Source organism: Mesorhizobium sp. P2_D1 (assembly GCF_056404455.1).
Genome location: NZ_JBFUDZ010000018.1, coordinates 1 through 110,994 on the forward strand (window position 1 = coordinate 1; position 110,994 = coordinate 110,994).

The window sequence follows — 110,994 nt, forward strand, 5'->3', positions numbered from 1 at the left end:
AGATGCCCGGCAGGGCAGAGGGGGGCGCGACGGAACGAGACGCTTGTCTGCTCGGTTGTGAGGCCCCTCATTTTCGGGGTTACATCGGGCAAAACTCTTCCCTATAAGGCCCTCCTAGCCTGATACCAGAATCGCGAGCACAACCGGCCGGGTCTTCCCGTCCCGGTTTTTTGTGCAAGCCGCCCGCCGAACGGAACTTATCGCCCATGCCAAGACGCACTGACATCAAGTCGATCCTGATCATCGGGGCCGGCCCCATCGTCATCGGCCAGGCCTGCGAGTTCGATTATTCCGGCACCCAGGCGTGCAAGGCGCTGAAGGAAGAGGGTTTTCGCGTCATCCTGGTCAATTCCAACCCGGCCACCATCATGACCGATCCGGAACTGGCCGACGCCACCTATATCGAACCGATCACGCCCGAAGTCGTCGCCAAGATCATCGCCAAGGAGCGGCCCGATGCGCTGCTGCCGACCATGGGCGGCCAGACTGCGCTCAACACCGCTCTGTCGCTGCGCCGCATGGGCGTGCTCGACCGCTACAATGTCGAGATGATCGGCGCCGACGCCACGGCGATCGACAAGGCCGAGGACCGCGCGCTGTTTCGCGAGGCGATGAAGAAGATCGGGCTGGAAACGCCGAAGTCGATGCTGGCCAACGCCACCGACGTCAAGAATACCGACCGCAAGACGCACGAGGCCGAGCGCGCCGCCGTCAAGGCCGAGGCCCCGGCCGATCTCGACGCCGCGCTCGACGCGCTGGAAACCCGCTGGAACCTCGGCGAAGGCGACCGCAAGCAGCGCTACATCAGCCATGGCATGGCGATCGCAGCCCAGGCGCTCGACCATGTCGGCCTGCCGGCCATCATCCGCCCGTCCTTCACCATGGGCGGCACCGGCGGCGGCATCGCCTACAACCGCGCCGAATTCTACGACATCGTCCAGTCCGGCCTCGACGCCTCGCCGACCACCGAAGTGCTGATCGAGGAAAGCGTGCTCGGCTGGAAAGAGTATGAGATGGAGGTCGTCCGCGACAAGGCGGACAATTGCATCATCGTCTGCTCGATCGAGAACATCGACCCGATGGGCGTGCATACCGGCGATTCGATCACCGTCGCCCCTGCCCTCACGCTGACCGACAAAGAATACCAGATGATGCGCAACGCCTCGATCGCGGTGCTGCGCGAGATCGGCGTCGAGACCGGCGGTTCCAACGTGCAGTTCGCCGTCAACCCGGCCGATGGCCGCCTGGTCGTCATCGAGATGAACCCGCGCGTCTCGCGCTCGTCGGCCCTGGCTTCGAAGGCGACGGGTTTCCCGATCGCCAAGATCGCGGCCAAGCTCGCCGTCGGCTACACGCTGGACGAGCTGGAGAACGACATCACCGGCGGCGCCACGCCGGCCTCGTTCGAGCCGTCGATCGACTACGTCGTCACCAAGATCCCGCGTTTCGCCTTCGAGAAATTCCCCGGCGCCGAACCGGTGCTGACCACCGCCATGAAGTCGGTCGGCGAAGTGATGGCTATCGGCCGCACTTTCCAGGAATCGCTGCAGAAGGCGCTGCGTGGTCTCGAAACCGGCCTGACAGGTTTGGACGAGATCGAGATCCCCGGCCTCGGCCATGGGACCGCGATCGCCAACCATGCCGACGATCGCAACGCCATTCGCGCAGCACTGGGCACGCCGACGCCCGACCGGCTGCGCATGGTTGCGCAGGCGATCCGCATGGGCACCTCGCTGGAAGACGTGCACGCCATGTGCAAGATCGACCCGTGGTTCCTCGAGCAGATCGCCGGCATCGTCGCCATGGAAGCCCGCATCCGCGAGCACGGCATCCCCGGGGACGCCGTCAATCTGCGCATGCTGAAGGCGATGGGCTTTTCCGACGCACGCCTGGCGTCGCTGACCAGGACCGACATCGAAGTGATCGCGAAGGTCCGCGAAAAGCTCGACGTTCATCCGGTCTACAAGCGCATCGACACCTGCGCGGCCGAGTTCGCCTCGCCCACCGCCTACATGTATTCGACCTATGAAGTGCCGTTCGCCGGCGCGCTGGCCAACGAGGCGCAGGTGTCGGCGCGCAAGAAGGTCGTCATCCTCGGCGGCGGGCCGAACCGCATCGGCCAGGGTATCGAGTTCGACTATTGCTGCTGCCACGCGGCCTTTGCGCTGCGCGACGCCGGCTATGAGGCGATTATGATCAACTGCAACCCCGAGACCGTGTCGACCGACTACGACACCTCGGACCGGCTCTATTTCGAGCCGCTGACGGCGGAAGACGTGCTGGAGATCCTGCGCGCCGAGCAGGCCTCGGGCGAACTGGTCGGCGTCATCGTCCAGTTCGGYGGCCAGACGCCGCTGAAGCTGGCGGATGCACTRGAAAAGGCCGGCATCCCGATCCTCGGCACCTCGCCCGACATGATCGATCTSGCCGAAGACCGCGACCGCTTCCAGAAGCTGCTGCACAAGCTCGGCCTGACCCAGCCGAAGAACGGTATCGCCTACTCGGTCGAGCAGGCGCGCCTCGTCGCCGGCGAGCTCGGCTTCCCGCTGGTGGTGCGCCCGTCCTATGTGCTGGGCGGCCGCGCCATGCAGATCATCCATGACGAGGGCATGCTGCAATCCTACCTGCTCGACACCGTGCCCGGCCTGGTACCGGAGGACATCAAGCAGAAATACCCCAACGACAAGACCGGACAGATCAACACGCTCCTGGGCAAGAACCCGCTGCTGTTCGACACCTATCTCTCAGGCGCCATCGAGGTCGATGTCGATTGCCTGTGCGACGGCAAGGCGACCTTCGTATCCGGCATATTGGAGCACATCGAGGAGGCCGGCATCCATTCGGGCGACAGTGCCTGCTCGCTGCCGGTGCACTCGCTGCCTTCGGAGCTGGTGGATGAGCTGGAGCGCCAGACGGCCGCACTTGCCCGCGCGCTCAATGTCGGCGGCCTGATGAACGTGCAATATGCGATCAAGGACGGCACGGTCTATGTGCTGGAGGTCAACCCGCGCGCATCCCGCACCGTGCCCTTCGTCGCCAAGACCATCGGGCGTCCGATTGCCAAGATCGCTGCCCGCATCATGGCCGGCGAGACGCTGGAAGACGCCTTCGCCCATTACGGCGCCATGCCAGACCCCAGGAATCCCGGCCACATCGCAGTCAAGGAAGCGGTGTTCCCCTTCGCCCGCTTCCCCGGCGTCGACATATTGCTCGGACCGGAAATGCGCTCGACCGGCGAGGTCATGGGCCTCGACCGCGATTTCGCGCTGGCCTTCGCCAAGAGCCAGCTGGGCGCCGGCGTCGACCTGCCACGCTCCGGCACGCTGTTCGTCTCGGTGCGCGACGAGGACAAGAAAGGCATTCTGCCGGCGGTCAAGCGCCTCGCCGGCCTCGGCTTCAAGGTGATGGCAACATCGGGCACGGCCCGCTTCCTCGCCGAAAACGGCGTCGTCGCCGAGAAGATCAACAAGGTGCTGGAAGGCCGCCCCCACATCGAAGACGCCATCCGCAACCGTCAAGTGCAGATCGTCTTCAACACGACGGATGGCCAGAAGGCGGTGTCGGACTCCAAGTCGCTCCGCCGCGCAACGCTGATGCAGAAAGTGCCGTATTACACGACGCTGTCGGGCGCCGCTGCTGTGGCGGAGGCGATTGCAGCGCTGAAGGCGGGGAGCCTCGAAGTGCGGCCGCTGCAGGAGTATTTTGCTTAGAGAGCAATTCCAGGAAAAGTGTGAAGCGGTTTTCCCGGGAAAAGCGCAAAGCGCTTTCCCTAGGGAATTGCGTCAAAACAAAGCTCTAGAGCGAAGCGGCGGCTGCCATGGCTTCGGCATCGGCGTCGTAATTCCAGACCCAGGCGCGTTCCTGCGGCTGAGCTTCAAGCTTGCGGTCGCGGTTATGCAAGTCGCCGCTAGATGCGTCATAGCGAGCACCATTCACGCGCGCCATGCGCTGGACGCCGGCAGTCCGCTCGCGCCGCAGCTGCTCGTAAATCAGCAGCGCCCGTGGGGCGGACTTGCGGTCTGCGTGGCTCAGCACGGTCGCCAAGGCAACTGCGTCTTCGATGGCCTGATTGGCTCCTTGTCCCAAATGCGGCAGCATTGGGTGGGCGGCGTCGCCCAGCAGGGTCAGGCGTCCGCGAGTCCAGGTTGCGAGCGGCTCACGATCGAACAGGCCCCACCGAAACGTCGTTTTCAGTTGGGCAATGACCGTCTCAACTATGGGGTCCCAGCCGGCGAACTCCCGAGCAAGGGCGGCGGGATCGCCCCGTGCCGACCATGACTCCTTCATCGGCTCGTCAGTCGTCACAAAGCCGACGTAGTTGATGAGCAGGCCGGCGCGCACCGGATAGACGAGAAAATGCTTGCCTGCACCAAGCCAGTTGCGCATCGCTCCCGGCGGCCACGAGACACCAGCCGCCGGGATCACCCCTCGATAGGCGACCGATCCCGAATAGAGCGGGGCGGACGGGGCAACTACGAACTGCTGAAGGGTAGAATGGATACCGTCCGCCGCGATCACGACGTCGGCCGTGGTGCGCAAACCATTGGCGAAAGTGATGACGGCCTGCTCATCGTCCTGTTCGAAGCCGATACATCTGTGGCCGGTCTTCACACTATCGGCAGGTAGCCGGTCGACGAACATTGCCAGCAAATCGGCGCGGTGCATGCCGTAGAACTCGATTTGGCTGGCAAGCGCGGGGGGCCACATCGCCGCCGCATAGGATCCATCGGCGCGACGAAACTGTGGGTCGATCCATCTGGCCCCCGAGCGGATCAGCTCGTCACCGAGGCCGAGCCGCCGAAGCATCCGGACACCGTTCGGTTGGATCACGACGCCGACGCCAACCTCGGCCAGGGCCGTAGCCTGCTCGTAGAGACGGACGTCCATGCCACGTTGAAGCAGGGCGGCAGCAGCGGCGGCGCCGCCGATGCCGCCGCCAACGACCGCCACGCGTAGCGGGCTCGTGCTCATTGCTCCGGCTTCTCAAGCATCGTCAGCCCTTGGCGGGTGCCGCCACTGCGGCCGCCCGTGAATATTGGCAGCCTAGCGCCGGCGCACAGCGCAGGCAAACGGCGATCATGTTGTAAGGGGTGCGTCGTCGCCGAGAACAAGGTGCTGGAAAGCCGCCCCAACATCGAAGACGCCATACGTAACCGTCAGGTGCTGATCGTCTTCAACACCATGGGCGGACAGAAGGCGGTGTCGGACTCCAAATCGCTGCGCCGCTCACGCCACCGCCACGCACTCGATCTCGATATCAAACTCCATCGGCCATGAGGCCACCGGCACGAAGCTGCGCGCCGGCGGGCTGACGCTGAAGTACTTGGAATAGACCCGGTTGATGGCGTTGTAGAAGCCGGAATTGACGGCGTAGATGCGCACCATCACCACATTTTCGAGTGAGGTGCCTGCTGCCTCCAGGCAATGTTTCAGCGCCTTCAGCGATGCCTCGGTCTGCGTTTCGATGTCGCCGCGCACCATCTCGCCGGTCACCATGTCCACCGGCGGCGTCGCCGAGATGAACACGAAGCCGTTGGCCTTCACCGCTGTCGAACAGGGAAGGCCGAGCGCCCGCACCTTGGCCGACATGACCGGCACTTCGATGACTTCCTTCTTCACGGCAATCCTCCCTGGGTTTGCCGGGAGCTTATCGCGCCACCGGCCGAATGCCAGAGCCGAGCGATGGTCCAGGACTGACGCCGCTCACCCCTGCCCAGATGCGGCGCGGGGAGCGCCCCTTACCTTCTCCCCCTGGGGGGAGAAGGTGGATCGGCGCGATAGCGCCGAGACGGATGAGGGGTGCTCCAGCGGAGTGAGGCGTTGGCGTTCCCTGGAACACCCCTCATCCGTCGCCTTCGGCGACACCTTCTCCCACAGGGGTAGAAGCGGGAGCTCAGCTCGGCTCAACCCACCGCCACACACTCGATCTCTATATCGAACTCCATTGGCCATGACGCCACCGGCACGAAGGTCCGCGACGGCGGGTTCTCGGGAAAATGCCTGGCATAGACGCGGTTGATGGCGTTGTAGAAGCCGGAATTGACGGCGTAGATGCGCACCATCACCACATTGTCCAGCGAGGTGCCGGCCGCTTCCAGGCAATGCTTCAGCGCCTTCAGCGACGCTTCGGTCTGCGTTTCGATGTCGCCCTTGACCAGTTTGCCGGTCGAGATATCGAGCGGCGGCGTGCCGGACACGAAGACCAGTCCGCCGGCTTTGGTCACCAGCGACAGTGGCACGCCCAGAGCACGCACGGCTGCCGACAGCACCGGCACTTCGATGATTTCTTTCTTCACGGCAATCCTCCCTGGGTTTGACGGGAGCTTATCGCGCCGCCCGGTGAACGCCAGCGCGGATGCATGGGCCAGAGCTAGCCCTGCCCCGGATACGGCCTACCGTCCTTGTGCAGGAAACGCCCGTCGGAACTTGGGCTCATCATGTCGATGTCGGAGCATGTGATGACATCGTCCGGGTTGCGCGAGCCGACCTCCAGATAGAGCACCGTGGTAGACGACCGGTTGATCAGGTGATGGCCGTTGCCGCTGTTCTTGGCGAAGGTCGCGCAGTCGCCTGCCTTGAGCAGCGTTTCGCCGCCGTCCTCGACCAGCGTCAGTTCGCCCTCCAGCACGGTGACGAACTCGTCTTCATGGCTGTGCCAGTGGCGCTGGCTGGACCAGCCGCCGGGCGGCAAGGTCATCAGATTGATCCCGAAATCGGTGAGCCCGCCCGCATCGCCCAGCCGCCGCCGCGTGCGGCCGGCACAGGGTTGATCGAAAGGCGCGGGGTAGCCGGAGCCTTTGCGGACCGGCACGGCTGACAGGTCGATCTTGGGCATGGAATGCTCTCCCGGTTTGTGCCGACATTGTAGACAAGAACCGCTTGGCACAGACAGCCTTGCCGACGTCGGCGCTGCCCCTCATTGCCCTGCCGGGCATTTCTCCCCGTGGAACGGGGAGAAAGGGGCCTGCCGCGACGTCGGCTCTCTTCCTGCAGCGCTGTCGATTGGCGAAAGCGTCGATTACAGCTCCCCTCTCCCCGTTCTACGGGGAGAGGATGCCGGCAGGCAGGTGAGGGGCGGCGCCAGCGTCCGGAAGGTGCGAACCAACCTGAAGCGATTGCCCACCGTACAGAACGAGCCCCTGCCCCCTTAGTGACAGCACGCCTCGCCATATTGCAGCTGCTCGTTCCAGTTCGGCCGGCCCTCGGGCGTGAAATCCATCAGGTTCCACAGCGGCTCGCAGGTGCCGACGCCACGCGGATCCTGGCCTGGGTCCGTTGGCGCAAAATCCAGTTCGGAACTCCAGAAATGGCGGATGCCGTCGGCGTCGCGATGGAACACCGACAGCAGCGGCGACTGTGCGCCGTCGGCCGCCTCCGCATTGTAGTCGCGCTTGAAGCCGTTGTTGGCCGAAGACACCAGCCGCATGTTGCGCCAGCCTCGGTCGCGGCCGAGCGTGACCAGGTTTTCGAGCGCGGTTTTCGCCACCACGGCGAAGTTGAAGCCGCCGGCTTCGAGATGGCCGACCGCGCCGTCGAACTGGTCGAGCAGCGCTGTGCAGGACGGGCATGGCTGGTCCGGCCGTGCGAGCTTCGCCGTGCCGCCGCTGGTCGCCACGTCGCGCGTCTCGCGCGGGTGGCGGGGAAACATCATGTTGTAGAGGATGAGCGAATCCTTGCCGGGCGCAAACAGCTCCGACAGTTTTACCGTCCCGGGCTTGCCGTCCGGTCCCAGTGCGTCGAACACATAGTCCTGCGGCACCAGCCCACCGGGCGGCAGCGCGCGGCGCGCAACCGCAACCTCTTCCATTGCGCGGCGCAGCCCGATTTCCTTCTGCAGCAGTTTTTCGCGGGCGGTGCGGTATTTGGCGGATTCGTTGGGAAAGGTGATCATGATCGGCTCCTTCGGTCGCGGCGCCGGCGTCCCGGCGCGGTTGCTCTGCGACCAAAGGACGTTTGGCGGCGATCGGTGCCGACATTTTTGCGAATGGCCGAAACGACTTTCTCGCAGCGGAACCTCCCTCTCTTCCCAGCATTCTCCCCACAGGATAAGCCAGCAGTCCGGGGGACAAAATGCACGACGACGATGGCGACGAGATCGACCTGCGCTGCCCGCAAGTGGTGGCCAACAATGCCGCCAAGGGGCTGCGGCTGCGCGGCGAATTCGGCCGTGGCGGCACCGAGATCGGCGTGGCCCGCGCCACCGAACTGAAGAACCGGGAAAAGCTCGCGCCCTCCACCATCCGCCGCATGGTCAGCTATTTCGCCCGCCACGAGGTCGACAAGCGCGGCAGGAACTACGGCAACGAGCAAAACCCGTCGGCCGGCCACATCGCCTGGCTGCTGTGGGGCGGCGACGAGGGCCGCGCCTGGGCGCTGGACCTCAAGCGGAAGATCGGCAACGCGCCGGACATCTGAGCGCTCCGCTCAGCTGTACCAATCGACCTCGAACATGCCGAGCCGATCGTAGAGCCGCACTGCGGCGGCGTTCTCTTCGGTGTTGGTCTTCAGGTCGACATAGTCAGCGCCGCGTGCGCGAAAGGTGGCGAAGGCGTGCCACATCAGCGCTTCGGCAATGCCCTTGCCGCGCGCCTCGGGATGGACGGCTAGGTCCTTGACGAAGGCGCGCGTCCAACACAGCGCCGCCGCCGCCAGCCGGCCCTTGGCGTCGATGACCAGGAAACACAGCGCCGGGTCGAATTCGGGATCGCCTGATATGCGCGGCCACCATTCGTCGAACGGGCCGTCGGCACCGTCGTCGAACACGTCGGTCAGGAGCGCATGCAGGGCCGGCGCATCGCCGGGCTCGAAGCAGCGCATCACAAAGCCTTCCGGCCAGTGCGCGGGAACCAGCGTCTCGTCGAGGATCTTGCGCAGCCGGATATCGTTCAGGGCCGGCGGCCGCGGTTCCGGCATCGCGCTCAGGCGTCGGGCTGCAGACGGCTGCGCTGGCGGTCGCGGCCGAGCCCGGTCGCCTCGAGCAGGCCCTTGCGCTTGGCGTCGAAATAATAGCCGGTCTGGTAGAGCCAGTCGGCCCGCTTGGCGTTGCCGCCGGACACCAGCCAGGCGCCACGCAGATATTTGACCGCGTATTTCAAATTGGTCTCGGCGTCGAACAGGCCCTTGGCCGGTCCGTCATAGCCCATGCCGCGCGCCGTCGCGTGCTTGATCTGCATCAGCCCCCAATGGCCATTGTTGTAGGCTTTCGGGTTGAACGTGCTCTCGCGGTTGACGACATGGCGCACCAGATCGACCGGCACCTGGTAGAGGGCGGCGTATTTCTCGATCAGACGCTCGACGTCACCACGCACGCCCGGCGCGTGCTCTTCTTCGGCAGGTGCCATCGGGAACTGGACGAGCGCAGCCGGGTTCTGCGGCACCATATAGGCGACCTGCTGGACGCCTGGCACGACCTTCCGGTCGCCCTTGGCGGTCGCGGGCATGACGAGCCCGGCGGTCGAATAGGTCTCGGCCGTCTTGACGGTCTCGCCTGCGGTCGCCGGCGGCGGCGCTTGCCAGGCATTGGCGGTCTTGATGGCGGGTACCGCCGGCGCTGCCGGGGTCGATCCGGCGAAGGCGGCGGTCGCGGCAGCCGGCTGGACGGCGGCATCGGGTGCCGGCGTGGCCGGGGCGGGCGTCAATTCAGCCGTCTGAACGGGCGCGATTCCCGATGATTCCGGCAGCACCGAAACCGTCTCCGGCAGCGGTATCGTGAAGCCGGCGTCAGCACCGGCGGCAGTCGCGGTTTCGGTCAGGGCAGGCGCGGGTTTCATCTGCGAGGTCGACGTGCAACCGCTGATGCCGGCGGCAGCCAGGATCACGCCGATCGCGATAAGAGTGTGTTTTGCTGGCAAGCCGCGCTCGGGTCCGATTTGTCGGGTTATTAAGAAATTCCTTACACCAGCGATTCACGACCGGCAATCGGGGCCCTCAGGTGGTTTTCGGGTGGCGAGACTTGAGGCCTGATGCCATATTGTTCTGGATATGTACCGGGGCGAATGCCGGATTTCGCCACTTTGCGGAAAGGAACGCATCATGGAAACGACATCTTCGATCACAGCCGGCCACGCAGTGTTAGAAACAGTGATCGGCTTCATGGGCATCGCCTGGAGCGAAAAGGGCCTGATCCGGCTCTGCCTGCCTGAACGCAGCCGCGAGGCGGTGGAACGGCGGCTGATGCGCCATGCCGGCGTTTCCGCCTCCACAACCCAGCCGCCATGGGTCGTCGACCTGATCGCCTCGATCAAGGCCTATGCAGCCGGCGAGGATGTCGACTTCACCGGCGTGCCGGTCGATCTCGACGGCATCGACGACTTCCGCCTTGCCATCTACGACGCGGCGCGAAAGCTCGGCTATGGCGAAACCACCACCTATGGCGAACTGGCCAAACGCGCCGGCCATGGCGGTCTGCCGCGCGAAACCGGTGCTGCCCTTGGCGCCAATCCGGTGCCGCTGGTCATTCCCTGCCATCGCATCCTTGCCGCCGGCGGCAAGATCGGCGGCTTCTCGGCACCCGGTGGCTCGAACACCAAGGAGAAGATGCTGGCCATGGAAGGCGTGCGCGTCGGCCCGCCGCCACCAGCGCAGGTTTCCTTCGGGTTCTGAACCATCTCTCTGTCTTGACGCAATTTCCCTAGGCAAAGCGCTACGCCCTTTCCCGGAATTGCCCTAGTCGTTGTGGAAGAAGCGCCGGCGGAAATGCCGATCATAGTCCGGCCGCTTGCAGGTATAGACCGGACAGGACCTGGTGTCGGCGCTCGGCACGTAGGCGCGTGCCCTCACCTCGCCCATGGTGCAGAACTGCTCGCTCTGGACATAGCGGTCATAGAGCGGCAGGCCCGGCACCCGCGTCGACTGGTAACGCAGGATGACGGCGCCGTGCCGCGCGATCGTCGACTGGACACGCCCGCAGCTCATACGCGTCGGATCATAGCGCGAGATCGCCTGCGCCTCGGCGGCCACCAGCGTCAGGCAGGCGGCAAGCAGAATGGTTTTCATGGTCCTCTCCCCCAAGCTCCTCCCGGATTGAACACCGCCGGGGCCCGATCCTGTTGCGACGCTCTCACGCGATTGGGGCGGCCATTGGGCGGCATCCTGATCACGGCCTTCTCACGCAGTCTTGTTTTTCGTGCGAAAGCAGCCTATATGCGTTCCATTGATATTTCGGCCGATCGATCCGGGCCTCGCGATAATCGCGTTTGCTGACGTCTATCTCCAAAATCTCGATGCACACCGGCTGGACTTCGGTCCGGTCAATCTAAAGCAAATGTGAAGGACTATCTAAATGGCAACTGGAACGGTCAAGTGGTTCAACGCCACCAAGGGCTTCGGCTTCATCCAGCCTGACGCGGGCGGCGCGGACGTATTCGTCCACATCTCCGCTGTCGAGCGTGCTGGACTGTCGACGCTGGTCGAAGGCCAGAAGATCAACTTCGAGATCGAGCAGGACCGCCGCACTGGCAAGTCGTCCGCTGGATCTCTGAGCAAGGCAGCCTGATTTTGCGAATGGCGCGCGCCGGGCGAGAGCTCGGGGCGCGCGGCAAGTCACGGATGTACTGACAGTCGCGCGAGAAGCGCGCCGGAGCGGAAAGACCCGACAGACTGGATCAGCAGATAGCTGCCAGCCCGGACCGGACGCTCCCGATCAGGCTACCGAAAATGGGAAGGCGGGATTTATCCCGCCTTTTTGTTTGTCTGGGGTTCAGACACCGACAATTGGCTAAACCGGCGATACAGCGTCCTTCTCCCCGTCCCTATACGGGGAGAAGTGCCCCGCAGGGCGATGAGGGGCAGCGCGACGCCTCAAGATTGCCTATCGCCAAACCAAGCCCAACTACGACAAAGGCTGGCGCCGCCCCTCATCTGGCTGCCGCCATCTTCTCCCCGTATAGAGACGGGGAGAAGGACGCTCCGGCCGAAGCTTTCGCCAATCTCCAAAGTTGCTCACCCCACCCAGTCCATCGGCGCGTGCCCTGGATCCGCTTCCACCCGGCCAAGCCAGTCTGTCACCGCTGGATAGGCACCAAGCTGGAAGCCGCCCTGCTCTGCCGTATGCGTATAGGCATAGAGCGCGATGTCGGCGATGCTGTAGGCACCGCCAGCGAAGAACGCATTGGTTTCCAGATGTTTGTTCATCACGCCGAGCGCCTTGTTGCCACGCTCCAGCGTCACCGCCAGCCGCTCCGGCGTCGCATCCCGGGCGCGTTCGGGAAAGGTCAGCAGCGCCTTGCGCACCGCGATATAGGGCTCGTGGCTGTATTGCTCGAAGAACAGCCATTGATAGGTCAGTCCCCGTTCGTACCTGTCCGCTGGCAGGAAGCGCGTGCCTTCGGCGAGATACAGCAGGATGGCGTTGGATTCGGCGAGCCGGCGGCCGTCGTCGAGCTCGAGCAGCGGCACCATGGCGTTCGGGTTCTTGGCGACATAGTCCGCTTTTCGCGTCTCACCCGTATGCGAACTCACCTCGACATTGGTGAAGGCGAGGCCAAGCTTGGCCATCAGCAGCCGCGGCTTGTAGCAATTGCCGCTGTCGATCATGCTGTAGAGTATCATTGCCGTGCCCCGTGCGCTGCCTATGCCGGCGCGATTATCGCAGCGGCTCCCGCCGCAACCAATGATTTGTTTTGGCACGACCATCAGCGCCGCTGATGTAAGCGTCCTTCTCCCCGTTTACGGGGAGAAGTGCCCGGCAGGGCGATGAGGGGCAGCGCGACGCATCAGGATTTTTCTCTTCGGACCTGAGCCGTCTACCGCGAGAAGTCCGCGCTGCCCCTCATCTGGCTGCCGCCATCTTCTCCCCGTATAGTGACGGGGAGAAGGACGCCCTCGCCACGGATTTCGCCAACCGCCGACGTGCCCTAGCCGAACAGCGGCACAACCTTGTTGTCCCTGCCAAGCAGCGTGTCGACGGAGAGCGGCTCTTCGTTGAAGATCGTGCCGGCCAGCGCCGGGCGGGCGAGAAGAAAACCCTGCAGCAGGTCGACGCCGCCTTCGAGCGCGACGCGCAGGTGTGTGGGCTGCTCGATGCCTTCGACCAGCACCTTGGCGCCACGGTCGTGCAAGGTCGAAACCAGCGGGCGGAAGAACCGTTCGGCGGCGGCATGGCGGCAGAACTCGGCGAACCAGGTGCCGTCGATCTTGACGATGTCGGGATGGAGCAGGCTGACCCGCTCCTCCGTCGAGTGGCCGGTGCCGAAATCGTCGATTGCGATGCGGATGCCGTCGCGCCGCATTTCGCGCACCAGTCGGATGAGAAGCGCGTCGTCGGCCGCCTGTTCGGTGATTTCGCAGACCAGCATGGCCGGCGCGAGGCCGAAATCGCCAAGATATCTGGTCATCAGCCGGATCTCGGCCAACGCCCGCCCGGGATGGTCGTTGATCAGCGGATTGTAGTTGAAAAACAGATCGAGCCCGTCGACGCCGATGTTGTGAAAATTCCTGAGGTGAAGCACCCGGCACATGGTCTCGACAAACAACCGGTCGGAAGCGGCAATGCTTTCAAAAAACACCTTCGGCGCACCGGGGCGGCCGGCACGGTGCGGCTCGATCAGGGCTTCGACCGCGACGGCGTGAAGGAAGCGGCCGCGCGGCGCGAAAATCGGCTGATAGGCGCTGCGCAGCCGGAACTCGCCATGGATGCCGTATTCGATACCGACTTCGTCGACCTGGATCGCGTTGCCGACATCGCGCCGCCGCTCGCGCTTCATGGCGCCACCTTGCGCCCGAAGGGTTTTGCTGGCCGTGTCGCGTGCGGTGAGGCCGGTTGGACAGGCGCGGCTTCAACGGCCGCGGGGGCGGCCTGCTGCGTGGATTTGCCGAAGACGCGAAAGCTTGTCGGTGCAAGTTCCGGCCGCGCCAGCACGAAACCCTGCACCATCGACGCTCCCGATTTCTCGGCGAGTTCCAGTTGCCAGCCCTCCTCGATGCCCTCGAACACCGTGCGGATGCCTTGCTGCTCGAAACTTGTCACCATGGTGGTCAGCAGCGCGAAGCCGGCGCCGGACTCCATCAGCTGCGTGATCCAGAAGGCGTCGAATTTGACGATGTCGGGCTTCAGCTCCTTGACGCGGTTGATGTCGGAATCATCGGCGCCATAATCGTCGACTGCGATGCGAAAGCCGTTGGCCCGAAGTGCTGCGACGAAACTGTGCAGGGTCTCCTGCGACGCCGACCRCTGCTCGGTCACTTCGCAGACCACGCGGCGCGGATCGATGCCGGCCTCGTGCAACACCAGCCGCATTTCGCGCAAGGCATTGTCGGCAACGGTGCGCTCGGTGAACACCGACGGGTCGAAATTGACGAAGATCAAGGCCTCCTCCGGCAAGCAGGCGCCGGCGTTCAGAAGATGCAGCGTCCTGGTCAGCGCCTCGACATGCAGGCGGTCGGCGGCCGGGCAGGTGCTGAAAAAGCTCATCGGCGATTGCGGCTCGCCGTCGCGGAACGGCCGGATCAGCCCTTCGAACGCGGCCACCGACAGCTTGCCTTCGTTGAAGGCGAAGATCGGCTGGAAGGCGCTTTGCAGCGTGTAGATGCCCCAGACACCGGTCGAGGTGCCGTCGTCCTGACGGATAATGTGGGCAAGCCCGATGCTGCGCGACACGGTTCCTCGCTCCGCGAACTGGCGGTCAAACTGTGATCCTGTCACGCAAGCCTCTACCGCCCGTTAATGAATTTATCGTTGCCGATCACGGGTCCTTGAGGCCTGGATCAGCCGACAATGCTTGCACTGCGCGAAATCATGCGACATGAGAAGCGCCGCGGCCGCTCCCGGCCCGCGCCGACCTTGTTTGGAGATATCCGGTCATGGCCTTTCTCGCCGACGCCCTTTCCCGCGTAAAGCCCTCCGCGACCATTGCGGTGACGCAGAAAGCGCGCGAGCTGAAAAATGCCGGCCGTGACATTATCGGCCTCGGCGCTGGCGAGCCGGACTTCGATACGCCCGACAACATCAAGAATGCGGCGATCGAGGCAATCCGCCGTGGCGAAACCAAATATCCGCCGGTGTCGGGCATCGTGCCGCTGCGCGAGGCGATCGCGAAGAAGTTCAAGCGCGAAAACAATCTCGACTACAAGCCCGAGCAGACCATTGTCGGCACCGGCGGCAAGCAGATCCTGTTCAACGCCTTCATGGCGACACTGAACCCCGGTGACGAGGTCATCATACCGCGCCCCTACTGGGTCAGTTATCCTGAGATGGTGGCGATCTGCGGCGGCACCTCCGTGTTTGCCGACACCTCGATCGACAACGGCTTCAAGCTGACCGCCGCGGTACTGGAAAAGGCGATCACGCCACGCACCAAATGGCTGCTGATGAACTCGCCGTCGAACCCGTCGGGCGCCGCCTATACCGAGGCGGAACTGCGCGCGCTGGCCGACGTGCTGTTGAAGCATCCGCATGTCTGGACGCTGACCGATGACATGTACGAGCACCTGACCTATGGCGACTTCGTCTTCAAGACCATCGCCGAAGTCGAGCCGAAGCTCTACGAGCGCACGCTGACCATGAACGGCGTGTCGAAAGCCTATGCCATGACCGGCTGGCGCATCGGCTATGCCGCAGGTCCTGTGGCGCTGATCAAGGCGATGGACATGATCCAGGGCCAGCAGACCTCGGGCGCCTGCACCATCGCGCAATGGGCATCGGTCGAGGCGCTCAACGGCCCGCAGGACTTCATCGCCAGGAACAAGGCGATCTTCCAGGGCCGGCGCGATCTCGTCGTGTCGATGCTCAACCAGGCGCGCGGCATAAGCTGCCCGTCGCCGGAAGGCGCCTTCTACGTCTATCCGTCCTGCGCCCAGCTGATCGGCAAGAAGACCAAAGCCGGCAAGGTGATCGACACCGACGAAACTTTCTGCTCGGAACTGCTCGAGGCCGAGGGGGTCGCGGTCGTGTTCGGCTCGGCCTTCGGCCTCGGCCCCAACTTCCGCATCTCCTACGCCACTTCGGAGACGCTGCTTGAGGAAGCCTGCACACGCATCCAGCGCTTCACGGCATCGCTGACCTGATAAGGCCAGTCTTGGAATTAAAACCCGGCTTCACCGCCGGGTTTTTTGTTGGCAACGACGCCTCCTCACGGGCTCGGCACTCAGCCGCCATATTGCGCTGACGTCACCTCTTCCAGCCAGTCGGCATGGACACCGTCCAGCGCCTCCTGCATGGCGATATGCGTCATCGCCGATTTCAGCGCCGCACCGTGCCAGTGCTTTTCGCCAGGCGCGAACGAGATGACGTCGCCGGCCCTGATCTCCTGGACCGGTTCGCCCCATGTCTGGGCAAGGCCGGCGCCTGAGGTAACGTAGAGTGTCTGGCCGAGCGGGTGCGTGTGCCAGTGGGTGCGCGCGCCCGGCTCGAAACTGACCAGCGTGGCCCGCAGCCGCGCCGGCGCCTCCTTCTCGATGATCGGCGTCTGCAACACGCGGCCGGTGAAGTACTTCTCCGGCGCTATGATGGTCGGCACGCTGCCGCAAGCAATGATCTTCATCGTGGAAACCCTGGAACTTGGTGAGGTGATGGCGACAAACGCCGCCGGACATTGGCGCAAGATCCATTGTCGGCCGATATCATCCCAGGCGCAACCGGCCGTTTCGCGCACCGCCGCAAGACCGATTTTTTCTCCTTAACCATGAACGCTCCCCGCACCGTGTCGCGGCACCGAAAGATGGCGAATTCAATGTCTTCTTAACAGCTGCTCACTAGCCCTGAGCCCGCATTTCAAGGGGCGATGAGATGAGCATATTGGCGACGATCAAGGATCACAGCGGCCGGATCTACCGCGGCATCCAGTTGCTGCTTCTGATCAGCATCGGCGCCGCGGTGCTTGGCGTGGTCGACCTTTCGCGAGACCAGCCGTCCAGCAACGCCTTCGCTATCTCGATCCTCGCCACCAGCCTGGCCCTGCTGGCCCTGATGTATATGCGCAGCAGCGTCGTCCATCGCTTGCGGTCGGCCGCCGCCGCAGAGGCGGAAAAGCATCATTTCCTGACCAGGGACGCGATGACCGGGGCGATGACCCGCCGCTATTTCCTCGAAGCGCTGCACGACAGTCTCGGCAGCATGCGCGACCGGCGCGATGCGACCTTGCTGTTGATCGACGTCGATCACTTCAAGCAGCTCAACGACACGTTCGGACATCAGTTCGGCGACCTCGCTCTGGCACATCTGGTCAAGACCGCCGAGCGCATCTTTGCCGGAGGCATGGTCGGACGGCTCGGCGGCGACGAATTCGGCGTCATCGTCCCGCACAACGATCTCGCCATCATCAACAAGAAAGTCAGGCGCTTGCTGGATGCCATGCGGGCCGGGAAATCGCATGAGGGCAAGACCATCCCGTTGTCCATTTCCGTCGGCGTGGCGCTGGCGCCGGCACATGCCTCAAACACGACGGAACTGATGCTGGTCGCCGACCTGGCGCTCTATGAAAGCAAGGCGGCGGGTCGTGGCCGCGTCACCGTGTTCGACGAGGAGATGCTGTCCGACAAGCGCTATCGTCGCCTGGTCGAGCGGGAGTTGCGCGCGGCGGTCTATCTCGGCGAACTGGAGCTGCACTACCAGCCGATCGTCAATCCGGACAGTTCCACCTGTGGCTTCGAAGGGCTGATCCGCTGGCGCCACCCGGTTCGTGGTCTGATCTCGCCGGCCGAGTTCATTCCGATCGCCGAACGCTCGACCCTGATCGACATGCTCGGCGAGTGGGTGTTCAAGCGGGCCTGCGCCGATATCAGCCATTTCCCGGGACGCCGCATATCGATCAACGTCTCCGGCGAACAGCTGAAGCGTGACGAGATCGTCACCATGTGCGATCGCGTGCTGAAGGAAACCGGCCGTTGCGCCGCAATTCGTCATCGAGATCACCGAGACGGTGGCGACCGCCGCCACGCCCGAAATCCTGCGACGCCTCGAAGCGTTGCGCGGCCTCGGCTTCCACATCGCGCTCGACGACTTCGGCACCGGCCATTGCGGCTTCAACTATCTGAAGACCTTGCCGATCGACAGCATCAAGATCGACCGCTCCTACATCCGCAGCCTCGCCCATGACCAGGTGGCGCAGATTTTCGTTTCGGCGCTCGCCCAGATCGCACGCATCCAGGACGTCACCATCGTCGCCGAGGGCGTCGAGACGCAAGAGGAATTCGCCTTGGCCAAGGCCGCCGGCTGCAATCGTTTTCAGGGCTATTTCTTCGGCCGGCCGGCGCCGCGCGACAAGCTTGGTCCGTTGCTTGCCGTCCATGCCGAGCCGCTGGCGCTGAGCGCCTGAGGCGACACGGAAGAATTTCTATTTTTCTTGCCCTGCCGGCAAACAAGTGGGACGATGGCTTCGGGCAGGTGGCCAAACCAAAAGAACCCCGCCCGCGACGGTCGAACAGGCCGGCCGCCGCTCAGGACCGATTGACCAAGCCTGAACCATGCATGCCAGTCGGTCCTACGGGAAACGCCTGAGTGGAGGTCAGTCATGGGTACTCGCGCCGGAGGACGACGCACGGGACCGAAATGCATTGCCATAATCGGTCCCTTCGCCAGCGGTAAGACGACACTTCTCGAAGCCATATTGGCCCGCACGGGCTCAATCCCCCGACAAAACCCCGTCTCATCGGGCAACACCGTTTCAGATCATTCGCCAGAGGCGCGGGCCCACGCGATGAGCGTCGAGGCGACCTTCGCCACCACCGAATTCATGGGCGAGCAGCTTACTTTCGTCGATTGTCCCGGCTCCATCGAATTCTCCTTCGAGGCCGAGCCGGTGCTGGCCGCCTGCGACCTCGCTGTGGTCGTTGCCGAGGCCGACGAAAAGAAGATCCCTGCCCTGCAGCTGATCATGCGCAGGCTCGACGATCTCGGCGTGCCGCGCATCCTGTTCCTCAACAAGGTCGACAAGGCAATCGCCGGCGTGCGCGACACGCTGAAGATGCTGCAGCCGGCCAGCGCCGTGCCGCTGCTGCTGCGCCAGATTCCGCTGCGCAAGGATGGCGTCGTCATCGGCTCGATCGATCTGGCGCTGGAGCGCGCTTACATCTATCGCGAATATGCCGAAAGCGAAGTGGCCGAAATACCTGGCGATGACAAGGCGCGCGAACTGGAGGCGCGCTTCTCCATGCTGGAGACGCTGGCCGATCATGACGACCAACTGATGGAACAACTGCTCGAGGAGATCGAGCCGCCCAAGGACGCCATCTTCGACGACCTCGCCGCCGATCTGCGCGATGGCGCGGTGACGCCGGTGCTGATCGGCACAGCCGAGAAAGGCAATGGCGTGCTGCGCCTCTTGAAGGCGATCCGCCACGACGCGCCGGACATCGAGGCGACCCGCAAGCGGCTGGGCGCCCCCGACGGCGCGGCCACAGTGGCTCAGGTGATGAAGACCATCCACACGCCGCATGGCGGCAAGCTGTCGGTGTCGCGCATCCTGTCAGGCCAGGTCGTCGACGGCTCCGAACTCTGGCTGCCCAGCGGCAACACGGCGAAGGTTTCCGGCATCTACCGAATGCTCGGCAAGGATCAGTTCAAGCTCACCATCGCCAAGGCCGGCGACACGGTGGCGCTGGGCAAGCTGGATGAGGTCAAGACCGGCCAGACGCTGAGTTCGGCCAAGGGCGGCATCAAGCCGCTGCTTGAGTTCGAGCCGCCGCAGCCGGTCTTCGCTTTCGCGCTGCGCCCCAAGGAGCGCAAGGACGAAGTGAAGATGTCGGCCGCCATCCAGCGCCTGGCAGAGGAAGACCCCTCGCTCAGCCTGCGCCACAACCAGGACTCGGCCGAGACCGTGCTGTCGGGCCATGGCGAGATGCATCTGCGTGTCGTGCGCGAGCGGCTGGAAGGCAAGAACCAGATCCCGGTCGAAGGTCATGCGCCGGCGGTGCCCTATCGCGAGACGATCCGCAAATCGGCGCAGCAGCGCGGCCGGCACAAGAAACAGTCGGGCGGCCATGGCCAGTTCGGCGACGTGGTGATCGAGATCAAGCCGCTGCCGCGCGGCTCCGGCTTCCAGTTCACCGACACCATCACCGGCGGCGTCGTGCCGAAGACCTATATCCAGTCGGTCGAGACTGGCGTGCGCGACTATCTGAAGTCGGGGCCGCTCGGCTTTCCCGTCGTCGATGTCGCCGTCAACCTCTCGGACGGCTCCTACCACGCGGTTGATTCCTCCGACATGGCCTTCCAGATGGCGGCCAGACTGGCGATGAAGGAAGGCATGGCCGCCTGCTCGCCGGTGCTTCTGGAACCGGTGATGAAGGTCGAGATCGTCACGCCCTCCGACGCGACCTCGAAGATCATCGCGCTCATCCCGCAGCGGCGCGGCCAGATCCTCGGCTATGATGCGCGGCCTGACTGGCCGGGATGGGATGTTGTCGAGGCGACCATGCCGCAGGCCGAGATCGGCGACCTGATCATCGAGTTGCGCTCGGCGACCGCTGGCGTCGCCAGCTACCGCGCCGTCTTCGACCACATGGCCGAACTCACCGGGCGTCTCGCCGACGAAGCGATGAATGCCAACGGCAAGGCTGCCTGATTCGGTCTTCCCCTCGAACCCCGGTTCGAGGGGGGCCAAATGAAAACGACGCCCGGCGGGGACCGGACGTCGTTTTATTCGCGGACCGTTTCCCAGGAGGCAAAACGGAAGGTCCGCCGCATCTGGCGCCGCCGAGCTTCGGCAGCGAAAATGGTTCGGACGCGGTAGCCGCCTGAGCCCGGGCCGTTCGAGTGATGCCCCCATCTCCCGCACGACCACACCGCGTCCTATGGTGTGGATAGCACGTGTCGGGCGTCCATGTCATGTTACCTGAGGTTACATGTCACTGTTACGTGGCAATTCTGATGACTTTTCGAGTTGCTCCGGCAGGGCTCGGGCAACAAAAAAGCCGGATCAACGAAGATCCGGCTGAGTTTGATTGGAAGTGCCTGTTAAGGCTAACCTCCAGAGGGGAACACTCTAGGGCGCTAATGGGAGGAGAACGCGCCCAGGAGATGATCTATATATGTGCTCATCATGCCCAAGAAACAAGCATCTATTTTGCAACACACGCATGCAAAAAGACGCAGGCTGTGGTCTAACCCATATCCGAGACCTATAGGACCAGCAAAATCAGCAAAACGGAGTGTAAGGAGGCGCGATTCTCACTACAGAATCGCCAATCGCGATCGATTTCTGTGCCCAAATGCCAAAACCGCGCAATGATGTGGAAGCAGGCAGCAGCCGTTCATTTATCAGGCAGTCAGGGAGGAAGCACCCAATGCGGACGTTTTCGGCGATCGCCGGCAGCGCGGCATTCTTCATCGCCGCGCCCGGCGTGGTTGCCGGGCTGGTGCCCTGGCTGTTGACCGATCGCTGGGGCTTGCCATGGTCGAGCCTGCCGGGCTTTGTGCCTGTTGGCGGGCTCCTGATCGTCACCGCGATCGCTGCACTGCTGCATGCCTTCGGCCGCTTTGCGCTCGAGGGGCTGGGCACGCCCGCTCCGGTTGCACCGACCGAGAGACTGGTGATCGGCGGCATCTACCGCCATGTCCGCAACCCGATGTATGTCGCGGTGCTGTCGATTATCCTCGGCCAGGCGCTGCTGTTCTCGAGTTTGACGCTTGCCGCCTACGCGACCATCGGCGCGATCGCCATGGTGTCGTTCGTCCGGCTCTACGAGGAGCCGACACTGGCCCGCCGCTACGGCGCGCAATACGAAATCTATCGCCGCGCCGTGCCCGCCTGGCTGCCGCGGCTGACGCCCTGGCGGGGGTGATTCTAGAACTGGATGAAGACCAGAAAGTCGGACGCCAGGGGTGGATCAGAAAGACCAGCTACGCGCCTTGGCGATGATGAAATCGCGAAAGACATGCAGCTTGGCCTGGTTCTTCATCGCGTCCGGATAAGCGAAATAGGTGTCGAATGACGGCACCTCGGTCTCCGGCAGCAATTGCACCAGGTCGGAATCCTTGTTGATCACATAGTCGGGCAGCATGGCGATACCGGCGCCGCCCTGCACCGCGCGCTTGATCGACAATATGTCATTGATCTGCAACGTCGGCACCCTTTGTCCGCCTTCGAAATCGCCAATCGTTTCCAGCCAGTTCAGTTCCGACAGATGCGACGGCACCGGCACGCCGAAGGTGACGATGCGATGGCTCTTCAGCTCGGCCACCGAAGCCGGCTTGCCGTGCTTGGCGACATAGGTGGGCGAGGCATAGAGGTGGAAGTGTACGGTGAACAGGCGGCGCTGGATCAAGTCCGGCTGCTGCGGCTGGCGCAGCCGGATGGCGCAATCGGCCTGGCGCATGGTGAGGTCGAGTTCCTCGTTGGCGAGGATCAGCTGCAGGCTGATTTCGGGATAGAGCTCTATGAACTCCTGCACCCGCTCGGTCAGCCAACCGGCGCCCAGCCCGACGGTGGTCGTCACCCTGAGCACGCCGGAGGGGCGATCCTTGGTCTCGGTCAGCCGCGACTTGATGGTTTCGAGCTTCATCAGCACGTCATGCGCCGTGCGGAACAGCATTTCGCCCTGCTCGGTCAGCACCAGCCCGCGGGCATGGCGGTTGAACAGCGGCACGCCGACATCATGTTCGAGCGCGCTGACCTGCCGCGAGATCGCCGATTGCGACAGATGCAATGTCTCGGCCGCATGGGTAAACGACCCTGCCTCCGCCGCAGCGTGAAACACGCGTAGCTTGTCCCAGTCCAACGCCATGCTACCCCTCGTTCTGTTTTGGCGTCTGAATGAAAAATCAGGCTTTTACACGGCGTTTCTAAGTCGCCTTCTGAACTCTTTATTCCGCCGCTTCACGGTGCACTTCGATGCCGGCCAGATACTTCTCCGCCTCGAGTGCAGCCATGCAGCCGAGCCCCGCTGCGGTCACCGCCTGGCGGTAGATGTCGTCGGTCACGTCACCCGCCGCAAACACGCCGGGAACGTCGGTGCGGGTCGAATCCGGCGCCGTCCACAGATAGCCGTTCGGCTTCTGCTTCAGCTTGCCGGCAAACAATTCGACCGCCGGCGCGTGGCCGATGGCCACGAACACGCCGTCGACCTTGAGATGTGTTTCCTGGCCGGTCACCGCATGCTTGAGCTTCAGCCCTTCGACCGAAGGCGGCAGCGGCGCCTTGCCGGGACGGCCGGTGATCTCGTCGACGATCGTGTCCCAGATGATACGGACATTGTCCTTCTTCAGGAGCCGCTCGCGCAGGATGCGCTCGGCGCGGAAATCGCTGCGCCTATGGATGACCGTCACACTCTTGGCGAGGTTCGACAGGTAGAGTGCCTCTTCCACCGCCGAATTGCCGCCGCCGACAACAGCGACATCCTTGCCGCGGTAGAAGAAGCCGTCGCAGGTGGCGCAGGCCGACACGCCGAAGCCCATGAAGGTTTGTTCGGTCGGAATGCCCAGCCATTTGGCCTGCGCGCCAGTGGCGATGATCAGCGCGTCGGCGGTGTAGGTGGTGCCGGAATCGCCCTTGGCGCGGAACGGCCGCACATTGAGGTCGACCTCGGTGATGATGTCGTTGATGATGTCGGTGCCGACATGTTCGGCCTGCTTCAGCATCTGCTCCATCAGCCACGGACCCTGGATGGGGTCGGCGAAGCCGGGATAGTTCTCGACATCGGTGGTGATCATCAGCTGCCCGCCCTGCTGCAGGCCGGCGACCAGCATCGGCTTCAGCATGGCGCGGGCGGCGTAGACCGCCGCCGTATAGCCGGCGGGGCCGGAACCGATGATGAGAACGGGCGCGTGCTTGGTGGTCATCTGGAAGCCTCTGCGGAGGGCTGCCGACAATTGCGGCATGGAAAACTCGTCGATATCGCGCGTAATGTAAGTGTTGCCCACGGCGCCAGCAAGGCAGGTTGGCATTCGTCCCCGGAAAGCTTTGTCGCACCCCTGTCGCCGCTTTGATCGGCCGAAATATTCCGAGCGAGGGATGGAATGGACAGCGAAGTCGTTTAATTACAAGATCACGCAAGATTCTTGCGTATTGCCCCTGACTTATCGAGAGCCCTCATGCCGCTCAAGGCCGATCTCGACGCCATCGACTGGAAGATCCTGCGCGAGCTTCAGGCCGATGGGCGCATGACCAATGTCGAACTGTCGAACCGCGTTGGCATTTCGGCGCCGCCGTGCCTGCGCCGCGTCAAGCGGCTGGAGGAAGCCGGCATCATCCGCGGCTACCGCGCCTTGCTCAACGCGCCGGCGCTCGGCCTCGATGTCGTTGCCTTCTGCCTGATCGGCCTGCATCACCAGGCCGACGCCGAACTGCGCACCTTTGCAGAGCGCACCCGCGGCTGGCCGATCGTGCGCGACGCCTGGATGGTATCGGGGGAATCCGATTTCCTGCTGCACTGTGTGGCGAGCGACCTGGGGGCCTTCCAGACCTTCGTCATCGAGGAGCTGACTTCGACCCCGAATGTCGACACGGTGCGCACCGCGCTCACCATCCGCCGGGTCAAGGACGAGGGGCTGGTCTCGTTTGCACAGCCTTGAGGCTGGTCGACGGCAGCACCACATCGTCCCCGCTCGATGCGAATTCCCGGCTTCGCCATACCAGGGCCGCTTTCGCATTCGACAGGCTCTGGTGTAGAAAGCCGGAGCGTTCTGACGGACGTGGCTGCTTTGTTGGTTTCCTAATGCAATTTCAGGAAAGTGTGACGGGTTTTTCGACAGGGCTTGCGTAACAACAGATGGCGCAAGCAGCGTAATTTCACAGAACAGTGTGCTGTAGAGTGGGATCATGACTCGATTTTCTAGCCCGGTTTCGGCGCTCATCATCTGCATGAACGAAGCCGACATGATCGGCCCGTGCCTGGAGAGCGTCGACTTCTGCGCCGACATCGTCGTCGTCGATTCAGGTTCGACGGATAACACCGTGGACGTCATTCAGGAGTTCATCGCCAAGGGCTACCCGATAAGGCTGTTTCACAACGATTGGCCGGGTTTCCCACGTCAGCGGCAATTCGCGCTTGATCAAGCCACGCAGCCATGGTGCCTTTCGATTGAAGCCGATGAAGCCGTCGACGCCCTGCTCAGGCGGTYGATCGTGACCGTGACGCAGCCTCACAACGAGGCCATCGACGGATGGTTCGTAAGACGCCGCGACAAGCTGAAAGGCTATGGCTATGCGCACCGCTGGGTGCTGCACAACAGGCTGCTGCGTCTGTTCCGCCGCGACAAGGCCACCATGGACATTGACCTGCGGGTCCATGAATCGTTCGAGGTGCCGGGCGAAACCGGTACGATTGAAAATGGCGTGTTGCTGCATCGCCGCGAAATGACTGTCGTGGAGGATCTGGCAAGGGCCAACACCTACTCCAGCCTCAAGGTTGCCACGCTGGTCGAGAGAGGCAAGAAGCCAGGCTTGATAAGGCTGGTCCTGTCGCCGCTCGGCAACTTCCTGAAGTTCTACCTGGCCAAGCGCTATTTCCTTTGCGGCCGGCATGGCTTCGTCTATTCGATGATGGTGATGGTGTATTCGTTCGCCACCGAGGCCAAGCTTTACGAAGCTTCGCGAGACAACGATCCGACTTGAGGCCGCCACGGATGGTGCTTGAGCATGATCATGATCTTGCCCGAAGCCGGATTCCACTTTTCGAGATCATGACACGGTGCCGAGTGCCGCTATTGCGGCGAGCAGGCCACCCAGATCCTCGTGGTCGCGCCAGGGCTGGACTGTAAAGCCCGATTGAACGGCCGCTTCGCCGTCGACCAGCCAGCCCTGCAAAAGTCCGGCGCGCTGTCCCGCCTCCATGTCCGCCGGCTTGTCGCCGACGATCAGCGATCGCTGCAGATCGAGCCCGAGACATTTGGCCGCCTCCAGCAACATGCCGGGATTGGGCTTGCGCATCGGATGATCGGCGATCGCAAGCGGCCCCTCGCCCGCCTCGTGATAGGCGCAGGCAAGGACCATATCCACGAACGCGTTGTCGGCGCGCAGCAGGTCGAGCACGCGGCCATTGACGGCGGCGAAATCGGTCCAGCCGTAGTAGCCGCGCGAGATGCCCGACTGGTTGGTGACGATGATGACGGGAATGCCGGCCCGATTGGCGGCACCGATCGCAGCGGCGATATCCTCGCGCAGCACCATTTCGGCCGGGTCATCGGGATAGCCCGTGTCGAGATTGATGGTGCCGTCGCGGTCGAGAAACAGCGCAGGCGTACCGGTCGGAAAAATCCTGCTATCGATCCGCTCGACCCACAGTCCGGGCTCCTGGAGCGGATAGGGTTCGGGCATCACGACCACGACCTGTCAGCCATTGCTGAGACGCGCTTCGACCACTTCGCACAGATGATGATAGAGGCACAGATGCCCCTGCTGGATGATCGGGGTCGAGGTCGAGGGCACGTTGAGCAGGATGTCCGACAGCGGCTTGRGCTTGCCGCCGGTGTCGCCGGTCAGGCCGATCACCGTCATGTCCATCATCCGCGCCTGCTCGGCAGCGGCGAGAATGCTCGGCGAATTGCCGCTGGTCGAGATTGCCAGCAGCACGCCGCCCGCCGAGCCATGCGCCTCGACCTGGCGCGAAAACACCGTGTCGAAGCCATAGTCATTGCCCCAGGCGGTCAGCACCGCGGCATTGGCCGGGAGTGCGATGACATTGTAGGCCTTGCGCTCCTTGAGGAAGCGGCCGACCAGTTCGCCGGCGATGTGGATGGCATCGCTGGCCGAGCCGCCATTGCCGCAGATCAGCAAGGCTTTTCCCTGCGAAAGAGCCGTCACGATGGCGCTCACCGCCCGCTCCATCTCGCTCGTCAGGTCGCGCTCGACCATGGCGGAAATCGCGGCCGCCGAGCGGACCAAGTAGTCGTTCAGGTCAGACATGAATTCCTCAGCTTGTGGTGCCGCCGGCGCGCAATTTGCCGATGGTGTTGGTGGTGCTTTTGCCGGCGACGAGATCGATCAGCACGACGCGGCCGCCCGCCTTCTGCACCACGTCGGCACCGACCACGGTGTCGATCGTGTAGTCGGCGCCCTTGACCAGTATATCGGGCAGCAGCACTTCGATCAGCGCCAGGGGCGTGTCCTCCTCGAACACCACAACCGCATCGACCGAGGCAAGGGCGGCGAGCACGCAGGCGCGGTCATGCTGGTCATTGACCGGCCGCCCGGCGCCCTTCAGCCGCCGCACCGAAGCATCGCTGTTGAGGCCAAGCACCAGCCGGTCGCACTGGCTGCGCGCCGCATGCAAGAGACTGACGTGGCCGGCATGCAGGATGTCGAAACAGCCATTGGTGAAGCCGACGCTCAAGCCCTCCTCCTTCCACGCCGCGACCATGCGCGCGGCCGACGTAGCGTCGAGGATGGCATCCTTGTGGGCGGTCGGCCCGTGCGAACGGAACAGCGCACCGGTGAGCTCCTCGACCGTCAGCCGCGCGGTGCCGCGCTTGCCCACCACGACGCCGCCGGCGGCATTGGCGATCGATGCCGCCGCGACAGGGTCGGCACCCGCCGCCAGCGCCAATGCAAAACTCGCGATCACCGTGTCGCCGGCGCCCGAAACGTCGAACACTTCGCGCGCCTGGGTGGCGATATGGCGCGCCTCGGTCGGGTCGACCACGCTCATGCCCTTTTCGCTGCGCGTCGCCACGACGAAATCGAAGCCATGCGCTGAAATCAGCTGGCGTGCCGCCGCCACGATCTCGTCATCGGCGAACACCGCATGGCCGACAGCTTCACCAAGCTCCTTGCGGTTGGGGGTGATGGCGGTCGCTCCGGCATAGCGCGCATAGTCGCGGCCCTTCGGATCGACAAGCACCGGCTTTCCCGCCTCACGGCAGATGGCGATCAAGTCGCCGGCGACGCCGTCGAGCAATATGCCCTTGCCATAGTCGGACAGGACGACGATGTCGGCGCGCGTCAGCGCCGCGCGGAAATGCCGGATCAAACCGTCGCGCTCCGCAACATCGAGCGGCTTGATCTCCTCTTCGTCGAAGCGCAGCACCTGCTGGTTGAGCGCACTAAAGCGGCTCTTCGACGAGGTCATGCGGCCACGCACCTGCGCCAGGCCGGCAGTGTCGGCGCCGAGTTCGCGCAGCATGCGCACGAGATTGTTGCCGGCAGCATCAGTGCCGATCACCGACACGGGAACGGCGGATGCGCCAAGCGAGACGATGTTGGCGACGACATTGCCGGCGCCGCCCATCGTCGAGGTTTCGCCGCGCCGGTGCAGCACCGGGATCGGCGCTTCCGGCGAGATCCGCTCGATGACGCCGTTGACGAACCGGTCGAGGATGAAGTCGCCGACCACCAGCACGGTGGCCTGGCCAAACCGTGCGATGGCGCGGTGCAGGGGTTCGGGAGAAGGCGGATTGTGCTTGATCATGTCACTGGCAACGCGTGGAAATGGCCGATTTCAACCTTGCGGGTAATCATCGATTGAAGGGCCGGTTCGTTCATGGCGAAGCCGATATACCGCAAATCCACGCAGCGCAACGGCTGGCCATGACCACGATGGCCGGGCGGTCAGGTCTTCTGCAGGGCGACATGGACACCCAGCCCGACCAGCACCGCCCCACCGGCCCGCTGCATCAGGCGCTGTGCACGGCTCGAACGCCGCAAGCGGCCGATCACGGCACCGGCCAGGAACACGCAGACGATATCGGCCGAAGAGAACATCAGATTGACGATGGTGCCCAACACGACGAACTGCAGCCAGACCGGTAGCGCCGCCGAGGTGTCGATGAACTGCGGCAGGAAGGCCATGAAGAAGATCGCCGTCTTGGGATTGAGCACCTCGACGGTGATGCTCTCGAAAAAGGCGCGCCGCGCCGATTTCCGCTCGATCGCGGGCAGCGCCATGTCGCCCTCGACGCGCTTGCGGAACAGCGAAACGCCGAGCCAGATCAGGTAGAGCGCGCCGACCAGCTTGACCGCCAGGTAGAGCGGCGGCACGGCGTGAAACAGCACCGACAGGCCTGCGGCAGCGGCAAAGACATGCACATAGCCGCCCAGATGAATGCCAAGTGCTGCCGTCAGGCCGGACCAGCGGCCGCGCGCCATCGTCTGCGCGGCGGCGTAGAGCATGGCCGGGCCGGGAATGTAGGCGAAGATCGCCGTGGTGGCGAAAAACGCGATGAGCAGTTCGGTCGACGGCATTCTTCTGTCCCTCACGATCGTCCCGGGTGGCACAAACAGACTGAAGCGGAAGCTTTGCGGCGCCACTGTGACATCCGCTTCGCACCTGCTTTATCGACAGCCCACCCTGCCTCCCTTATAAGGGCCGGAATCGGCAAGTGAAACGCGTATCAGGGCCAACAACATGATCATCGTCACGGGCGGCGCCGGCATGATCGGCTCCAACATCGTCGCGGCGCTGAATGCCGAAGGCCATGACGACATCCTCGTCGTCGACGACCTCACCGATGGCCACAAGATCGCCAATCTCGCCGATCTGCGCATCGCCGACTATCTCGACAAGGACGATTTCCTGGGCCGTATGGAGGCTGGCTCGTTCGGCCGCATCGAGGCCGTGTTCCACCAGGGCGCCTGCTCGACCACCACCGAATGGAACGGCAAGTTCATGATGGAGGTGAACTACGCCTTCTCGAAACGGTTGCTGCATGCCTGCCAAGCGCTGCGCGTGCCCTTTCTCTACGCCTCTTCGGCTTCCGTCTATGGCGGCGGCGCAGAGTTTCGCGAAGACCCGGCGCTCGAGCGGCCGCTCAACGTGTATGCCTATTCCAAGAAGCTGTTCGACGACTATGTCAGGCGCACCGTCTTCGACACCGATCATGCGCAGGTTGTGGGCTTGCGCTACTTCAACGTCTACGGTCCGCGCGAGGCGCACAAGGGCGCCATGGCCTCGGTCGCCTTCCACCTGTTCAACCAGGTCGAGCGGGGCGAGAACCCGAAACTGTTCGGCGCTTATGATGGCTTCGGACCGGGCGAGCAAAGCCGCGATTTCATCCATGTCGGCGACGTTGCCGACGTCAATCTGTGGCTGTGGAAGCGCGGATCGAGCGGCATTTTCAACTGCGGCACCGGTCGCGCCCAGCCCTTCCGTGCCATTGCCGAAACCGTCATCGACACGCTGGGTAAGGGCGAGATCGAATTCATCGAGTTTCCCGACCATCTCAAGGGCAGCTACCAGAGCTTTACGCAAGCTGATATGTCCCGTTTGCGCGCGGTCGGTTACAATGGCCAATTCCGGACAGTGGAAACCGGTGTCAGAGACTATGTCGAATGGCTGAAAGCCCAACGATCCTCGTGATCGGCCCACGCTGGGTGGGCGACATGGTGATGGCGCAGTGCCTGTTTTCGGCGCTGAAAGAGCTTCATCCCAACGCCGCGATCGATGTGCTGGCGCCGGCCTGGGCCGCGCCGCTGGTCAAGCGCATGCCCGAAATCCGCCAGCAGATCGACTTTCCGCTCAAGCCCGGCGCGCTGGAATTCACCATTCGCCGGCGTTTTGGCCGACTGCTGCGCGGCCGCTACGACATGGCCTATGTCCTGCCGGGCAGCTGGAAATCGGCGCTGATCCCGTTCTTTGCCCGCATTCCGCGCCGTTTCGGCTATTTGCGCGAAATGCGCTACGGCCTGCTGACCGACATCATGCCGCTGCCAGACAGCGTCAAACGACGCACGGCGCAGGCTTATTTCGGCCTCGCCCAGGGCGGCAGTTTCCGGCCGCCACGCCTGACCGTTGACGCGAAGAACCAGGCCGCCCTGCTCGACCGCTTCGGGCTCGCGCCCCAGAAATTCGCAGCGCTGATGCCTGGCGCCGAGTTCGGCCCGGCCAAGCGCTGGCCGAGCGAGAGCTATGCCGGGCTTGCCCGTGATCTTATGGCGAAGGGTTTGAAGGTCGCGCTGTTCGGTTCGAAGAACGACCGCGACGTGGCGGCAGAGATCGCCGCCCTCGCCCCCGGCGTTGTCGACCTCGCCGGGCAGACGCGGCTGGAGGACGCCATCGACCTGATCTCGGCGGCAAGGCTGGCGGTGTCCAACGACAGCGGGCTGATGCATGTCGCGGCTGGAGTCGGCACGCCGATCGTTGCCGTCTACGGCTCGACCTCGCCACAGAATACGCCGCCGCTGGCGGAACGGTGCGAACTGGTCTGGCTCGGCCTGTCCTGTTCGCCTTGCCACCAGAAGGTCTGTCCGCTCGGCCACCTCAACTGCCTGAAGACGCTTGAAGTGGAGCAGGTCGTGGCGGCGGCGAAACGCCTGCTGGAAATCCCGGCAGCCGCATGAAGGTCCTCATCGTCAAGACGTCGTCGATGGGCGACGTCATCCACACCTTTCCAGCCGTCGAGGATGCCCGCCTCGTCAGGCCCGACATAACCTTCGACTGGTGCGTGGAAGAGGCATTCGCCGGCATCGTGGCGCTGCATCCGGCGATCGACAGGATCCACACGGTGGCGATCCGGCGCTGGCGCAAGACATTGCTCGACGGCGGCACATGGCGCGAAGCGGCCGCCTTGCGCCGCACCTTGCGCGATTGCCGCTACGACCTCGTCATCGATGCACAGGGCCTGCTGAAATCAGCACTGGTGGCCAGGCAGGCCGGTGCGCCGATCGCCGGCTTCGACCGGTCGAGCGCGCGCGAACCTTCTGCGACGCTGGTCTACGACGTCACCTACGCCGTGCCACGCGACCTGCACGCCATCGAACGCACGCGGCGGCTGTTCGGGCTGGCGCTCGGCTACAAGCCCGATCTTTCGAGGCTGGACTCCGGCATCGTCCCGCCGCCCGGCAGTCTGGCCGGCATCAGTGGCAGAATCGCATTGCTGCTGCACGGCACCAGCCGCGAAGACAAGAAATGGCCGGTCAAAGACTGGATCGAAACCGCCCGCCTGCTGGTTGAAAGGGAAACGACGCCGGTCACCACATGGTCGAACGAGCGCGAAAAGGCTGTCGCCGAAGCGATCGCCGGGGCTGTTCCGTCAACGGTCGTGGTGCCCAAATCGCCGCTCTCCGACATCGCCGCGATCATCGGCCGCTCGACGCTGGTCATTGGCGCCGACACCGGGCTGACCCATCTCGCCAGCGCCTTCGGCCTGCCGACGGTTGCGGTTTTTCTTGCCACCGAGCCGGGTTTGACCGGGCCGCGCGGGCCATACGCGTCAACGCTTTTGGCCGCACCCGGGGACCATGTAACGCCGGGGCAAGCGGTAGCGGAGGCAGAGAGGCTGCTGGAGCGTAGCCAGGCGGATTGATTTATTCAATCAATTCAATTGGAAAGGTTAGTGCTGCCCTCATCCGCCTGCCGGCACCTTCTCCCCGTATAGTGACGGGGAGAAGGGAGCAGAGCGCAAAGTTGGCGGATGTTTGCAAACGCTGAAAATTAGCGAAATCATCGGTGAAGGCGTCCTTCTCCCCGTCGCTATACGGGGAGAAGTGCCCGGCAGGGCGATGAGGGGCGGCGCCAGCCTTGGCTTGAAAAGCAAGTCGGCGCTTCTCAAATCGCCTAGATAAACTGCACCTGGACGATCTCGTAACCCCTTGCGCCGCCTGGCGCGTTGACCTCGATGGCGTCGCCGACTTCCTTGCCGATGAGCGCGCGCGCGATCGGCGAGGAGATCGAGATGCGGCCGGACTTCACGTCGGCTTCCTGGTCGCCGACGATCCGGTAGGTCTTCTTTTCCTCGGTGTCCTCGTCGACCAGCACCACGGTGGCGCCGAACTTGACCTTGTCGCCGCTGAGCTTGCTGACATCGATCACTTCGGCGCGCGCGATATAATCTTCAAGCTCGTTGACCCGGCCCTCATTGAGGCTCTGCGCCTCTTTTGCGGCATGGTATTCGGCATTTTCGGAAAGGTCGCCATKCGAGCGCGCCTCGGAGATCGCCTCGATGATGCGCGGCCGCTCTTCCTGCTGGCGCCAGCGCAGCTCTTCCTTCAATGACGCGAACCCCTCGCCTGTCATCGGGACCTTGTTCATGATGCCTGACCTTTCCTGCTGCCACCCCCGCGTTTCGGGGAAAGCCTTGTCAATGGGTACAAAAAGAAAACGGTCCGAGAGCCTCGGGCTAACGGAACCGTTTCACCGCAATTTCCCTGAATATAGCAATCTTCGCAGGTTTTTCACGCCCAAAAATCGGTTTTGCGAAAATGTTCTCCGGCTTTCACAAATGCCGGTCGCTGCTTTCGCAAATACTGTCGCGGCCGATGCGAACCGGCGATGGCCGGCAACAAAAAATCCGGCCGCGATCGCTCGCGGCCGGATTGAGAAATATTGGGCGCCGAAATCAGCTCCGCATGAAATGGTCGATCTGCTCCGACAGCATACCGTATTCGCGCGAACCCTTGCCGGTCCGCTTTTCGATTTCCATCAACTGCTGCTGCGCACCGGCCAGATCGCCGATCTGCAGATGCGCTTCGCCGAGATATTCGCGCACCAGCGTGTAGTTGGGGTCGATGCGCAGCGCTTCCTCATAATAGCCGAGGCCGACGGTGACGCGGCCGGAATGGCGGTGCGAATAGCCGAGATAGTTGAGGATGCGCGGATCCTGCTTGTTGGCAGCGAGGCTGAGCACGGCGATCGCCTCGTCATAGCGCCCGGCCAGCGCGAGCGAATGCCCGGCATCATAGATGCTGTCGTCATCCAGCATGCCTTCCTGGGGTGCGACGCACTTTTTCTTCTTCTTGTCCCAGACCTGGCCCTTCTTGCACTGGGTCACGGTCTGGTCGCTGCCGCCGCTACTGCCGGCGGCGTACACCGGAACGGCAAGGAACTGCAGTGCGACAAGGGCAGTCGCCGCCTGGATCAGCATTCTTTTATGCATCGAAGCCTCCTTGAGGGGTGAGAATGCAACACTAACGCCGGACGCCCTCGGTTTCATCCCGGAAAAAAAGCATATCGGAGAACATCAGGTGACGGATGCTGCAAATCCGCTATCATTCAAGCAAACGACCTGACGGAGACGGAATGTGCAGCGGCGCCTTGAAAAGGATTGGGAGCTTTCGATCGGCCCCGACACCGTGCGCCTGTTCATCCTCAAGGCCAAGGCATTGAGTGCGGCCGTCAATGAAGACTATGCCGGTGGCGCCGAGCATGAGGTCGAACTCGACGGCGAGGCCCATGCCAACCACCATCATGACGGCCTCGCCGAGGAAAGTTCCGAAAACCTCACCGAGGAAGAACTGCGTGAGTTGATCAACGACCTCAATGTCGATGAGGCAGCCGAACTCATCGCCTTGGCCTGGATCGGTCGCGGCGACTACGATGGCACCGAATGGGCGGATGCGCTTGCCGCGGCGCGCGAACGCGCCAACAAACGCACGGCAAAGTACCTGCTCGGCATGCCGCTGCTTGCCGACTGGCTGGAGGAAGGGCTGGAAGCGATCGGCGCGTAACATCGTGGTTACCGTTCGTGATGGGGCCAAGGCAACCTCCTTGCGTCCGCGCCGTTGACGGCCATGGGGTCGATTGTCTTTTCCCAAACCTGCAGGATTGCACTGGTCGTAGCCATCGCGGCTGTGCTGGTTGCGCCCGCCGAGGCCAGACATCGCCATCGGCACCACAAGCCCCAGGTGGAGCAGCCGATGTCGCTGCGGGCCGACCAACCGCTGGAACCGCGGGGCAAGCATCGGCTGAAACGGCGGGGCTCTCAGCACGTCACGCCGGGCCCGACACAGATACAGCAGAAAACGCAGGATCCGCTGGCATCACCAGCCGAGGTTCCGGTGCCGGAGCCACGTCCCCCAGACGCGCAGAAGGCCGACGTTTCAAAGAAGGACGAGCTGAAGGCGCAAGCTCCAAAGACCGGCGGAGCAGCTGACCGGCTCAATCAAGATAAGTCGCATCAAAAAAAGCCGCCCCGCCCCGAACCATCGGCCGATACGGAAAACGAACCGGAGCCGCCTTCCGTGGCGCCGACGCCACCACCAAAGCCTGGGACCGTGGAGCCCGAGGTTGAGCCGCCGGCCGTCGCCCCGCAGCCACCGCAAAAGCCGGCGGATGCAGGCGACGAGAAAATGCTGCCCGACCCGCGCTCGGCCGATCTCCCCGACGAGAAGGTGCCCGACGAGGAAGTCTCTTGCCGCGAGCGGCTGAAGACGCTCGGTGTCGAATTCGAGGAACACAAGGCAGAAAGCAATCCCGACATCGGCTGCTCGATCCCCTACCCGATCGTGCTGAAGACACTCGGCAAGTCGATCGCCATCGGCCCCGGCACCGAGCTCAATTGCCCGATGGCCGAAGCTGCGGCGCGTTTCGCCGCTGACGTCATCCAGCCGGCGGCGAAAGCCGAATTCGGCGCGGATCTGCAATCGATCGGCCAGGCATCGGCCTTTGTCTGCCGGCCGCGCCACGGCACGAGAAAACTGTCGGAACACGCCTTCGGCAACGCGCTCGACATCGCCAGCTTCACACTGTCGGACGGCAAGAAGATCGAAGTCGGCCCGGCGCCGCCGGAAAAGGACGCGAAATTCCTCAACGCCGTGCGCAAGGCCGCCTGCGGACCGTTCAAGACCGTGCTCGGACCAGGCGCCGACCCCGACCATGCCTTGCATTTCCATCTTGATCTCGAACCGCGCCGGCATGGTGGCACCTTCTGCCAGTGAGCCTGGTGGGCCGACACTGCGTGCCGCAATTCGGCCGCAGGCATGAACACGGGCGCTGAGTTTTCCTTTACCCTTGATCGTTAAAATGCCGGATATCCGTGAATGGGATTCCGCCAATGGCCGGCAAATTTCGCGTCGTGTTTTCCACCGCCGCGCGCCAATCGAAACGTGCTGCGATGGTCGCCGCCGGCCTTGCCCTCGGGGCGGTTTCGGCTTGCAACACCGGCAGCGTGCTGTCACTTGAACCGGCCGTCGATGTCGGCTCGCAGACCGCTGCAGTGCCGCAATACACGGGCATGCAGAAGCTTGTTCCGTCCAATCCCTATATGACGAGCGCCGCCTATCCGCGCATGGATGAGCCGATGTCGCCGGTCGAGCAGATGCCGGCCAGCGAAACCGACTGCCGCCAGCAGTTGAAGCGCCTCGATGTCGCCTACACCGACCTGGCGCCGATCCATGAAGGTCAGTGCGGCATCGATTATCCGGTCAAGGTCACTGCCATAGGCAGCATCCAGATGAAGCCTGCCGCCACGCTGACCTGCGACATGGCCGCGACCTTCGCCGGCTGGACGAAGAACGAACTCGTTCCCTCCGCCCGCTGGCGCTATTTCTCCGGCGTCAAAACCATCCACCAGGGTTCCAGCTATTCCTGTCGCAACATTGCCGGCGAAGGCGTGCTGTCGGAGCACGGTAAGGGCAACGCGCTCGACGTGATGAGCATCGAGCTCAACAATGGCGACGACATCGACGTGCGCAAGCCCGGCCTGTTCGCCTTCCGCACCCGCGGTTTCCTCAACAATGTGCGCGCCGACGGCTGCCAGTATTTCACCACCGTGCTTGGCCCCGGCTACAATTACGACCACCGCAACCACTTCCACTTCGACATCAAGAACCGCAGGAACGGTTATCGCGCCTGCCGCTAGAGAGTCGGACAACAGCATGTCGACGCCCTTTGCCGGCGAAACACGACATCGCATAGAGTGATGCCGGAACGTTCGGGCGACGGTGATGAGCCAGCGAAGTTTTCGGCGACGCATTGCAATCTGGGTGGCGGCGTTCCTGGCCGCCTATCTGGCGCTCGCCTATTTCGCCGCGCCGGAATTCTGGACATTCCGGGATCGCGGCTTTCGCACCCAGCGCTTCGAGATGGTGACGCACACGCCGCAGGGCATTCCGGGTGATCCGATCAATGTCGGCCTTGTCGGCACCAAGAAGGAAGTGGTCCATGCCTTCGCCGTCGCCGGCTGGGACACTGCCGACGCGGTGACCTTGACGACCGCGATCGAGATCGGTGAAAGCGTGCTCTTCGACCATCCCTATCCCGATGCGCCGGTCAGCCGGCTGCTGTTCGACGGCCGAGCCCAGGATCTTGCGTTCGAAAAGCCGGTGGGAGCCAGCGCCGACCGGCGTCATCATGTCCGCCTCTGGCAGACAGGCGCGAGCGGCGACGACGGCCGGCCGCTGTGGCTCGGTTCGGCCAGCTTCGATCGCGGCGTGGGGCTGAGCCACGATACCGGCGCCATCACCCATCACATTGGCCCCGACATCGATGCCGAACGCAATTTCCTGATGCGCGATCTGGCCACCGCCGGCACGCTGATCTCGACCAGGGACATGGCCGGCATCGGCGCCACCAGCAGCGGGCGCAATGGCGGCGGCGATCCCTATTTCACCGACGGCGAGGCCGTTGTCGGCGTGTTGAAGCAACTGCCGTGAGATCATGTGTTCTGAGACCAGATGGTCCGGGATCGACCTGAAAATTGGCTGTGAGCCCGATGCCGCAGACGACATCGGTTGAGAGCCGTCACTGTCATCCTCTAAAAATCTTGGCGGACTATTTTCGAAAGCCGCGCCGCAATGCTATTGACCGCTCATGCTATACGTCGAAATCGCTATCGTGGTCGTCCTCATCTGTGTGAACGGCCTTTTGTCTATGTCCGAGCTCGCCATCGTCTCGTCGCGCCCGGCCAGGCTCAAGGCGATGATCGACCGCGGCGTCAACGGCGCCGGCCGGGCCCTTGAGCTTGGCTCCAATCCCGGCAAGTTCCTGTCCTCGGTGCAGATCGGCATCACTTTGGTCGGCGTTCTCTCCGGCGCGTTTTCCGGCGCCACGCTAGGCGACCGGCTGGCCACCTTCCTGGCCTCGACCGGCATGCGCGAAAACGTCGCCGATCCGGTCGGCGTCGGCATCGTCGTCGCCGTCATCACCTATTTCTCGCTGATCGTCGGCGAGCTGGTGCCCAAGCAGATCGCCTTGCGCGATCCCGAGCGCGTGGCCGCGCGGGCGGCCCCGGCAATGACCATCTTGGCCACCGTCTCGGCTCCTCTGGTCTTCCTGCTCGACATTTCCGGCCGTGCCATATTGTGGCTGCTCGGCCAGCGCGGCGAAAGCGAGGAGAAGGTTACCGACGAGGAGATCAAGATGCTGGTCGCCGAGGCCGAGCACCACGGCACTATCGAATCCGACGAGCGGCGCATGATCGCCGGTGTCATGCGGCTTGGCGATCGCGCCGTACGCGCTGTGATGACGCCGCGCACCGAGGTCGACTGGATCAATCTGCAGTCCGACGAGAGTACCATCCGCAAGCTTTTGATGGAGACCCAGCATTCGCGCCTGCCTGCGGGCGACGGTGGCGTCGACGTCATGGTCGGCGTCGTCCAGACGCGCGACGTGCTCGCCGCGCTGCTTGCCGGCCATGTGCTCGACCCGCGCAGGCATGCGCGCGCCGCCCCGATCGTCTATGACCAGGCCGACGCGCTGGACGTGTTGCAGAAGCTCAAGGAATCCGACGTGCCGATGGCGCTGGTGCATGACGAGTACGGCCACTTCGAAGGCATCGTCACCCCGGCCGACATTCTCGAAGCCATCACCGGCGTCTTCAGGGCGGACATCGATGCCGGCGACGAGGAGAATGCCGTCAAGCGCGAGGACGGCTCATGGCTGCTCGCCGGCTACATGCAGGCCGACGAAATGGCCGAGATTCTGGGCTTCGACCTGCCGGAAAACCGCGACTACGAGACCGTCGCCGGCTACGTGCTGGCGCACATGCACCATCTGCCGGCGACCGGCGAATGCGTCGACGCGCAGGGCTGGCGCTTCGAGGTGGTCGATCTCGACGGCCGCCGCATCGACAAGCTGATCGCAACCCGCCTGCCCGGCTCGCACCGAGAAGCCGTGCGCTGACCGTCAGGCGCTGCTGGCTCCTGTCAGATTCGTTCTCGCTTCGATCCGCCTCAATGTGCGTCCGGAGGCGGCGCCTTAGGTGTGACGTTGCGCAGGAACGGTACGAGAGCCGTCGCGATGACGAACGCGCTCATGATCACCAGGAACGCATCCGCGTAAGCCATCGTGGATGCCTCGCGATAAGCCAGCTGCCACAGCTGTTTCAGCGAAGCAGTGTGACCGTCGGCCACTGCGCCCGGGATCTGGCCATAGCGCAGCGCGACGCCGTCGACGAGGCGCATGGCGGCCTCATTCTGTGGCGTCAGGTGCGATGCGATCATCAGGAAATGGAAGTTGGTGCGGTCGTTCAGGATGGCGCCGCAAACGGCGATGCCGACCGCGCCGCCGAGATTGCGCATCGTGTTGAACAGGCCACTGGCATATTTCAGCCGTTCGGGCGGCAGGCTGCCGAGGCCGAGATTGACGCTCGGCGCGACCGCGAAGACCTGCGGGAAGCCACGAAAGATTTGCGGCAGAAGCAGCTGCGCGGCGCCCCATTCGCTGGTGATCGCGCTGAAGCTCCACATCGACGCGCCGAAGGAGGCAAGCCCGAACATCATCAGCCAGCGCGTGTCGAAGCGCTTGGCGAGAAAGATGTAGACGGGGACGCCGACCATCGAAGCGACACCGGTGGAAAAGACCGCCAGCCCGGTCTGCAGGGCGTCGTAGCCGCGCACGTAACCGAGAAACAGCGGCGTCAGGAAGATCGTGGCGAAGATGCCGACGCCGGTGATGAACGAGAGAAAACAGCCGATCGCGAAATTGCGGTTGCCGAAGGCGCGGAAATCGACCACCGGCTGCGAATAGGTGAGGCTACGGACGACGAACAGAACCCCGGTGATCCCGGCGAGGATGGCGCCATTGCGGATTGTCGCATCATCGAACCAGTTCCAGCGCGAACCCTCCTCAAGAACATATTCAAGTGTGCCCAGACTGACCGCCATCAGGACGATGCCGATGTAGTCGGCGCCCTTCAAAAGGGACGGATCGGGTTCGTCGATCTTGACCAGGACGGCAACGAGGATCGTGATGATGGTGCCGGGAATGACGTTGACATAGAAAAGCCAATGCCAGCTCAATGTATCGGTGATCCAGCCGCCGATGACGGGGCCGAGCGTCGGCGCGATCGAAGCGATGCTGCCAACCACCGCGGCCGCATAGACACGCCTCGGACCCTGGAAATAGTGGAACGACGAGGTGAAGACAGTCGGGATCATCGACGCGCCGAGCAACCCCTGCAGTGCGCGGAAAGCGATCATGCTTTCGATGTTCCAGGCCAATCCGCAAAGCATGCTTGCCAGGGTGAAGCCGGCGGCCGAGATGGTGAAAAGCCATCGGGTCGAGAACACGCGCGTGAGCCAGCCCGATAGCGGGATCACGATGATTTCCGCCACCAGGTAGGATGTCTGCACCCAGCCGATCTGATCCTGGGCAGCCGACAGGCCGCCGCCGATATCCTGGAGCGAGGACGCGACGATCTGGATGTCGAGAAGCGCTATGAACATCCCCACGCACATCACCATGAACGGCAGGATGCTCGCCAGGAAGGATTGCGGGACGGCGCGCTCTGACATGGCGTTCTCAGTGCGACGCGGTATCGACGGTCACGGCGGTCGACAAACCTGGCCTGAGCGCAACTTTCTGCGCCTGGTCCTGGTCGATCGTGATCCTGACGGGAACACGCTGGACGATCTTGGTGAAATTGCCGGTCGCGTTCTGCGGCGGGATCACGCTGAAGATGGCCCCGGTTGCCGGCCCCAGGCTGGTGACATGTCCTTTGAGCGGCTCGTCGGGTGCAATGTCGGTATAGACCGTCGCCGGCTGCCCCTCGGCCATCTGCCGTAGCTGGTCTTCCTTGAAATTGGCGTCGACCCAAAGCCCCGATGCCGGAACGATCGTCAGGAGATAGCTGCCGGGTGAAACATAGGTGCCGACCTGCGCCAGCCTGTTGCCGATGATGCCATCGATGGGCGAGCGGATTTCGGTGAAGCCGAGATCGAGCTGCGCGGTGTCGACATCGGCCTTGGCTGCCGCGACCGCGGCGGTTGCTTCCGAGATCTGTGTGTTGAGGACGTCGAGCTGTTGCTTCGCCGCCGCAAGTCCCGCACGGGWGGCGGCGACCGACGCCTTGGCCTGGCCATCGGCCGCAAAGCTTCTCTCGGCGTCCTGCTGCGAACCGGCCCTGGTGCTGGCCAGCACCTCATAGCGCTTCGCGTCCTGAGCGGTGAAAACGGCGGCCGCGCTCTTGGCCTCGAGATCGGCCTCGGCCTGCTCGATCACCGAATTCTGCAGCGAGATTTGGGCATGAAGGTTGTCGAGAGCCGACTGTTGCTGCTGGACCGATGCCTCGGCATGTTCCAGCGCCGCCTTGAAGGACCGGTCGTCGATGCGGATCACGAGCTGACCCGCCTCGACATGCTGGTTGTCCTCGACAAGGATCTGGTCGATATGACCGGCGACCCGTGGCGCCAGCGGCGTGACGTTGCCGCCGACATAGGCGTCATCGGTCGAGACGAGAAAGCGGCCGGCCTGCCACCACTGGACGCCGTACCAGCCGGCGACGCCGATCACGACAAGGCCTGCCAACATCAGCAGCGGCCTGCGACGCTTCCCGGCGGGCATGGGAGTGGCGGCAACGGAAATGGCAGGCGTGAGATTTTGGGCGACCGATGGCTGCAATTCGGCCGGCGAGAGGACCTTGTTCATCTGCCGCGCTCCTCGTCCTGGCTGTGCTGAAGCAACGCGTTGTCGACCAGCGGAAGGCCTGAGCCTTCGCTGCTGAAGCGATATCGCCGCCGCATGCGATCGGTGGCCTTGGGTGCCGTTGCCATGGCGAAGTCCTCGCTGTCGAGTTCCTTGCCGGTCTGGCGATCGACCAGCACCGGCTCGGCCCAGCGCCCGTCAGCCTTGTCCACAACGACGAGGCTGGGGCCCTCGGGCGCCAGATGCTTGTTGCCCCAAGCGAGCAAGGAAAGCAGGACCGGGCGGAAATCGCGCGCCTTGGAGGTCAGCACATATTCATGGCGAAGCGGCCGTTCGCAGTAGACGCGCTTCTCGAACAGGCCGCGCTCGACCAGGCTGTTCAGCCGCCGCGTCAGAATGTTGGGCGCAATCTCCAGGCTCTTCTGAAACTGGTCGAAGCGCGTCAGGCCCTGGAACGCATCCCGCAGCAGCAGAATGCTCCACCACTCACCCACATCGTCGAGACTGCGCGCGATGGGGCATGGGCGGGTTTCGAAGCTTGTTTTGGCAACCATTGTCGCTGGTCTCTTTCAAAATGAAAGTGACTCATAGCCTAGTGGATTGCATTATGCAAGTGACTTGTGAGGATCGAGGGCTGGAACCCGGTTTTCAACGGAGATCGGCTAAAACACCAAGACGTCGATTCCGCCCATCGGATGGACGGCAGCGCCGTGCACTACGCTGTGGATACGGATCGCGACGACGTCACGTCAAAATGATAGGGTCATGTGCTCGACCAAAGGCCTTGGCCTCGGCATGCTCACCGGCCCGCGTCACATCCCGGCGGTAGCCTGAATGGCCGCGGCGGGCCGGCCCCATGCCGGCCCGCGTGCGTTTCATCGACAAGCTCCTCGCCACCCGCCTGCCAAGCCGCGCTGATAATTGTCGAGAAGCGCTGACATCCATGAAACCTTTTGATTTTTAAGCCGTTGTCGGCCTATGTCCGGGGTCAAATCCAAGCCGAAATCTGTCAACGGTGCCAAACCACGCGGAGCTGAAAAGTCGCGCCAGGAAAAGGCATCGACTGTCGAAGCCGCGCCCGAGGCCGACGGGCATGCCGCGCCCGAGGTCGACGGGCATGCCGCGCCCGAGGTCAATGGCCAGGCCGCGCCGCCGCCCGATGTCATCGAACCCGATCCGGAACTGACGCCAGAAAAGGCCGAGCAGGCGCGCAAGAGATATCTGTTGAAGCGCTTCTGGATCAGTGCGCGCGGTTACTGGGGCCGCGGCGGCGACAGGCTCGCCTGGCCGTTCACGATCGGGCTGTTGATCCTGATATGCGTGAACGTCGGCTTCCAGTATGGGATCAATCGCTGGAACCGGGCGATTTTCGACGCCCTTGAGCAACGCGATGCCCACACCGTGTATTTCCTGAGCGCCGTTTTCGTGCCGCTGGTGCTCGGAAGCGGAAGCCTTGTCGTTACGCAAGTCTTTCTTCGCATGACGATTCAGCGCCGCTGGCGTTCCTGGCTCACCACCGCGGTCATCGCGCGCTGGCTTGCGAACGGCCGCTACTATCAGTTGAACCTCGTCGGCGGCGACCATCAGAACCCCGAAGCCCGCGTTTCGGAGGATTTGCGGATTGCCACCGAATCCCCGGTCGACTTCACCGCCGGTGTCATCAACGCGTTTCTGTCGGCCTCGACCTTCATCGTGGTGCTGTGGACGATCGGCGGAGCCCTGAGCTTCACAGTCTCGGGTTCGACCATCACGGTTCCCGGCTTCCTCGTCATCACGGCGATCATCTATGCCGCGATCACGTCCACTTCGATGGCGGTGATTGGCCGCCATTTCGTCCACCTCTCCGAGGAAAAGAACCAGGCGGAAGCCGAATTCCGCTACACGCTGACGCGCGTGCGCGAGAACGGCGAGAGTATCGCGTTGCTCGGCGGCGAGGAGGAGGAGCGCAGCGGCATCGACAAAAGGTTCGCCCATGTGCTCAGACAATGGGCGCTCCTCACAGGCCAGCACATGCGCACCGCACTGGTGTCGCAAGGGTCGAGCCTGTTTGCGCCGGTCGTGCCGGTTTTGCTTTGCGCTCCAAAGTTTCTCGAAGGCAGCATGACACTTGGACAGGTCATGCAGGCTGCCTCCGCCTTTGCCATCGTGCAGGGCGCATTCGGATGGCTGGTCGACAACTACCCCCGTCTCGCCGACTGGAACGCCTCGGCAAGGCGCATCGCCTCGCTGATGATGTCGCTCGATGGGCTCGAGCGCGCCGAGCAGAGCGACGCCCTGGGACGCATCCAGCGCGGCGAAACCGAAGACGGTGCGATGCTCAGCATCGACAATCTCTCCGTGACGCTCGACGACGGCACGTCCGTAGTCAAGGAAACCAAGGTGGTGATCGAACCGGGCGAGCGGGTGCTGGTCGCCGGCGAATCTGGTTCAGGCAAGAGCACGCTGGTGCGGGCCGTCGCGGGCCTGTGGCCATGGGGTGGCGGCAGCGTCAATTTCCACGCCGACAGGCGGCTGTTCATGTTGCCGCAACGACCCTACATCCCCTCAGGCACGCTTCGCCGCGCAGTCGCCTATCCCGCCGCCGCTGACAACTGGACGATCAAGGAGATCAAGGCTGCGCTTGATAGGGTGGGCCTCGCCTATCTCGCCGACAGGATCGAGGACGACGCGCCATGGGACCAGACCTTGTCGGGTGGCGAAAAGCAGCGGCTCGCCTTCGCGCGTCTCCTGCTGCACAGCCCCGACATCATCGTGCTGGATGAAGCAACCGCAGCGCTCGATGAGAAGAGCCAGGGCAAGATGATGGAGGTGCTTATCCAAGAATTGCCGAAGGTGACTATCATAAGTGTAGCGCATCGCGCCGAGCTGGAAGCCTTCCATAGCCGCAAGATCACGCTGGAGCGGCGCGAGGGCGGCGCAAAGCTCGTCAGCGATGTCGATCTTGTCCCACGCAAGGGCAGACGCAACTTGATCGGGCGCGCCTTGTGGGGCTCTGGCCGAAAGGCAGCGTGACCATGGGTAAAGCGGTCTCTGCAGGCGATTGATCGACCAAAACTAGGGGATCAGCACCACCTTCCCCGTCGAGCGGCGCTCGTCCAGCAAGCGGTGCGCTTCGCCAGCCTGGTCGAGCGGGAAGCGGCCGCCGATCGCAACCTGGAGCCGACCGATTGCCGCCAGTTGGAACAGCTCGGACAGGCTGGCTTTCAGTACGTCCGTGGACAGCAGCGGCAGCAGCGCGAAACCTCTCAAAGACTGGTTGCGGCCGATCATCGCTTCCAGGTCGGAAGCCGCGAGCGTGTAGCGGCCAAGTGCGGCGAACACCAGTTCGCCGCCGGGTGCCAGAGCCTGCAGCAACGCAGCCGTCAGTGCGCCGCCGACCGTGTCGTAGATGATATCGGCGCCCTGCCCGTCCGTGATGTCACGGAGGTGAGCGGGCCACTCCGGCTTGAGATAGTCGACGGCGGCATCGGCGCCGAGCGACAAAGCGAGATCGAGCTTGGCCTTGCCGCCGGCGGCCGCGATCACCTTGCGTGCGCCCTTTAGCCTGGCCAGTTGGACAAGCAGCGAACCGACGCCACCCGAAGCGGCCGGCACCAGCACCGACTTGCCGCCGGGCGGGCTTTGCCGCAGCAGGTGAAGGGCCGTCAGCCCCTGTACCATCAACGCCGTGGCATCCTCGAACAACAGGGCATCCGGCAGCCGCACGACGAGATCGGCGTCGATCGTCACCTGCTCGGCATAGCCGCTGTGAGGATGCTTTGAAACGAACAAAGGCGCGGCGACACGGGCTCCCAGCAGCGACGCATCCGCCCCGTGTCCAACGGCCTCGACGAAGCCCGCGGCCTCGACGCCAAGGATCATCGGCAGTTGCGGCGTCACCGCGTAGCCATCCCTGCGCATCAGCACTTCGAAGAAATTGATCCCGGCGGCATGGACGCGGATCAGCACCTCGCCGGCCTGCGGCACTGGCGACGGCAGGTCGACCGCCTCCAGCACGTCGGGACCGCCGAAGCGGCTGAGTTGAATGGCTTTCATGGCAAACTCCGATCGCTATGGCATCGGCGACGGTTTGCCACTATCTGCGCAGCCTCGACTACACACTCATTTGTCCCCTGCTGACCAGGAGGTGACCATGGCCAATCCGAGCAAGAGACAGCCCATCAAGCGATTGCCGATGCTGCCGGCGGAACGCGCCCTGAAAGTGATCGCTGGGCGCTGGAAGGCGGTCATCCTCTACCATCTCTTCGACGGCCCGCGACGACTGTCGGTGCTGAAAGCGATGATGCCTGGCATCACCCAGAAGGTGCTGATCCAGCAGCTGCGCGAAATGGAGGAGCACGGCCTCGTCAGCCGCGAGATCTTTGCCGAAGTCCCCTCGCGCGTCGAATATTCGGCGACAAGTCTCGGCCTCAGCCTCGAGCCGATCCTGCTGGCGCTTTGCCAATGGGGCCGGCACCACGCCGACGAACTCAACGAAAGGGATCGCCTCGCCGATTGCATCATCCGCCCAAGGCCGGCGCGGGAGACGCACGCCTCCCACAATTGAAAAAGGGCGGCGCGAGCGCCGCCCCGGATCCTTGGGAGGACAATTCGAACCGGCGGTCAGGCCGCCTTGACTTCCTCGGCGACGGCGTCGGCCTGACGTGCTGCCTTGAGCACCTTGGCCCACCACGCGACGTCGTTGACCAGCGCCGTGGCGGCCTGGTTCAGGTGCTCGAGCTCTTCGAGCTTCTTCTCGCCCTGGCGGACGGCGAGGAAGTCGCCCCAGGCGATATGGACGGCCGACTTAACCGGCGCCATCTGCAATTCGACCGCATGAAGGCGCAGCTGCTCGACGGCGCGGGAGCCTCCGACGCTGCCATAGCCGACGAAGCCGGCCGGCTTCTTGTTCCATTCGTTGGCAGCGTAGTCGATGGCGTTCTTGAGCACGGCCGTCGGACCATGATTGTATTCGGCGGCGGTGAAGATGAAGCCGTCGAATTCGGCGACCTTCTTCTGCCAGCGCTTCGCCACTTCATTCTGCGACGGCGCCCAGGCGGAGGATGCGACCTCGTCGAAGAACGGCAGCGGGAAGTCGCGCAGATCGACGATCTCGACATCGATATCGGCATGCGATTTGGCGATCTTGGCGATCCACTGGGTTGGTACGTCGGCGAAGCGCGCGGCGCGCGTGGAACCGACAACGATGGCGATCTTGGGTTTTGACATGGGGCTCTTCCTTGCAAGTAAAGCTGGTATCGTTTGGATACCGGCGCTATATGAGATACTGTCAACTCGCGGCGCAAGGAGGCACCTTTTTGTTACTGAGGAACCCGCTCAACACCGAAGATTGCCGCGCCGTTTCGGAAATCCTGCAGCGCGTCGGCGATAAATGGACCGTTCTCGTGGTCGGAAAGCTCGGCCAAGGACCGTTGCGATTCAATGAGTTACGCGCTGCTGTCGGCGGCATCTCGCAGAAGATGCTGACCACCACCTTGCGCGGATTGGAGCGTGACGGCTTCGTCACCCGCACGGTGTTCCCGACCATACCGCCGCGCGTCGATTATGAGCTGACCGAACTCGGCCATGAGTTGCTGATCCCGGTCAGCGCACTCGGTGAATGGGCCCGTGTCAACACCACGCGCGTGCGGGCAGCACGTGAGAAATTCGACGAGACGCATGCCTGAAGCCTTTGTATTGCAATGGTTTTCGCCGATGGCTGCGCTAGCGACATTGCATTCCGTCGGCGGCTGTTGACCGGTTTCGGGTCTGGCTTTCAGACGAACGCCGTCAGCGGACAAGGGCAAAGCCGCAGCGGTACCTGCCAGCGCGGCGTTCAGCAATCGTTGACTGATTGTCTTCGTTCATCAACAGACCGTGCGCGGCCCGTTTCGCATCTGCCGCGTGTTCACCCCGGCATGGCTGTGCGCCGAAGCCCCCGGTCAGGCTTCCGCCGGAACCGCCTTTGGCTTGCCCTCGCCATCCAGCGCCACCATGACGAAATCGGCATGGGTGACCTTCTCCATCAGGTCTGAGAGATAGCGCTGCGCCCAGGCCTCGACCTTGAGCGTCATCGAGGTGCGGCCGACACGCTCGACATGGGTGTAGATGCACAGCGTGTCGCCGATCTTCATCGGCTTGGCGAACGACATCTCCTTCACCGCCGCCGTCACCACGCGGCCCTTGGCGCGCTCGGCCGCACGGATGCCGCAGGCAAGATCCATCTGCGCCATCACCCAGCCGCCGAAGATGTCGCCGGCCGCATTGGCGTCCGAAGGCATGGCCAGCGTGCGCAGCGTCAGATCGCCGAGCGGCCGTCCTTCAGCGTAGTGCACCATGGGGGAAATCCTTCGAGGTCAATGCCCCCGTAGCGTCATGGCACCGAGAGGTCAACGCGCCACCCACCGAAGTCTCGCTTGGCCGCTAGAAGTAACGCTCGAGGTTCGAGCGAATGCGGTCCAGGACGCTATTCCCAGAAAGGTCGGGAGAGAATTCCCTGCCTGTGATTGCCTCGTAAGCCTGCGCATAGACCCGCGATGCCTGCTCGACGATCTCGTCGGGTATGTCAGGAATCGGTTGGCTGTAGGGATCGCATCGCGCAGAGACCCACGACCGGATGAAATCCTTGTCGAAACTCTCCGGCCGGCTGCCGCTGGCGAGGGCTTCCTCATAGCTCTTGGCGATCCAGTACCGGCTGCTGTCCGGCGTGTGGATTTCGTCGGCAAGGATTATGGTCCCGTTCTTGTCGGTGCCGAATTCGTATTTCGTATCGGCGAGGATGAGGCCGCGTTCGGCGGCGCGCTGCTGTCCACGGGCGAACAGCTGCAAGGCATAGCCCGATACGGTATCCCACTGCGCCGGCGTGAGAAGGCCCTGGTCAAGGATCTCGGCCTTGGACAGGGGCTCGTCATGGCCACCGTGCAGGGCCTTGCTGGTCGGCGTGATGATCGGCTCGGCCAGTTTTTCATTGTCGCGCAGGCCGTCCGGCAGGGTCATTCCATACATGTCCCGGTCACCGCGCCGGTACCTTGTCAGGATCGAGGTGCTGGTGGTTCCCGCCAGATATCCTCGCACGACGATTTCGACCGGCAGGATGTCCAGCCTTGTGCCGACGACGACGTTCGGGTCGGGATATTCGAGAACATGGTTCGGGCAGATATCGGCGGTTTCCTCGAACCAGAACCGCGCGGTCTGGGTGAGGATCTCCCCCTTGAACGGGATCGAGGTCAGGATGGTGTCGAAGGCACTAAGGCGGTCGGTGGCGATGATGATGCGCCTGCCGTCCGGCAGGTCGTAGTTTTCGCGGACCTTGCCGCTGTAGTGGCCCGACAATTCGGGAATGAAAGCATCAGGCAAGGTGCGCATATGATTCCTGCCTTCCGCAGATTGGCTGATATCATCGCATATGCTGTCGACCCCATGCATATCAAGCGCGATTGTCGGGATTCCCCGCAACTCGACCTGGCATCGCGGTCGCTTTTTTCACAACCGATGCCGGAAGGCGCGGCGACGCGGCGGACCCGCCGCGTCTAGGCTGTGGCCAGATTTCCGGAGCCGCCCACCAATCATGCAAACCTATGACTTCATCATCGTCGGCTCCGGCTCGGCCGGCTCGGTCCTGGCCGACAAACTGTCGGCCTCCGGACGCTTTTCCGTGCTGGTGCTGGAAGCCGGCGGCACCGACCGCCGCTTCTACGTGCAGATGCCGCTCGGCTACGGCAAGACCTTCTTCGATCCGGCGGTGAACTGGAACTACAAGGCCGAACCGGACCCTGGCCTGGCGGGCAACGCCGACCACTGGCCGCGCGGCAAGCTGCTTGGCGGCTCGAGCTCGATCAATGCCATGGTCTGGATCCGGGGCGCGCGCGAGGATTTCGATACCTGGGCAGCCGCCGGCAACCCAGGCTGGGGCTATGACGATATCTTGCCCGCCTTCAAGGCGCTGGAGGACAATCAGGCCGGCGCCGACACATGGCGCGGTGTCGGCGGGCCGCTGCATGTCACCGATTGTTCGGACGCCGTCCACCCGCTGACCAAGCGCTATCTCGCCGCCGGCCAGCAGGTCGGCCTGCCGCTCAACCCGGATTTCAACGGTGCTGCCCAGGAGGGCGTCGGCGTCTACCAGATCTCGACCAAGAATGGCCGCCGCATGTCGGCGGCGCGTGCCTTCCTGCGCCCGGCGATGAAGCGCGCCAACGTCCGCGTCGAGATGAACGCGCTGGCGACCCGGGTGCTGTTCGAAGGCAAGCGCGCCGTCGGCGTCGAATATCTGCAGAACGGCGAGACCAAGACGGCGCGTGCCGGCTGTGAGGTCATCCTGTCGGGCGGCTCGGTCAACTCGCCGCAATTGCTGCAGCTGTCCGGCGTCGGCCCCTCGGCGCTGCTCAAGGGGCTTGGCATCGCCGTCGTCCACGCCAACGAGAATGTCGGCGCGCATCTGCAGGACCATGTCGGCATCAACTACACCTTCAAGGGCAGGCTGCCGACGCTCAACCAGACACTGCGTCCGTGGTGGGGCAAGCTCCTGGTCGGCATGCAATACATCCTGACGCGGTCCGGGCCGCTGTCGCTGTCGATGAACAATGCCGGCGGCTTCTTCCGCACCGACCCGGCGGCGACCCGCCCCAACATGCAGCTCTATTTCCAGGCCTTCTCGACCGTCATTCCCAAAAGCGGTGAGCGTCCGATCCTGACGCCCGACCCGTGGCCGGGCTTTTCCATCGGCCTGTCCAATTGCCGCCCGTCGAGCCGCGGCGAGATCATGATCCGTTCCAGCAATCCGCGCGACTATCCCAGGATATCAGCCAATGCCTATTCGACCGAGGCCGACGTCGCCGAGATGCTCGACGCGGTGAAGTTCGTGCGCAAGATCGCCTCGATGCCGGCAATGGCCGAGATCATCGAGGAAGAGGTGCTGCCGGGCCCGTCGATCACATCCGACGCCGATCTGATCCAGGATTTCCGGAAGCGCTCGGGCACCGTCTATCACCCGGTGTCGACCTGCCGCATGGGCCCCGATCCCGCGCGCGCCGTCGTCGATCCGCGCCTCAAGGTGCACGGTATCGAAGGCTTGCGCGTCATCGACGCCTCGATCTTTCCCGACAACATCACCGGCAACACCAACGCCGCCTCGATCATGACCGGTTGGAAGGGCGCCGAACTGGTTCTGGAGGACCAAAAATGAAAATCACCGACGTCAAGACCTGGGTTGTCGGCAACCCGCCGCCCGGCATCGGCGGCAAGTATTTCATCTTCGTCAAGCTGACCACCGATGGTGGTGTCGTCGGCTATGGCGAGGCTTACAACGCCACCTTCTCCGCCCATGTCACGGCGAAGATGGTCGAGGATATGGCCGAGCGCTATTTGATCGGCCGCGATCCGCACGACATCGAGAACTTCTTCCGCCGCGCCTATTCCTCCGGCTTCACCCAGCGCCCGGATGTGTCCGGCATGGGCTGCTTCTCGGCGCTCGAAATGGCCTGCTGGGACATTGTCGGCAAGGAAGCCAACAAGCCGGTCTACAAATTGCTCGGCGGCCAGGTGCACGAGACGCTGCGCTCCTACACCTATCTCTACCCGCACACCGGCAGCGTCCACTCCGAGGATGCACGCGGCAAGAACGTCTACAACGACCCCGATCTCGCCGCCGCCTGCGCGCTCGAATATGTCGAGCAGGGCTTCAATGCCGTCAAGCTCGACCCGGCCGGCCCTTACACCGCCTTCGATGGTCACCAGCCGCGCCTCGTCGACATCGATCTATCGGCGCGTATGATCAAGGCGATCCGCGAGGCGGTTGGCACCCGCGCCGACATCCTGTTCGGCACCCATGGCCAGTTCACCGCCTCCGGCGCGCTGCGCCTGGCCCGCGCCATCGAACCCTATGACCCGCTGTGGTTCGAGGAGCCGGTGCCGCCCGACATGCCTGAAGTGATGGCGCAGGTGGCGCGAGGCACGTCGATCCCGATCGCCACCGGCGAGCGGCTGACGACCAAGTTCGAATTCGCCCGCGTCATCGAGAACCGCGCCGCGACCATCCTGCAGCCCGACCTTGGCCGCTCCGGCGGCATCCTCGAAACCAAGAAGATCGCCGCCATGGCCGAGGCTTACCACATCCAGGTCGCCCCGCACTGCTATTGCGGGCCGATCGTCGGTGCTGCCAACATCCAGTTGGCGGTGACGCTGCCCAACTTCCTCATCCTGGAATCGCTGAAGCAGTGGGACGGGTTCCACGCGACGCTGCTTACGAAGAAGATCGAGTGGCAGGACGGCAACGTCATCCCGTCCAAGGAGCCCGGCCTCGGCGTCGAGCTCAACGAAGCGGTCTGCGACGCGCATCCCTACACCGGCAAGGAACTGCATCTGCAGATGATGCAGACGCCGCTGATGCCGTGAGCGAAAGCTATGCCTTCATCGGCCTTGGCCATCTCGGCGGCAATCTTGCCGCCAGCCTGATCCGCAATGGCTTTGCGGTCACCGTCTTCGACCGCGAGCCCGCTGCTGTCGAGCGCCTCGTCGCGCTCGGCGCCACCGCCGCCAACAGTCCCGCCGAGGCCGCCGCGCGAGCCGGCAATGCCGTAACCTGCCTGCCCTCGCCCAAAGTCAGCGAAGCGGTGTTGGCCGGTCCAGGCGGCTTGCTCGAGGGCCTGCCCGAAGGCGGCACCTGGATCGAGATGTCGACCAACGGCCGCGACGAGATCGTCCGTCTGGCCGCCCTCGCCTCGGCCAAGGGCATCGAGACGTTGGAATGCCCGGTCACCGGCGGCGTGCATCTGGCGGCAGTTGGAAAAATCACCGCACTGGTCGGTAGCGATGCGGCACTCTATGCGCGCCATCGCCCGGCCATCGAAGCGATGTGCGCGAAGTCGTTCCTGATGGGACCGGTCGGCTCGGCGGCGGTGATCAAGGTGATCACCAACATGCTCGCCTTCATCCATCTTGTCGCCGCCGGCGAGGCCTTGATGCTGGCCAGGCAAGGCGGGCTCGACCTCGCCCAATCCTACCACGCCATCGTCGCCTCCTCCGGCAACAGCTTCGTCCATGAGACGGAAAGCCAGCTCATTCTCAACGGCTCCTACGACATCGGCTTCACCATGGACCTGGCGCTGAAGGATCTCGGCTTCGCGCTCGCCATGGGCGAACAGTCTGGCGTGCCGCTCGAGCTGGCATCGCGCGTCAACGCGATTTTTGAACAAGGCAGGCAAGCCTATGGCGGCGGCGCCTGGTCCACCCAGATCGTCAAATTGCTGGAAGATGCTGTCGGCACTGACCTGCGCGCGCCCGGTTTCCCGTCCAAGCTCGAAGTCTGACACCAGGCAAGAAATCAAGCGATTTCAGTTGGTTGGATCCATCTCCGGATTCACCTGAATCGATCTGTTAACGACTTGATTCAATATCTCAGCGTCAGCGCGCCGGGCAGGATCTCGAAGGTCGCCGGTATGCGTCCCGGTGACTCGCCGTCTATGTCGACCAATGCGCCGTTCTTGTCGACATCGCCGAGCGGCTCGACCACCACTTTCCGGCCGCGCAGGATGGTGATCGCGGGATGGTTGCGGTGCCGGCCTCCATAGAGCAGCCTGATGTCCCAGATCAGCTTCAGCTTGCCGGCCGCGCGCAGGATGACGATGTCGAACTGCCCGTCGGCCAGTTCCGCATCCGGCGCGATCATCATGCCACCGCCGAAGAACTTGCCGTTGGCGACCGCCACCAGCGCCATGYGCGCCTCGACCGGCGTGCCGTCGTCGACCGTGATCCTGACATGCTGGAAGCGGTAGCGGATGAATTCGACCACGGTGCGCCACAGGAACAGCGTCTTGGCCGACATCTTGCCCTTGCGCTTGTCGGCGTTGACGGCGCGGTCGGTGGCGCCCGACAGGCCGAGGCTGGCGATGTTGATGAAATGCCGGCTGGCCAGCGCGCCATGGTCGTCGATGTAGCAAATGCGCCCGGCATCGACTTTCCGAGGCTTGGTCTCGGCGAGCCGCTTCAGCACCGCATCAACCTCGCGCGGTAGGCCGAGCCCGCGCGCGAAATCGATGCCGGTCCCGCACGGCAAGAGGCCAAGCTCGGTTGTTCTGCGGCCTTCCTTGGACGCCTGCAGCAGCCCGTCGGCCACCTCGCTGGCAGTGCCATCACCGCCGGCCGCGATCACCAGGTCGAAACCGTTTGCCGCGAGATCGAGCGCCAGCCTTTCGGCGTCACCTTCGGCCTGCGTCTCGCGCAGCTCGAATTCGCCGAAATGCTTTTTCAGCGACGCGGCGACCTCCGGCCAATGCCGTTTCAACCGGCCGCCACCGGCAATCGGATTGAGGATCACTCCGACTTTCAAGCACACCCTCCCGCAAGGACATCAAGGCGCCCGGCGCCTCGAATCCTTTGCCGGCATTGAAACCCGCGCCCGCCGACAGGGCAAGGGCGAATGTCCACCGCTGCCGCCCGTCATGGCGGACCGGAAAATCCGTTGTCCTTGCTTGATCCCCGATAATCCCACTATCCACAGGCCTGCCGCAGTGTCGCCAACCACTTACCCGGCGTACATTGAACCCATCTCAGGCGGCTACCGATCGCCCAGCCGAAAGGCGAAGTGAAAGGCGGATTTCCTGAGGCCCGTACGGCCCTGAGCGAGAGCAGGCTTGCCTGTTGGAGGGACGGATGCCGAGACCTACGGGGCCGCGGAAAGCGTGCCAACGCCGACGGCGGACCGATGCTGCCATGAAGGACGGCAAAAACCTTCGATGGTGCGCAGGGCAAAGCCCGCAAGGGCGGAGACCGGCGTGGTCCCGAACGGGCGCTGCTCTCGGGTGGCGGGCTGGCAGGACCGTCAAAATCAAGGCCGGCATGGCGCGACGACTTTAGGGAAGTTGCTGCCGCGACCGTGTCCTGATCTGACAGGGAGGCGCTGGGAGAGATCCCGGCGCCGACTGTCTTTTTTGGCTATCCCCTACAATTTTTACGCTGTTTCCGGATAGAGCTGCAACCGGCGCTGAAATCAGCTACCGTCCGGCGTCAATTGAAGGGGGATACTTCATGACGTTGATCCAGAAGCTTGCCGTTGCCTATGCGTTCCTGTTCTTCGCCGTCGTTGCCATCGGCTACATACCGGCGTTCAACGATGCCAACGGCAATCTGTTCGGCCTGTTCTCGCTGCAATGGTACGACGACCTGCTACACGCCTTCTCCGGCGTCTGGGCGCTGGCCGCCGCCTTCATCTCGCATCGCCAGGCGGTGTTCTATTTCAAGCTGTTCGGGTCGGTCTATCTGTTCGACGGCGTGCTTGGCCTGATCACCGGTTCCGGCTGCCTCGATGCCGGCATCTTCATCAACGGCTTCCGCTCCCTCAACGATATCGAATTCCCGGCCCGCTTCTTCGCCAACCTGCCGCACATCGTCATTGGCGGCTTCGCCGTCTATGTCGGCTTCTGGCTGTCGAAGCGCATACACGACCACTTCGCCACGGCCTGATCCGGCAATGTTGCTGTTTCGCTGGCTGAAGCGCATCGTCAAGGCGATCCTGTGGCTGATCGTCATTGTCGTCCTGATCCCGGTCGTCGGGCTGAGCTATGGCTTCCTGACGACGTCGTCACTCGACAAGGCGCCGCTGCCCGGCATTGCCGACGGCGCGCCGCCCAAGGCGCTGGCCGACAAGGTTCGCGCCGAAATCCCCGGCTATCAGCGGCCGGAGGAATCGACCTTCCTCACCTACCCGGAATGGGCGATCGTCTACGCCGCGCGCGAATATGCCGGCTTCGTCGACAAGAACCAGCCGAGCGGCTTTCCCTATTGGTCCTATGTCGGTCGCTTCTGGCAGGACTACGCCATGGTGATCCGCGCCAGCTCTCCCTACAAGTTCAACTATGCCAACCACCAGATGCTGGTCATCATCGGCACCAGCCACAGCATCGAACACATCCTGCAATGGGCCTATGAGAACACGGTCGGCCGCATCACCGAGGCGACCGCTGGCAAGCGCACCGCCGCCGACATCTATCAGGCCAAGGTGGCGGCCGACTATGCCGCTTTCCTCGACCAGGTGCCGTGGTATCAATTTCCCTATGCCGAGAGGCGCGCCGGCCTGTTTGCCGTGCAGCCGGCGCCGGGCGACAGCTCCATCCGCACCAGCGAACGTAAGCTTGCCTTCGGCCTCGCCGACACCATCAAGCAGGGCTACGCCGACCTGATCAAGCAGGCACTCGCAGCCACGTCCCCACCAGCCTTCCTCGACATCCATGTCTGGGCCAAAGGGCCGGTCGGCGAAGCGACGCGTAACGAGCCCGATACGTTGCTGGAGCGCGACTACGGCGCCGACGGCGCTGTCTTCGTCACCAAGCGCTACCAGGTGTTTACCGAGATGATTCCGCGCCTGATCGACAAGGGCGTCTCCTTCGTCGAAATCGGCGGCAATGACGAGATCATGGTCACCGTGCTTTCGACCGACTCGATCGCTGTGCCCGAAGGCATCCGCATCCTGTTCAGCTACCCGCTCCCGGCCGACCCGGCGACGCGCCGCACCGGGCTGACCGTCGCCGTGCGCAAATTGCATCTCGTGCTGCCAGCTCTGATCAAGTCAGGCGCCAGGCTCGAACACGTCTATGATTATTGAAACGATAGCCAGGCAATGCGCAGACTGATCCGCATCGTCGGCTGGCTTGCGCTCACGCTGGTCGCGCTCATTGTGGTCACGCTTGTCGGCTTTCGCGGCGCGGCGGCGCTGCGAGAGAACCTGTCACCCGAGGAGGCAGCTCCGGCGGGAGCACTGTTTGCCACCGTCGATGGCCTGAAGATCCACTACCAGGTTTGGGGACCACAGGACGGGCCGCCGCTGCTGCTGTTCCACGGCACGGCCTCCTGGGCCGAGACCTACCGCGATATCGCCGTGCCATTGGGAGACCAGGGCTTTCGCGTCATAGCGCCCGACATGCCTCCCTTTGGCTATTCGCAAAGACCGGTCGACCAGGACTATACGCGCGCTGCCCACGCAAAACGTGTCCTCGGTTTCGCCGACGCGCTCGGCCTCCGCCATTTCAGCGTCGGGGTCCATTCCTATGGCGGCGGTGGCGTGATCGAAGCCGCCTTCGAGGCTCCGGATCGCATCGACGCTCTGATCCTGCTCGACGTCGCACTTGGCCTCGGCCGGACCGAGGCGCCGACAATCCCATTTGCCGCTCTCCTGAACCTCCGATGGCCTCGCGAACTGCTCACTGCCTCGACCTTCACCAATCCGCTCATGGTCGGACCGGGTCTGCGCTCGTTCATCGAGAACGACGACGTGGTCACGGCTGAACGCATCGCGATCTACGCGCGGCCCCTCAATGTCGAAGGCACCACCGATGCAGTCGGCCATTGGCTGTTCAGCGGCCTGTTCAACGACGAACGAAAATCCCTTGCCGCCAACCCCGCGAACTATCGCGCCTTCACGCCGCCCGTCCTCGTCATCTGGGGACGAGACGATACGACCACGCCCCTGGCACAGGGTGAAGAGATTGCCGCGTTGTTTCCGCACGCCGAACTGGCGGTTCTCGATGGCGTCAACCACATCCCGCAGGTCGAACGTCCGCACGATGTGGTGCGGCTGATCGCAAATTTCCTCAAACGAATCGCGCCGGCCACTCGATAGATCGACCGTTCGGCGCTCCGCCACGCTCATTCCACAATCGCGGCCAAATCCCGCCTTGTTCGCGCGCGATGGATTGTTGCACGTCGCCCAAAAGCGGAGACCGGGTTTGAGACCGCAACATGCACCGAATTGGGCTGCCGGGGGGCATCTGGAAGGGACAAGACCGTGATCAAGACCGCCCTTGTCGCCATGACCATTGTCGGCTGCGACTGCGACGCCAAGCTTTGCGAATATATCGGCGAGACGCCGGCCAAGTGGTCGACGATCGCCGAATGCGAAGCGGCGATGAAGAGCCAGATGCTGCACGAGCGCAATTTCAACTATCCGCTCATCTCCGGCATCTGCCGCGCAAAAGGCTCGTCGTCCTCCTCGCAACTGGCCGCGACCGCGTCGCGCCCGGACCTGAAGCCCGCCAGCAGGGTCGTTGAAACCGAAAGCCCGCTGCCGCCGGAATTGAGCCGCCGACCGAGCGTTCCTGTCGGCGCGCCGACGACGGCCGTGGAAGCGGAGGCCGCCCGGCCCGTCGCCTATGAACAAGTGGTCGATGGCGGAACCGGCGTGCTCTACCGCACGAAGAACGGCTACGCCGTGGTCAAGACCGATCTTGGCCGCGCTGCCTCTGCGACCGCCGACATGGCGAAACGGTCGGCGAACTGGCTGGCCGGACTGGTGCCGAAGGGGCTGTAGAGCAACTCCAGGGCTAGTGTGAAGCGGTTTTCCCGGAAAAAGCGCATAGCGCTTTCCCTCAGGGGATTGCGCCGAAACAACGCCCCTACAGCTTGACCTTCAGGCTCTGCCAGAACTTGTCGATCAGCGGCTTTTCGGTCGCCGCATCCTCGCCGGCGACGCGGGTGATGAACAACAACCCCTGATCGGCAAGGCCGAAGCCGACGATCTCGAAATCGGCGGTGTCGGTGCGTGTCTTCACCTTGGCGAGAATGCCGGTCAGTTCCTTGCCGTCGGCGAGCTTGCGCGTCGTCGGCTCCTGCGTCAGCGTCGCACCAGCCTGCACCGATTCCTTGGTCATTTCCTGCAGCATCAACTGGTTGAGCGACACCGGATTCATCTTGCCGTATTCCTGCACGACGACGATCGTGCCCAGCGCCGATGCCATCAGATACTGCGTGATGCTCTCGCCGAGGTCGGTCTTGGTCACCGAAATGTTGCTCGGATGGACGAAGGAGAAACTGCCGCCAGAAAATGTGGCGAAGTCGTTGCGTTCGAGCGTCACCTTGCTCTGTTTGCCGCCGGGCAGCGTCACCTTTGTGCTTTCGCCGGGATCGATATCGACCGAGACACCGTCGATCGTCAGCTTGAAAGCCTTGAGATCCTCGGCTCCGGCCGGTCCAGCGCACAGCGCGATGAGGGTGAGTGCCGCCGCTGATACCATCCGCATGGTTGTTCTCCTGACGTCTATACCACCCCGCTCAGCGCCTTGATGGCACGGTAGAAGGTCGAGGAAAACAGTTCCGTCGGGTCATATTGCCGCTTCGCCGCCAGGAAGGCCGGCAATTCGGGATAGGAGGCCAGCAATTCCCTGGCGGTGTAATGCAGCTGATAGGGCAGGAAGAACCGCCCGCCATGCTTGATCGTCACGTCGATCAGCGCCCGTGTCAGTGCCCGCATTTTCGCGCTGCCGTCGGCATCGGTCGGCTGGTTGATGTAGAGCACCAGCGAATAGGCCGGCTCCGGCGCATAGGTCAGCGCGACATCTTCCTTGTGGACGATGCGCACCGAGGCATTGAGCACCGGCAGCGGCTGGTTGCGCAGGATTTCGCGCGCTTCGGCGATGAACTCGATATAGGCGGCGCGCGGAATAAAGTATTCGTGCAGGATGTCGGTCTCATCCATCAGGTCGTTGAACAGATAGGGCACCGAATCGTGCATCGGGTTGTTGCGGGTTACGAGACAGGCCTCGCCCTCGGCCATGGCTGAAGTGCGCGCCACCGTGCAGCTCTCGAATTTCGGTTCCAGCGTCTTTTCGGTGAACCACTTCAACTCCTGGAACAGGCTGCCCCATTTCGCCAGATTGATGAGCACCCGCTTCAGCCCCACCGAACCCGGCTCGCCGATCTCTGGCTGGTCGGCCGGCGGCTGGTCGGCCACCTTGTCGTAGCGATAGACGATCATGTCCTCGAGGAAATTGCCCGGCGCCGTCGACAGATGGCCGTAGAACAGGCCGATCTGCTTATTCGGCTCCAGCACGTCGGCGAAGAATTTAGGGAAATCGTCCGATTTGATGATCTCGCGCGAGGTGCGGTAGACCGTGTTGTCGACGATATCGAGCGTCGCCTCCAGCACCACGCCGAACAGGCCGTAGCCGCCGACGACGTGGCGGAACAGCTCGATGTTCTCGGTTGGCGAGCAGGTCGTCACCGAACCATCGGCCAGCATCACCCGCATCGAACGGATCGAGCCGGCAACCGAACCTGCCTGGTGGTCCATGCCATGCGCGTTGACCGACAGCGAGCCGCCGACCGAGAAGATGTCGGTCGACTGCATCGCCTTCACCGCGAAGCGCGGGTGCAGGAGGTTCTGGATGTCGTGCCAGCGCGCGCCCGGCTGCAGGGTCATGGTCTTGGCCGCGGCATCGACGGTGACCTTGTTGAACTTTCTGAGATCGAGCACCAGCGCGTTGTCGTCGAAGGCGTGCCCGCCCATCGAGTGGCGGATGGCGGCCAGCGAGATTTTCAGCCCGTTGGCGCGCGCGAAGGCCAGCGCCTTGGCGATGTGGTCTTCCTCGCTGACCTCGACCACGCCATAGACCGGCGTCTTCGACAGGCCGCTGGCGTCGTTGATGTCGCCGCCTTTTGCCGACCAGGGCAGCGAAGGATCGAAGGCCGGCGGACTGGCAATCGGCTTCATTGGCAGCGCGATGCCATCGACATCGGCGATGCGCCCGGCGTTCTTCGGTCCCGAAGGCCCTCGCGCCAACCGCGCCACAGTGGTGCCGCCCCACAGCACCGCGCCGCCGAAGACGGCCGCACCCAGCAGCAATCGCCGCGACAGGCGAAACCCTTTTTGTTCCTCGGCCATGGATATCCCCCCGTTGGCCAAGGGATAACGCGGCTCTTTGGCAAAAACCATAGCAGTGCATGGCGGAGCCGAGGCGTTGTTACGGCATCAAGGCGCCCAATGATGAGGTTCAGGCGTCACAAAGGTGATCTCGAAGAGTTGCGCTGCCCCCCATCCGCCTGCCTGGCGATGAGGGACAGCGCCCTACCCATCAAGATTGGGCTTACGAAGACTTCTTGATCGACGTCACCATGCCGGTCTTGTCATCGACCGTCACCGCCACCTTGGCGCCGACCTTCAGTTTGCCGACCGCCGCTTCCGGCGACAACTGGTAGATCTTGCCGTCGTCGAGGGTGATCGACTTGGTCGTCGGATCGACCGACTGGATGGTGCCCTGAACGGTCGCGGCATAGGCCGTGCCGAGGAAGGCGAGCAGGGCGGCGGTGGTTGCGAGGGTCTTCTTCATCGGTAAGCACTCCGTGCTGTTTCGGTTTCCCGGGGCTGCCGTCTTGGGCAACGACAGCACCGAACGGCCTGAAACTGAAACTGAAAGCTCCTCCTCCGCAAATCACGTTGAGTGAATTTTCGCAAACAATATCATAGGCTTAATTCCGACACATTGCCTGCCGTCGATGCAACTGCCGGCCGCTTCGGTTCCCTCCAGCAAGTGCACTTCTTTCCACGAAAAGAGTCACTTGGCCGATTGTGGCGGGCAGCTTTCAATCACCACGCGGCTGCCGCAATCCACCTCGGGCGGCATCACGAAACAGACTTCTGGCCGATCATCGGTACAAAATTTGTTTCATGGATCAGTTCAAACCGCCCCCAAATGCGGGATGAAACTCGCGCTCCGGTTGCAAACTGGGAATGGATGCAGGATGGTGTCGACCGTCGCGATGAAGGGGGCATTCCATGAAGCTTGCAGTCCGGACCATGATATCCCTGATGCTGGCGTTTGCTCCGGGATTGGCCGAGGCGCAAAATTCTAATCAGGGTGGCGACAAGGTTGTCAGCGTCGCCAGGGACGATCCGGATATGGCGGCGGCCATAGCGCAGGCTCGCGCAGGCCTGGATGAATTCCTGACATTGTCGGAGGCTCCCCCACCTTTGACATCAGACTTCAAATTGAAGGTCGAGGTCAGGGACGGAGACGCCGCAGAACATTTCTGGATCATACCCTTCCACCGCACCGCAACCGGATTTGCAGGTACGTTGGCGAACGAGCCACAGAGCGTGCACAACGTCGTAGCCGGCCAGGAACTCGAATTCACCCGGGAAGATATTTCCGACTGGGGCTACACCAGAAACGGCCGTCAAGTCGGCAGCTTCACAGTCTGTGTGTTGTTTAAGACCATGTCGAAGGAAGACGTCGACTATTACCGCCAGAACTATGGCTTCGACTGCTGACGCGCGTCACCTGACTAACCCGTCTCCCCATCCCTCGCGCCGATCTTGCGCACCAGCGCCGCGGTCGCCAGCATGGCGCCCATGTCCGCGATCATCGGCGCGACATGCCTGGTGTAGTCGAGCGGCACCGAGATAGCCGGCAGTTCGAAGAAATTCTTCGTCTGCGGCAGCAGCAGGAAACCGTCGCTGCCGTTGAGCGCGACGCGGGCCGGATCGTCCGGCCAGGTTTCGCCCAGCCATTTCAGCGCCTGCGCCAGCCGGCCGGTCACCAGCGGCCGCGCCGCCTCGATGTTGTCGGTGCGAAATTCATAGGCGGCGTCGAGTTCGGGCACACCGGACGACAAGTCCTGCATCTTGCTGGCGAACATGCCGCGGAAGAAGCCGACGACCGCATTGGTCCGCCGCGTCGCCACCAATATTCCCGGGAACGGCTCGATCGCTTCGAAAGCGACGACGACACCCTTGAAGGCTGTCGATGAACCCTTGCCCGACCCTTCGCGCAATTCTGCTTCGTAAAGCTCGAACGGAAACTCTTCGTAGCGGCCCGAAACGACATCGTCGAACGACTGCCGGTTGAAAGGCCCGACCGCCTCGCGCGGCAGCCGGTCGAACGAGTTCGGCCTCCCCCCATGCTGGTAACGCATATCCGCGATGAAGCCGAAGATGATCGGCAGCAGCGTCTCGCGGAACGATTGCTGCAGCCGCGTCGCCGGTTTCATGGCCTGGAAATAGAGCAGGATCAAAGCCGCGAAGCCGATGACGTAGAGAAACACATGCGGCGTCGAGAACCATTGCTCATTGGGGTCGGCGACCTTGTTGAACAGCCAGGCGATCAGCACCACAAACACCAGCACCAGGCCGACGAACAGCGGCACCCGCCAGCGCACCTGCCGGACCGCCGAAGCCCTCGCCGCCTCATAGGTCTCGATGTCTTTCCGGATGCCGGCCGTGACCGCCTCGCTCGGCATGAAATCCGCTGTTTCCATCGCCATCCCCCCGCAAGCCTGCCGCTGCCGGCGCATGATAGTCGGTTTTGCCGAGGCCGCCAGACGGTTAAGCGGTGACCCCTTCCTCGCTTCTAGGGGAAGGGAAAATCGCCTCCAGCCGGCCCTTGACCTTGCCGCGCATCCGCCCCTTCAACCCTGCCACCGGCAGCAGCCGCTCATGATCACCGGCGCGCAGCCGCACAAAGGGATGCAGACGGTAAGATGCAACGGCGCCGCGCGTGCCGGCATCGGCACTGACATCGACGATGAATATGCCTCCAATGCGCCCCGGCCATGGCTGGCGGGGAAGGGCGGTGCCGAGGAAATCGCCGAGCCCATAGGCGACGAGCGTCTGGTCGATGCGGTCCACCGGTTGTACGACATGGGCATGATGGCCGGCGATCAGCCCGACACCATCTGCGGCCAGCCGTCTGGCCAGCGCCTGCGTCTCGGCGCGCGGAAAATGCCGGAACTCCCAGTCCCAGTGCGGCACCGCGCAGAGAAGATCGACGGCATCGCGCGGCCAGCGCCCTGGATCGCTATCCATCGACACGCGGCCGGCAAACAGGTCTTCATCGGCGTTGCGCCATAGGGTGAAGGCCGCGAAGCCAATGTTCAGCGGCCCGACGGTGACAGGCACCACCGTATCATTGGCTGCCAGGCCGATGCTGCGGATGCCCAGCCGCTTCAGCGCCGCCACCGTCGCGTCGAAACCGGCGACGCCCTGGTCGAGTACATGATTGTTGGCCAGTGACAGCACGAGCCTTTCGTGTGCGATGCCAACGGCCGCCAACGTCTTGACCAGAAAGCGTTCGCTCATCGCGTGATGCGTGCCGAGTTTTGTCCCCAGCACCGCATTTGGTCCGTCGACGATCGGGCTTTCGCAATTGCCGATCACCAGGTCGGCAGCGCCGAGCAACGCCTTGATCGCCGGATCGCAGTCCGGCGCGCCGCGGTTGGCCACCGCCGAGATGTCGCCGATGAAGGCCAGCCGCACCGCCCGCTTCGGCGGTGGAGTCATCATCGTCCCGGCCATCGGCGCGAAAGCACTGGCATCACCCCTGTGCGAGGGCTTCAGAAAGCGCGGCAGCCACGACAGTTTGTAGGAAAGCGGATAGTTCGACACGCCCAAGCCCAATCGTTTGCCCTGTGTAGACCGTCGGGCTCGAGGGTTGAAGCGCATCCGTCGACAATCGTGCGTCTGCGCCTCGGCGCTGAGAGGCGCGGCACCGCAAATGCGTGTATGTTCGCAGACGCGACGAACGCATGGGGGAAAAGATGACACGAATAGCAAGCCTGCTGGCATCCGCTTTCATTCTGTTTGTGCCATTGTCGTCCGCGCGCGCCGCCATGCCCGAAGCGGCAACCTCTTTGTTCGAGGCCAGGACCGTGGCCGCGCGCGACACCGCCCTGGCGACGCTGGAGGCCGCCGCGCCAAAAGATCCGGCGTCCGCCTACGCGGCCGGCGCCGGCGAGTTCTTCACCGCGCTGGAGCTGCTGGCCAGCGGCCTGCACCGCCATGGTTTCGAAAGCCCGCAATCCTTCATGCTGCCATTGATGCGGCTTCCGGTGCCGGACAATCCCAACCCAAAGCCGCTGACCTATGAGCAGTTCCGCGCCATTCTGGTCGGCTTCCGCGACCGGCTGGAAAAATCCGCCGCAACGCTGGGCTCGGTCCCGGCCGATGCCGATATCGGCATGGTGCTCGATCTGACCCATGTCGGCATCGACCTTAATGAGGACGGCGCGATCACGCCGGATGAGAGCATGGCCGCCATCATGGCCTCGCTGTCGCGCGGCGGCAGCGCACCGGAAGGAGCAGCATCCGCGCTCACCTTCCGCTTCGACCGCGCCGACGGCTATTGGCTGCAGGGCTATGCCGAATTCCTGATGGCGCAGGCTGATTTCTGGCTGGCGCATGATTTCAGGAGCACCTTCGACGGGTCCTTCCACATGCTGTTCCCGCGCGCCAAACTGCCGTTGCAGGACATTCTCGTGCCGCCGAGCAGCGACATGGGCAGCAGCATCTTCACCTCGGAATGGCGCATCGCCGATTTCATCTCGTTGGTGCATCTGGTCAACTGGCCGGTTGTCGAACCCGAGCGCCGGCAAGCGGCGCGTCGCCACCTGCTCGAAATGATCCGGCTGTCGCGCGAGGACTGGAAGGCGATCCGCGCCGAGACCGACAACGACCGCGAATGGCTGCCGGGACCGCAGCAGAAGGGCGAGAACCCGCTCACCGGCCTTGAAGTCGGCGAAGAGCAGGTCGAGGCTTGGCTCGCCACCTTGACCATGGCCGAGGATCTTCTGGAAGGCCGCTTGCTGCTGCCGCATTTCCGCATCACCGGCAAGGGCATCAACATGAAGCGCTTCTTCGACGAGCCAAAACCCTTCGACCTGGTGCTGTCGATCACCGGCCCGGCCATCGCGCCCTATCTCGAAAGCGGCAAGATCCTGACCAGCGACGATTTCGACCAGATCCAGCGCCAATTCGGCGGCAGCGGTTTTCTGACTTTTGCCCTGTGGTTCAACTAAGGGCAACGGCAGGACGCTAGAAAATCGCGCCCTGATAGAGCACCGTCTCGGCCTCTTCAGGCGCAAACCGCCGGGCCAGCGTGCGAAACGCGCTGTGCACGCCGTCGCGGTCGATGTTGCAGCTTCTGAGATGCCGCACCGCCAGCGTCGGATCGAAGGCGCTGCGGCCATGCATGACACGCTGATTGTCGAAGACCAGCACCTCGCCCGGCTGCAGCTGGTGCTGGAACTGGTTTTGCGGATCGCAGATCAGCCGCGTCAGTTCGGCCAACGCCTCGATCACGCCGTCGATTTCATCCTCTGAGGCCGTCTGAGGCGCCAGGCAGCGGTCGTTGTAGCGGACGCCGGTGACGACCCCGGTTGCATCGAGGCTGATGACATGTGCCTCGGCACTGAAGAACACCTCGCCCGCATGCTCGCGATGAAAGGTGACGCCGTGCCGCGTCAACAGATCGAACAGTTCCGGCGTCTGCGTCCGCATCAGCGCGGCAACATGGAAGCCGTCAACCATCAGGGAGGTGCCGCCGCTGCCCGCACCGGTGCGGATGGCGTGGAAGAAGATGAAGCCCGGCGGCGCATAACGGAACGACTCGTCCGTATGCGGGATCTGCGCCCGAGCCGTCTCTCCCGCCACCCGCGCATCCGGCCGCGAGATCAGGTCGAACACCTTGCCGTAGCTGGTCTCGCGGATCGGCCCGTAGCGGCCGGCGACCCGCGCCGTCGCTTCCGTTTCTGCGGGAACCCCGGTCAGCATGGCGATGCCGTGATCGCGTAGCGCCCGCAGCGAATGGAACAGCATCTCGTCGTCCTCGACAACCGCGTCGAATGAAAAGCGGCCAAGCCGCGCGGTCAGGTCGCTGCTCCACAATTGCGGCTGGAACCGGGCCGGGCCTGAGCCAGCGCCGGCATGGCCTGCCAGGAATTCAGCTCCGTAGTGCGAGACATGGCCATCATCCCAGACGACACCCACCTCGCCCGCCGTGACATTGATTGAGCTGGCTCGAACGCTTGCGGCAATGTCGGCCGGTGTCAGCCATCTCTTGCCGGAGGCAGTGTCGCCACAGGCATCGCATTCGCAAGCCAGCCGCAGCCAGCGCGTCGAAAGCTTTCCAGTTCGGCCGTCCGCCAGGTCGACGACGACGCGCTGGCCTTCGGCACGCATGGCGCGGATCGGCGTGGTCGAAGTTGAATGCCTTGATGGGTGCTTTGGCGTGTCAAGCATTGCAGCGGTCCCTACGATTGAATTTCTTAAACGATCTTAGATCCCTGAAAACAGTGATTCAAACGAGTTCCCTTCGCCAACCTTTGAGCTAAACTCAATCCATGACACTCCGGGATCTTCCCCTATCCGCCTTGCGGGCGCTACTCGCCGCCGCCAGGGCTGGTAGTCTGACGCGCGCTGCCGAGGAGCAGGGCGTCACTCCAGGCGCCATCGGCCATCAGATCCGGCAGCTGGAGGAGCGGCTGGGCGTCAAACTGGTGCGGCGCGAAGGCAATGGCATCGTGCTGACCCGCGCCGCCGAGGCCGCCCTGCCCGACATCGACCGCGGTTTTGACGCGCTGGCTTCCGGCATGCGGCGGCTGCGCTTCGAACGACGGGCCGAGACCTTCACCATCTCAGCCGATCCGTCCTTCGCCTCGCTCTGGCTCGCGCCCCGCCTTAGCAGAGTGCGCGCGGCGCTGGGCAAGCTCGACGTGCGCATCGTTGCGTCCGTTGCGCTCGATGCCATGCTGGAGGAAGGTGTCGACCTCGCCATCAGCTATCGCAAGGGCGCAACACCGGATCTCGCATCGCTCGACCTGTTCACCGAACGGGTGATCCCAGCCTGCGCGCCTGCATTGTTTCGCGGCCATATCAGGCCGGATGCGGCCGAGGTGCTGGACAGCATGCCGCTGCTGCACATCGATCCGACGATGGGCGACGACGTCTACCCGGCCTGGCGCGACTGGTTCACTGCCGCCGGCCGGCAACGGAAAGACATCGACCAGGGCCCACGTTTTGGGCTAACGATCGTCGCGGCACAGGCGGCGATTGCCGGCATGGGCGCATTGCTGGCCAGCGAATTGGTGCTGCGGCGTCATCTCGATCCCGGCCATCTCATCGAGATTGCAAGGGATGTGCCGGCGTTGATGATCAGGCGCCGCCTCGTCTGGCCGCAGCATAGCCCGAAGGCGCGTCGCGCCGCAGCCGTCGCCGCCGAACTGGCAGCAATTGCCGATATCGGCATCGATGGCGCCCTGCCCGCGTGAGCCCGACTTAACGCGCAAATCCGTGCAGCCGGCCGAGCAACCATTGCAATGGATTGGCGACGAAGGCACGCGTGACGAAACTGTCGTGGGCGGCGTCCGAGGCAAGGAAGGCTACGGTGCCGGCTTCGAGGCGGCGCGGCGGATCCGAACTGGCGTCGATGCCCTGGCTTGCCAGCAACTGTCGGATTTGCGCATTGCCGGAGGCGGAAGATTTGCCATAGGCGCTGACGAAGAAGCTCTTTCTGTGGCGCGCGGCCCAGTCGGCAAAAATGTCGGCCTCGTCGAACACGGCGTCGAGCAGGATGACGCCGAGTAGGCGGCCGTCTATCTCGCCGTTCCCTAGCACGAAGGCGGCAGGATTGTAGCCGCCGCTATAGGCGACGAGCACCACCGGCATGGCGTCGAATTTAGCCGCCTTGGCGCCGGTCAACTTGCCCAGACCTCGCGCTGCCTCGGCCATGAACATCGCAAAGTGACCGGGCGTCCAGAAATTGCCGGCGCTCGAATCCTGCGCGTTGCTGGCGAACTGCGGCGCCACCAGCACGGCGTTGAGGCCGGACGCTTCGACCTGCGCGACAACCCGCTGGCGGCCGACGACATCGCGCTGCAAGGTGGCGCCATTGCCATGGAAGAACACCACGATGACCGCTGGCCGGGCCGGATCGAACCCTCGTGGCGCCGCCAGCAGCGTGCTGCGGTCGGAATAGGTCTCGTCTTCCCAATAGACACCGCCACGCGGCGAGGTGTGCCCGCGCCGGCCGTTTGATGTCACGTCGAGAAAAGGTCCGGATCCATCGGGCAGCTTTCCCCGATAGGGAAAGGGTGATGTCTTGAACGGCACGATAGCCGACAAGGCCTTGCGCAAGCGCGCGCCCTCGCCCGCTGCCGGGAACGCCGCCGCCGCCAGCAGTCCGGCGACGATGGAGCGCCGGTCAAGCATCAGGCCGTCACCAGCCGGATGGCTGGTGCCTTCGACGGCAACAGCACGGCAAAGAAGGCCGGGATGGCGACGAGATAGGCGATCGCCGCCCATTGCAGCACGGCGCTGAGGCCGAAGCTGGTGGCGACGATCGGCACGGCGGCCGAGCCAATCACCGAAAAGCAGCCGTTGATGCCCCAGGCCCAGACGAACAGATGCTCCTTGCCGAGCCGCGCCAGCCAGGTCATGGCGGTGGCCATCGGCATGCCCATCAGGAAGGCCGGCGGCGACACCAGAAGGAAGCAGAGCAGCAGCCGGACGGCATAAGGATAGGCGCCGATCCAGTCGAGGACCGGCGACAGAGTGAAGCCGTAGGCCAGCAGCAGCAGGCAGATCGCGAGCAGCAGGACAGGCAACAGTGTCCGGGCGCGGTCGAAGATGCGCTCGGCAAACAGGCTGCCGAGACCGGAAAACACCAGCATCGACGAGATCAGCACCGAGGCCGATACGGTCGGATTGGCGAGCGCCACGGTGAAGCGGCTGATCAGCCCGACCTCGACCATGATGTAGCCGAGGCCGAGGCAAGCGAAGAAAAGAATGGTGCCGAGCTTGCCGCGCGAGCGCGAGAACACGATGCGCCAGCCGAAGATGACCGGCAGCAGCACCAGCGACGCCGCCGTGATGCAGGCGATGCCGAGCGTCGCCCAGATCAGCAGATAGCCCCAGTCGTCCTGGAACAGGTCGAGCCGGTCCAGCGTCAGCGGCAGGTCGGCGACCTTCACATAAGCGGCGAAGTAGGGCTGGTCGTTGCTCAGCGGACGCACGTCGAACACATAGTCGCTGGCAAGCTTCGCCCAGCCGCCCGTCAAAAGCGCGTGCCAGGTCATGCGCTGCAGCGCGGTGGCCGGCAGCACGTCGGGGCCGGCATCGCCGCCAGCATCGGCGCAGGCATCGAGGGTCGGATCGGCCGGCGCGGTCGGGTCGCAGGCTGCGTTGGGAGCGGTCGGGTCGGCCGGCGCCGTCGCATCGGCGGCGGGTTGGGTCAGCGTCGCATCCTGTCCGCTGCCAAAGATCGAGGCGCGATAATCGTCGAGGATTTTCTGCGCCGTCGAGCCGTCATAAGGCATGCCGGGGTAGTAGACCTCTTCCCACGACATCGACTTGGTGTACTCGCGCAGCGTCTTGATTTCCTCCGCGCTGAAACCGCCGCGCTTGAACAGCACCGTGGTCGTCGAGAGATAGCTCGACACGGCGAAGATATCGTTAGCCGCACCTTGGCGGTCGAACATCCGGGCCGCCTCGGCGATGGTGGAATAGAGCTTCAGCACCGATTTCGGCGGCTCTTCCTTGTTCCACAGGGTCACCGACAGCACGCCGCCGTCGGCCAGCGCATGCATGTAACTCAGCATTGCCTCGTGCGTGTAGGCGTATTTCTCCGAGATGGCGAAGCCGCCCGGATTGGACAGGCCGACACTGTCGGCGAGGCTGAGGTCGATGACGTCGTAGCGCTCGCCGGTGTTGGCGAGAAACAGACGCCCGTCATAGTCGATCACCTTGAGGCGCGGCTCCGCCAGGATGTCGCCGGTCACATCCTTCAGCAACGGGTCGCGGAACGCCCGCAATGTCATCGGATTGCTCTCGGCGACGGTCACCGAGGTCGATCCGGCATTGAGCGCGGCCTGGGTGGAGATGCCGCCGCCGAACTGCACGACGAACGTCCTGGGCTTCGCCTTGATGACATAGGGGTAGTGCATCGGCAGATAGCGGAAATAGACCTGCTCGGCCGGCGCCAGGTTGCGCATGATGCCTTCCGGCCCGTCGCCGTCGCGATACATGCCGACATAGGTGTTGGCTGGAACTTCCGGCATGCCGAAGGCGGCATTGTCGCTCAGGCCCGGCGCGAAATGCATGTAGGAACTGGCATAGACCTGCAGGTCGCCGAACGGCGAGACGCTGCGGTAGATGCGCTTGCCGTCCGGGAAGTTGCGGGCATAGGCGACGCCCTTGTACTGCGACACCGCGATGTCGGGTATGCCGAGCAGGCCAGGCAGCATCAGGTAGCCGGCGATCGATAGCGCCGCGACAACCGCGCCGGCGACAACACGCTTCCAGGCACCGAAGGCGAAGAACCACAGCAGCGAACCGGCGGCCCACAACAGCAGCGGCACGACGATGATGGTTTCAGGCGAAAACAGATACATCGAAACCAGCACGACGAGGCCGGCGAGCCCGGAGCCGGTGAGGTCGGCGAAATAGACGCGACTGAAGGCGGTGCGGCTTTTCAGGAAGACGATGCCGAGGAAGAATGCGCCGGCCAGGAACGGCAGGAGATAGAGCAGGAAATTGGCCAGCAGCCGCCATTTCTGCTCGGGATCGGAGACCAGGAAGATGGCGTTGAACGGCACCGTCTGGGCAGCGAGGTTGGAGGCGACGGCGAGTGGGCCGACCAGCAGCAGCGCCGCCGTGGCCGCCCCTTGCCAGTGCCGGTCGAACCAGTCCTTGCCGGCGAAGATGACGACGCTGGACAGCGAGAAGCCAAGCATGGCTAGGCTGACCACCAGGGAACMGAAATGCGACCAGCTGCCGACGGCGAACACCCGCATGACCGATATCTGCAGCGCGATGATGGCGCCGGCAATCAGCCCGATTGCGAGGTAATGCGCGAGGCCAGGCGCCTCCAGCGAGGCGATGCTTGGTCGGGAGATCGGTGCGACGGCTGCCATGCGGGCCTTTTTATCTGGCGGTTCAGCAAGGCCTTACCAAACGGCCAGCTCAGCTGTTGTGCGTGCCGACGATCTGGTCGCCTTCCATCTTGGTGAAGGGCACGAAAGGCACCACCTTGCCATTATAGATGTCCGAGCGGACGATGTTGAACGTGCCGTCGGCGAGCTGTTCTTTGATCACCTTGAGCACATGCTGGGCGCCTGGCGGACCGACCGGGATGACCATGACGCCATTCGGCTTGAGCTGCTGCAACAGCGACGGCGGAATGTGGTCGATGCCGCAGGTGACGATGATCTTGTCGAACGCCCCCACGCTTTCCCAGCCGTAATAGCCATCGGCGTTGCGGCTGGTGACCCAGCCGAACTCGCTGTAGCCGCGCTCGATCAGCGCGTCATAGGTGCGGCGGGTGCGCTGCGCCAATGGATTGATGATCTCGATCGTGTGCACCTTGTCGGTCAGGTTGGCCAGATAGGCCGACTGGTAGCCGGAGCCCGTGCCGATCTCGAGCACGGATTCGCCGAGCTTGACGTCGATGGCCGTCGTCATGCGTCCGACCAGATGCGGGCCGGAAATGGTCACGCCATAGCCGATGTCGAGGAAGGCGTGATCATAGGCACGCGCCAGATTCTGCGGCAGGACGAACTCCTCGCGCGGCGTCAACAGGAAGGCGCGCTTGTTGCGGTCGTCCAGCACGTCCTTGTTGTAGACCATGATCTGGAAGCGATCGAATCGCTCGGCCAGCAATTTCGGGTCCTCGCCGCGATTGGCCACCATCCACTCGATGAACGCCCTCTTGTCGTTCACCGGCACTTCGGCGTTGCGATCATACGGCACCGGCACGCCAGCCCTAGCGGCGCCCGGAAGAATGGAAAATGCCGCCGCCCCCGCCGACAGCGTCAAGAAGTCCCGACGCTTCATGGAAAAGCCTCCAAAAGTGGCCTTTGCCACCTCAAACCCAAGCATTTCAATCCGATTGCACTGCCTCCCAAAACGAGTCAATGGCCGTCGAGGGGCAACCGTCCGGGCGATGATTTTGTGGCAGGCGGGCAACAGTTTTGCCGCTGCCGACGGCCTGTTCAGCAGCACTCAATGGCGCGCGACATTGTCGCATGACTCGCTGAACGGCCTTTTGGTAAATTAGCAAAGGCTGTTTTGCTTGACTTGGGCGACAAAAACAGGCAGCAAAACAGCATTGGAGGGGCTCCAATGCCGCGTTGATGGTCGTGGACAAGCCTTTTGAGGCAAAAAGTCCACGTCGTTCGTTTGGTTTTGAGAGGGATTGATTAACCAACTTTGTCCATATTTTGAAGCAATCGGCAACTAACGACAGGCGCGATAAACGCGTCGGGGACCACCTGGGATCACTCACAGAATGGTCGTCGCGGCTATAACAGCCGCGGACGTGGGAGCCGATTGGAGCAAGATTGGTGCATGGCGTTCTTGAGTAAAAAAACTGGCGGGGACGAGCGTTGGGACGGCGAGACCGCCTGCGACGCGCCACGTTCCTCTTCCTTCAACCCTGAACGGATCGTCCGCTGGGTCGCGGTGCCCGGTGTCAGCGCGGCCATTGGCCTGTGGCTGGTCGGTACCATGGCTGGCCTGAGTTCTGTCGGCGCCTCGCTGTCGGCGACATCAGGCGGCCTGCCGCAGACGCTTTCGATGCCGGGGGCGCTTGCCCTTGCCGATCCGTTGAAGCAGCGCTTTCTGACATCTTCGGCGCCGTTCGTGCTGGCCAGTGCCCATGGCGGCACGCAGGCGCTGCATGATCATGCCGTGCAATGCGGCGCGAGTTGCTTCAAGCTGGCTGCGTTAAACCCGCAGGCTGAGAAATCCGCTCGCCTCGTGGCGCAGGCAAAGCCAGCCCCGATGGTTGTAAAGTCGAAATCGCAAGAGCGTTTCGAGCGCATGGAGGCGTCGCTGTCGCCGGCCAAACTCGCCGCTGCCTTTGCCGGCGCCGGAAAACCTGTCGTCGCGGCCGACGCATCCGCGCGCCCGGTCATTTCCACCGTTGCGCCGCAAATTGCTGAAGCGTCCCTGGTGCCGTCCGTCAAGGTCATGGCCAGCCTGTCGGATGACATGCCGGCTCCAGCGGCCGAACGCTTCGCCCGGATGGATACCGGCTCCGTCGTCGTGCAGACGGCACCGCAGCCGATGGGCTTTGCCCAGTCGGACGCACAGACGCCAGACAACGCACAGCTGGCGCTTGCCCTCGTCCAGTCGCTGCAGGTCGACGACGAGGCGTTCGCCTCGCCGCTGCCTATGACCGAGTCCTCGGCCGATGTCGCGGTTTCGCCTGTCGAAACCCAGCAGGCACAGCCCGGCGATGCAGCTTCCCTGCCGGATGCGCTGACCGACGACGTGCCGCTGCCGACCCGGCGCCCGCAATTCGACGCGCCGCAGCAGCCCAAGGTCGTACAGCAGTCGACGAAACCCATCCAGCAACAGTCGAAGCCCGTCCAGCAACCGTCGAAGCCTGTCCAGCAGCAGAAGCCCGCCCGTGAGACGGTTCAACAGGCCCAGCCCTCCAGGCCGGCGCGGCAAGGCAGGCCCGGCGAGGGTGACGTGCTGGCCTATGCCAAGCCCGACACACCTTCCGGCGGCCTTGGCCAGGCATTCAAGAACCTGTTCAACTCGCCGGGCTCCAGCAGTGGACCCGGCAATGGCGTCGCCGTCTACGACATCAGCGCCGGGACCGTTTACATGCCTGACGGTTCGAGGCTCGAGGCGCATTCGGGCGTTGGCGCCATGGCGGACCAGCCGCGCTATGCCGATCAGAAGAACCGCGGACCGACACCGCCCAACACCTACAATCTGTCGCTGCGCGAGTCGCGCTTTCATGGTGTGGAGGCTTTGCGCCTGACACCGGTCGATGGCCGCAACAAATACAATCGCGACGGCCTGCTGGCCCATACCTACCTGCTTCGCGGCCGCTACGCCCAGTCGAGCGGTTGCGTCGCCTTCAAGGACTATGCGCGCTTCCTCGCCGCCTTCAAGAAGGGCAAAATCAAGCGCCTCGTTGTGGTGCCGCGCCTGTCGTCTTCGCCGACGCGGGTCGCATCCGCCGCCAGGGGCGCGTAATACCAAGAAGCATTCAGCCGCACTTTCTGCGCTGCTCCTGACAGCCTACTGTCAGGAGCAGCGTTGTCCGATACGCCTCTCCCCACCGCGCTCTTTCCATTTTGGCCAGGAAATCCCATATTCGGGACATGGCCAAATCCCCCGACAAAAAAACGCCGCCGACGGCGAGTGACGACCGCGCCGCCCCGAAGCGGCGCAGCCCGCTGACCGATTTCCTCGACGCCTCGGAGCCGCTGCACAAGGGCGGCTTTGCCGAGATGCCGCAGGCCGAACTGTCGGGCACGCCGCTGGCTGGTTCGATCGCCGATTGGGCCGAGCAGATCGAGCAGGAAGCCGAGAAAGAGGGGCGCCTCGGCAGCAGGAACGACGGCGGCAAATCGCCGAAGCCATCGAAAAAGATCCCCGAGCGTTCGTCGTCGCCCGGCCGCACCGCGCGCGGCACCTCGATGGGTGGCGCGGCGACAGCCAGGGAGCGCACGGCCGCCGGCCTCAACCCGGTCGCCGGCCTCGACATCTCGCTCGAAGAAGCCGAGACGATGACCTCGAGCGGCGTCACCGCTACGGTGGCCGCGCTGTCGGCGCTGATCGAATCCGGCAATCCCCTGCACAAGGATGGCGTGTTGTGGACGCCGCACCGCCCTGCCCGCCCGGAAAAATCCGAAGGCGGCATCGCCATCAAGATGGTGTCGGATTTCGAACCTGCCGGCGACCAGCCGACGGCGATCAAGGACCTGGTCGAAGGCGTCGACAACAACGATCGCACCCAGGTGCTGCTCGGCGTCACCGGCTCCGGAAAGACCTTCACCATGGCCAAGGTGATCGAGGAGACACAGCGCCCTGCCCTGATCCTGGCGCCGAACAAGACGCTGGCCGCACAGCTCTATTCCGAGTTCAAGAAATTCTTCCCCGAAAACGCCGTCGAGTATTTCGTCTCCTACTACGACTATTACCAGCCGGAGGCCTACGTTCCGCGCACCGACACCTTCATTGAGAAGGAATCCTCGATCAACGAGCAGATCGACCGCATGCGCCATTCGGCGACGCGCTCGCTGCTCGAGCGCGACGACGTCATCATCGTCGCCTCCGTGTCCTGCATCTACGGTATCGGCTCGGTCGAGACCTACACGGCGATGACCTTCCAGATGCAGATCGGCGACCGGCTCGACCAGCGCGCTCTGCTCGCCGACCTCGTCGCGCAGCAGTACAAGCGGCAGGACATCAACTTCGTGCGCGGCTCGTTCCGCGTGCGTGGCGACACGATCGAGATCTTTCCGGCCCACCTTGAGGATCGCGCCTGGCGCATCTCGATGTTCGGCGACGAGATCGAGCAGATCACCGAGTTCGACCCGCTGACCGGGCAGAAGACTGGCGAGTTGAAGAGCGTCAAGATCTACGCCAACTCGCACTATGTGACGCCGCGCCCGACCCTGAACCAGGCGATCAAGTCGATCAAGGAAGAGCTCAAGCACCGGCTGGTGGAACTTGAGCGCGCCGGCCGGCTGCTCGAAGCTCAACGGCTGGAACAGCGCTGCCGCTTCGATCTGGAGATGCTCGAAGCCACCGGCTCCTGCGCCGGCATCGAGAACTATTCGCGCTATCTCACCGGCCGCCAGCCGGGCGATCCGCCGCCGACGCTGTTCGAGTACATTCCGGACAATGCGCTGGTCTTCATCGATGAAAGCCACGTCACCGTGCCGCAGATCGGCGGCATGTATCGCGGCGACTTCAGGCGCAAGGCGACGCTGGCAGAGTATGGCTTCCGCCTGCCGTCCTGCATGGACAACCGGCCGCTGCGCTTCGAGGAATGGGATGCCATGCGCCCGCTCTCCGTCGCCGTCTCGGCAACGCCGGGCGGCTGGGAGATGGAACAGGCCGGCGGCGTCTTCGCCGAGCAGGTCATCCGCCCGACCGGGCTGATCGATCCGCCGGTCGAAGTGCGCCCGGCCAAGACCCAGGTCGACGATGTCGTCGGCGAGATCCGCGACACAACCAAAGCCGGCTACCGCACGCTGGTGACCGTGCTGACCAAGCGGATGGCCGAGGACCTCACCGAATATCTGCACGAGCAAGGCATCCGCGTGCGCTACATGCACTCTGACATCGACACGCTGGAGCGCATCGAGATCCTGCGCGACTTGCGCCTCGGCGCCTTCGACGTGCTGGTCGGCATCAACCTGTTGCGTGAGGGCCTCGACATTCCCGAATGCGGCTTCGTCGCCATTCTCGATGCCGACAAGGAAGGTTTCCTGCGTTCGGAAACCTCTCTGATCCAGACCATCGGCCGCGCCGCCAGAAACGTCGACGGCAAGGTCATCCTCTATGCCGACCAGGTCACCGGCTCCATGGAACGGTCGATGGCAGAGACCGGCCGCCGCCGCGAAAAGCAGATGGAATGGAATGCGGCCAACGGCATCACGCCGGAATCGGTCAAGTCGCGCATCTCGGACATCCTGGATTCGGTCTACGAGAAGGACCATGTCCGCGCCGACATCTCGCAGTTCACCGACAGCGCCGGCGCCATGATGGGCAACAATCTTAAGGCCCATCTCGACGCCATGGACAAGCAGATGCGCGACGCCGCCGCCAATCTCGATTTCGAGAAGGCGGCCCGCATCCGCGACGAGATCAAGCGGCTGCGCGAGATGGAACTGTCGATCTCCGAAGACCCGCTGGCGCGCGAGATGGAAGGCCAAAGTCCCGCCTCGGGCCGCGAAAAGGGCAAGCACAACAAGGGCGTGGCCAAACATCGTACGACGGAGGAACAGGAGCGTTTCCGCAAGCTCGACGCAGCACGTGCCGCCGAAGAGGCGGCCAAGGCTGCCCGGCCCAACCTCTTCCGCAAGCCGTCGCTCGACGCCATGGGTCCGGGCACCGACATGCCGACGCCCGCAGGCGCGGTGTCCCGTTCATTGTTCAAGAAGCAGTCGGCCGAAGAGGCGCACGGTTCCGATTTCGGCATACCCGGCGACGCCACCAAACCGCTGTTCAAGAAGAACTCGCTGGATGAGATGACGGTGCGGCGGACCGAGACACCCATCGAGGGCGACAAACCGGTCAAGCGCGAGCGCGCCGGCATTGGCTCCTATGAGGATCCCGGCGACGCCCGCCGCGAAAAGCGCCGGCCAGGCAAGACGGGCAGGCCGGGACGGTAGCGATCCTTCGCGCCCCCCTCTGTCCTGCCGGACATCTCCCCCACGTCCTGCCACCTTGGCGATTGCCGAAAGCGGCCGCGACAGCCAATCTCCCCGTGAGGGGGAGATGTCCGGCAGGACAGAGGGGGGCGCTGTCCCTCCAACAGATGTCCCTTCTATCGGCAACTCCCTCTTGGGCCCGCCCTTGCCAGTTGCGGGTGGAACCGATACGGCCCTTGCCATCCGCCCTCCGCCCTGGACCAGAAACCGCCCCCACAAAATGAAATCCAAAGACATCGCTGCCTACGTCTTCCTGGCCGTCACCTGGGGGCTGTCGTTCCTGGTGCTGCTCAAGGTGGTGCATGCCTTCGGCTGGATCGGTGCGGTGACCTTGCGTTCCCTGATCGCCGGCATCACGCTTCTGCTGCTGGCGGTGGCAACGAGGCGCCGGCTCGACTTCAGCGCCGGCTGGTCGCACTTCGCCATGGTCGGCGCGACGACGGTCGCGGCACAGTTGATCGGCCTGTCCTATGCCACCCCGCGCATCGGCACGGCGATGGCGGCCATCCTGGTTGCCGCCATCCCGCTGTTCTCGATGATCATCGGCCAGTTGTGGGGGCTTGAGCGCATCACCGTCCGCGGGTTGGCCGGGCTGCTGCTCGGCGCCGCCGGTATCATCATTCTCGTCGGCTTCCCGGCCGTGCCCGTCACCGCATCCTTCGCGCTAGGTTGTGCCGCATCGCTGTTCAGTTCCTTCTCGGCGGCCTTCGGCAGCAACTATGCCAACCGCCATCTGCGCTCGGCCGGCTCGCTCGAACTCACTAGCGCCGCCTTCCTCTTCGGCGGACTGATGACGCTGCCGCTGCTGCTGGCCGTGCCGGTGCCGGCGATGCCGCGCGCCATCGACTTCCTTTATCTCGCCATCCTTGCCTGCGTCATGAGCGCGATGACCTATGTTGTCTATTTCCGCCTGGTCGCCAGCATCGGCGCCACCAGGACGATCAGTGTCGAGTTCGCCGTGACCGTGATCGCCGTGCTGGTCGGCACGGTCATGCTCGGCGAGTCGTTGACCATCATCCAGGCCTTCGGCGCGGTGGCGATCATCGCCGGCTGCATACTGGTGCTGGACCCGTTCCCGCGCCGGATGAAAGCGGCAGCCTTGCCATCGGCCTCGCCCTTGGTGTAGTCATCTCCCGCACTCGAACGTCTTGAAAGGAGGGCTCACGTGTTTACGTTTTTTCGTCACCATCGTCAGCGTGGCCCGATTTCTGCCCTGCGAGCTAGCTTGCAGGGCTGACTAGGGACGGTCCGGGTTTTTCCCGCTTCGATTTTTTTGGTCTGCCCTTCGTGGTGTTGCAACGCCGAGCCTGATGGCCTGCACGCGCACCGTCAAAGTGCATTGAACCGGACTTGGCTCCGGCAAGACCAGAGAAATCAAAATGTCCCTGATCAGCCTCAAATCCCTCGGCGTCACCATGAGTGCGCCGCTCTTCGCCAATCTCGACCTCACCATCGGCGCCGGCGATCGGCTCGGCATCGTTGCCGCCAATGGCCGTGGCAAGTCGACCTTGCTGAAATGCTTGACCGGCGAGATGGAGCCGACCTTTGGCGACATCACCCGCACGCGCGGCCTGTGCGTCGGCCATGTCGAACAGTCCGTTGCATCGGCCCTTCTCGACCGTACGTTCCACCAGGTGGTGGCCGATGCCTTGCCGCCTGAGCAGGCCGAAAGCGAGATGTGGCGCGTCGACGTCGTTCTCGATTCGCTCGACGTGCCGGAGCCGATGCGCGAACGGCAAATGCAGGCGCTGAGCGGCGGCTGGCAGCGGCTTGCGCTGATCGCCCGCGTCTGGGTCACCGATCCGGATGTGCTGCTGCTCGACGAGCCGACCAACCATCTCGACCTGGCCAGGATCAGCCAGCTCGAAACCTGGCTGAACACGCTGCCGCGCGAGGTGCCCGTCGTCATCGCTAGCCATGACCGCGCCTTCCTCGACGCCACCACCAACCGGACGCTGTTCCTGCGCCCGGAACAGTCGCCGGTGTTTGCCCTGCCCTACTCCAGGGCAAGGCAGGCGCTCGACGACGTCGACGCCTCGACTGAGCGCAAGTTCCAGCGCGACATGAAGGTGGCGCAGCAATTGCGTCGGCAGGCCGCCAAGCTCAACAACATCGGCATCAATTCCGGCAGTGACCTGCTGACGGTCAAGACCAAGCAGCTCAATCAGCGCGCCGAGCGCCTGGAAGAGGCGGCCGCCCCGGCGCATCGCGAGAAATCGGCCGGCGCGATCAGGCTCGCCAATCGCGGCACTCACGCCAAGGTCCTGATCACGCTTGAGGACGCTGCAGTGGAAACCCCTGATGGAGCGCTGCTGTTCAGGACCGGCAAGCGCCACATCTGCCAGGGCGATCGCATTGTCCTGCTCGGCCGCAACGGCGTCGGCAAGTCGCGCTTCGTCACCCTGATCCGCAACGCCATCCTCGAGCCAGAGACGGTGCAGAACGTGAAGGTGACGCCGTCGACCGTGCTTGGCTACAGCGACCAGTCGCTGTCGGGCATCGGCGGCGACGACACGCCGCTGGCGATGGTCTCGCGCCGCTACGATGTCGGCGAACAGCGCGCCCGCTCGCTGCTCGCCGGCGCCGGCGTCGGCATCGATATGCAGGAGCGCCGGATTGGCGTGCTGTCCGGCGGTCAGAGGGCGCGGCTGATGATGCTGGCGCTCAGGCTCGCCAACCCCAATTTCTATCTGCTCGACGAGCCGACCAACCATCTCGACATAGACGGCCAGGAAGCGCTGGAAGCGGAGCTGCTGGCGCATCAGGCAAGCTGTGTGCTCTCTTCGCATGACCGCTCCTTCATCCGCGCCATCGGCAACCGCTTCTGGCTGATCGAGAAACGGCGGCTGACCGAAGTGGAGGATCCGGAAGAGTTCTTCCGTACCGTGGCGGAGGGATCGAATTGACGACAATACAGACACGCGGGCCGACACTGCCAATAGTGCTGGCCACAAGGAAATATTAGCCCGCAATAATACTTTTCCATCGCCTGAAAAAGGCGCATCCTGACACCTCGCGAACCGAGGGAGGAAAACGGTCATGCGCGGGATGGACGTCGTCAAGAACCTTTATGACGCTTATGCAAAACGCGACATCGTGGGCGCGCTGGGCCACTGTTCCGACGATGTCGTCTTCCGCTGGGTCGCAGAACCGCATGCACCTTTCATCGCGGCGGGCAACGGCAAACAGCAATTCCTTGACCGCCTCATGTCGCTGGACAAGGATTTCGAATACCGGAGCTTCGTCCCGATGGACTACATCGACGGTGGCGACAAGGTTGCGGCGCAGGTCGAAATCCATCTGACGCGCAGAACCACCGGCCAGGAGCTTGTCATGCATACCGCTGACTTCTGGACGATACGCGACGGCAAGATCATCGCGATGGTGGAGTATTACGACACCGCGCTGGCCGCCTCGGTCCTCTGAAATAATTTCGGCGCTCTGTCGGATCGTCTGAACCTGCCGCGTCCTTGGGATGCCGACACGATGATGCCGGCGCCAACCCAGGGAGAGCATATCATGTCGGTCCTTTCATCCATCGGTCGCATAGCGACCCGTTACGCCGCGGCCCGCGCCCGCTACCGCTCTGAGCGCGAACTGCTTTCTTTGCCGATCGAATTGCGCAAGGACATCGGCTTTCCGGAACTCTTCGACGCGCAGAACAGCCGCCGCGCAGCCACCTTCTCGGCCAAGGTCATATGACCGCGACCAGCCTGCCTTTGCCACTGTCGCTCAACTCCGCCGGTTGCCCGGTCTGTTCGGGCCCGGCCTTCGAGAAAAATTTCACGGCCCTGTAGGATTGCCGTCACCTCATGCGTCCTATGGTTGGCAAGGCCAAGCCAAACGCAAAGAGGAGCAAGACATGACTGACCAGACCCCCGTTCAGCCCGCGCCGAAAGTACTCGGCGGATTGACCCCCTATCTGCAGGTGGACGGCGCCTTCAAGGCCGCTGAATTCTACAAGAAGGCCTTCGGTGCCGAGCAGGTGTTTGCCTATCCGCCGGACGAAAAAGGCCGGACCATGCACATCCATCTCTACATCAATGGCTCGACGCTGATGCTCGGCGACGCCTACCCCGAGCATGGCCACCCGCATCAGAACCCGCAGGGCTACACCATGCAGCTGCATCTCCAGGACGACACCATCGAAAGCTGGTGGCAGCGCGCCATCGACGCCGGCTGCGAAGAAGTAGTGCCGCTGCAGGTGATGTTCTGGGGCGACCGCTGGGGCCAGCTGCGTGACCCCTTTGGTGTTGCCTGGGCGATGAACGCCCCGGTGAAGTAATAGGCGAGCAACAGCACCTCTTTCCCCAGGAGTGATGCGCTCACCTGCGCCGGGCCGCGTCCCTGCAGGCTCGGCGCCCGATTTTCAGCAAGAGGAATATGCCATGTCCTATGTCGATGGTTTCGTGCTTGCCGTGCCCAAGGCCAAACTCGACGACTACAAGAGGCTGGCCAACCTCGCAGGCCCCATATGGATGGAACACGGCGCGCTCGCCTATGTCGAATGTATCGGCGACGACGTGCCCTATGGCGAGCTGACCTCGTTTCCGCGTGCCGTTCAGGCAACTGACGACGAGACCGTGGTCTTCGCCTGGGCGGTCTATGAATCCAGGCAAAGCCGAGACACGGTGATGGCCAAGGTGATGGCCGACCCGCGTTTGATACCGGATTGGGGGCCCATGCCGTTCGATATGAAGCGCATGATCTTCGGCGGCTTCCAACCCTTCATCGAGCTTTGAGCAGCTGAGCCCCCATCGCTTCGTCATCCTATGGCGGAGCAAGGAGCGAAGCAACGCGGCGCAGACCATAGGATCCATGCCGTTACGTTAAAGCATTGAAAACGGTGAAGAATTCCGCTCCGCTGCATCCTTCGATCGAGGTCCCGGAATGGATCCTCGGGTCCTCGCGACGCCGCTTCGCGGCTACTCCGCCCGTGGATGACGAAGCTGGGGTTAATCTGCCACCCGCGCGCTAATCCAGCCTATCCAGCAGCGGCTTGAGCCGATCGCCATAGCGCTTCCATAGATCGACCGAGCCCTGATACATCGGCTGGCGCACCTGCGCGGCGGATGCCGTGCGCACCGGCCGGTCGGTCTCGTGGAACGACAGCACCGCATCGTCCCACGGCAGGCCGAGATGGGCGATAAGCGCCCGCGTCTGCCCTTCCTGGTCGGCGACGAAATCCTCGTAGCGCACGTCATGCACCACCCCAGGCAGCACGGCACGCCAATGCGCCATGATGTCGGTGTAGAGGTTGTGGAAATCGGCGAGTTCGCCGAGGTCGTAGCCGTAGCGATGGCTGTCGCCGCGGAAATGCACCTTGTAGATCGACAGGCACGTCGCCGCCGCGTCGCGGGCGCAATGGACGATCTTGGCTTTCGGCAACATCAGATGGAGGAAGCCGACGAGCAGGAAATTGCCCGGCATCTTGTCGGTGACATGCTTGAAGCCGGGATAGCGGGCGTGCAGCATGTCGAGATAGGCTTCGCCGGCCTCGGCAAAAGCCTTGTCGGGCATGTCGGCGATCCCGGCCGGGAAGCCGCCCTTCATGGTCAACGGAAACTGCTTGCCTACCGCCATCTTCAGGATGCTGAGCTCCCCGGCGCCATAGACCTGGGGATGGCTGGCGATGATCTGCTCGATCAGCGTCGTGCCGGAGCGCGGCATGCCGACGACGAAGATCGGCGTGTCGTCGGCAATCGAGCTGGGCTTGTGTTTCTCGAAGAAGCCGGCATCGAAGGTCGCCTTCATGGCCTCGAATTCGGCGCGCGTCCTGGCCGCATCGTAGTCGATGCCCTTGCGGCGGATCGCATTGCCTTCGGCGAAATAATCGAAGGCCCTGCCATAATCCTTCAGATCGTCATTGGCCTTGCCGAGGCCAAAGGACAGCTGCATGCGCGCCAGACTATCTTGCGGCGCCTTGGCATGCTGAGCCTCCATGCCGGTCAATTCGCTGTCGCGCTCCTTCTGGCGCTTGACCTGCGTCAGCATCAGCCAGGCTCTGGCCATGCCGGGGTCGACCGCCAGCGCCTGCCGGAACAGGTCGGCGGCTTCATCGAGCTTGCCCTTTTCCATCAGCCCGACGCCCAGCCCGTGCAACAGGTCCGCGTCCTTCGGCCGGATCGTCAGCGCCTCGCGGAAGACGGCGAGCGCCTCGTCTAGACGTCCGGCTTCTTGCAGCGTTTCGGCAAGTCCGATGCGGGCGCGGACATGGAAGGGATTGCGACTGACCGTGCCGCGATAGATCGCTTCGGCCTCCTCGAACTGGCCGAGCTGCTTCAGCGACGAGCCAAGATTGTCGCGCGCCGCGAGCTGGTCCGGCCGGATATCCACCGCACCGCGAAAGAAATCGATGGCGGCTGCGATGCGGCCGAGATCGCGCATCACCGTGCCGAAATTGTTGAGGAAATCGGGATTTGTGGGCTGCAGGCTCACCGACTGTTCGATGAGATCGAGCCCCTCTTCGCTGCGCCCGGTCTGGTGAAGCAGCAGGCCGAGGAAATGCGCCGCGGCCGCGTGATTGGGCTTGCGCGCCAATACCTGACGGTAAAGCGCCTCGGCTTCCTGCCGTCGCCCGGCCTGGTGCAGCTGCAGTGCCTGCTGCACATACTGGTCCAGCCCCAGCGGTGGCTGTCCTCCAGCGCCAGATCTGGCTCCCGCGCCCGCCGCTCTTCTCTGATCTCTGTTAATGGGAAACCTGCCGTGTTTTTCCGCCGGCCGCGATCTAAAGCAATTCCAGGAAAGGTATGAAACGGTTTTCCTTCCGGAATTGCACCAAACAAGGAGATAGAGCGGTTCGGCGTTTCAGTGAAACGATGAACCGATCTAGGCCATCGGCGCTTCAGGTTCAAGGCTCGCTTGGTATCCGTCAGCGCAGAAGCGATCAAATCAGCCGGTTGGTCTCCGCAACCTGCCTGGCACGCCGGAGCGTTCCGTCGGTATCGGCGACCCTTCGCTTTGCCGCTTCGTCACTCCTGACGGTCAGCCGCGGCGAGAGGATGGGCGTTGCCGTCGCTTGTTTAGCCAATGGGCCGATCGCGACTGTAGCTCCTGCCGATGTTGTTTCGTTAATCATGAAATCTCGTCCTTTCATACGCAAATAAAACAAAAATACCGGGAGAAATGTTCCCGCCAGACTTCAAATAATTTTTGATATCTATGGGCTTGTATCATCGTTTTCCTGAAAGTTACAGAAAGCAATTTTCTGAGCGAAGCCCGATTTTTATTTTAAATCGCCTTGATTAAATTGCGGCAAAGACCTATATGTTGAGGATCGCTTTGGGTAGAATTGGCACCTCGCGGCGTCAGAGGTTCTCGACCCGCCAATCTCATTCCAATCACCGATACTGGCCGCGTTTCGCGGCCGCTTCTCACCCCTCGAAAGACCCACATGAACACCGGAACCGTAAAGTTCTATAATGGCCAGAAGGGCTTCGGCTTCATTCAGCCGACCGATGGCGGCAAGGACGTTTTCGTCCATGTCAGCGCGCTGGAGCGCGCCGRCTTTCCTGGTCTCGCTGAAGGCCAGAAGCTGCAGTTCGAGTTGGAGCGTGACACCAAGGGCCGCGAATCGGCCGCCAATTTGCAACTGATCTGATCCGGCCGAATTCGATGAACGCTGACCACGGATGTACTGGCAGCTCTCGAAAGCGGCTTATTTCCAGCGATTGCCGGAAATAGGAAAGCGGGGCTCGTCCCCGCTTTTTTGCTTTTCAGGGCCGCTGCGGAAGCATCAAGGCAAGACAATGACCGATCGCACGACCCACTCCATCGCCCATTTCGCGGCACCCTTCGTGCTAGGCGGACTGGAAGGACAGCTACCGGCCGGCGACTACGACATCGATCACGACGAGGAGGTGATCGAGGGCATGTCGCGGCTTGCCTGGCGACGCGTCGCCACCTTCATCCATCTGCCGGCAAGGGCCGTGAAAAATCCGACCACCAGCCAGCTTGTCGCCATCGATTACCTCGAACTCGAAACAGCGCTGAAGCGCGACAGGGAGAATGCAGCATGATCCGTTTCCAGCAGAATGCGCGCCCGCGCACCGACACGCCCTCGCACCAGTTTGCGATCGGTCAGACTGTCCGCATGAAGAGCCGCACCGGCCTCGTCCAGAAAACCGCGGAACTGTTCCAGATCAAGAGCAGGCTGCCGGTCAAGGACGGCTCGCCGCAATACCGCATCCGCAGCGAGCAGGAGACCCATGAGCGGGTCACCACGGAAGACAATCTCGAACCGGCCGACAACCCGGTTGTCACTGACAACCCGGTCGTTACTGACAACCCGCCTCTCGCTGACAATCCGGTCGTCTGAGCGCCCAGCAAAGCCACGCCAACACACAACAGGAGCACGACATGTCCAAAGGTCAACAGCGAAGCAATCGCGAAACGCGCAAGCCGAAGAAGGACAAGGTCGTGGCCAAGCCAGCCTCCCCGTTCGGCTCGTCGGTCAAGCAGGCCGAGAGTAGCCTGAAGCCTAAGTCGAAGGGCTGACCAGCCCAGGGGCGCCTCGTGCGTCCCCCCGTCGCCCACTTTGTGAGGCGACGGACTGACACGACACGTTTGCGCAACACCCCGCACACGGAGGCGCGCTTGAACTTCGTCATCGAGTTCTACCGGTCGCGCGACGCCGACGAAGCCACGCTCGACAAGGTATCGCTGGAAGCGCCGAACCTGCGCGCCGCCCTGCAGGGCGCAACCGCGCTGTTCCACACGCTGGCCATGCCACAAATCCCCGATCGCCTGCGCATTTCCGACGAGGACGGCAGCGAGCTTTACGCTGGCCCGGCCGACGGGGCGTATCCAGCGGAGGTGTGAGCGAACGCCTCGGTTTTCCCTTCCCTTTGTGGGAAAACGCTAAACACGCCCAGTTCCCGTCAGCACGGTCCGCCGTCGATGACGCGATAGTCCGCGGCGCGGGCTTCGCAGGCATTGGGGAAGGTGCGCAGTTCGCCATGCCGGCGTGCGCACACGGGAGCATATTCGCGGGTGCAGAACGTCTGCTCTTCGCCACCGCCGCCGCCGCCACCGCCGCCGTCGCGGCACGGACCGTCGCGCACGATGCGGTAGCCGGCCCGGTCGGCAAGGCAGGCATTGGCAAAGGTCTGCCGGTCGCCGCCGCGCCGGGCGCAGACCGGCTCGTACTGCCTGCTGCAATACTGCGGTTCGGGCCGTGGCGGACGCGGACGCGGCCCTGGTCCCTCATCGACGACGACAGTGCAGGCGGCAAGAATTGCCGACAGGAACAGGATGGCAAAACCTTGCCGCGAAAAGACTGTCGCCAGAAACTTCATGTTGATCTCTCCCTCGATCCCGTCCCGGGAAGACGATCCTTGCCATTCCATTGCCAAATGCAACCCCCGTTTGCAGCCTCCCGCCGGAAACGATGCGCGGAGCCATGGCACCCATCAGCCCCATCCCGCTGGCGGCCACGACATCTGGCCCATTCGTGGCTGCGCTCTGGGCCGATGACCCGGCCGGCAACCAAGCCTATGTCGACCCGCATCGATGCTCAGGTCAGTCGATCCATGCGTCGGGATGCGCCCATTGTGGCGGCCCGCGGCGCTATCTTGCAACCTTCACGTTTCCGTGCGATAAATTCCGTGTTCGGGCATTTGCGACCCGGAGAGCGGAACGTTTTGGACGACCTTTCCCCGATACTGTGAATCTCTGACGGCCCCGTTTTCGGCGGGGGGTTTGACCATGCGCCAATGCATGACTGCCGAAGCAACCACCGGGACTTGCCCATTGCGCCAGGCGGCGGGCAGGACCACCAGACTGAACGGGTGAAGGAGTTTCCCCAATGGCCCAGACCGGCACCGTTAAATTCTTCAACGCGACCAAAGGCTTCGGTTTCATCACGCCCGATGGCGGCGCCAAGGATGTGTTCGTCCATATTTCCGCGATCGAGGCCTCCGGCCTGCGCACGCTCGTCGACGGCCAGAAGGTCACCTTCGACGTCGAGCCGGATCGCATGGGCAAGGGCCCCAAGGCGGTAAACCTCCGCGCTGCCTGAGCCATCGGGCGCCGTGCGTCCCTGACGCATGACGGAGGCTCCAATGCCTGGACCTGGCTTGGAGAGGGATTTGAATTTGAAAGGCGCGGCGGTTTTCGTCGCGCCTTTTTCATGCCGCGAGGTCTGCCAGATGCATGTCGCTCCAAGTGCGCGGTGGTCTTGAGACAAACGGCATTCATAAAAACAAAGACTTAAACGGGCGTCGTCTGAATCCCTTCAAACGCGACGCACTTTAGCAGCCCCGAAAACTTTCTCTTGCCGATGGCGCTAAAATAAAGGACAAATTTCCATTCGGGCATTTGCCGGCCCGAGACTGGACTTTATGGGACCAAAGGAGCTTCCCATGCCGCAGACCGGCACCGTCAAATTCTTCAACCATGCCAAAGGCTTCGGCTTCATCACGCCCGATGATGGCGCGAAGGATGTTTTCGTCCATATTTCAGCCGTGCAGGCGTCGGGCCTTCCTGGTCTTGAGGATGGCCAGAAAGTGTCCTTCGACACGGAACCGGACAAGCGTGGCAAGGGCCCGAAGGCCGTCAACCTATCGGTTGGCTGAACCGGCTCCAGACCGGCGACGGCTCCGGCTGAATAGCCCCGTTCCCTGCAGGGGTCTTTGACGCCTGTTTTGGATATTGTGCGTCGAAATCCGTTCAGCCCCCGTTCAGCCATGGTCGTATATTAGTCTTTGGTAAAGCCGGACCGCATCCCCCGAAACTTGCGCGGGCTGGCACGAAGGAGACCGACATGAATCGAATTTTCAAGACCGCTGTCCTGTCCGCTGCCGTGGTCRCAACCACGCTCGCGACCTTGCCCGCTGCCTACGCGGATGAGTGGCGCCATCACGGGCATCACGACAACGGCGATGCAATCGCCGCCGGCGTCCTCGGACTCGCGGCCGGCGCGCTGATCGGTGGTGCGTTGGCCAATGACGGCCCCCCGCCCTATGCTGACCGCTACTACGATGACGGTTACTACGAGCGTGACGTCGTGGTCCGCCCGGCACCGGTGCGCCGCTACTATGCAGAACCGAGGGTCGTCTACAATGAAGGCTACGCTCAGCCCTGGACGCGTGACTGGTACGACTATTGCTCGGACCGCTACCGTACCTTCAATGCCCGCACCGGCACGTTCACCGGCAATGACGGCGAACAGCATTTCTGCACGGCGAACTAAGACCTAAGGCATCCCTGCCCCAATGAAAGCGCTGACCGCAAGGTCGGCGCTTTTTGTTGTTGGGTTTGATCGTCCCGGATATCTCTTGAGATCGGCGCCGCCCCTCCTCAGCCTGCCGGCACCTTTTCCCAGTGAAGTACGGGGAGAACGGATCGGCTGCAACATAGGCGCTCTTAAGTCAGAAAAGGGTTGGTCCGCCGCTCCTCGCCGAAGCGTCCGCCGGGACCATGGCCGCAGATGAAGCCGATGTCGTCGCCGAGCGGCAGGAGCTTGTCCTTGATCGAGGCGATCAGCGCCGCGTGGTCGCCGCCCGGCAGGTCGGTGCGGCCGACCGAGCCCCGAAACAGCACATCGCCGACATGGGCGAACTTGGCCGCGCGGTTGTAGTATACGACATGGCCAGGCGCGTGGCCGGGGCAATGCAACACCTCGAACACATGCGAGCCGAACGACACGGTCTCGCCTTCGGTCAGGAACCGGTCGGGCACGCAGTTGAGCGCGCCGGCGATGCCGTACCGCCTGCCCTGGTTTTCCAGATTGTCGAGCAACGGCTTGTCGGCCTCATGCGGGCCGATGATCTCGACGCCGAGCGCCTCCTTCAACTCCATGGCGCCGCCGGCATGGTCGATATGGCCATGCGTTATCCAGATCGCCCCGGCTGATATCGCGTTGTCCTTCAGCGCCGCCAGCACCTTGTCGATGTCACCGCCCGGATCGACGACGACACCCTGCTTGTCGTCCATGTCGAACAGGATGGTGCAATTCTGCTGGAACGGTGTGACCGGCACGATGCCGGCATTGAGCTGACCCATGATCGTCCTTTCGCTATTCCAGCGTGATGTAACGGCGCGGGCGAAGGGCGTCCACCCCTCGACAGACGAACGGTCAGTCGCTCCGAAAACGAAAATGGGCGGCCGAAGCCGCCCACTTAGAACGCCTAGACCGAATAGCTTACTTCTTCATGGCACCCATGACTGCGCCGAGAATGCCGGTCAGGATCGCGCCGCCGCCGGCACCGCCGACGATGTTGTTGAGATTCAGCGCGCTGCCGAGACCGCTCGTTGCTGCTGCCGCGGCCGCCGGATCGACCGCGCCGCCGCCAAGCACGAGGCCGAGGATCGCCGCACCGCCGACGCCGCCAATGGCTCCGCCCAGGATCTTCGGAAGCTGACCCAACGCCGCCGTCTTGAGCGCCGCACCGACCGCCTGACCACCGATGATACCCGTAATCACCTGTACAATGATCGGAAGAAGCGTGTTCATGTCCATATGATTAGTCCCTCCATAGCTGCCAGCCTTCCGGGCCGACGCCATCATGAGACGCCGAATTGGACGAAAGTCAAATGCACAAACGCTTAAATAAAAGGGGCGGCCTCTAAACCGCCCCTGCTTGCTCGAAAAGCTGTGACTTTCGTTATTCTGCTGCAATCGCGTGCTTGGGCTGAACCGCTGCAGAATAGTCATTCATAAGGTTCTTGGCGATTTCACCGACCTCGAATCGGTAAGGTCCGATCTCCGAAACCGGCGTTACTTCCGCTGCCGTCCCGGTCAGGAAGCATTGCTCGAAGCCCTCGAGTTCTTCCGGCATGATGGCGCGTTCGATCACTTCCAGGCCGCGATCCTTGGCCAGGCCGATGACCGTGCGGCGGGTGATGCCGTCGAGGAAGCAGTCGGGCTTGGGCGTGTGGATCTTGCCGTCCTTGACGAAGAAGATGTTGGCGCCGGTCGCTTCCGCGACCTGGCCACGCCAGTCGAGCATCATGGCATCGGCGTAGCCCTTGGCCTCGGCGGCGTGCTTGGACATGGTGCAGATCATGTAGAGGCCGGCGGCCTTCGACTTGGACGGCGCCGTGCGCGGGTCGGGCCGGCGCCATTCCGCCACGTCGAGGCGGATGCCTTTCAGCTTCTGCGCCGGATCGAAATAGCTCGGCCACTGCCAGATGGCGATGGCGCAGTTGATGCGGTTGTTCTGCGCTGAAACGCCCATCTGTTCACTGCCACGCCAGGCGATCGGCCGGACATAGGCGTCCTGGAAACCTTGCTTCTTCAAAAGCGTGGTGGAAGCGTCGTTGAGCTCGGCCACCGAATAGGGGATCTTGAAGCCGAGCAGGCGCGCCGATTCATGCAGGCGCTCGGTGTGTTCGTTGAGCTTGAAGATCTCACCGCCATAGGCGCGCTCGCCCTCGAAGACGGCGCTGGCGTAGTGCAGCCCATGGGTCAGGACGTGGATCTTGGCGTCACCCCATTGGACGAACGCGCCATTCATCCAGATGAAGCCGTCCAGTTGATCGAAGGGAACGGATGCCATGGTAACCTCCCGCGGGCGCCAGCCCGCATAGTGTTGTATCGTTGTGTGTTTCGTGTCGGCCGCGCAAAGCGGCCTTTATGCTGGAGCGTAGGCGGATAATTGCGCTCTGGCAAACTCAGGAAGTTCCGGAAAAACCGGCCTCTCTTGCCTTTTCGTTCGCAATCCGCCCAAAAGCTTGTCAAAAATTACCATTGCCGGGAAATTACGTCAATAGTACTGACATAATCTCTCTTTCAAGCGGAGAAATGATGACGGATCGAAGCCACGCAGCCGGGAAACCGATCAGGACGGCGATCACCGACGAGGACGGCATCGATTTCGCCATCATCGAACTGCTCTTCTTCGCCTATCGGGACTTCACCTCCGATCCGGATCAGATCCTGGCCGATTATGGCTTCGGCCGAGCCCACCACCGGGTGCTGCATTTCGTCAACCGCAGGCCAGGCCTGACGGTTGCCGAACTGCTCGACGTGCTGAAGATCACCAAGCAGAGCCTGGCGCGGGTGCTCAAGCAATTGATCGACACCGACCATGTCGTGCAGTTGCAAGGCCCTCGTGACCGCCGCCAGCGCGAGCTTTATCCGACAGCCAAGGGCCGCGCGCTGGCGCTGGCGCTGGCGCGGCCACAGTCGCGCCGCATCCATGCTGCATTGGGAGATTCCGGGATAACCGAACGGACCCTGGTTGAACGGTTCCTCGAGGCGATGGTCAATCCGGAACTGAGAGCGCAGATCGACGTTGGGTCCGCAAAAATGTCAGGGAAAAGCCATGGAGAGCACTGAAAGGGTCGATCATGCGGCCGCACCGGACGACGACGCGCCGCATTTGCTCGTCGTCGACGACGACACCCGCATCCGCAATCTTCTCAAGCAGTATCTGACCGAAAACGGCTTTCGCGTCACCGTCGCCGGCAATGCCGGCGAAGCCAGGCGCAAGCTTGCCGGCCTCGACTTCGATCTTCTGATCCTCGACGTGATGATGCCCGGTGAAACGGGCGTCGACCTGACCAAGTCGCTGCGCGCAGAAAAGAACGTGCCGATCCTGATGCTGACGGCGCTGTCGGAAACCGACAGCCGCATCACCGGCCTCGAAGCCGGCGCCGACGACTATCTGCCGAAACCTTTCGATCCGCGCGAGCTGATCCTGCGCATCAACAACATCCTGCGCCGCGGCGGTCCGGCGACAACGCCGAAGGTCGAGCAACTGGTCTTCGGCCCTTACACGTTCCAGATCGCCAGGCGCGAATTGAAGCGCGGCGGCGAGGCGCTGAAGCTGACCGACCGCGAGCAGGAGATCCTGGCGATCTTCGCCGCGCGAGCAGGTGAGACGATCCCCCGCCACGAGCTTGTCGGCGACGATTCGGAAGTCGGCGAGCGCACCATCGACGTCCAGATCAACCGGCTGCGCCGCAAGATCGAGCGCGATCCGTCCAATCCGGTGTGGTTGCAGACCATGCGCGGTATTGGGTATCGGCTCAGCGTGGAATAGAATGCCGCCTGCGGCCGGTCGAACGGTTGCGGGCAAACGAAAAGAGCGAATGGCAACCACGGAACTGCAACAGCCGGGCAATAACGGCTTGAGCGCACGCGCCGCGCGTACGCTCAAGGCGGTGCCGCGTGCCTGGAACCGGTTCTGGCGCCTCGTTTCGCTGTATATGCCGAAGCGGCTCTATGCCCGCTCGCTGATCATCGTCATCGCGCCGATGATCCTGCTGCAATCGGTGGTCGCCTTCGTCTTCATGGAACGCCATTGGGCAACCGTGACGCAGCGTCTGTCGCAAGCCACCGTACGCGACATCGCYGCCATCATCGACATGATCGAAACCTATCCGCACGACGCCGACTACGCCAACATCATCCGGATCGCCCAGGACCGCATGCAGTTGAAGGTCGACCTCTTGCCGCCCGACCCGCTGCCCGCGCCCGGGCCCAAGCCCTTCTTCTCGATCCTCGACGATGTTCTCTCGGCCGAAATCACCCGCCAGATCAACCGCCCGTTCTGGATCGACACGGTCGGCAATTCCAACATCGTCGAGGTGCGCGTCCAACTCGAGGGCAAGGTGCTGCGCGTCTTCGTGCGGCGCAGCCAGGCCTATGCCTCGAACACCCACATCTTCCTGATCTGGATGGTCGGCACCTCGCTGGTGCTGTTGATGATCGCCATCCCCTTCCTGCGCAACCAGATCCGGCCCATCCTGACGCTCGCCGAGGCGGCCGAAAGCTTCGGCAAGGGCCGGCCGATGCCGCGCGATTTCCGGCCGCGCGGCGCCGAGGAGGTTCGCCGCGCCGGCTTTGCCTTCATCCAGATGCGCGAGCGCATCGAACGCCAGATCGAGCAACGCACCGCCATGCTGACCGGCGTCAGCCATGACCTGCGAACCATTCTCACCCGCTTCAAGCTGCAACTGGCGCTGGCCGGCGGCAAGGCCGAGACCAAGGCGGCGCTCGACCAGGACATCGACGATATGCAGTCGATGCTCGAAGGCTACCTCGCCTTTGCCCGTGGCGAGGCTTCCGAGGATGCCGGGCGGTTCGATCTCGAGGCCTATTTCCAGAAGCTTGACGAGGAAGCCGGATTGCGCAAGCGCAAGCTGTCGACGACGCTTATTGGCGACCGTGATGTGCATGTGCGGCCGAACGCCTTTGCCCGGCTGCTGTCCAACGTCATCGGCAACGCCTTCCGCTATGCCAGGACGGTGGAGGTCAACGCCAACCATGGCCGCGGCTCGCTGCTGGTCACCATCGACGACGATGGCCCCGGTATTCCGCTCGACAGGCGCGAAGACGTGTTCAAGCCCTTCGTGCGGCTCGACGAAGCTCGCAACCTCGATGCCAGCGGCACGGGGCTCGGCCTGTCGATTGCCCGCGATATCGCACGCAGCCATGGCGGCGACATCACCCTCGACGACAGCCCGCTCGGCGGCCTGCGCGCCGTCATCAAGGTTCCGGCCTGACCGGAGCATGATTCCGAAAAGCGGAAACCGGTTTTCTCGGACAAACGGAAACTGTTTGTCCAGATATCATGCTTAGCTAGACGACTGCTTCATCCGCCCGTCATGAAACCATGGTGAAGAGCGCGCATGAAGCGCGCGACCTCACTTGATTCGGCCTTGCCGCCTCACTTCGATCCCGCGCCCGCCCGGGTGCGCTGGAGCGAAGCGAGAGCCGCAGGCTGGTCGCCGTTCCGGCATCGTCTCAAGGCAACAGTCGACCTTTCGAGCAAAGGGCCGCCATGCGCATATTGATGGTCACCGACGCCTGGCGCCCACAGGTCAATGGCGTCGTCCACACGCTGGAACGACTGACCGAGACGCTGAAATCCTTCGATGTCGCGGTGGATTTCCTGACACCCAACATCTTTCGCACGCTGCCCTTGCCGACCTACCCCGACATCCGGCTGGCGCTGACCACGCCCGGCCATGTCGCGCGCCTGATAGAAGCCGGCAAGGCAGACCATATCCACCTCGTCACCGAGGGACCACTGGGCATCATGGCGCGACGCTATTGCCGCAATGCCGGCCGGCCGTTCACCACCAGCTATCACACCCGTTTTCCCGAATATCTCAGCGCCCGCCTGCCGGTGCCAGAAAGCTGGGCCTATCGCTGGCTGCGCGATTTCCACAATTCCGGCCAGGGCACGCTGGTCGCCACGCAGTCGCTCGCCGACGATCTTGCCTCGCGTGGCTTCAACAAGCTTCGCCCCTGGACACGTGGCGTCGACACCGGCCATTTCCGACCGGACAAGAAGAAGGATCTCGGCTTTCCCGGCCCGATCTTCCTTTGCGTCGGCCGCGTCGCCATCGAAAAGAACCTCTCGGCCTTTCTCGACCTCGATCTGCCCGGCAGCAAGGTGATCGTCGGCGAGGGTCCGGAACTGGCCAAGCTGAAGGCAAAATATCCGCAAGCGCATTTCCTTGGCCATCGTCCCAATGACGAACTGGCCGAGATCTACGCCTCGGCCGACGTCTTCGTCTTCCCCAGCCGCACCGACACGTTCGGCAATGTCATCATCGAGGCGCTGGCCAGCGGCACGCCGGTCGCCGCCTATCCGGTGACCGGTCCGATCGACATCGTCGGCGACGGCTTTGGCGGCGCGGTGTCGACCGACCTGCGCGAGGCAGCACTCGCCGCCCTCAACGTCGACCGCGCCGAGGCGCGCGAACGCGCCATGCGCTACAGCTGGAAAGCCTGCGCCGAACTGTTTCTCGACACGGTCGAGGAAGCGCTGGGCATGCCGCGGAAACTGGCTGCCTGAGAAGTATCGCGGCCTCAGGATGTGTCGAGATTCAGATCAGGCCGAGCTGAGAATGGCGGGCTCCGAGAGCCGTTTGGTGCGTGAGCACCGGAAGCGCTGGAGACCGCCGTTCGCAAGCCGGCCTCACCTGAATATCAGCACGTCCTAAAAAAGCCGCCCGCCATCCGGCACCCTGCGCTCGATGGCGCCGAGCACCACGGCACCCTCCTCGTCGGGAAAGCCGAGCGTCAGCACTTCCGACATGAACGGGCCGATCTGGCGTGGCGGGAAATTGACCACCGCGAATACCTGCCGGCCGATCAGCGTCTCGGGCGCATAATACTTGGTGATCTGCGCCGACGATTTCTTGATGCCGATGTCGGCGCCGAAATCGATCTTCAACTTGAACGCCGGCTTACGTGCTTCGGGAAACGGCTCGGCCTCGACGATCGTGCCGGCGCGGATGTCGACACGATCGAAGTCGGCAAAACTGATCTCGGGCTTGCGCGCGCTGCTCGAACTCATCTCTGTCTTGTCTGCCCTGCCGTCGCTCTAGAGCATGATCCCGAAAAGTGGACCCCAGTTTTCTCGGACAAACGGAAGCCGTTTGTCCAGAGATGATGCTCAAACAATGAGATAGAGCCCCATCCCGATTCCATCGGGGTGGAACGGGCTCTAGGCGTTGCCGTAGGTCTCGAACAGCACGCCAGCCAGCGCGTCCTTAGCCGAGGTTCCCGACCAGACGACGAACTGGAACGCCTGGAAATAGCATTCGCAGGCTTCCAGCGCCGACGACAGCAGCACCTCGACCTGCTGGCTCGACGGCTCGACACCGCCGGCCAGGAGCAGCGACTGGCGGAACATGATCGCGCCTTCCTGCTCCCAGAGGTCGAAATGGCCGAACAGCATCTGTTCGTTGATGAGCGACAGCAGCCGCATCACTTCCAGTGCGCGGGCCTCCGGCACCTTGATGTCGAAGGCGCAGGCCAGGTGCAGCGCCTCGAAATCCTCCATCCACGAGAAGGAGACGTGATAGTCGGTCCAGCTGCCGGCAACCGAGATCGAAATCTCGTCATCACCGGCCCGCTCAAAGGACCAGTCGTTGTTGTGGGCCACCTGCTCGATAACATCCACCGGATGGATTTCGCGGGAGAATTCGAGTTCGAGAAGTTCCATGGAATGCTTCCTGTCGTTCTGAGGAGCGCCGCCACACGCTCCGCGGGAGGGCACACACAACGAACAATCTTGTCTAGAACTCGGACGGCCAGGACTTCTCGACGCAAAGACCCCCAGACCGGACCCCACCGCCCGGCCACATGACCCTGCTCCGAATCATGCAACAAATTCAGTCTATTGATCGGGAGTCGCGTGAACAGCCCAATTTTTCGCACTGCGTCATTCGCATGTGGAAAGCCGCTGTCACAAAGATTCATGCAACGCCGTTAAGCGATTCACGGCAAAGCGCTTTTCAGGATCGGGCTATGTGGAAAAGTTTAATGATTATTTTTTTGCGCGGGGCTTTGCCGCCGCCGCCGGTGCGGCCTGTCCGGTCAATTCGGCAAGCTTCGCTTCGAGCGCCTCGATACGCTCTGCAAGGCGGGTGTTTTCTTCCCGGGCCTTGGCGGCCATCTCGCGCGCCGCCTCGAACTCTTCGCGCTGCACCACGTCCATGGTGTTGAGGATGCGTTCGGCCTGGCCCTTGAAGGCGGTCTCGACCTCGCGACGCACGCCTTGGGCGGCCCCGGCGGCATCGGTCATCAGCTTGGCGAATTCATCGAGAATGCGGTTCGGTCCGGTCGACATGGCAAATCCTCGCTTACCGTTATTTGAGTTAGTAGCGCTGCACTTGGAATGCAAGCATGTTGCGCCCTGCTGCGGCATCAAGTCGGGCGCGTCCGCCTTGCCTTGACCCTGCCAAAACCCTGCCGCATGGTCCGCGCCCAAATACGATCGCAACCGAGAGTTCCCTGTTGAACGACAATTTCCTGCTGCCGCTGGCCTCCCTGCCCTTCCCCAACATCAACCCGATCCTCATCCAGATCGGGCCGCTGGCGGTACATTGGTACGGCGTCGGCTACATCGTCGGCATCCTGTTCGCCTGGTGGTACGCCAAGCGGCTCGCCGCCAATGCGAAGCTGTGGCCGAACGGCGTCCTGCCGATGAAGCCGGAGGACCTCGACGACTTCATCGTCTGGGCGGCCATCGGCGTCGTGCTGGGCGGCCGCACCGGCTACGTGCTGTTCTACGACCTGCCGCGCTACATCGCCCACCCGCTCGATATCTTCGCGGTCTGGCAGGGCGGCATGTCGTTCCATGGCGGCCTGCTCGGCGTCACCCTCGCCATGACGCTGTTTTCCATCAAGCGCGGCATCCGCACCTGGTCGCTGTTCGACGTGGTGGCGGCCGGCGTGCCGGTTGGCCTTGGCCTGGTGCGCGTCGCCAATTTCATCAATTCCGAGCTCTGGGGGCGCCCCACCGACGTGCCCTGGGCGATCGAGTTCCCCAATGGCGGGCCGTTTGCCCGCCATCCGAGCCAGCTCTATGAGGCACTGCTGGAGGGCGTGGTGCTGTTCCTCGTCCTGCGCATCCTCACCCATTCGCGCCTCAAGCTGAAGACGCCGCGTTTCGTCGGCGGCGCCTTCATCTGCGGCTACGGCCTGTCGCGCATCTTCGTCGAGTTCTTCCGCGAGCCCGACCAGCAGCTCGGCTATCTCCTCGGCACCAACTGGCTGACCATGGGCATGATCCTGTCGTCGCCGATGGTGCTGGTCGGCATCTGGGCGATGGTGACCGCCAAGCCGGTGCCACAACCGCAGCCGGCATGACACGGCTGAAGACCCGCATCGTCGGCCTGATCGAGGCGTCGGGGCCGCTTCCCGTCAACGAATACATGGCGCTGTGCCTGTTCGACCCCGTGGACGGCTACTACACGACGCGCGAACCCTTTGGCGCGGCCGGCGACTTCATCACCGCGCCCGAGATCAGCCAGATGTTCGGCGAACTCGTCGCCATCTGGCTCTACCAGGCCTGGCTGGCCAGCGGCCGGCCGCTGCCGGTCACCATCGCCGAGATCGGTCCTGGCCGCGGCACGCTGATGAAGGACATGCTGCGCACGCTGTCGCGGCTTGATCCTGATCTGGCCAATGGCGCCGCCTTCGCCATGATCGAGACCAGCCCACGCCTGACAGAAGTCCAGAAACAGACGCTGGGCACGACGCCATTCGCGGTCGATTGGCACGAAACCATCGACACTCTGCCGCAACAGCCGCTGTTCATCGTCGGCAACGAATTGTTCGATGCCGTGCCCATCCGCCAGTTCGTCCGCGCCGGCGCCGGCTGGCGCGAACGCGTGGTCGGTCTGGACGAGACCAGCGAGCTGCGCTTCTTCGCCGGCGCCGGCTCGGTCGACCCGACGCTGCTGCCTGACGACGCCACCGACGCGCCGCCAGGCGCGATCGTCGAGGTCGCGCCGGCACGCGCAGCCCTGATGGCGACCATTGCCGAACGCATAATTACGCATGGCGGAGCCGGCCTGTTCGTGGACTATGGCCACCTCCGGCCAGGTGTCGGCGACACGCTGCAGGCTCTGCGCAGGCACGATCACGAAGATGTGCTGGCCAATCCCGGCGAGGCCGACCTGACGACCCACGTCGATTTCGCCGCTCTTGCCGCAACCGTCCGCGCGCATGGGCTCGACGCCCATCTGTCGACGCAAGGCGGCTTCCTGCTCGGCATGGGCATTCTCGAGCGTGCCGGCCGGCTCGGCGCCGATGCCGACCAGACGGCGCGCGACAAGATCGCCGACGACGTCGAACGCCTCGCCGGCGCGCAAGCCATGGGCGAGCTGTTCAAGGTGCTTGCCGTGCTGCCACGCGACATGGCCGTCCGGCCCTTTGCCACGGCGGATTGACTTTTCACTGCCGCCTCTCCCAATCTCCCGTCCGGCAAGCACCGTTCGGACCGCCAGCCGAACTCTGATCCGCCTTCTTGTCGAAAAGCACTTCTTCTTGACGAAACCGCCCACACGGACAACAACGCCCGCATGCTGAATCAGACCAAACCGGATCCCGTTCGGTCGGCCCTGCTGGACAAGGCGCAGGCGCATGGCATCCGCCACGGCTATTTCACCCGCCTCGGCGGTGTTTCCAGCGGCATCTACCAGGGCCTCAACATCGGCACCGGATCGAATGACGACCAGGCGCTGGTCGCCGAGAACCGCAGCCGTGTCGCCGCCTGGATGGGCGTGCCGGCGAACCATCTGCTGACCGCCTGGCAGGTCCATTCGCCCGATGTCATCATCGTGCGCGAGCCCTTTGCCGGCGAGCGGCCCAAGGCCGACGCCATCGTCACCGACCGGCCGGGCATCGCCATCGGTGCCTCGACCGCCGATTGCGGCCCGGTGCTGTTCGCGGATGCGCAGGCGCGCATCATCGGCGCCGCGCATGCCGGCTGGAAAGGCGCCTTCACCGGCGTGCTGGAAAACACCATCCTCGCCATGGAAAGCCTCGGTGCCAGCCGCGAAAACATCGTTGCCGTGCTCGGCCCTTCGATCGGCCCTGAAAACTATGAGGTCGGGCCGGAATTCGTCGCCCGTTTCGTCGAGGCCGACGCTGAGACCATCCGCTATTTCGTGCCCTCCGCCAACGCCGGCCATGCGATGTTCGACCTCAATCGCTACACGGTCGACCGGCTGGCTAAGGCCGGCGTGACGGCCGAGGGCCTCGGCCGCTGCACTTATGCCGAGGAAGATCTGTTTTACTCCTACCGGCGCACCACGCACCGCAAGGAGCCCGATTACGGCCGGCAGGTTTCGGCAATCGTTTTGGAGAAGCAATAATGGCGCTGCATTTTGAACGTTCGGAATTTGATGCGCGGCGCGACCGGCTGATGATCGAGATGGCCGAGAAGAAGCTCGACGCTATCCTGCTGTTCGCCCAGGAAAGCATGTACTGGCTGACCGGCTACGACACGTTCGGCTTCTGCTTCTTCCAGTGCCTGGTGGTGAAGGCCGATGGTTCGATGGTGCTGTTGACCCGCTCGGCCGACCTGCGCCAGGCGCGCCAGACCTCGATCATCGACAACATCGTCTTGTGGACCGATCGCAACGGCGCCAATCCGGCTGTCGACCTGCGCAATCTGCTCAACGAGCTCGACCTGCTCGGCGCCCGCATCGGCGTCGAATACGACACCCACGGGCTGACCGCCTACAATGGCCGGCGGCTGGACGAACAGCTACAGACCTTTGGCCAGATCGCCGACGCGTCCGGCATCGTCGGCCGGCTGCGCCTGTTCAAGAGCCCGGCCGAAATCGCCAGGGCCGAGAAGGCCGCCAACCTTTCCGACGACGCGCTCGACGCAGCCTTGCCGCTGATCAAGCAGGGCGGCGACGAAGCATTGATCCTGGCAGCCATGCAGGGGGCGATCTTTGCCGGTGGCGGCGACTATCCGGCCAACGAGTTCATCATCGGCTCCGGCGTCGATGCGCTGCTGTGCCGCTACAAGTCCGGCCGCCGCAAGCTGACCAAGAACGACCAGCTGACACTCGAATGGGCCGGCGTCTTCAATCACTACCATGCGCCGATGATGCGCACGGTGCTCACCGGCAAGGTCTCGAAGCGCCATCAGGAGCTGTTCGACGCCGCCCGTGCAGCACTTCTGGCCGTCGAGAAGGCGATGACGCCTGGCAACAGCTTCGGCGACGTGTTCGACGCCCATGCCCGCACCATGGAGGCGCACGGCCTGACCAAGCACCGGCTGAACGCCTGCGGCTATTCGGTCGGCGCCCGCTTCACCCCGTCCTGGATGGACATGCCGATGTTCTACCAGGGCAACCCCGAGCCGATCGCGCCGCACATGACGCTGTTCGCCCACATGATCATCATGGATTCCGACACCGAGACGGCGATGACGCTTGGCCGCACCTACCTGACCACCGAATCCCAGCCGAAGCCGCTGTCCCGCCATGATCTCGACTTGATCGTACAGTGAATCCACAATGGGAGGCGTGCTTCGCCAAGGAGTTAGAAGGCAAATGAGACGATCGCATGTGACGACCGTGTCATTGCTTGTGGCATTGGCTCTTGCCGCCTGCACCAACGCAAAGGACGTTCTCGAACCGTCAGCCATCACCCCGCCGGCGACCTCGACGCCGTCGACGCCCGGCGCCGACCCCGCCATTGCGGGCAATCCCGCAACCACCGCCACGCCGGTCACACCAGCCCAGAGTGCTGCCATCCTGTCGAAGACCCGCCTGCAGATCGCGCCGATCGTCGGTGCTTCGGTGGAAGCCGCCACACCGCTGACCGCCGAATTGCAGACGCGCGCCAGGCAACGTGGCATCACGCTTGCCGGCAGCACCGACCAGACCGCTACCCATGTGCTCAAGGGTTATTTCTCGGCGATATCGGAAGGCAAGGACACCACCGTCATCTATGTCTGGGACGTCTACGACCCGGCCGGCAACCGGCTGCACCGCATCAACGGCCAGCAGAAGGCAGCTTCGACAAAATCCGGCGACAGCGGGGGCGGCGATAGCTGGAAAGGGGTCTCACCGGCGACTATGCAGGCAATCGCCGACCAGACCATCGACCAGTTCGCGGCCTGGCTCGGCGGCAAGGCGGGCTGAGGTGTTGCCCACTGGCGATGGCGCGAGGCTTTCTTGAGATTAGCCGGCGGATTCCCGATCTCGGCGCTTGCAATACCGGCGCGGGCCGCTAAAAGCCCGGTTAAAAGGTGCAGGAGAGTCTGTCTGATCTCTCCATCCTCCACCAGGAACGGTGTATGAAACTCTTCGCGGGCAATTCCAACAGGGTGCTGGCCGAAGCGGTCGCCCGCTATCTCAACATCCCGCTGGGCAAGGCCAGTGTCAGGCGCTTCGCCGACCAGGAAATCTTCGTCGAAATCCAGGAAAATGTGCGCGGCGAGGATGTCTTCATCCTGCAGTCGACCTCGTTCCCGACCAATGATCACCTGATGGAACTGCTCATCATGATCGATGCCTTCATGCGCTCGTCGGCCAAGCGCATCACGGCGGTGATTCCCTATTTCGGCTACGCCAGGCAGGACCGCCGCGCCTCCGGCCGCACGCCGATCTCGGCCAAGCTGGTCGCCAACATGATCACCCGCGCCGGCGTCGACCGTGTTCTGACGCTCGACCTGCATGCCGGCCAGATCCAGGGCTTTTTCGATATCCCGACCGACAATCTGTTTTCGGTGCCGGTCATGGCCCGCGACGTGAAGGCGAAGTACAAGCAGCTCGGCAATGTCGTGGTGGTGTCGCCCGACATCGGCGGCGTGGTGCGCGCCCGTGCGCTGGCCAAGCGCTTCGACGCGCAGCTGGCCATCGTCGACAAGCGCCGCGAGCGTCCGGGCGAATCCGAAGTCATGAACATCATCGGCGCCGTTGCCGGCAAGGATTGCCTGCTGATCGACGACATCGTCGATTCCGGCGGCACGCTGTGCAATGCCGCCGATGCGCTGCTGGCCAACGGCGCCACCAGCGTCACCGCCTACATCACCCACGGTGTCCTGTCGGGCGGCGCCGTCGCCCGCATCAGCGGCTCGAAGCTGCAGGAACTGGTGATCACCGATTCCATCCAGCCGACCCAGGGCGTGCTCGACGCTCCGAACATCCGCGTCATCTCGATCGCCGACCTGATGGGCGAAGCCATCTCGCGCACGGCGACCGAGGAATCGGTGTCGAGCCTCTTCGACTAGGCCTGTCTCGAAACAGCTTCAAACCTCGAAATAACTCGGGCCGTCGAGGTCGGTAATCAACCCCGGCTGCGTAGGCTGCCATCCCAGCACTTGCCTGGTCTGCTCGCTGGAAGCAGGCCAATCCATGCCGAAGAAGTGGCCGAGGAAGCCGAAATGGTCGGCTGCTTCCTCGCGGTTTTTGGAGACCACCGGCAGGTTCAACCGGCTGCCGATGATCTCGGCGATCTCCCGCGTCGGCACACCCTGGTCGGCAACGCCGTGGTATCTGGCTCCTCCGGCGCCCTTCTCGAGCGCCAGCCTGAAGAGCGTAGCGGCGTCCAACCGGTGCACTGCAGGCCAGCGGTTCGCCCCATCGCCAAGATAGGCCGAAACGCCTTTTTGACGCGCGATGGCGATCAGCATCGGTACGAAGCCATGATCGCCGTCGCCGTGAACCGAGGGCGAAAGACGAACCGCCGAGGCACGCACGCCGCGTGCCGCCAGCGCTTCGGCCGTGACTTCCGAGGCGCGGGGATAGGAAGCGGATGGAGGAACAGGCGCGTCGTTCTCACTCGCCACGTGACCGGCCGGCGTCAGCAGCGCCAGTCCGGAGGTGACAAGCAAGGGCCGCTCGGAGCCTTCGAGTTCCGCCCCGAGCGTCTCAATGGCGCGCCGGTCCGCCTCGCAATTCGCCGCGAATTTCGAGAAGTCATGGTTGAAGGCGGTGTGGATGACGCCATCCGAAAGCGCCGCTCCACTGCGCAGGCTCTCCAGGTCCTCGATATCGCCACGATGCGCCTCGGCGCCCGCAGCGGTAACCGACCTCGCACCTGCATCCGAACGGACGAGGCCAAGCACCTGATGGCCCGCTCCAACGAGCTCCCGCACAACCGCTGAACCGACAAAACCGGTGGCACCGGTGACAAATACACGCATCGCGATTTCTCCTTTGTTTGCTCAAGGGCCGTATGGACAGCCCGTTGCCGAAGGAGATACGGGATTGAGGAAATACGATCTATGCTGTAAAGTCCGTATTATCTTCGCAATCGTCCGGAATGCTCATGGATCCGCTCTCAGACGTGCTGTCGCTGCTGAAGCCGCGCAATTACCTGTCCGCCGGGCTGGAGGCCGGTGGCGACTGGTCGATCCAGTTCCCCGACCAGCAGGCAGCCATCAAATGCGGTGCCGTGGTATCCGGCCGATGCTGGCTGTCCGTGGACGGCGTCGCGGATGCGGTGCGGCTGGAGACGGGTGACTGTTTCCTGCTGCCTCGCGGGCGTCCTTTCCGCCTTGCCAGCGACATGGAGCTGCCATCGGTCGATGCCCGCACCATCTTTTCCCCCGCACGCACCGGTGGCATCACCTTGCATAAGGGCGGCGGCGATTTCCTTCTCGTCAGCAGCCGCTTTGCCCTATCCGGGGACCATGCCGGCATCCTGTTGCGGATGCTGCCGCCAATCGTTCACATCCGCAGCGACTCCGATCATTCGGCGCTGCGCTGGCCGGTGGAGCGGATGATGCAGGAATTGCGCGAGCGGCGGCCGGGTGGCTTTCTCATCGTCGAGCATCTGGCCCACATGATCCTGATCGAGGCCTTGCGCCTGCATATGGCCGAGGGCTTGCGGGGCGGCGTCGGCTGGCTGTTTGCGCTGGCCGACAAACAGATCGGCGCGGCGATCGGCGCCATGCACGAAGACCCGGCGCATGGCTGGACATTGCAGGCGCTGGCCGAGCGCGCCGGCATGTCGCGGTCGACCTTTGCGCTGAAATTCAAGGCGATGGTCGGCGCTTCCCCGATGGACTACCTGACGCGCTGGCGCATGCTCTTGGCCGGCGACAGGCTGGCGAGTTCCAGCGATCCTGTTTCCGTCATTGCACTGTCGCTCGGCTACGAATCGGAAAGCGCCTTCAGCACCGCCTTCAAGCGGGTGATGGGCTGTTCGCCGCGCCAACACAGCCGTGGCCGGCCACCGGCTTCCGCCCCGCATGGCGAGGAGATCATCCTTACCAGCCAGCCCGAGCCGGTCGCGGGCTAAATGGCCGCGCATAACGCCGAAATCATGGGCTTTCCAGTCGAAGCGCAGCGCTTGGCCGACGTATGCTTTCGCCGCTGTCACGCGCACCGCGCATGTAGCCGCGCGGCGACGCGCCCAGCATGCGCTTGAACATGGTGATGAAGGCCGGCACGCTGTCATAGCCGAGATCGAGTGCCACCCTGGTGATTGGTTCCCCGTCGGCCAGCCGTGGCAGTGCTGCGAACAGGCAGGCCTGCTGGCGCCATGTCGACAGCGACAGGCCGGTCTGACGCTGGAAGGCGCGGGTGAAGGAACGGCGGCTCATGCCGGCGGCGTCAGCCCATTCGTCGATCGTCGCATGCGGCGAAGGGGCCGCCACGAACCGCCGGCAGAGTGCCGCGAGCCTGGGATCGGACGGGAACGGCAGGCCGAGCGGCCGTTCCGGCAGGGTCGGGATTTCATGCAGCAGGAGATTCATGATCAGCCCGCCACGGCCTTCCAGCACGCCACCTTGCGGCAGCTTCTCGGACTCCACGATCAGGCTGTGCATCAGGTCGGTGACGCCGACGACGCGCAAGCCTTCCGGCAGCCCCGGAATAGCCTGGGGCATCACATAAACCGAACGCATCGAGACATCGCCCAGCATCTCGACCGAATGCTCGGTGCCGGCCGGAATCCACATCGCGTGATCGGGCGGCACCATCCAGCGCCCATGCCGCGTCGTCACCAGCACGACGCCGACCAGCGCGTGCAGCAGCTGGTTGCGGCTGTGGCGGTGTTGCGGCACATGGTAGCCGTCGGGATATTCGGTCGGCAGCGCCACCGCCGGCCCGACTGCTTGCTCCAGCCACAGCCAGCGGCGCTCGTGCAATTGCTCGAGGTTGGCATTGCCCGCGTGAAAGATTTCCCTGCCATGCGGCATTGGGTATGGCCCACTTGCGAAACTATTGGACCAAACCACGAAAGAAGTCGCGCCGCAAGCGGCTTATAAGGCAACCGTCCTAGTGCGGTGCAGGAGCGTCCGCCAGAGTTGCCCGCGGGCGTGCCCGCCAAAAAGACCACGGAGCCTACCTTGACCGATACGACAGCCGCCAGCGTCGCGCCACCAGCGACCGTCAGTCACGCTTCAGCCCAAGCGACGGCCTTCACCGTCATCCTGGCGGTAAGCTTCTGCCACGGCATCAACGACATCATGCAGTCGCTGCTATCGGCCATCTATCCCTTGCTGAAAGAGAATTACGGCCTCGACTTCTGGCAGATCGGCCTCCTGACCTTCACCTTCCAGGTGACCGCATCGCTGCTGCAGCCGGTGATCGGCATGGTCACCGACAAGCGGCCGATGCCCTATTCGCTGCCTTATGGCATGGCGTCGTCGCTGATCGGCCTGGTCGTGCTCGCCTATGCCGGGCACTATTCGCTGCTGTTGATCGGCGCCTCGCTGATCGGCATCGGCTCGGCGATCTTCCATCCGGAATCCTCGCGCATCGCCCGCTTTGCGTCGGGCGGCCGCTTCGGGCTCGCGCAGTCACTGTTCCAGGTCGGCGGCAATTTCGGCCAGTCGATGGGGCCGCTGCTGGCTGCCTTCATCGTCGTGCCGTTCGGCCAGACCAGCATCTCATGGTTCGCTGTCGGCTCGCTGATCGGCATCATCGTTCTGTGGCAGGTCGGCGGCTGGTACAGCCGCCTGCGCGCCGCACAGGGCAACCGCAAGACGGCAACCTTCGTCTCGCCCTTCCCGCGCCGCAAGGTGATGAATGCATTGATCGTGCTGACCCTGCTGGTGTTGAGCAAGAACGCCTACATCGCCAGCCTCGCCAGCTACTACACCTTCTATTCCATCCATAAATTCGGCGTTTCCGTGCAGATGTCGCAGGTCATGCTGTTCCTGTTCCTCGGCTCCTCGGCACTCGGCATCCTGCTTGGCGGCCCGTTCGGCGACCGCTACGGGCAGAAGGCGATGATCTGGTTCTCGATCGTCGGCGTGCTGCCCTTCACGCTGGCCCTGCCCTACGCCAACCTCGAATGGACGATGGTGCTGACGGTGCTGATCGGCCTGATCCTGTCGTCGGCCTTCTCCAACATCGTCGTCTTTGCGCAGGAGCTGGTGCCGGGACGTGTCGGCATGATTGCCGGCATCTTCTTCGGCTTCGCCTTCGGCATGGGCGGCATCGCGGCCGCCGTGCTTGGCGTCGTCGCCGACATGAAGGGCATCGAGTTCGTCTTCCAGATCTGCTCGTATCTGCCACTGCTCGGCCTGCTGACGGTGTTCCTGCCGAACATGCGGGAAGCCAGGAAGGCGGAGGCGGCGATCAGCTGATATTAGCCAGTCTTCAGGATTTTGACGTGAGGGCGTGGCAGCTGCCACGCCCTCAATGATTCTTTCGTCATTCGCGGGGTATAGGCCTGTTATTGTTCGAAACACGGGCAACAAATGGCGCCGACGGCAAGGCTGGGTCAGCGGACGCTTTCAAGTTGAAAATAAAGTACCGGGCTCGGCGCGACTGATCAGTGCGCAGCGCTCCGCGTCAGGAAAGGCAATCTGTTATGTCCAGGCTTAAAGACAAGGTCGCGCTGATTACGGGTGGCACCAGCGGCATCGGCCTGGTGACGGCGCAACGTTTCATTGAGGAAGGCGCGCGCGTCGCCATCACCGGCACCAATGCGGGCCGTCTCGAGGAGGCGCGCAACATCTTGGGCAATGATGTGCTTGTCATCGCCTCCGACGCCGGAGATGCCGCCGCCCAAAGCGACATTGCCGGGCGGATCGGCGAAACCTTCGGCAAGCTCGACGCTCTCTTCCTCAACGCCGGCATCGCCGATCTGCGGCCGCTTGGCGACTGGACCGAGGCAGCGTTCGACAGGAGCATCGATGTCGACCTCAAGGGACCGTACTTCCTGGTCAAGGCGCTCGTTCCGCTGTTTTCGAACCCGTCATCGATCATCCTCAGCGGCTCGGTCAACGCGCGTATGGGAATGGCAGGAACGCATGTCTATTCGCTGGCCAAGGCTGGCATGATTTCGCTGGCGCGGACGCTGTCGGGCGAACTGATAGGGCGCGGCATTCGCGCCAATGTAATCAGCCCGGGCCCGATCGACACGCCGCTCAATGACAAACTTGGGCTGGATCCGGCAGCGGCGAAGGCCCGTGCAAAAGCGGTGGTCGGCCTGGTGCCCGCGGGCCGTTTCGGAACCGCCGAGGAAATTGCCAACGCGGCGGTGTTTCTGGCCTCGGACGAATGCCCGTTCATGGTCGGTGCGGAAATGCTGATCGACGGCGGCTTGAGCATCGCCTGAGATCGGCAGCGCCTTAGCACCCGCCTGATGGCGGGTGCTTTTGTCTGTGACGTCGAAATATCCTACGCCTTGAAGAAGGCCAGCAGGTCGGCGTTGATAATGTCGGCATGGGTCGTGGCCATGCCATGCGGGAAGCCCTTGTAGACCTTGAGCTCGCCCTTCTTCAGCAGCTTGATGCTCAGCAGTGCCGAGTCGGCGATGGGGACGATCTGGTCGTCGTCGCCGTGCATCACCAGCACCGGCACGTCGATTGTCTTCAAGTCCTCGGTAAAGTCGGTCTCCGAGAAGGCCTTGATGCAATCATAGTGTGCCTTGGTGCCGCCCATCATGCCCTGGCGCCACCAATTGTCGATGACACCTTGCGAGACTTCGGCGCCCGGACGGTTGAACCCGTAGAACGGGCCAGCCGGAACGTCGCRGAAGAACTGGGCGCGGTTGGCTGCCTGGGCGGAGCGAAAACCATCGAAAACCTCGATCGGCAGGCCGCCGGGATTGGCCGGGGTCTTGAGCATGGTCGGCGGCACCGCGCCGATCAGCACCGCCTTGGCGACACGACCACCCGAACCATACTGAGCGACGTACCGCGCCACCTCACCGCCGCCGGTCGAGTGGCCGACATGGATGGCGTCCTTGAGGTCCAGATGCGCCGCCAGTGCCGCGACATCGGCGGCATAGGTGTCCATCTCGTTGCCGATATCCGTCTGGGTCGAGCGGCCATGGCCGCGGCGATCATGGGCAATGACGCGGTAGCCCTTGGACAGGAAGAACAGCATCTGGGCGTCCCAGTCGTCGCTGCTCAATGGCCAGCCGTGATGGAAGACGATGGGCTGACCGGTTCCCCAGTCCTTGTAGTAGATCTGCGTTCCGTCCTTGGTGGTGATCGTGCCGCTGCCGGTGCTGGGCTTGGATTGCAAGGCCTGGTTCATCTCAATCTTCCTTCGATTGTTGTCGCGATAAACAATATCGCGATGTCCACATGCCTAGCGTAGCCCAAACCGCTTGTCCATGGAAATATGTATCGCGATATCATTTTTCGTGGTACAGACTTTGGTGCCTGTCTTGGCAAGAAGGAATCCGCCGTGCCTCTCCCGTTGGACAATCAGCTCTGTTTCACGCTCTACGCCACCAGCATGGCGATCAATCGCACCTACAAGCCGATGCTGGACGAGATGGGCATCACCTATCCGCAATATCTCGTGCTCAATGCGCTGGCAGAGGCCGACGGCATGTCGGTCGGCACCATCGCGCACCGGCTCGCCTTGGAATCGAGCACCGTCACACCGCTGGTGAAGCGGATGGAACAGGCTGGGCTGGTGAGGCGCCAGCGCAGCCAGGTCGACGAGCGCCAGGTGCAGGTCGATCTGACCGCAACCGGGCGCGCGCTGCTTGTCCAGTGCAACTGCCTGAATGAGACCTTGATCGAGCGCTCGGGCATGACGCTGGCACAGCTTGACGCCTTGAACCGGCAGATTCAGGCGCTGCGTGACGCGTTGACCGGCGACCAATAGCCAGCCGCCAAACAGCGGTCTAAGCCAAAAACCGCAGTGCCGCCGCCGGGCACGGCTATCATGCGGACTTAAGCACAGTGAAAGGGCGTTTGCGGAGCGTCCGCTTTGCCTGGAAACTTGCGGCGGGAGCGGGACGGCCGACATGGAAGCCCTGGACCTTGTCTATGCCGAATTCGCGCATAAGGGCCATCTGCTCGTCCGTTTCCACCCCTTCGACCAGGATTTTGTGGCCGCGATTTCGGACCAGGGTAATAATGTCCTGGAGCATTGCCTTGCCGTTCGGGGCGCTGCAGTCGTGCAGAAACGAGCGGTCGATCTTCACCGTGTCGAAATCGATGAGACGAAGCCACGAGAGGCCCGCGAAGCCCGTCCCAAAATCATCGAGCCATATCTTGATGCCGAGCAGCTTCAGGTCGCTGATGCAGCGAAGAATGTCCGAGTGCATCTCCATTTCCAGGCCTTCGGTGATTTCGAAGGCCAGCCTGCTGCCGGCGACGCCGGTCTCGCCCAAAATGGTAGCGACGGACGTTGCGAAGCCAGGTGTCTTGAGCTGAATTGGAGAGACGTTGACACTGACGACGCGGACGTGGTCGTCCGCCAGAAGCTCGGAGCACACCGTCCTTATTGCCCAGCGCCCGAGTTCCAGGATCGCGCCGGTTCGTTCCGCAACGGGAATGAAAAGGCTCGGCGGAACCGACGTACCGTCCAGCATTCTGAGGCGCATCAGAGCCTCTACGGCTTCGACCCGGCCCGATTTGACATCCTGGATAGGTTGATAAACGAGCGAAACGAGATTCTGGCCGATCGCGATCTTCAGCAAGGCCGCGATGTTCTCACTTTCGTCGCTGCTCTGGGGATCGGTCGGATCGAACAGCCGAGCGCAATTTCGACCACCGGCTTTTGCCAGATAGAGCGCGCGGTCGGCTTCGTGGATGATTTTCTCCAGCTTGGCGCCAGTCTGCGTCCTGGTGAATGCAGCGCCAACGCTCACTGTCACAATCGAGACGCCGTCTCGCCGCAGCTCGTGGGTAAGCGCCAGGCCCTCCACCGTACTGCAAATGGCTTCCGCCAGATCCATGATCTGTTCTTTTCTCTCCACGCGAGCCAGGACAATGAATTCTTCCCCGCCATAGCGACCGATCGAGCCACTATACTGCTTGATCATTTCGCTAAGGGCATTGGCGACATGGATCAGGCAGCGGTCGCCTTCCTGATGGCCGTAGCAGTCATTGAACTTTTTGAAGAAGTCCACGTCGATGAGGATCGCCCCAAAACTGGTACCAACCCGTTGCCAATCGCTCCAGTAATCCCGCAGTTTTTCGTCGATCGCCCGCCGATTTTCGAGACCCGTAAGCGGATCGGTCCGCGACAGTCTCAGCAGGGCCTTGCCTCGTTCGGTCGCCTCGTTGTGCTGAATTTTGGCTTCCAGGGCGTTCAGGAAGACGTTGTAGCGCTCCTCATTCAGTTTCCAGTTCACATATGAGGTGAATGTGAAGCAGGAAATGTAGAAGGTCCCAAACACCAACTTGTATGTTAGCGTGGAAGGCACAAAGTAGTTTACGACATACAATATGCATAGGATTATAGTTGAAGTTATAATAGAAACTTTGAATCTGAACGTAAAGAAGAGATTGGCACTCATCATGAAGATGGTGCCGAAGACCATATAAT

General features: G+C 63.3%; 111 protein-coding genes and 1 pseudogene. 63 read left to right on the forward strand and 49 right to left on the reverse strand.

The genetic code is table 11. The features are described from left to right. Positions 1–206: 206 nt before the first annotated feature. On the forward strand, positions 207–3,710 hold the full coding sequence (carB, locus tag AC1D0I_RS15165; protein ID WP_477396056.1) for a carbamoyl-phosphate synthase large subunit: 3,504 nt from the start codon (positions 207–209) through the stop codon (positions 3,708–3,710). An 85-nt stretch (positions 3,711–3,795) separates the two neighbouring features. Here carB and AC1D0I_RS15170 read toward each other — a convergent pair whose 3' ends face one another. The 5 genes from AC1D0I_RS15170 to AC1D0I_RS15190 form a co-directional block, all read right to left on the reverse strand. After that, positions 3,796–4,971, reverse strand: a complete 1,176-nt coding sequence (locus AC1D0I_RS15170) for an FAD-dependent monooxygenase (RefSeq protein WP_477396058.1) — start codon at positions 4,969–4,971, stop codon at positions 3,796–3,798. Between the two features lie 255 nt (positions 4,972–5,226). Next, positions 5,227–5,619: a Rid family hydrolase gene (locus AC1D0I_RS15175; RefSeq protein ID WP_477396060.1), complete on the reverse strand. Its 393-nt coding sequence runs from the start codon at positions 5,617–5,619 to the stop codon at positions 5,227–5,229. Between the two features lie 284 nt (positions 5,620–5,903). After that, positions 5,904–6,296, reverse strand: coding sequence for a RidA family protein (locus tag AC1D0I_RS15180; RefSeq protein ID WP_477396062.1), 393 nt, complete (start codon positions 6,294–6,296; stop codon positions 5,904–5,906). A 74-nt stretch (positions 6,297–6,370) separates the two neighbouring features. Beyond that, the gene (locus tag AC1D0I_RS15185) at positions 6,371–6,835 is read right to left on the reverse strand and encodes a cupin domain-containing protein (protein WP_477396064.1); all 465 of its coding nucleotides are present in this window, start codon (positions 6,833–6,835) and stop codon (positions 6,371–6,373) included. A 312-nt stretch (positions 6,836–7,147) separates the two neighbouring features. After that, positions 7,148–7,891 carry a DUF899 family protein gene (locus AC1D0I_RS15190; RefSeq protein ID WP_477396066.1) on the reverse strand — a complete coding sequence of 248 codons (744 nt, stop codon included), beginning with the start codon at positions 7,889–7,891 and terminating at the stop codon, positions 7,148–7,150. A gap of 179 nt (positions 7,892–8,070) precedes the next feature. Here AC1D0I_RS15190 and AC1D0I_RS15195 point away from each other — a divergent pair, with 179 nt between their 5' ends. After that, a complete protein-coding gene (locus AC1D0I_RS15195; RefSeq protein WP_477396068.1) occupies positions 8,071–8,415 on the forward strand; it encodes a hypothetical protein in 345 nt (114 codons plus the stop codon). 9 nt (positions 8,416–8,424) lie between these two features. Here AC1D0I_RS15195 and AC1D0I_RS15200 read toward each other — a convergent pair whose 3' ends face one another. After that, positions 8,425–8,913, reverse strand: coding sequence for a GNAT family N-acetyltransferase (locus AC1D0I_RS15200; RefSeq protein WP_095090942.1), 489 nt, complete (start codon positions 8,911–8,913; stop codon positions 8,425–8,427). Between the two features lie 5 nt (positions 8,914–8,918). Continuing rightward, the gene (locus AC1D0I_RS15205; RefSeq protein WP_477396070.1) at positions 8,919–9,851 is read right to left on the reverse strand and encodes a transglycosylase SLT domain-containing protein; all 933 of its coding nucleotides are present in this window, start codon (positions 9,849–9,851) and stop codon (positions 8,919–8,921) included. 181 nt (positions 9,852–10,032) lie between these two features. On the opposite strand from AC1D0I_RS15205, the gene AC1D0I_RS15210 reads away from it, so the two are divergent. Continuing rightward, the gene (locus AC1D0I_RS15210) at positions 10,033–10,602 is read left to right on the forward strand and encodes a methylated-DNA--[protein]-cysteine S-methyltransferase (RefSeq protein WP_477300475.1); all 570 of its coding nucleotides are present in this window, start codon (positions 10,033–10,035) and stop codon (positions 10,600–10,602) included. A gap of 63 nt (positions 10,603–10,665) precedes the next feature. Here the strand turns inward: AC1D0I_RS15210 and AC1D0I_RS15215 are convergent, their stop codons facing one another. After that, positions 10,666–10,995: a hypothetical protein gene (locus tag AC1D0I_RS15215; protein ID WP_477300473.1), complete on the reverse strand. Its 330-nt coding sequence runs from the start codon at positions 10,993–10,995 to the stop codon at positions 10,666–10,668. Positions 10,996–11,281: 286 nt separating this feature from the next. Here AC1D0I_RS15215 and AC1D0I_RS15220 point away from each other — a divergent pair, with 286 nt between their 5' ends. Further along, positions 11,282–11,494, forward strand: coding sequence for a cold-shock protein (locus AC1D0I_RS15220; RefSeq protein ID WP_010910991.1), 213 nt, complete (start codon positions 11,282–11,284; stop codon positions 11,492–11,494). A 446-nt stretch (positions 11,495–11,940) separates the two neighbouring features. On the opposite strand, the gene AC1D0I_RS15225 is transcribed toward AC1D0I_RS15220, so the two are convergent. The 3 genes from AC1D0I_RS15225 to AC1D0I_RS15235 form a co-directional block, all read right to left on the reverse strand. Continuing rightward, entirely contained in the window at positions 11,941–12,549 is a 609-nt protein-coding gene (locus AC1D0I_RS15225) for a glutathione S-transferase family protein (RefSeq protein ID WP_477396072.1), read from the reverse strand. Positions 12,550–12,854: 305 nt separating this feature from the next. Next, positions 12,855–13,703, reverse strand: coding sequence for an EAL domain-containing protein (locus AC1D0I_RS15230; RefSeq protein WP_477396074.1), 849 nt, complete (start codon positions 13,701–13,703; stop codon positions 12,855–12,857). Next, positions 13,700–14,596: an EAL domain-containing protein gene (locus tag AC1D0I_RS15235; protein WP_477396076.1), complete on the reverse strand. Its 897-nt coding sequence runs from the start codon at positions 14,594–14,596 to the stop codon at positions 13,700–13,702. The genes AC1D0I_RS15230 and AC1D0I_RS15235 overlap by 4 nt, the downstream gene beginning before the upstream one ends. 203 nt (positions 14,597–14,799) lie before the next feature. Between AC1D0I_RS15235 and AC1D0I_RS15240 the strand changes: the two genes are divergently transcribed. After that, positions 14,800–16,002: a pyridoxal phosphate-dependent aminotransferase gene (locus AC1D0I_RS15240; RefSeq protein WP_477396078.1), complete on the forward strand. Its 1,203-nt coding sequence runs from the start codon at positions 14,800–14,802 to the stop codon at positions 16,000–16,002. Between the two features lie 80 nt (positions 16,003–16,082). Here AC1D0I_RS15240 and AC1D0I_RS15245 read toward each other — a convergent pair whose 3' ends face one another. Continuing rightward, positions 16,083–16,478 (reverse strand): (R)-mandelonitrile lyase, encoded by a 396-nt coding sequence (locus tag AC1D0I_RS15245; protein ID WP_477396080.1) that lies wholly within the window; start codon positions 16,476–16,478, stop codon positions 16,083–16,085. A 524-nt stretch (positions 16,479–17,002) separates the two neighbouring features. Here AC1D0I_RS15245 and AC1D0I_RS15250 point away from each other — a divergent pair. The 4 genes and pseudogenes from AC1D0I_RS15250 to AC1D0I_RS15265 all read left to right on the forward strand — a co-directional run. Then, a pseudogene (locus tag AC1D0I_RS15250) lies at positions 17,003–17,752 on the forward strand (diguanylate cyclase); the annotation flags it as partial. 103 nt (positions 17,753–17,855) lie between these two features. Next, complete coding sequence (locus AC1D0I_RS15255; RefSeq protein ID WP_477396082.1) at positions 17,856–18,251, forward strand: EAL domain-containing protein; 396 nt, start codon at positions 17,856–17,858, stop codon at positions 18,249–18,251. A gap of 195 nt (positions 18,252–18,446) precedes the next feature. Next, positions 18,447–20,498: an elongation factor G gene (locus AC1D0I_RS15260; protein WP_477396084.1), complete on the forward strand. Its 2,052-nt coding sequence runs from the start codon at positions 18,447–18,449 to the stop codon at positions 20,496–20,498. 721 nt (positions 20,499–21,219) lie between these two features. Further along, positions 21,220–21,717: a methyltransferase family protein gene (locus AC1D0I_RS15265; protein ID WP_477228158.1), complete on the forward strand. Its 498-nt coding sequence runs from the start codon at positions 21,220–21,222 to the stop codon at positions 21,715–21,717. A gap of 45 nt (positions 21,718–21,762) precedes the next feature. Here AC1D0I_RS15265 and AC1D0I_RS15270 read toward each other — a convergent pair whose 3' ends face one another. After that, positions 21,763–22,659 carry a LysR family transcriptional regulator gene (locus AC1D0I_RS15270; RefSeq protein WP_095090930.1) on the reverse strand — a complete coding sequence of 299 codons (897 nt, stop codon included), beginning with the start codon at positions 22,657–22,659 and terminating at the stop codon, positions 21,763–21,765. Positions 22,660–22,738: 79 nt separating this feature from the next. Continuing rightward, positions 22,739–23,713, reverse strand: coding sequence for a thioredoxin-disulfide reductase (gene trxB, locus AC1D0I_RS15275; protein WP_477396086.1), 975 nt, complete (start codon positions 23,711–23,713; stop codon positions 22,739–22,741). Between the two features lie 252 nt (positions 23,714–23,965). On the opposite strand from trxB, the gene AC1D0I_RS15280 reads away from it, so the two are divergent. Both AC1D0I_RS15280 and AC1D0I_RS15285 read left to right on the forward strand, forming a co-directional pair. Continuing rightward, complete coding sequence (locus tag AC1D0I_RS15280) at positions 23,966–24,445, forward strand: Lrp/AsnC family transcriptional regulator (RefSeq protein WP_095090929.1); 480 nt, start codon at positions 23,966–23,968, stop codon at positions 24,443–24,445. A gap of 247 nt (positions 24,446–24,692) precedes the next feature. Next, the gene (locus AC1D0I_RS15285; RefSeq protein ID WP_477396088.1) at positions 24,693–25,487 is read left to right on the forward strand and encodes a glycosyltransferase family 2 protein; all 795 of its coding nucleotides are present in this window, start codon (positions 24,693–24,695) and stop codon (positions 25,485–25,487) included. 66 nt (positions 25,488–25,553) lie between these two features. Here AC1D0I_RS15285 and AC1D0I_RS15290 read toward each other — a convergent pair whose 3' ends face one another. From AC1D0I_RS15290 to AC1D0I_RS15305, 4 genes are all read right to left on the reverse strand, one after another. Continuing rightward, a complete protein-coding gene (locus AC1D0I_RS15290) occupies positions 25,554–26,189 on the reverse strand; it encodes an HAD-IIIA family hydrolase (protein WP_477396090.1) in 636 nt (211 codons plus the stop codon). A gap of 15 nt (positions 26,190–26,204) precedes the next feature. Beyond that, positions 26,205–26,777, reverse strand: coding sequence for a D-sedoheptulose-7-phosphate isomerase (locus AC1D0I_RS15295; RefSeq protein ID WP_477396092.1), 573 nt, complete (start codon positions 26,775–26,777; stop codon positions 26,205–26,207). A 7-nt stretch (positions 26,778–26,784) separates the two neighbouring features. Beyond that, positions 26,785–28,278: a D-glycero-beta-D-manno-heptose-7-phosphate kinase gene (gene rfaE1, locus AC1D0I_RS15300; RefSeq protein WP_477396094.1), complete on the reverse strand. Its 1,494-nt coding sequence runs from the start codon at positions 28,276–28,278 to the stop codon at positions 26,785–26,787. Positions 28,279–28,418: 140 nt separating this feature from the next. Beyond that, on the reverse strand, positions 28,419–29,051 hold the full coding sequence (locus tag AC1D0I_RS15305) for a LysE family translocator (protein WP_477396096.1): 633 nt from the start codon (positions 29,049–29,051) through the stop codon (positions 28,419–28,421). Positions 29,052–29,214: 163 nt separating this feature from the next. Between AC1D0I_RS15305 and rfaD the strand changes: the two genes are divergently transcribed. The 3 genes from rfaD to waaC are packed head-to-tail and all read left to right on the forward strand — an operon-like array spanning position 29,215 to position 32,110. Next, positions 29,215–30,165, forward strand: coding sequence for an ADP-glyceromanno-heptose 6-epimerase (rfaD, locus tag AC1D0I_RS15310; RefSeq protein WP_095090923.1), 951 nt, complete (start codon positions 29,215–29,217; stop codon positions 30,163–30,165). Then, the gene (gene waaF, locus AC1D0I_RS15315) at positions 30,138–31,145 is read left to right on the forward strand and encodes a lipopolysaccharide heptosyltransferase II (protein ID WP_477396098.1); all 1,008 of its coding nucleotides are present in this window, start codon (positions 30,138–30,140) and stop codon (positions 31,143–31,145) included. Before rfaD ends, waaF begins: the two co-directional genes overlap by 28 nt. Continuing rightward, positions 31,142–32,110, forward strand: a complete 969-nt coding sequence (gene waaC, locus AC1D0I_RS15320; protein ID WP_477396100.1) for a lipopolysaccharide heptosyltransferase I — start codon at positions 31,142–31,144, stop codon at positions 32,108–32,110. Before waaF ends, waaC begins: the two co-directional genes overlap by 4 nt. Before the next feature lie 251 nt (positions 32,111–32,361). Here the strand turns inward: waaC and greA are convergent, their stop codons facing one another. Both greA and AC1D0I_RS15330 read right to left on the reverse strand, forming a co-directional pair. Then, the gene (greA, locus tag AC1D0I_RS15325) at positions 32,362–32,835 is read right to left on the reverse strand and encodes a transcription elongation factor GreA (RefSeq protein ID WP_477396102.1); all 474 of its coding nucleotides are present in this window, start codon (positions 32,833–32,835) and stop codon (positions 32,362–32,364) included. A gap of 307 nt (positions 32,836–33,142) precedes the next feature. Next, entirely contained in the window at positions 33,143–33,679 is a 537-nt protein-coding gene (locus tag AC1D0I_RS15330) for a tetratricopeptide repeat protein (RefSeq protein ID WP_095090919.1), read from the reverse strand. 145 nt (positions 33,680–33,824) lie between these two features. Between AC1D0I_RS15330 and AC1D0I_RS15335 the strand changes: the two genes are divergently transcribed. The 5 genes from AC1D0I_RS15335 (at position 33,825) to AC1D0I_RS15355 (ending at position 38,643) form a co-directional block, all read left to right on the forward strand. Further along, on the forward strand, positions 33,825–34,250 hold the full coding sequence (locus tag AC1D0I_RS15335) for a DUF3775 domain-containing protein (RefSeq protein WP_184874603.1): 426 nt from the start codon (positions 33,825–33,827) through the stop codon (positions 34,248–34,250). A 177-nt stretch (positions 34,251–34,427) separates the two neighbouring features. Then, positions 34,428–35,459, forward strand: a complete 1,032-nt coding sequence (locus tag AC1D0I_RS15340; RefSeq protein ID WP_477396104.1) for an extensin-like domain-containing protein — start codon at positions 34,428–34,430, stop codon at positions 35,457–35,459. A gap of 116 nt (positions 35,460–35,575) precedes the next feature. Continuing rightward, a complete protein-coding gene (locus AC1D0I_RS15345; protein WP_477396106.1) occupies positions 35,576–36,382 on the forward strand; it encodes an extensin-like domain-containing protein in 807 nt (268 codons plus the stop codon). Between the two features lie 85 nt (positions 36,383–36,467). Further along, positions 36,468–37,175, forward strand: coding sequence for an LssY C-terminal domain-containing protein (locus AC1D0I_RS15350; RefSeq protein ID WP_477282410.1), 708 nt, complete (start codon positions 36,468–36,470; stop codon positions 37,173–37,175). Between the two features lie 157 nt (positions 37,176–37,332). After that, positions 37,333–38,643 (forward strand): hemolysin family protein, encoded by a 1,311-nt coding sequence (locus AC1D0I_RS15355; RefSeq protein ID WP_457154052.1) that lies wholly within the window; start codon positions 37,333–37,335, stop codon positions 38,641–38,643. Between the two features lie 50 nt (positions 38,644–38,693). On the opposite strand, the gene AC1D0I_RS15360 is transcribed toward AC1D0I_RS15355, so the two are convergent. Genes AC1D0I_RS15360 through AC1D0I_RS15370 form a run of 3 tightly spaced genes read right to left on the reverse strand, consistent with a single transcriptional unit; the run spans position 38,694 to position 41,939 of the window. Next, complete coding sequence (locus AC1D0I_RS15360) at positions 38,694–40,256, reverse strand: DHA2 family efflux MFS transporter permease subunit (protein ID WP_477396108.1); 1,563 nt, start codon at positions 40,254–40,256, stop codon at positions 38,694–38,696. 7 nt (positions 40,257–40,263) lie between these two features. Then, positions 40,264–41,388, reverse strand: a complete 1,125-nt coding sequence (locus AC1D0I_RS15365) for an HlyD family secretion protein (protein ID WP_477396110.1) — start codon at positions 41,386–41,388, stop codon at positions 40,264–40,266. Continuing rightward, positions 41,385–41,939: a winged helix-turn-helix transcriptional regulator gene (locus tag AC1D0I_RS15370; protein ID WP_477396112.1), complete on the reverse strand. Its 555-nt coding sequence runs from the start codon at positions 41,937–41,939 to the stop codon at positions 41,385–41,387. The genes AC1D0I_RS15365 and AC1D0I_RS15370 overlap by 4 nt, the downstream gene beginning before the upstream one ends. A gap of 424 nt (positions 41,940–42,363) precedes the next feature. Here AC1D0I_RS15370 and AC1D0I_RS15375 point away from each other — a divergent pair, with 424 nt between their 5' ends. After that, positions 42,364–44,397: an ABC transporter ATP-binding protein/permease gene (locus AC1D0I_RS15375; RefSeq protein WP_477396114.1), complete on the forward strand. Its 2,034-nt coding sequence runs from the start codon at positions 42,364–42,366 to the stop codon at positions 44,395–44,397. 42 nt (positions 44,398–44,439) lie between these two features. Here the strand turns inward: AC1D0I_RS15375 and AC1D0I_RS15380 are convergent, their stop codons facing one another. Beyond that, on the reverse strand, positions 44,440–45,420 hold the full coding sequence (locus tag AC1D0I_RS15380; RefSeq protein WP_477396116.1) for a quinone oxidoreductase family protein: 981 nt from the start codon (positions 45,418–45,420) through the stop codon (positions 44,440–44,442). Positions 45,421–45,517: 97 nt separating this feature from the next. Between AC1D0I_RS15380 and AC1D0I_RS15385 the strand changes: the two genes are divergently transcribed. Then, positions 45,518–45,931 carry a winged helix-turn-helix transcriptional regulator gene (locus tag AC1D0I_RS15385; protein WP_477396118.1) on the forward strand — a complete coding sequence of 138 codons (414 nt, stop codon included), beginning with the start codon at positions 45,518–45,520 and terminating at the stop codon, positions 45,929–45,931. Between the two features lie 56 nt (positions 45,932–45,987). Here AC1D0I_RS15385 and AC1D0I_RS15390 read toward each other — a convergent pair whose 3' ends face one another. After that, positions 45,988–46,593, reverse strand: a complete 606-nt coding sequence (locus tag AC1D0I_RS15390; protein ID WP_095090908.1) for an NADPH-dependent FMN reductase — start codon at positions 46,591–46,593, stop codon at positions 45,988–45,990. An 89-nt stretch (positions 46,594–46,682) separates the two neighbouring features. Here AC1D0I_RS15390 and AC1D0I_RS15395 point away from each other — a divergent pair, with 89 nt between their 5' ends. Further along, complete coding sequence (locus tag AC1D0I_RS15395; protein ID WP_477396120.1) at positions 46,683–47,051, forward strand: winged helix-turn-helix transcriptional regulator; 369 nt, start codon at positions 46,683–46,685, stop codon at positions 47,049–47,051. Positions 47,052–47,306: 255 nt separating this feature from the next. Here AC1D0I_RS15395 and AC1D0I_RS15400 read toward each other — a convergent pair whose 3' ends face one another. Together AC1D0I_RS15400 and AC1D0I_RS15405 are read right to left on the reverse strand one after the other, a co-directional pair. After that, positions 47,307–47,702 carry an acyl-CoA thioesterase gene (locus AC1D0I_RS15400; protein WP_095090906.1) on the reverse strand — a complete coding sequence of 132 codons (396 nt, stop codon included), beginning with the start codon at positions 47,700–47,702 and terminating at the stop codon, positions 47,307–47,309. Between the two features lie 85 nt (positions 47,703–47,787). Next, complete coding sequence (locus tag AC1D0I_RS15405; protein WP_477396122.1) at positions 47,788–48,729, reverse strand: phosphoribosylaminoimidazolesuccinocarboxamide synthase; 942 nt, start codon at positions 48,727–48,729, stop codon at positions 47,788–47,790. A 202-nt stretch (positions 48,730–48,931) separates the two neighbouring features. Here AC1D0I_RS15405 and AC1D0I_RS15410 point away from each other — a divergent pair, with 202 nt between their 5' ends. Genes AC1D0I_RS15410 through AC1D0I_RS15420 form a run of 3 tightly spaced genes read left to right on the forward strand, consistent with a single transcriptional unit; the run spans position 48,932 to position 52,670 of the window. Next, positions 48,932–50,548: a GMC family oxidoreductase gene (locus AC1D0I_RS15410; protein ID WP_477396124.1), complete on the forward strand. Its 1,617-nt coding sequence runs from the start codon at positions 48,932–48,934 to the stop codon at positions 50,546–50,548. Next, positions 50,545–51,756 (forward strand): mandelate racemase/muconate lactonizing enzyme family protein, encoded by a 1,212-nt coding sequence (locus AC1D0I_RS15415; protein WP_477300415.1) that lies wholly within the window; start codon positions 50,545–50,547, stop codon positions 51,754–51,756. Before AC1D0I_RS15410 ends, AC1D0I_RS15415 begins: the two co-directional genes overlap by 4 nt. After that, the gene (locus tag AC1D0I_RS15420) at positions 51,753–52,670 is read left to right on the forward strand and encodes an NAD(P)-dependent oxidoreductase (protein WP_477396126.1); all 918 of its coding nucleotides are present in this window, start codon (positions 51,753–51,755) and stop codon (positions 52,668–52,670) included. The genes AC1D0I_RS15415 and AC1D0I_RS15420 overlap by 4 nt, the downstream gene beginning before the upstream one ends. 80 nt (positions 52,671–52,750) lie before the next feature. Here AC1D0I_RS15420 and AC1D0I_RS15425 read toward each other — a convergent pair whose 3' ends face one another. Further along, positions 52,751–53,689, reverse strand: coding sequence for a diacylglycerol/lipid kinase family protein (locus AC1D0I_RS15425; RefSeq protein WP_477396128.1), 939 nt, complete (start codon positions 53,687–53,689; stop codon positions 52,751–52,753). A gap of 698 nt (positions 53,690–54,387) precedes the next feature. On the opposite strand from AC1D0I_RS15425, the gene AC1D0I_RS15430 reads away from it, so the two are divergent. From AC1D0I_RS15430 to AC1D0I_RS15445, 4 genes are all read left to right on the forward strand, one after another. Then, complete coding sequence (locus AC1D0I_RS15430) at positions 54,388–54,822, forward strand: DUF4383 domain-containing protein (protein WP_095792823.1); 435 nt, start codon at positions 54,388–54,390, stop codon at positions 54,820–54,822. Between the two features lie 7 nt (positions 54,823–54,829). Then, the gene (locus AC1D0I_RS15435) at positions 54,830–55,960 is read left to right on the forward strand and encodes a hypothetical protein (RefSeq protein WP_477396130.1); all 1,131 of its coding nucleotides are present in this window, start codon (positions 54,830–54,832) and stop codon (positions 55,958–55,960) included. A 15-nt stretch (positions 55,961–55,975) separates the two neighbouring features. Beyond that, on the forward strand, positions 55,976–56,974 hold the full coding sequence (locus AC1D0I_RS15440; protein ID WP_477396132.1) for an alpha/beta fold hydrolase: 999 nt from the start codon (positions 55,976–55,978) through the stop codon (positions 56,972–56,974). 165 nt (positions 56,975–57,139) lie between these two features. After that, positions 57,140–57,661, forward strand: a complete 522-nt coding sequence (locus AC1D0I_RS15445) for a hypothetical protein (RefSeq protein ID WP_477396134.1) — start codon at positions 57,140–57,142, stop codon at positions 57,659–57,661. An 85-nt stretch (positions 57,662–57,746) separates the two neighbouring features. Here AC1D0I_RS15445 and AC1D0I_RS15450 read toward each other — a convergent pair whose 3' ends face one another. The 3 genes from AC1D0I_RS15450 to AC1D0I_RS15460 all read right to left on the reverse strand — a co-directional run bounded on the left by AC1D0I_RS15450 (position 57,747) and on the right by AC1D0I_RS15460 (position 60,455). Beyond that, positions 57,747–58,370, reverse strand: a complete 624-nt coding sequence (locus AC1D0I_RS15450) for a hypothetical protein (protein ID WP_477396136.1) — start codon at positions 58,368–58,370, stop codon at positions 57,747–57,749. A gap of 17 nt (positions 58,371–58,387) precedes the next feature. Further along, entirely contained in the window at positions 58,388–60,010 is a 1,623-nt protein-coding gene (locus tag AC1D0I_RS15455) for an FAD-binding oxidoreductase (protein WP_477396138.1), read from the reverse strand. A gap of 202 nt (positions 60,011–60,212) precedes the next feature. Further along, positions 60,213–60,455, reverse strand: a complete 243-nt coding sequence (locus AC1D0I_RS15460; protein WP_095090895.1) for a DUF1344 domain-containing protein — start codon at positions 60,453–60,455, stop codon at positions 60,213–60,215. A gap of 111 nt (positions 60,456–60,566) precedes the next feature. Between AC1D0I_RS15460 and AC1D0I_RS15465 the strand changes: the two genes are divergently transcribed. Next, positions 60,567–60,905 carry a hypothetical protein gene (locus AC1D0I_RS15465; RefSeq protein ID WP_477396140.1) on the forward strand — a complete coding sequence of 113 codons (339 nt, stop codon included), beginning with the start codon at positions 60,567–60,569 and terminating at the stop codon, positions 60,903–60,905. Then, positions 60,902–61,396, forward strand: coding sequence for a YegJ family protein (locus AC1D0I_RS15470; protein ID WP_477396142.1), 495 nt, complete (start codon positions 60,902–60,904; stop codon positions 61,394–61,396). The genes AC1D0I_RS15465 and AC1D0I_RS15470 overlap by 4 nt, the downstream gene beginning before the upstream one ends. 14 nt (positions 61,397–61,410) lie before the next feature. Here AC1D0I_RS15470 and AC1D0I_RS15475 read toward each other — a convergent pair whose 3' ends face one another. Together AC1D0I_RS15475 and AC1D0I_RS15480 are read right to left on the reverse strand one after the other, a co-directional pair. Continuing rightward, positions 61,411–62,382 carry a hypothetical protein gene (locus tag AC1D0I_RS15475; protein WP_477396143.1) on the reverse strand — a complete coding sequence of 324 codons (972 nt, stop codon included), beginning with the start codon at positions 62,380–62,382 and terminating at the stop codon, positions 61,411–61,413. A 67-nt stretch (positions 62,383–62,449) separates the two neighbouring features. Continuing rightward, the gene (locus tag AC1D0I_RS15480) at positions 62,450–63,508 is read right to left on the reverse strand and encodes a CapA family protein (RefSeq protein WP_477396145.1); all 1,059 of its coding nucleotides are present in this window, start codon (positions 63,506–63,508) and stop codon (positions 62,450–62,452) included. A 152-nt stretch (positions 63,509–63,660) separates the two neighbouring features. Between AC1D0I_RS15480 and AC1D0I_RS15485 the strand changes: the two genes are divergently transcribed. Further along, positions 63,661–64,917, forward strand: a complete 1,257-nt coding sequence (locus AC1D0I_RS15485) for a hypothetical protein (protein ID WP_477396147.1) — start codon at positions 63,661–63,663, stop codon at positions 64,915–64,917. 16 nt (positions 64,918–64,933) lie between these two features. On the opposite strand, the gene AC1D0I_RS15490 is transcribed toward AC1D0I_RS15485, so the two are convergent. Continuing rightward, complete coding sequence (locus AC1D0I_RS15490; protein ID WP_477396149.1) at positions 64,934–66,139, reverse strand: clavaminate synthase family protein; 1,206 nt, start codon at positions 66,137–66,139, stop codon at positions 64,934–64,936. 101 nt (positions 66,140–66,240) lie between these two features. Between AC1D0I_RS15490 and AC1D0I_RS15495 the strand changes: the two genes are divergently transcribed. Next, entirely contained in the window at positions 66,241–67,167 is a 927-nt protein-coding gene (locus AC1D0I_RS15495; protein ID WP_477396151.1) for a LysR substrate-binding domain-containing protein, read from the forward strand. A gap of 7 nt (positions 67,168–67,174) precedes the next feature. On the opposite strand, the gene AC1D0I_RS15500 is transcribed toward AC1D0I_RS15495, so the two are convergent. Genes AC1D0I_RS15500 through AC1D0I_RS15510 form a run of 3 tightly spaced genes read right to left on the reverse strand, consistent with a single transcriptional unit; the run spans position 67,175 to position 71,728 of the window. Continuing rightward, the gene (locus AC1D0I_RS15500; protein WP_477396153.1) at positions 67,175–68,107 is read right to left on the reverse strand and encodes a hypothetical protein; all 933 of its coding nucleotides are present in this window, start codon (positions 68,105–68,107) and stop codon (positions 67,175–67,177) included. Continuing rightward, entirely contained in the window at positions 68,107–70,809 is a 2,703-nt protein-coding gene (locus AC1D0I_RS15505; protein WP_477396155.1) for a spermidine synthase family protein, read from the reverse strand. The genes AC1D0I_RS15500 and AC1D0I_RS15505 overlap by 1 nt, the downstream gene beginning before the upstream one ends. A gap of 49 nt (positions 70,810–70,858) precedes the next feature. Continuing rightward, entirely contained in the window at positions 70,859–71,728 is an 870-nt protein-coding gene (locus AC1D0I_RS15510) for a protein-L-isoaspartate O-methyltransferase family protein (protein ID WP_477396157.1), read from the reverse strand. Between the two features lie 513 nt (positions 71,729–72,241). Between AC1D0I_RS15510 and AC1D0I_RS15515 the strand changes: the two genes are divergently transcribed. From AC1D0I_RS15515 to AC1D0I_RS15550, 8 genes are all read left to right on the forward strand, one after another. Then, positions 72,242–73,888: a DUF2778 domain-containing protein gene (locus AC1D0I_RS15515; RefSeq protein WP_477396159.1), complete on the forward strand. Its 1,647-nt coding sequence runs from the start codon at positions 72,242–72,244 to the stop codon at positions 73,886–73,888. A 128-nt stretch (positions 73,889–74,016) separates the two neighbouring features. Further along, entirely contained in the window at positions 74,017–77,040 is a 3,024-nt protein-coding gene (gene uvrB, locus AC1D0I_RS15520; RefSeq protein WP_477396161.1) for an excinuclease ABC subunit UvrB, read from the forward strand. Between the two features lie 259 nt (positions 77,041–77,299). Continuing rightward, positions 77,300–78,205 (forward strand): DMT family transporter, encoded by a 906-nt coding sequence (locus AC1D0I_RS15525; RefSeq protein ID WP_477396163.1) that lies wholly within the window; start codon positions 77,300–77,302, stop codon positions 78,203–78,205. Positions 78,206–78,458: 253 nt separating this feature from the next. Continuing rightward, positions 78,459–79,985 (forward strand): ABC-F family ATP-binding cassette domain-containing protein, encoded by a 1,527-nt coding sequence (locus AC1D0I_RS15530; RefSeq protein ID WP_477396165.1) that lies wholly within the window; start codon positions 78,459–78,461, stop codon positions 79,983–79,985. 133 nt (positions 79,986–80,118) lie between these two features. Next, complete coding sequence (locus tag AC1D0I_RS15535; protein WP_477396167.1) at positions 80,119–80,505, forward strand: nuclear transport factor 2 family protein; 387 nt, start codon at positions 80,119–80,121, stop codon at positions 80,503–80,505. 93 nt (positions 80,506–80,598) lie between these two features. Further along, positions 80,599–80,781: a hypothetical protein gene (locus AC1D0I_RS15540; protein WP_477396169.1), complete on the forward strand. Its 183-nt coding sequence runs from the start codon at positions 80,599–80,601 to the stop codon at positions 80,779–80,781. Positions 80,782–80,941: 160 nt separating this feature from the next. Further along, positions 80,942–81,364, forward strand: coding sequence for a VOC family protein (locus AC1D0I_RS15545; RefSeq protein WP_457153410.1), 423 nt, complete (start codon positions 80,942–80,944; stop codon positions 81,362–81,364). A gap of 103 nt (positions 81,365–81,467) precedes the next feature. Continuing rightward, a complete protein-coding gene (locus AC1D0I_RS15550; protein WP_477396171.1) occupies positions 81,468–81,821 on the forward strand; it encodes a DUF1428 domain-containing protein in 354 nt (117 codons plus the stop codon). 232 nt (positions 81,822–82,053) lie between these two features. Here AC1D0I_RS15550 and AC1D0I_RS15555 read toward each other — a convergent pair whose 3' ends face one another. Then, positions 82,054–83,688 carry a tetratricopeptide repeat-containing sulfotransferase family protein gene (locus tag AC1D0I_RS15555; RefSeq protein WP_477396173.1) on the reverse strand — a complete coding sequence of 545 codons (1,635 nt, stop codon included), beginning with the start codon at positions 83,686–83,688 and terminating at the stop codon, positions 82,054–82,056. A gap of 784 nt (positions 83,689–84,472) precedes the next feature. On the opposite strand from AC1D0I_RS15555, the gene AC1D0I_RS15560 reads away from it, so the two are divergent. From AC1D0I_RS15560 to AC1D0I_RS15580, 5 genes are all read left to right on the forward strand, one after another. Next, the gene (locus AC1D0I_RS15560; protein ID WP_477396175.1) at positions 84,473–84,679 is read left to right on the forward strand and encodes a cold-shock protein; all 207 of its coding nucleotides are present in this window, start codon (positions 84,473–84,475) and stop codon (positions 84,677–84,679) included. 148 nt (positions 84,680–84,827) lie between these two features. Next, positions 84,828–85,097 (forward strand): hypothetical protein, encoded by a 270-nt coding sequence (locus AC1D0I_RS15565; RefSeq protein ID WP_095090880.1) that lies wholly within the window; start codon positions 84,828–84,830, stop codon positions 85,095–85,097. Then, entirely contained in the window at positions 85,094–85,396 is a 303-nt protein-coding gene (locus AC1D0I_RS15570) for a hypothetical protein (RefSeq protein ID WP_477396177.1), read from the forward strand. The genes AC1D0I_RS15565 and AC1D0I_RS15570 overlap by 4 nt, the downstream gene beginning before the upstream one ends. 41 nt (positions 85,397–85,437) lie before the next feature. Then, entirely contained in the window at positions 85,438–85,575 is a 138-nt protein-coding gene (locus tag AC1D0I_RS15575) for a hypothetical protein (RefSeq protein ID WP_164482279.1), read from the forward strand. Between the two features lie 99 nt (positions 85,576–85,674). Beyond that, positions 85,675–85,899 (forward strand): hypothetical protein, encoded by a 225-nt coding sequence (locus tag AC1D0I_RS15580; protein ID WP_095091701.1) that lies wholly within the window; start codon positions 85,675–85,677, stop codon positions 85,897–85,899. Between the two features lie 59 nt (positions 85,900–85,958). On the opposite strand, the gene AC1D0I_RS15585 is transcribed toward AC1D0I_RS15580, so the two are convergent. After that, on the reverse strand, positions 85,959–86,375 hold the full coding sequence (locus AC1D0I_RS15585) for a Kazal-type serine protease inhibitor family protein (RefSeq protein ID WP_477396179.1): 417 nt from the start codon (positions 86,373–86,375) through the stop codon (positions 85,959–85,961). 509 nt (positions 86,376–86,884) lie between these two features. Here AC1D0I_RS15585 and AC1D0I_RS15590 point away from each other — a divergent pair. The 3 genes from AC1D0I_RS15590 (at position 86,885) to AC1D0I_RS15600 (ending at position 88,270) form a co-directional block, all read left to right on the forward strand. Then, positions 86,885–87,097 (forward strand): cold-shock protein, encoded by a 213-nt coding sequence (locus AC1D0I_RS15590; RefSeq protein WP_006202520.1) that lies wholly within the window; start codon positions 86,885–86,887, stop codon positions 87,095–87,097. Positions 87,098–87,440: 343 nt separating this feature from the next. Next, the gene (locus AC1D0I_RS15595; RefSeq protein WP_013530020.1) at positions 87,441–87,653 is read left to right on the forward strand and encodes a cold-shock protein; all 213 of its coding nucleotides are present in this window, start codon (positions 87,441–87,443) and stop codon (positions 87,651–87,653) included. 188 nt (positions 87,654–87,841) lie between these two features. Next, complete coding sequence (locus AC1D0I_RS15600) at positions 87,842–88,270, forward strand: BA14K family protein (protein ID WP_477396181.1); 429 nt, start codon at positions 87,842–87,844, stop codon at positions 88,268–88,270. Between the two features lie 173 nt (positions 88,271–88,443). Here the strand turns inward: AC1D0I_RS15600 and AC1D0I_RS15605 are convergent, their stop codons facing one another. The 3 genes from AC1D0I_RS15605 to AC1D0I_RS15615 form a co-directional block, all read right to left on the reverse strand. After that, positions 88,444–89,082, reverse strand: coding sequence for an MBL fold metallo-hydrolase (locus AC1D0I_RS15605; RefSeq protein ID WP_477396183.1), 639 nt, complete (start codon positions 89,080–89,082; stop codon positions 88,444–88,446). 139 nt (positions 89,083–89,221) lie between these two features. Then, positions 89,222–89,539 carry a hypothetical protein gene (locus tag AC1D0I_RS15610; protein WP_477396185.1) on the reverse strand — a complete coding sequence of 106 codons (318 nt, stop codon included), beginning with the start codon at positions 89,537–89,539 and terminating at the stop codon, positions 89,222–89,224. Between the two features lie 145 nt (positions 89,540–89,684). Further along, positions 89,685–90,578, reverse strand: coding sequence for a branched-chain amino acid aminotransferase (locus AC1D0I_RS15615; RefSeq protein ID WP_095090875.1), 894 nt, complete (start codon positions 90,576–90,578; stop codon positions 89,685–89,687). A 248-nt stretch (positions 90,579–90,826) separates the two neighbouring features. Between AC1D0I_RS15615 and AC1D0I_RS15620 the strand changes: the two genes are divergently transcribed. From AC1D0I_RS15620 to AC1D0I_RS15635, 4 genes are all read left to right on the forward strand, one after another. Further along, the gene (locus AC1D0I_RS15620; protein ID WP_167392346.1) at positions 90,827–91,360 is read left to right on the forward strand and encodes a MarR family winged helix-turn-helix transcriptional regulator; all 534 of its coding nucleotides are present in this window, start codon (positions 90,827–90,829) and stop codon (positions 91,358–91,360) included. Then, positions 91,347–92,066, forward strand: coding sequence for a response regulator (locus tag AC1D0I_RS15625; RefSeq protein ID WP_477396187.1), 720 nt, complete (start codon positions 91,347–91,349; stop codon positions 92,064–92,066). The genes AC1D0I_RS15620 and AC1D0I_RS15625 overlap by 14 nt, the downstream gene beginning before the upstream one ends. A 49-nt stretch (positions 92,067–92,115) precedes the next feature. After that, positions 92,116–93,531, forward strand: coding sequence for an ATP-binding protein (locus AC1D0I_RS15630; protein WP_477396189.1), 1,416 nt, complete (start codon positions 92,116–92,118; stop codon positions 93,529–93,531). A 278-nt stretch (positions 93,532–93,809) separates the two neighbouring features. Continuing rightward, on the forward strand, positions 93,810–94,832 hold the full coding sequence (locus tag AC1D0I_RS15635; RefSeq protein WP_457151537.1) for a glycosyltransferase family 4 protein: 1,023 nt from the start codon (positions 93,810–93,812) through the stop codon (positions 94,830–94,832). A 144-nt stretch (positions 94,833–94,976) separates the two neighbouring features. On the opposite strand, the gene AC1D0I_RS15640 is transcribed toward AC1D0I_RS15635, so the two are convergent. From AC1D0I_RS15640 to AC1D0I_RS15650, 3 genes are all read right to left on the reverse strand, one after another. Beyond that, on the reverse strand, positions 94,977–95,336 hold the full coding sequence (locus AC1D0I_RS15640) for a tRNA-binding protein (protein ID WP_477396191.1): 360 nt from the start codon (positions 95,334–95,336) through the stop codon (positions 94,977–94,979). A gap of 150 nt (positions 95,337–95,486) precedes the next feature. Further along, on the reverse strand, positions 95,487–95,987 hold the full coding sequence (locus tag AC1D0I_RS15645; protein WP_006202532.1) for a type III secretion system chaperone family protein: 501 nt from the start codon (positions 95,985–95,987) through the stop codon (positions 95,487–95,489). A 324-nt stretch (positions 95,988–96,311) separates the two neighbouring features. Continuing rightward, positions 96,312–96,614: an accessory factor UbiK family protein gene (locus AC1D0I_RS15650; RefSeq protein ID WP_095090869.1), complete on the reverse strand. Its 303-nt coding sequence runs from the start codon at positions 96,612–96,614 to the stop codon at positions 96,312–96,314. Between the two features lie 167 nt (positions 96,615–96,781). On the opposite strand from AC1D0I_RS15650, the gene lgt reads away from it, so the two are divergent. From lgt to AC1D0I_RS15680, 6 genes are all read left to right on the forward strand, one after another. Further along, positions 96,782–97,636 (forward strand): prolipoprotein diacylglyceryl transferase, encoded by an 855-nt coding sequence (gene lgt, locus AC1D0I_RS15655; RefSeq protein WP_477396193.1) that lies wholly within the window; start codon positions 96,782–96,784, stop codon positions 97,634–97,636. Beyond that, the gene (locus tag AC1D0I_RS15660) at positions 97,633–98,721 is read left to right on the forward strand and encodes a class I SAM-dependent methyltransferase (protein WP_477396195.1); all 1,089 of its coding nucleotides are present in this window, start codon (positions 97,633–97,635) and stop codon (positions 98,719–98,721) included. The genes lgt and AC1D0I_RS15660 overlap by 4 nt, the downstream gene beginning before the upstream one ends. A gap of 132 nt (positions 98,722–98,853) precedes the next feature. Next, positions 98,854–99,648 carry a peptidoglycan editing factor PgeF gene (gene pgeF, locus AC1D0I_RS15665; protein WP_477396197.1) on the forward strand — a complete coding sequence of 265 codons (795 nt, stop codon included), beginning with the start codon at positions 98,854–98,856 and terminating at the stop codon, positions 99,646–99,648. After that, positions 99,648–100,799 carry a M24 family metallopeptidase gene (locus AC1D0I_RS15670; protein WP_477396199.1) on the forward strand — a complete coding sequence of 384 codons (1,152 nt, stop codon included), beginning with the start codon at positions 99,648–99,650 and terminating at the stop codon, positions 100,797–100,799. The genes pgeF and AC1D0I_RS15670 overlap by 1 nt, the downstream gene beginning before the upstream one ends. Before the next feature lie 43 nt (positions 100,800–100,842). Continuing rightward, positions 100,843–101,436 carry a hypothetical protein gene (locus tag AC1D0I_RS15675; RefSeq protein ID WP_477396201.1) on the forward strand — a complete coding sequence of 198 codons (594 nt, stop codon included), beginning with the start codon at positions 100,843–100,845 and terminating at the stop codon, positions 101,434–101,436. 155 nt (positions 101,437–101,591) lie between these two features. Beyond that, positions 101,592–102,527 (forward strand): ribose-phosphate pyrophosphokinase, encoded by a 936-nt coding sequence (locus AC1D0I_RS15680; protein WP_019860650.1) that lies wholly within the window; start codon positions 101,592–101,594, stop codon positions 102,525–102,527. Positions 102,528–102,545: 18 nt separating this feature from the next. Here AC1D0I_RS15680 and AC1D0I_RS15685 read toward each other — a convergent pair whose 3' ends face one another. Beyond that, positions 102,546–103,442: an SDR family oxidoreductase gene (locus AC1D0I_RS15685; RefSeq protein ID WP_477396203.1), complete on the reverse strand. Its 897-nt coding sequence runs from the start codon at positions 103,440–103,442 to the stop codon at positions 102,546–102,548. A 125-nt stretch (positions 103,443–103,567) separates the two neighbouring features. Between AC1D0I_RS15685 and AC1D0I_RS15690 the strand changes: the two genes are divergently transcribed. Then, positions 103,568–104,542: an AraC family transcriptional regulator gene (locus tag AC1D0I_RS15690; protein WP_477396205.1), complete on the forward strand. Its 975-nt coding sequence runs from the start codon at positions 103,568–103,570 to the stop codon at positions 104,540–104,542. Between the two features lie 22 nt (positions 104,543–104,564). Here AC1D0I_RS15690 and AC1D0I_RS15695 read toward each other — a convergent pair whose 3' ends face one another. Beyond that, on the reverse strand, positions 104,565–105,443 hold the full coding sequence (locus tag AC1D0I_RS15695; RefSeq protein ID WP_477228207.1) for an AraC family transcriptional regulator: 879 nt from the start codon (positions 105,441–105,443) through the stop codon (positions 104,565–104,567). Between the two features lie 150 nt (positions 105,444–105,593). Here AC1D0I_RS15695 and AC1D0I_RS15700 point away from each other — a divergent pair, with 150 nt between their 5' ends. Together AC1D0I_RS15700 and AC1D0I_RS15705 are read left to right on the forward strand one after the other, a co-directional pair. Continuing rightward, the gene (locus tag AC1D0I_RS15700; RefSeq protein WP_477396207.1) at positions 105,594–106,838 is read left to right on the forward strand and encodes an MFS transporter; all 1,245 of its coding nucleotides are present in this window, start codon (positions 105,594–105,596) and stop codon (positions 106,836–106,838) included. Between the two features lie 227 nt (positions 106,839–107,065). Then, the gene (locus AC1D0I_RS15705) at positions 107,066–107,815 is read left to right on the forward strand and encodes an SDR family oxidoreductase (protein WP_477396209.1); all 750 of its coding nucleotides are present in this window, start codon (positions 107,066–107,068) and stop codon (positions 107,813–107,815) included. Between the two features lie 62 nt (positions 107,816–107,877). Here AC1D0I_RS15705 and AC1D0I_RS15710 read toward each other — a convergent pair whose 3' ends face one another. Further along, positions 107,878–108,741 (reverse strand): alpha/beta fold hydrolase, encoded by an 864-nt coding sequence (locus AC1D0I_RS15710; RefSeq protein ID WP_477396211.1) that lies wholly within the window; start codon positions 108,739–108,741, stop codon positions 107,878–107,880. A gap of 153 nt (positions 108,742–108,894) precedes the next feature. Between AC1D0I_RS15710 and AC1D0I_RS15715 the strand changes: the two genes are divergently transcribed. After that, positions 108,895–109,323, forward strand: a complete 429-nt coding sequence (locus AC1D0I_RS15715) for a MarR family winged helix-turn-helix transcriptional regulator (protein ID WP_477396213.1) — start codon at positions 108,895–108,897, stop codon at positions 109,321–109,323. A gap of 58 nt (positions 109,324–109,381) precedes the next feature. Here the strand turns inward: AC1D0I_RS15715 and AC1D0I_RS15720 are convergent. After that, positions 109,382–110,994: putative bifunctional diguanylate cyclase/phosphodiesterase (locus AC1D0I_RS15720; RefSeq protein WP_477396215.1), on the reverse strand; the 1,613-nt coding region annotated here is incomplete at its 5' end.

Bases quoted from the DNA above. Each gene is read 5' to 3' on its own strand.
- AC1D0I_RS15265 (WP_477228158.1), top strand. From the start codon at position 21,220: ATGCGGACGTTTTCGGCGATCGCCGGCAGCGCGGCATTCTTCATCGCC.
- AC1D0I_RS15230 (WP_477396074.1), bottom strand. From the start codon at position 13,703: ATGAAGCGCGAGCGGCGGCGCGATGTCGGCAACGCGATCCAGGTCGAC.
- AC1D0I_RS15170 (WP_477396058.1), bottom strand. From the start codon at position 4,971: ATGAGCACGAGCCCGCTACGCGTGGCGGTCGTTGGCGGCGGCATCGGC.
- AC1D0I_RS15380 (WP_477396116.1), bottom strand. From the start codon at position 45,420: ATGAAAGCCATTCAACTCAGCCGCTTCGGCGGTCCCGACGTGCTGGAG.
- AC1D0I_RS15330 (WP_095090919.1), bottom strand. From the start codon at position 33,679: ATGCATAAAAGAATGCTGATCCAGGCGGCGACTGCCCTTGTCGCACTG.
- uvrB (WP_477396161.1), top strand. From the start codon at position 74,017: ATGGCCAAATCCCCCGACAAAAAAACGCCGCCGACGGCGAGTGACGAC.
- AC1D0I_RS15475 (WP_477396143.1), bottom strand. From the start codon at position 62,382: ATGGAAACAGCGGATTTCATGCCGAGCGAGGCGGTCACGGCCGGCATC.
- AC1D0I_RS15575 (WP_164482279.1), top strand. From the start codon at position 85,438: ATGTCCAAAGGTCAACAGCGAAGCAATCGCGAAACGCGCAAGCCGAAG.
- AC1D0I_RS15355 (WP_457154052.1), top strand. From the start codon at position 37,333: ATGCTATACGTCGAAATCGCTATCGTGGTCGTCCTCATCTGTGTGAAC.
- waaC (WP_477396100.1), top strand. From the start codon at position 31,142: ATGAAGGTCCTCATCGTCAAGACGTCGTCGATGGGCGACGTCATCCAC.
- AC1D0I_RS15685 (WP_477396203.1), bottom strand. From the start codon at position 103,442: ATGCGTGTATTTGTCACCGGTGCCACCGGTTTTGTCGGTTCAGCGGTT.
- AC1D0I_RS15605 (WP_477396183.1), bottom strand. From the start codon at position 89,082: ATGGGTCAGCTCAATGCCGGCATCGTGCCGGTCACACCGTTCCAGCAG.
- AC1D0I_RS15390 (WP_095090908.1), bottom strand. From the start codon at position 46,593: ATGTCAAAACCCAAGATCGCCATCGTTGTCGGTTCCACGCGCGCCGCG.
- AC1D0I_RS15270 (WP_095090930.1), bottom strand. From the start codon at position 22,659: ATGGCGTTGGACTGGGACAAGCTACGCGTGTTTCACGCTGCGGCGGAG.
- AC1D0I_RS15650 (WP_095090869.1), bottom strand. From the start codon at position 96,614: ATGTCGACCGGACCGAACCGCATTCTCGATGAATTCGCCAAGCTGATG.
- AC1D0I_RS15485 (WP_477396147.1), top strand. From the start codon at position 63,661: ATGACACGAATAGCAAGCCTGCTGGCATCCGCTTTCATTCTGTTTGTG.
- AC1D0I_RS15590 (WP_006202520.1), top strand. From the start codon at position 86,885: ATGGCCCAGACCGGCACCGTTAAATTCTTCAACGCGACCAAAGGCTTC.
- AC1D0I_RS15410 (WP_477396124.1), top strand. From the start codon at position 48,932: ATGCAAACCTATGACTTCATCATCGTCGGCTCCGGCTCGGCCGGCTCG.
- AC1D0I_RS15535 (WP_477396167.1), top strand. From the start codon at position 80,119: ATGCGCGGGATGGACGTCGTCAAGAACCTTTATGACGCTTATGCAAAA.
- waaF (WP_477396098.1), top strand. From the start codon at position 30,138: ATGGCTGAAAGCCCAACGATCCTCGTGATCGGCCCACGCTGGGTGGGC.
- AC1D0I_RS15500 (WP_477396153.1), bottom strand. From the start codon at position 68,107: ATGCTTGACCGGCGCTCCATCGTCGCCGGACTGCTGGCGGCGGCGGCG.
- AC1D0I_RS15305 (WP_477396096.1), bottom strand. From the start codon at position 29,051: ATGCCGTCGACCGAACTGCTCATCGCGTTTTTCGCCACCACGGCGATC.
- AC1D0I_RS15705 (WP_477396209.1), top strand. From the start codon at position 107,066: ATGTCCAGGCTTAAAGACAAGGTCGCGCTGATTACGGGTGGCACCAGC.
- AC1D0I_RS15625 (WP_477396187.1), top strand. From the start codon at position 91,347: ATGGAGAGCACTGAAAGGGTCGATCATGCGGCCGCACCGGACGACGAC.
- pgeF (WP_477396197.1), top strand. From the start codon at position 98,854: ATGCTGAATCAGACCAAACCGGATCCCGTTCGGTCGGCCCTGCTGGAC.
- AC1D0I_RS15615 (WP_095090875.1), bottom strand. From the start codon at position 90,578: ATGGCATCCGTTCCCTTCGATCAACTGGACGGCTTCATCTGGATGAAT.
- AC1D0I_RS15405 (WP_477396122.1), bottom strand. From the start codon at position 48,729: ATGCGCACCTTGCCTGATGCTTTCATTCCCGAATTGTCGGGCCACTAC.
- AC1D0I_RS15610 (WP_477396185.1), bottom strand. From the start codon at position 89,539: ATGGACATGAACACGCTTCTTCCGATCATTGTACAGGTGATTACGGGT.
- AC1D0I_RS15515 (WP_477396159.1), top strand. From the start codon at position 72,242: ATGGCGTTCTTGAGTAAAAAAACTGGCGGGGACGAGCGTTGGGACGGC.
- AC1D0I_RS15350 (WP_477282410.1), top strand. From the start codon at position 36,468: ATGAGCCAGCGAAGTTTTCGGCGACGCATTGCAATCTGGGTGGCGGCG.
- rfaD (WP_095090923.1), top strand. From the start codon at position 29,215: ATGATCATCGTCACGGGCGGCGCCGGCATGATCGGCTCCAACATCGTC.
- AC1D0I_RS15210 (WP_477300475.1), top strand. From the start codon at position 10,033: ATGGAAACGACATCTTCGATCACAGCCGGCCACGCAGTGTTAGAAACA.
- AC1D0I_RS15660 (WP_477396195.1), top strand. From the start codon at position 97,633: ATGACACGGCTGAAGACCCGCATCGTCGGCCTGATCGAGGCGTCGGGG.
- AC1D0I_RS15585 (WP_477396179.1), bottom strand. From the start codon at position 86,375: ATGAAGTTTCTGGCGACAGTCTTTTCGCGGCAAGGTTTTGCCATCCTG.
- AC1D0I_RS15400 (WP_095090906.1), bottom strand. From the start codon at position 47,702: ATGGTGCACTACGCTGAAGGACGGCCGCTCGGCGATCTGACGCTGCGC.
- AC1D0I_RS15415 (WP_477300415.1), top strand. From the start codon at position 50,545: ATGAAAATCACCGACGTCAAGACCTGGGTTGTCGGCAACCCGCCGCCC.
- AC1D0I_RS15670 (WP_477396199.1), top strand. From the start codon at position 99,648: ATGGCGCTGCATTTTGAACGTTCGGAATTTGATGCGCGGCGCGACCGG.
- AC1D0I_RS15345 (WP_477396106.1), top strand. From the start codon at position 35,576: ATGGCCGGCAAATTTCGCGTCGTGTTTTCCACCGCCGCGCGCCAATCG.
- AC1D0I_RS15495 (WP_477396151.1), top strand. From the start codon at position 66,241: ATGACACTCCGGGATCTTCCCCTATCCGCCTTGCGGGCGCTACTCGCC.
- AC1D0I_RS15550 (WP_477396171.1), top strand. From the start codon at position 81,468: ATGTCCTATGTCGATGGTTTCGTGCTTGCCGTGCCCAAGGCCAAACTC.
- AC1D0I_RS15540 (WP_477396169.1), top strand. From the start codon at position 80,599: ATGTCGGTCCTTTCATCCATCGGTCGCATAGCGACCCGTTACGCCGCG.
- AC1D0I_RS15640 (WP_477396191.1), bottom strand. From the start codon at position 95,336: ATGAGTTCGAGCAGCGCGCGCAAGCCCGAGATCAGTTTTGCCGACTTC.
- AC1D0I_RS15195 (WP_477396068.1), top strand. From the start codon at position 8,071: ATGCACGACGACGATGGCGACGAGATCGACCTGCGCTGCCCGCAAGTG.
- AC1D0I_RS15645 (WP_006202532.1), bottom strand. From the start codon at position 95,987: ATGGAACTTCTCGAACTCGAATTCTCCCGCGAAATCCATCCGGTGGAT.
- AC1D0I_RS15260 (WP_477396084.1), top strand. From the start codon at position 18,447: ATGGGTACTCGCGCCGGAGGACGACGCACGGGACCGAAATGCATTGCC.
- AC1D0I_RS15695 (WP_477228207.1), bottom strand. From the start codon at position 105,443: ATGCCGCATGGCAGGGAAATCTTTCACGCGGGCAATGCCAACCTCGAG.
- AC1D0I_RS15470 (WP_477396142.1), top strand. From the start codon at position 60,902: ATGAAGCTTGCAGTCCGGACCATGATATCCCTGATGCTGGCGTTTGCT.
- AC1D0I_RS15185 (WP_477396064.1), bottom strand. From the start codon at position 6,835: ATGCCCAAGATCGACCTGTCAGCCGTGCCGGTCCGCAAAGGCTCCGGC.
- AC1D0I_RS15360 (WP_477396108.1), bottom strand. From the start codon at position 40,256: ATGTCAGAGCGCGCCGTCCCGCAATCCTTCCTGGCGAGCATCCTGCCG.
- AC1D0I_RS15545 (WP_457153410.1), top strand. From the start codon at position 80,942: ATGACTGACCAGACCCCCGTTCAGCCCGCGCCGAAAGTACTCGGCGGA.
- AC1D0I_RS15215 (WP_477300473.1), bottom strand. From the start codon at position 10,995: ATGAAAACCATTCTGCTTGCCGCCTGCCTGACGCTGGTGGCCGCCGAG.
- AC1D0I_RS15510 (WP_477396157.1), bottom strand. From the start codon at position 71,728: ATGAAGCGTCGGGACTTCTTGACGCTGTCGGCGGGGGCGGCGGCATTT.
- AC1D0I_RS15200 (WP_095090942.1), bottom strand. From the start codon at position 8,913: ATGCCGGAACCGCGGCCGCCGGCCCTGAACGATATCCGGCTGCGCAAG.
- AC1D0I_RS15690 (WP_477396205.1), top strand. From the start codon at position 103,568: ATGGATCCGCTCTCAGACGTGCTGTCGCTGCTGAAGCCGCGCAATTAC.
- AC1D0I_RS15680 (WP_019860650.1), top strand. From the start codon at position 101,592: ATGAAACTCTTCGCGGGCAATTCCAACAGGGTGCTGGCCGAAGCGGTC.
- trxB (WP_477396086.1), bottom strand. From the start codon at position 23,713: ATGACCACCAAGCACGCGCCCGTTCTCATCATCGGTTCCGGCCCCGCC.
- AC1D0I_RS15635 (WP_457151537.1), top strand. From the start codon at position 93,810: ATGCGCATATTGATGGTCACCGACGCCTGGCGCCCACAGGTCAATGGC.
- AC1D0I_RS15290 (WP_477396090.1), bottom strand. From the start codon at position 26,189: ATGCCCGAACCCTATCCGCTCCAGGAGCCCGGACTGTGGGTCGAGCGG.
- AC1D0I_RS15620 (WP_167392346.1), top strand. From the start codon at position 90,827: ATGACGGATCGAAGCCACGCAGCCGGGAAACCGATCAGGACGGCGATC.
- AC1D0I_RS15280 (WP_095090929.1), top strand. From the start codon at position 23,966: ATGCCGCTCAAGGCCGATCTCGACGCCATCGACTGGAAGATCCTGCGC.
- AC1D0I_RS15385 (WP_477396118.1), top strand. From the start codon at position 45,518: ATGGCCAATCCGAGCAAGAGACAGCCCATCAAGCGATTGCCGATGCTG.
- AC1D0I_RS15240 (WP_477396078.1), top strand. From the start codon at position 14,800: ATGGCCTTTCTCGCCGACGCCCTTTCCCGCGTAAAGCCCTCCGCGACC.
- AC1D0I_RS15370 (WP_477396112.1), bottom strand. From the start codon at position 41,939: ATGGTTGCCAAAACAAGCTTCGAAACCCGCCCATGCCCCATCGCGCGC.
- AC1D0I_RS15460 (WP_095090895.1), bottom strand. From the start codon at position 60,455: ATGAAGAAGACCCTCGCAACCACCGCCGCCCTGCTCGCCTTCCTCGGC.
- AC1D0I_RS15435 (WP_477396130.1), top strand. From the start codon at position 54,830: ATGTTGCTGTTTCGCTGGCTGAAGCGCATCGTCAAGGCGATCCTGTGG.
- AC1D0I_RS15530 (WP_477396165.1), top strand. From the start codon at position 78,459: ATGTCCCTGATCAGCCTCAAATCCCTCGGCGTCACCATGAGTGCGCCG.
- rfaE1 (WP_477396094.1), bottom strand. From the start codon at position 28,278: ATGATCAAGCACAATCCGCCTTCTCCCGAACCCCTGCACCGCGCCATC.
- AC1D0I_RS15525 (WP_477396163.1), top strand. From the start codon at position 77,300: ATGAAATCCAAAGACATCGCTGCCTACGTCTTCCTGGCCGTCACCTGG.
- AC1D0I_RS15430 (WP_095792823.1), top strand. From the start codon at position 54,388: ATGACGTTGATCCAGAAGCTTGCCGTTGCCTATGCGTTCCTGTTCTTC.
- AC1D0I_RS15245 (WP_477396080.1), bottom strand. From the start codon at position 16,478: ATGAAGATCATTGCTTGCGGCAGCGTGCCGACCATCATAGCGCCGGAG.
- AC1D0I_RS15225 (WP_477396072.1), bottom strand. From the start codon at position 12,549: ATGATACTCTACAGCATGATCGACAGCGGCAATTGCTACAAGCCGCGG.
- AC1D0I_RS15220 (WP_010910991.1), top strand. From the start codon at position 11,282: ATGGCAACTGGAACGGTCAAGTGGTTCAACGCCACCAAGGGCTTCGGC.
- AC1D0I_RS15565 (WP_095090880.1), top strand. From the start codon at position 84,828: ATGACCGATCGCACGACCCACTCCATCGCCCATTTCGCGGCACCCTTC.
- AC1D0I_RS15490 (WP_477396149.1), bottom strand. From the start codon at position 66,139: ATGCTTGACACGCCAAAGCACCCATCAAGGCATTCAACTTCGACCACG.
- AC1D0I_RS15570 (WP_477396177.1), top strand. From the start codon at position 85,094: ATGATCCGTTTCCAGCAGAATGCGCGCCCGCGCACCGACACGCCCTCG.
- AC1D0I_RS15675 (WP_477396201.1), top strand. From the start codon at position 100,843: ATGAGACGATCGCATGTGACGACCGTGTCATTGCTTGTGGCATTGGCT.
- AC1D0I_RS15190 (WP_477396066.1), bottom strand. From the start codon at position 7,891: ATGATCACCTTTCCCAACGAATCCGCCAAATACCGCACCGCCCGCGAA.
- AC1D0I_RS15595 (WP_013530020.1), top strand. From the start codon at position 87,441: ATGCCGCAGACCGGCACCGTCAAATTCTTCAACCATGCCAAAGGCTTC.
- AC1D0I_RS15440 (WP_477396132.1), top strand. From the start codon at position 55,976: ATGCGCAGACTGATCCGCATCGTCGGCTGGCTTGCGCTCACGCTGGTC.
- AC1D0I_RS15455 (WP_477396138.1), bottom strand. From the start codon at position 60,010: ATGGCCGAGGAACAAAAAGGGTTTCGCCTGTCGCGGCGATTGCTGCTG.
- AC1D0I_RS15450 (WP_477396136.1), bottom strand. From the start codon at position 58,370: ATGCGGATGGTATCAGCGGCGGCACTCACCCTCATCGCGCTGTGCGCT.
- AC1D0I_RS15375 (WP_477396114.1), top strand. From the start codon at position 42,364: ATGTCCGGGGTCAAATCCAAGCCGAAATCTGTCAACGGTGCCAAACCA.